Annotated in this window: 60 protein-coding genes and 3 pseudogenes (2 of these 63 only partly in view); 31 read left to right on the top strand and 32 right to left on the bottom strand. The window is 66.4% G+C overall.

Translation table 11 applies throughout. The features are described from left to right. From ACQPZ2_RS37965 to ACQPZ2_RS37950, 4 genes and pseudogenes are all read left to right on the top strand, one after another. Nucleotides 1–12,705 carry the 3' portion of a type I polyketide synthase gene (locus tag ACQPZ2_RS37965; protein ID WP_433522813.1) on the top strand. Its footprint begins 1,143 nt before the window's first position, so only the last 12,705 of its 13,848 coding nucleotides appear in the window; its start codon lies off the left edge, out of view; the stop codon is at nt 12,703–12,705. A gap of 11 nt (nt 12,706–12,716) precedes the next feature. Next, nucleotides 12,717–18,257: pseudogene (locus ACQPZ2_RS37960) on the top strand (SDR family NAD(P)-dependent oxidoreductase); the annotation flags it as partial. Nucleotides 18,258–18,309: 52 nt separating this feature from the next. Beyond that, entirely contained in the window at nt 18,310–44,388 is a 26,079-nt protein-coding gene (locus tag ACQPZ2_RS37955) for an SDR family NAD(P)-dependent oxidoreductase (RefSeq protein WP_433522812.1), read from the top strand. Between the two features lie 38 nt (nt 44,389–44,426). Beyond that, a pseudogene (locus ACQPZ2_RS37950) lies at nt 44,427–60,605 on the top strand (SDR family NAD(P)-dependent oxidoreductase); the annotation flags it as partial. 73 nt (nt 60,606–60,678) lie between these two features. Here the strand turns inward: ACQPZ2_RS37950 and ACQPZ2_RS37945 are convergent. From ACQPZ2_RS37945 to ACQPZ2_RS37920, 6 genes are all read right to left on the bottom strand, one after another. After that, nucleotides 60,679–61,437 carry a thioesterase II family protein gene (locus ACQPZ2_RS37945; protein ID WP_433522811.1) on the bottom strand — a complete coding sequence of 253 codons (759 nt, stop codon included), beginning with the start codon at nt 61,435–61,437 and terminating at the stop codon, nt 60,679–60,681. Continuing rightward, on the bottom strand, nt 61,430–62,287 hold the full coding sequence (locus ACQPZ2_RS37940) for a class I SAM-dependent methyltransferase (RefSeq protein WP_063047636.1): 858 nt from the start codon (nt 62,285–62,287) through the stop codon (nt 61,430–61,432). Before ACQPZ2_RS37940 ends, ACQPZ2_RS37945 begins: the two co-directional genes overlap by 8 nt. 136 nt (nt 62,288–62,423) lie before the next feature. Then, nucleotides 62,424–63,308, bottom strand: coding sequence for a hypothetical protein (locus tag ACQPZ2_RS37935; RefSeq protein WP_433522810.1), 885 nt, complete (start codon nt 63,306–63,308; stop codon nt 62,424–62,426). Nucleotides 63,309–63,311: 3 nt separating this feature from the next. Beyond that, on the bottom strand, nt 63,312–63,467 hold the full coding sequence (locus ACQPZ2_RS37930) for a hypothetical protein (protein WP_157124966.1): 156 nt from the start codon (nt 63,465–63,467) through the stop codon (nt 63,312–63,314). Nucleotides 63,468–63,473: 6 nt separating this feature from the next. Next, nucleotides 63,474–63,890, bottom strand: a complete 417-nt coding sequence (locus tag ACQPZ2_RS37925; RefSeq protein ID WP_433522809.1) for a hypothetical protein — start codon at nt 63,888–63,890, stop codon at nt 63,474–63,476. Nucleotides 63,891–64,158: 268 nt separating this feature from the next. After that, nucleotides 64,159–65,913: an MFS transporter gene (locus tag ACQPZ2_RS37920; RefSeq protein WP_433522808.1), complete on the bottom strand. Its 1,755-nt coding sequence runs from the start codon at nt 65,911–65,913 to the stop codon at nt 64,159–64,161. 83 nt (nt 65,914–65,996) lie between these two features. On the opposite strand from ACQPZ2_RS37920, the gene ACQPZ2_RS37915 reads away from it, so the two are divergent. Next, nucleotides 65,997–66,887 (top strand): sigma-70 family RNA polymerase sigma factor, encoded by an 891-nt coding sequence (locus ACQPZ2_RS37915; protein ID WP_433522807.1) that lies wholly within the window; start codon nt 65,997–65,999, stop codon nt 66,885–66,887. Nucleotides 66,888–67,046: 159 nt separating this feature from the next. Here ACQPZ2_RS37915 and ACQPZ2_RS37910 read toward each other — a convergent pair whose 3' ends face one another. Next, nucleotides 67,047–67,622, bottom strand: a complete 576-nt coding sequence (locus ACQPZ2_RS37910) for an AAA family ATPase (RefSeq protein WP_433522806.1) — start codon at nt 67,620–67,622, stop codon at nt 67,047–67,049. A 141-nt stretch (nt 67,623–67,763) separates the two neighbouring features. Between ACQPZ2_RS37910 and ACQPZ2_RS37905 the strand changes: the two genes are divergently transcribed. Then, nucleotides 67,764–68,492 (top strand): hypothetical protein, encoded by a 729-nt coding sequence (locus ACQPZ2_RS37905; protein ID WP_433522805.1) that lies wholly within the window; start codon nt 67,764–67,766, stop codon nt 68,490–68,492. A 371-nt stretch (nt 68,493–68,863) separates the two neighbouring features. Here ACQPZ2_RS37905 and ACQPZ2_RS37900 read toward each other — a convergent pair whose 3' ends face one another. From ACQPZ2_RS37900 to ACQPZ2_RS37890, 3 genes are read right to left on the bottom strand one after another with little or no spacing between them, the layout of a single operon-like run. Continuing rightward, on the bottom strand, nt 68,864–69,361 hold the full coding sequence (locus ACQPZ2_RS37900; protein ID WP_433522804.1) for a hypothetical protein: 498 nt from the start codon (nt 69,359–69,361) through the stop codon (nt 68,864–68,866). After that, the gene (locus ACQPZ2_RS37895) at nt 69,358–70,503 is read right to left on the bottom strand and encodes a MerR family transcriptional regulator (RefSeq protein ID WP_433522803.1); all 1,146 of its coding nucleotides are present in this window, start codon (nt 70,501–70,503) and stop codon (nt 69,358–69,360) included. The genes ACQPZ2_RS37900 and ACQPZ2_RS37895 overlap by 4 nt, the downstream gene beginning before the upstream one ends. A gap of 44 nt (nt 70,504–70,547) precedes the next feature. Next, complete coding sequence (locus ACQPZ2_RS37890) at nt 70,548–71,531, bottom strand: cation diffusion facilitator family transporter (RefSeq protein ID WP_433522802.1); 984 nt, start codon at nt 71,529–71,531, stop codon at nt 70,548–70,550. 137 nt (nt 71,532–71,668) lie between these two features. On the opposite strand from ACQPZ2_RS37890, the gene ACQPZ2_RS37885 reads away from it, so the two are divergent. The 5 genes from ACQPZ2_RS37885 to ACQPZ2_RS37865 all read left to right on the top strand — a co-directional run bounded on the left by ACQPZ2_RS37885 (nt 71,669) and on the right by ACQPZ2_RS37865 (nt 75,195). After that, nucleotides 71,669–71,818: a hypothetical protein gene (locus tag ACQPZ2_RS37885; protein ID WP_433522801.1), complete on the top strand. Its 150-nt coding sequence runs from the start codon at nt 71,669–71,671 to the stop codon at nt 71,816–71,818. A gap of 16 nt (nt 71,819–71,834) precedes the next feature. Continuing rightward, the gene (locus ACQPZ2_RS37880; RefSeq protein WP_433522800.1) at nt 71,835–72,644 is read left to right on the top strand and encodes an SAM-dependent methyltransferase; all 810 of its coding nucleotides are present in this window, start codon (nt 71,835–71,837) and stop codon (nt 72,642–72,644) included. Between the two features lie 24 nt (nt 72,645–72,668). Then, nucleotides 72,669–73,949, top strand: coding sequence for a diguanylate cyclase domain-containing protein (locus ACQPZ2_RS37875; RefSeq protein ID WP_433522799.1), 1,281 nt, complete (start codon nt 72,669–72,671; stop codon nt 73,947–73,949). A gap of 15 nt (nt 73,950–73,964) precedes the next feature. Continuing rightward, the gene (locus tag ACQPZ2_RS37870) at nt 73,965–74,519 is read left to right on the top strand and encodes a GNAT family N-acetyltransferase (protein ID WP_433522798.1); all 555 of its coding nucleotides are present in this window, start codon (nt 73,965–73,967) and stop codon (nt 74,517–74,519) included. Nucleotides 74,520–74,694: 175 nt separating this feature from the next. Continuing rightward, a complete protein-coding gene (locus ACQPZ2_RS37865) occupies nt 74,695–75,195 on the top strand; it encodes a CGNR zinc finger domain-containing protein (RefSeq protein WP_433522797.1) in 501 nt (166 codons plus the stop codon). A gap of 197 nt (nt 75,196–75,392) precedes the next feature. On the opposite strand, the gene ACQPZ2_RS37860 is transcribed toward ACQPZ2_RS37865, so the two are convergent. From ACQPZ2_RS37860 to ACQPZ2_RS37845, 4 genes are all read right to left on the bottom strand, one after another. After that, the gene (locus ACQPZ2_RS37860; RefSeq protein WP_433522796.1) at nt 75,393–75,791 is read right to left on the bottom strand and encodes a hypothetical protein; all 399 of its coding nucleotides are present in this window, start codon (nt 75,789–75,791) and stop codon (nt 75,393–75,395) included. Beyond that, nucleotides 75,775–76,842, bottom strand: a complete 1,068-nt coding sequence (locus ACQPZ2_RS37855) for a cytochrome P450 (RefSeq protein ID WP_433522795.1) — start codon at nt 76,840–76,842, stop codon at nt 75,775–75,777. The genes ACQPZ2_RS37860 and ACQPZ2_RS37855 overlap by 17 nt, the downstream gene beginning before the upstream one ends. A 187-nt stretch (nt 76,843–77,029) precedes the next feature. Beyond that, nucleotides 77,030–77,482 (bottom strand): hypothetical protein, encoded by a 453-nt coding sequence (locus ACQPZ2_RS37850; protein WP_433522794.1) that lies wholly within the window; start codon nt 77,480–77,482, stop codon nt 77,030–77,032. A 130-nt stretch (nt 77,483–77,612) separates the two neighbouring features. Further along, nucleotides 77,613–78,515, bottom strand: coding sequence for a TIGR03620 family F420-dependent LLM class oxidoreductase (locus ACQPZ2_RS37845; protein WP_433527629.1), 903 nt, complete (start codon nt 78,513–78,515; stop codon nt 77,613–77,615). 184 nt (nt 78,516–78,699) lie between these two features. On the opposite strand from ACQPZ2_RS37845, the gene ACQPZ2_RS37840 reads away from it, so the two are divergent. Further along, nucleotides 78,700–79,620 carry a LysR family transcriptional regulator gene (locus ACQPZ2_RS37840; RefSeq protein ID WP_433522793.1) on the top strand — a complete coding sequence of 307 codons (921 nt, stop codon included), beginning with the start codon at nt 78,700–78,702 and terminating at the stop codon, nt 79,618–79,620. A 152-nt stretch (nt 79,621–79,772) separates the two neighbouring features. Here the strand turns inward: ACQPZ2_RS37840 and ACQPZ2_RS37835 are convergent, their stop codons facing one another. Further along, entirely contained in the window at nt 79,773–80,399 is a 627-nt protein-coding gene (locus tag ACQPZ2_RS37835) for a dihydrofolate reductase family protein (protein WP_433522792.1), read from the bottom strand. Nucleotides 80,400–80,562: 163 nt separating this feature from the next. On the opposite strand from ACQPZ2_RS37835, the gene ACQPZ2_RS37830 reads away from it, so the two are divergent. Continuing rightward, complete coding sequence (locus ACQPZ2_RS37830; protein WP_433522791.1) at nt 80,563–81,414, top strand: inositol monophosphatase family protein; 852 nt, start codon at nt 80,563–80,565, stop codon at nt 81,412–81,414. Between the two features lie 14 nt (nt 81,415–81,428). Further along, on the top strand, nt 81,429–82,670 hold the full coding sequence (locus tag ACQPZ2_RS37825) for a hypothetical protein (protein ID WP_433522790.1): 1,242 nt from the start codon (nt 81,429–81,431) through the stop codon (nt 82,668–82,670). 440 nt (nt 82,671–83,110) lie between these two features. Here ACQPZ2_RS37825 and ACQPZ2_RS37820 read toward each other — a convergent pair whose 3' ends face one another. Beyond that, nucleotides 83,111–83,428: a hypothetical protein gene (locus ACQPZ2_RS37820; RefSeq protein ID WP_433522789.1), complete on the bottom strand. Its 318-nt coding sequence runs from the start codon at nt 83,426–83,428 to the stop codon at nt 83,111–83,113. 403 nt (nt 83,429–83,831) lie between these two features. On the opposite strand from ACQPZ2_RS37820, the gene ACQPZ2_RS37815 reads away from it, so the two are divergent. Then, a complete protein-coding gene (locus ACQPZ2_RS37815; protein ID WP_433522788.1) occupies nt 83,832–85,169 on the top strand; it encodes a hypothetical protein in 1,338 nt (445 codons plus the stop codon). A gap of 66 nt (nt 85,170–85,235) precedes the next feature. Further along, entirely contained in the window at nt 85,236–85,649 is a 414-nt protein-coding gene (locus ACQPZ2_RS37810) for a hypothetical protein (protein ID WP_433522787.1), read from the top strand. Nucleotides 85,650–85,679: 30 nt separating this feature from the next. On the opposite strand, the gene ACQPZ2_RS37805 is transcribed toward ACQPZ2_RS37810, so the two are convergent. From ACQPZ2_RS37805 to ACQPZ2_RS37785, 5 genes are all read right to left on the bottom strand, one after another. Beyond that, the gene (locus ACQPZ2_RS37805; RefSeq protein WP_433522786.1) at nt 85,680–86,303 is read right to left on the bottom strand and encodes a HEAT repeat domain-containing protein; all 624 of its coding nucleotides are present in this window, start codon (nt 86,301–86,303) and stop codon (nt 85,680–85,682) included. Continuing rightward, entirely contained in the window at nt 86,300–87,598 is a 1,299-nt protein-coding gene (locus ACQPZ2_RS37800; RefSeq protein ID WP_433522785.1) for a putative toxin, read from the bottom strand. Before ACQPZ2_RS37800 ends, ACQPZ2_RS37805 begins: the two co-directional genes overlap by 4 nt. A 6-nt stretch (nt 87,599–87,604) precedes the next feature. Then, on the bottom strand, nt 87,605–87,892 hold the full coding sequence (locus tag ACQPZ2_RS37795) for a WXG100 family type VII secretion target (protein WP_433522784.1): 288 nt from the start codon (nt 87,890–87,892) through the stop codon (nt 87,605–87,607). After that, nucleotides 87,882–88,193: a WXG100 family type VII secretion target gene (locus ACQPZ2_RS37790; RefSeq protein ID WP_433522783.1), complete on the bottom strand. Its 312-nt coding sequence runs from the start codon at nt 88,191–88,193 to the stop codon at nt 87,882–87,884. The genes ACQPZ2_RS37795 and ACQPZ2_RS37790 overlap by 11 nt, the downstream gene beginning before the upstream one ends. Before the next feature lie 167 nt (nt 88,194–88,360). Then, entirely contained in the window at nt 88,361–88,843 is a 483-nt protein-coding gene (locus tag ACQPZ2_RS37785) for a VOC family protein (RefSeq protein WP_433522782.1), read from the bottom strand. 315 nt (nt 88,844–89,158) lie between these two features. Here ACQPZ2_RS37785 and ACQPZ2_RS37780 point away from each other — a divergent pair, with 315 nt between their 5' ends. The 5 genes from ACQPZ2_RS37780 (at nt 89,159) to ACQPZ2_RS37760 (ending at nt 94,312) form a co-directional block, all read left to right on the top strand. Continuing rightward, on the top strand, nt 89,159–90,241 hold the full coding sequence (locus ACQPZ2_RS37780; RefSeq protein WP_433522781.1) for a sugar ABC transporter substrate-binding protein: 1,083 nt from the start codon (nt 89,159–89,161) through the stop codon (nt 90,239–90,241). 75 nt (nt 90,242–90,316) lie between these two features. After that, nucleotides 90,317–91,087, top strand: a complete 771-nt coding sequence (locus ACQPZ2_RS37775) for an ATP-binding cassette domain-containing protein (protein WP_040691774.1) — start codon at nt 90,317–90,319, stop codon at nt 91,085–91,087. Next, entirely contained in the window at nt 91,084–92,325 is a 1,242-nt protein-coding gene (locus tag ACQPZ2_RS37770; RefSeq protein ID WP_433522780.1) for a sugar ABC transporter permease, read from the top strand. Before ACQPZ2_RS37775 ends, ACQPZ2_RS37770 begins: the two co-directional genes overlap by 4 nt. Nucleotides 92,326–92,385: 60 nt before the next feature. After that, nucleotides 92,386–93,579, top strand: coding sequence for an ROK family protein (locus tag ACQPZ2_RS37765; RefSeq protein ID WP_433522779.1), 1,194 nt, complete (start codon nt 92,386–92,388; stop codon nt 93,577–93,579). 355 nt (nt 93,580–93,934) lie between these two features. Further along, on the top strand, nt 93,935–94,312 hold the full coding sequence (locus ACQPZ2_RS37760; protein WP_433522778.1) for an Rv3235 family protein: 378 nt from the start codon (nt 93,935–93,937) through the stop codon (nt 94,310–94,312). Between the two features lie 315 nt (nt 94,313–94,627). On the opposite strand, the gene ACQPZ2_RS37755 is transcribed toward ACQPZ2_RS37760, so the two are convergent. Continuing rightward, entirely contained in the window at nt 94,628–95,383 is a 756-nt protein-coding gene (locus ACQPZ2_RS37755; RefSeq protein WP_433522777.1) for a methyltransferase domain-containing protein, read from the bottom strand. Nucleotides 95,384–95,616: 233 nt separating this feature from the next. Between ACQPZ2_RS37755 and ACQPZ2_RS37750 the strand changes: the two genes are divergently transcribed. The 3 genes from ACQPZ2_RS37750 (at nt 95,617) to ACQPZ2_RS37740 (ending at nt 98,356) form a co-directional block, all read left to right on the top strand. Beyond that, the gene (locus ACQPZ2_RS37750) at nt 95,617–96,840 is read left to right on the top strand and encodes an FAD-dependent monooxygenase (protein ID WP_433522776.1); all 1,224 of its coding nucleotides are present in this window, start codon (nt 95,617–95,619) and stop codon (nt 96,838–96,840) included. Nucleotides 96,841–97,003: 163 nt separating this feature from the next. Next, on the top strand, nt 97,004–97,642 hold the full coding sequence (locus ACQPZ2_RS37745) for a class I SAM-dependent methyltransferase (RefSeq protein ID WP_433522775.1): 639 nt from the start codon (nt 97,004–97,006) through the stop codon (nt 97,640–97,642). Nucleotides 97,643–97,648: 6 nt separating this feature from the next. Further along, complete coding sequence (locus tag ACQPZ2_RS37740) at nt 97,649–98,356, top strand: haloacid dehalogenase type II (RefSeq protein WP_433522774.1); 708 nt, start codon at nt 97,649–97,651, stop codon at nt 98,354–98,356. Nucleotide 98,357: 1 nt separating this feature from the next. Here the strand turns inward: ACQPZ2_RS37740 and ACQPZ2_RS37735 are convergent, their stop codons facing one another. Further along, complete coding sequence (locus ACQPZ2_RS37735) at nt 98,358–99,212, bottom strand: class I SAM-dependent methyltransferase (RefSeq protein WP_433522773.1); 855 nt, start codon at nt 99,210–99,212, stop codon at nt 98,358–98,360. Nucleotides 99,213–99,244: 32 nt separating this feature from the next. After that, nucleotides 99,245–99,877, bottom strand: a complete 633-nt coding sequence (locus ACQPZ2_RS37730) for a TetR/AcrR family transcriptional regulator (protein WP_433522772.1) — start codon at nt 99,875–99,877, stop codon at nt 99,245–99,247. Between the two features lie 456 nt (nt 99,878–100,333). On the opposite strand from ACQPZ2_RS37730, the gene ACQPZ2_RS37725 reads away from it, so the two are divergent. Then, nucleotides 100,334–101,731, top strand: a complete 1,398-nt coding sequence (locus ACQPZ2_RS37725) for a lipase family protein (protein WP_433522771.1) — start codon at nt 100,334–100,336, stop codon at nt 101,729–101,731. A 115-nt stretch (nt 101,732–101,846) separates the two neighbouring features. Here the strand turns inward: ACQPZ2_RS37725 and ACQPZ2_RS37720 are convergent, their stop codons facing one another. After that, entirely contained in the window at nt 101,847–102,266 is a 420-nt protein-coding gene (locus ACQPZ2_RS37720) for a nuclear transport factor 2 family protein (protein ID WP_433522770.1), read from the bottom strand. Nucleotides 102,267–102,370: 104 nt separating this feature from the next. Between ACQPZ2_RS37720 and ACQPZ2_RS37715 the strand changes: the two are divergent. Further along, nucleotides 102,371–102,505 (top strand): annotated as a pseudogene (locus ACQPZ2_RS37715) (Ada metal-binding domain-containing protein); the annotation flags it as partial. A gap of 78 nt (nt 102,506–102,583) precedes the next feature. Next, on the top strand, nt 102,584–103,357 hold the full coding sequence (locus ACQPZ2_RS37710; protein WP_433527628.1) for a helix-turn-helix domain-containing protein: 774 nt from the start codon (nt 102,584–102,586) through the stop codon (nt 103,355–103,357). A 14-nt stretch (nt 103,358–103,371) separates the two neighbouring features. Here the strand turns inward: ACQPZ2_RS37710 and ACQPZ2_RS37705 are convergent, their stop codons facing one another. The 3 genes from ACQPZ2_RS37705 to ACQPZ2_RS37695 all read right to left on the bottom strand — a co-directional run bounded on the left by ACQPZ2_RS37705 (nt 103,372) and on the right by ACQPZ2_RS37695 (nt 106,069). After that, nucleotides 103,372–104,274, bottom strand: coding sequence for an aromatic prenyltransferase (locus tag ACQPZ2_RS37705; protein ID WP_433522769.1), 903 nt, complete (start codon nt 104,272–104,274; stop codon nt 103,372–103,374). 239 nt (nt 104,275–104,513) lie between these two features. Beyond that, complete coding sequence (locus tag ACQPZ2_RS37700) at nt 104,514–105,203, bottom strand: hypothetical protein (protein WP_433522768.1); 690 nt, start codon at nt 105,201–105,203, stop codon at nt 104,514–104,516. A gap of 41 nt (nt 105,204–105,244) precedes the next feature. Beyond that, nucleotides 105,245–106,069, bottom strand: a complete 825-nt coding sequence (locus ACQPZ2_RS37695) for an SGNH/GDSL hydrolase family protein (RefSeq protein ID WP_433522767.1) — start codon at nt 106,067–106,069, stop codon at nt 105,245–105,247. Between the two features lie 69 nt (nt 106,070–106,138). Between ACQPZ2_RS37695 and ACQPZ2_RS37690 the strand changes: the two genes are divergently transcribed. Then, on the top strand, nt 106,139–106,639 hold the full coding sequence (locus tag ACQPZ2_RS37690; RefSeq protein WP_433522766.1) for a MarR family winged helix-turn-helix transcriptional regulator: 501 nt from the start codon (nt 106,139–106,141) through the stop codon (nt 106,637–106,639). Between the two features lie 161 nt (nt 106,640–106,800). Here ACQPZ2_RS37690 and ACQPZ2_RS37685 read toward each other — a convergent pair whose 3' ends face one another. From ACQPZ2_RS37685 to ACQPZ2_RS37675, 3 genes are all read right to left on the bottom strand, one after another. After that, nucleotides 106,801–107,715 carry an esterase/lipase family protein gene (locus ACQPZ2_RS37685; RefSeq protein ID WP_433522765.1) on the bottom strand — a complete coding sequence of 305 codons (915 nt, stop codon included), beginning with the start codon at nt 107,713–107,715 and terminating at the stop codon, nt 106,801–106,803. Continuing rightward, nucleotides 107,712–110,153 carry a beta-glucosidase family protein gene (locus ACQPZ2_RS37680; RefSeq protein WP_433522764.1) on the bottom strand — a complete coding sequence of 814 codons (2,442 nt, stop codon included), beginning with the start codon at nt 110,151–110,153 and terminating at the stop codon, nt 107,712–107,714. Before ACQPZ2_RS37680 ends, ACQPZ2_RS37685 begins: the two co-directional genes overlap by 4 nt. 93 nt (nt 110,154–110,246) lie before the next feature. Next, a complete protein-coding gene (locus tag ACQPZ2_RS37675) occupies nt 110,247–110,846 on the bottom strand; it encodes a TetR/AcrR family transcriptional regulator (RefSeq protein ID WP_433522763.1) in 600 nt (199 codons plus the stop codon). 131 nt (nt 110,847–110,977) lie between these two features. Here ACQPZ2_RS37675 and ACQPZ2_RS37670 point away from each other — a divergent pair, with 131 nt between their 5' ends. Next, nucleotides 110,978–111,274 (top strand): hypothetical protein, encoded by a 297-nt coding sequence (locus ACQPZ2_RS37670; RefSeq protein WP_433522762.1) that lies wholly within the window; start codon nt 110,978–110,980, stop codon nt 111,272–111,274. A gap of 34 nt (nt 111,275–111,308) precedes the next feature. Here ACQPZ2_RS37670 and ACQPZ2_RS37665 read toward each other — a convergent pair whose 3' ends face one another. After that, entirely contained in the window at nt 111,309–112,211 is a 903-nt protein-coding gene (locus tag ACQPZ2_RS37665; RefSeq protein ID WP_433522761.1) for an SGNH/GDSL hydrolase family protein, read from the bottom strand. Nucleotides 112,212–112,639: 428 nt separating this feature from the next. Between ACQPZ2_RS37665 and ACQPZ2_RS37660 the strand changes: the two genes are divergently transcribed. Together ACQPZ2_RS37660 and ACQPZ2_RS37655 are read left to right on the top strand one after the other, a co-directional pair. Then, entirely contained in the window at nt 112,640–114,163 is a 1,524-nt protein-coding gene (locus ACQPZ2_RS37660) for a cytochrome P450 (RefSeq protein ID WP_433522760.1), read from the top strand. Between the two features lie 144 nt (nt 114,164–114,307). Next, on the top strand, nt 114,308–115,343 hold the 5' portion of the coding sequence (locus tag ACQPZ2_RS37655; RefSeq protein WP_433522759.1) for an IS1380 family transposase. Its footprint extends 368 nt past the window's final position; the window shows 1,036 of its 1,404 coding nt (coding positions 1–1,036); it begins with the start codon at nt 114,308–114,310; its stop codon lies beyond the right edge, outside the window.

Genomic DNA, 115,343 nt, shown 5'->3' with positions numbered 1-115,343 from the left:
GTGACGGGCGCCGAGAACTGGCCCCTGGCCACCGTGCGCAGGGCAGGTGTGTCCTCGTTCGGCATGGGAGGCTCCAATGCGCATGTGATCGTGGAGCAGGCGCCCGCCGTCGGGTCCGCCGCGTCCACGGCAGATGGCGCGGACGGTGCGGTGCCGTGGGTGGTATCGGCCCGCAGCGCGGAAGGTGTGCGGGCGCAGGCAGCCAGGCTGCGGGAGTGGCTGCTCCGCCATTCGGAGCAGGATGCGGCCGACGTGGCGTACTCGCTGTTGGCCACCCGAGCCCAGATGCGGTGGCGCGGCAGCGTCGTCGGGCGGGATCGAGCGGAGCTGCTGGCTGGTTTGGCGGCCCTGGCCGACCCGACCGCGCCCGCCGTGGCGATCGACCCGGCAACCGAGCGGGCCGAGCGGCGGCGGGTCGCGTTCGTCTTCCCGGGACAGGGCAGCCAGTGGGAGGGCATGGCGCTTGGCCTGCTGGATTCGGGTGGGGCGTTCGCGGAGTCGATCGCGGAATGTGAAGCGGCACTTGCGTCGTACGTGGACTGGTCGCTGACGGCGGTGCTGCGTCGCGACGCAGACGCGCCCCCGCTGGATCGTGTGGACGTGGTGCAGCCGGTGCTGTTCGCGGTGATGGTCTCGCTGGCCCGGATGTGGCGCGCGGCCGGTGTGGAGCCGGACGTGGTGATCGGCCATTCCCAGGGCGAGATCGCCGCCGCCTACATCGCTGGTGGACTGTCGCTGTCCGATGCGGCGCGTGTGGTCGCTCTCCGGTCCCGGGCAGTCGCCGATGAGCTGGCCGGACAGGGCGGTATGGCCTCGATCGGACTCGGCGCGGATGCGGTACGGGAACGTTTGTCGGCGTATGGGGACCGGCTGTCGCTGGCGGCGGTGAACGGCCCGGCACAAAGCGTCATAGCCGGTGATGTTCCGGCGATGGCGGAGTTTCTCGCCGCCTGCGCCCGCGACGGTGTGTGGGCCCGCCGGATTCCGGTTGATTACGCGTCACATTCGAAGGCGGTCGAGCGGCTACGCGATCGGTTGCTCGAGGAACTGGAGCCGATCAGCCCGCGATCCGGTTCGGTACCGTTCTTTTCCACGGTATCGGCCGAACGGTTGGATACGGCGAAACTGGACGCCGATTACTGGTATCGGTCGCTGCGGGAACCGGTTCGATTCGCCGATGCCGTGACGGCGCTGATCGCGGGCGGCATCAACGCGTTCGTCGAGTCGAGTCCGCATCCGGTGCTCACGATGGGCATCGGCGTAACCGCCGAGGCGGCCGGTGCGGCCGAGGGCGTATCCGTTGTCGGATCGTTGCGGCGCGGTGCGGGCGGGCCGGAACGGTTCACAGCGTCGCTGGCACAGGCCTATTGCGCTGGCGTGCAGGTGGATCCGCGGGTATTGGTCCCCGGTGGCGCGCGGGTCGAACTGCCGCCGTACGCGTTCCAGCGGCGCAACTTCTGGGCCGGTGTACCGGTCACTTCCGGTGGCTTCACCGGTGCGACAACCGATGTCGATGCGGCAACTGAGGAGCACATTTCCGAGGGGCGACTTCCCGACGGCGATGAGCAAGGCGGAGCGCGGGACGACAGCCCGCTGGCGCGCACGCTGCTGGCCACCCCCGAATATCAGCGCGACACAGTGGTTCTCGACATTGTCCGCGCGCACGCCGCTGCCGTGCTCGGCCACGAGTCGGCCCGATCGATCCACCCCGATCTGCCGTTCACCGAGTTCGGCTTCGACTCCGTCAGCGGGGTGGAGCTGCGGAACCGACTGATACGGGCCACCGGTGTGCCGCTGCCGAAGACACTCATCTTCGACCATCCGACCGCGGGTGCGATCGCGGCGCTGCTACGGGCGCAGGTCACGGGCACCGACCGCGGGCAGCGGCGGGTATCGCGGCGCGGGACGCCGGACGAACCGATCGCGATCGTCGGCATAGGTGCCCGATTCCCGGGCGGTGTGCGATCCGCCGAGGACCTGTGGGAGCTGGTGGCCGCGGGCCGGGACGCGATCGGCGAATTCCCCGCCGACCGCGGCTGGGACCTGGACCGGCTGTTCGACCCGGACCCCGACAAACCGGGCAAGGTATACACCCGTCACGGCGGATTCCTCAGTGGTGCAGGCGATTTCGACCCTGGCTTCTTCGGTATCAGCCCGCGCGAAGCATTGGCGATGGATCCGCAGCAGCGGCTGTTGCTCGAAACAGCCTGGGAGGCCCTGGAGGACGCGGGCATCGACCCGGTGTCGTTGCGAGGCAGCGACACCGGTGTCTTCGCCGGTGCCTGCTTGTCGGGTTACTCGCGGCGAGTGACCGGTGACCTGGAGGGTTTCCGGCTGACCGGCACGTCGCACAGCGTCATCTCGGGTCGCGTCGCGTACGCGTTCGGCCTGGAAGGTCCGGCGGTGACGGTGGACACGGCGTGCTCGTCGTCGCTGGTGGCGTTGCATCTGGCATGCCAGGCACTGCGCCAGGGCGACAGCTCGCTGGTGCTGGCAGGCGGTGTGACCGTCGCGGCCAGCCCGACTCTGTATGTGGACTTCTCCCGCCAGCGCGGCCTGTCACCGGACGGTCGCTGCAAGGCGTTCTCGGCCGCCGCCGACGGCGTCGCGTGGTCGGAGGGGTCGGGTGTGCTTGTGCTCGAACGACTTTCGGATGCGCAGCGGCTCGGTCACAACATCCTGGCCGTCGTTCGCGGTAGTGCGGTGAACCAGGACGGCGCGAGCAACGGCCTGACCGCACCGAACGGTCCGTCGCAGGAGCGGGTGATCGTGCAGGCCCTCGCCAATGCGGGGATCTCGGCGGTCGACGTGGACGCGGTGGAGGCACACGGGACCGGCACGACTCTCGGTGATCCGATCGAAGCACAGGCGTTGATCGCCGCCTACGGACAGGATCGCGGCGATCGGGAACCGTTGCGGATCGGGTCCTTGAAATCGAATATCGGCCACGCGGTCGCCGCGGCCGGTGTGGCCGGTGTGATCAAGATGGTGCAGGCGATGCGGCATGAGCGGCTGCCGAGGACGCTGCACGCCGAAACGCCGACGCCGCACGTGGATTGGGCCGCGGGCGCGGTGCGTCTGTTGACCGACGCCGAACCGTGGACCGCGGGCGATCGAATGCGCCGGGCGGGTGTGTCGTCATTCGGGATCAGCGGCACCAACGCGCATGTGATCCTCGAAGAAGCACCGCCCGTACCGGTCGCGGCTGCCGAGGGCGACATCGAAGACGACGCGGATCGGCAGTCGAACGTGCCGGTCACCGCGCTGCTGGTGTCGGGCAAGGGCGAGGCAGGTCTGCGCGCGCAGGCCGCCCGGCTGCGTACCTGGTTGGCGGAGCGACCGGAGATCGACGTCGCGGATGCGGCGTATTCGCTCGCGACGTCGCGGGCGCAGCTGGATTCGCGCGGTGTGGTTCTCGGTGGCGATCGGGACGAATTGCTCGAGCGGCTTGCGAACCTCGCCGAATCGGGGACCGGCGCCGGTGTCATCACGGGTGCCACCGGTTCGGGGACGACGGCATTCTTGTTCACCGGTCAGGGTGCACAGCGGATCGGTATGGGCGCCGGGTTGTACGAGGCGTTCCCGGTATTCGCGGACGCGTTGGATTCGGTGTGCGCCCAGTTCGATCCGCTGCTGGAGTGCTCGCTCGAAGACATCATGTTCGGCGGTACCGGTGCCGAGGTTCTGGATCGGACCGAGTTCACCCAGCCCGCGCTGTTCGCCTTCGAGGTGGCGCTGTATCGCTTGCTGGAATCCTACGGCGTCACCCCGGACGTGTTGATCGGCCATTCGATCGGAGAAGTCGCGGCCGCGTATCTCGCGGGCCTGTGGTCGCTCGAGGATGCGTGCCGGTTGGTGGCGGCGCGCGGCCGTCTCATGGGTGCGTTGCCCGAGGGCGGTGCGATGCTGGCCATCGGGGCGTCCGAAACCGATGTGCACGAGGTCCTCGCGCGATACCCCGATCGAGTGTCCATCGCTGCGGTGAACGCGCCTGAGGCCCTGGTGATTTCGGGCGACGAGGACGCGGTCGCCGAGATCGGGGCGCTGTTCGCCGAGCGCGGCAGCAAGACGTCGCGGCTGCGGGTGAGTCACGCCTTCCACTCGCATCGGATGGAGCCGATGCTGGCCGAATTCGAGTCTGTCGCAATGGACTTGACGTACCACCGACTGCGCCTACCGGTGGTGTCGAACGTGTCCGGCCAGCTGGCTGGGGACGAGGTCATGGAACCCGGCTACTGGGTTGGGCAAGTGCGGGCCGCGGTGCGTTTCGCGCCGGGTATCGAGACATTGATCTCCTCGGGCGTACGCCGATTCCTGGAAGTCGGGCCCGACGCGGTGCTGGCGGCGATGACCCGGCAGACCCTCCCGGAGGGTGTGGAATCGGTGGTTGCCGCGGCCGCACGCCGGGATCACGATGAGCCCCGGCAATTCCTGACGATGCTGGCGCATGCTCACACGTCCGGTGTGGGCGTGGATTGGACGCCACTGTTCCGTCGCCCGGCGGCACTACGAATTCCCCTGCCCACCTACGCCTTCCAGCATCAGCGATTCTGGTTGCCGCCGCGTCCCGATGCCACCGGCGACCCCATCGGCCACCCGTTGCTCACCGGTGTGGTGCCGGTTGCCGGTAAGGACGAGTTCGTTTTCACCGGCCGGTTCTCGCTGTCGACCGACCCGTGGGTCGCCGACCATATGACCTACGGCACCGCGGTGCTGCCGAGTGCGACCCTGGTCGAGTTCCTGCTCGTCGCGGGCAGCAGAATCGATTGCGGCGTCGTCGAGGAGCTGACCCTGGAGGCTCCGATACTTCCGACAGAGGACGACGAGGTCGAGCTCCAGGTGTCGGTACAGGAGCCCGACGCGACCGGGCGACGGCCGTTCAACTTCTACTTCCGTAAGACAGGCCGCCGCGCGGGTGAGTGGGTGCGCAACGCCAGCGGCGTACTTGCCCCCTCCTGGGACGGCAATGACGCTCTGCTGGACCGGCTGCGCGACGAATCGTGGCCGCCTGCCGACGCCGAAATCCTCGACACCTCATGGATTCCCGAGCGGATCGCCAAGGGATCCGGACTCGAATACGGTCCGGCGTTCATCGGTGTCGACGCCGCATGGCAGCGGGGCGGAACCGTCTTCTCCGAGATCACCTTGGATACGGCCGCCGCATCCGGACCGGAGCGGTTCGATCTGCATCCCGCTCTGCTCGACCTGGTGATGCACGCCGGGTTGGCCGGGCTCGTCTGGCACGATCAGGACAGCGATCCGAACACCGGCCGGTTGCTGTTCCGCTGGGGCGGGGCGCGACTGCATCAGCCGCTGGTCAAGGCGACGACGCTGCGGGTCATCGCGGTCGCGAGCGGCCCGGAGACGATCTCCGTTGCGACCGTTGACGATTCGGGACGGCCCGTGATCTCCGTCGACGCGGTCGTCATGCGGCCCTACGACGTGAAACAGATGCGCGCCACACTGGCCGGGGATGACGCCGACCTCTACGAGATCCAGTGGACGCAGGCACCGGCGGCGTCATCGAGTCTGTCCGCGGACCGGATGGCCGTACTCGGTTCGGTACCGGTCGACGGAATCGAAACCTGCTACCCGACTCCATCAGAAATCGTTGCGGCACAAGTGATTCCGGATGTCGTGTGGTGGCATCCGGAGGTCATCGATGCGGCCGAGGATTCGGCGGTCGTTCGCGGCCATCTGGAAACGGTCTTGGCGACGGTACAGGCCTGGCTGGCCGAAGATCGTCTGGCCGACACTCGGCTGGTCGTGGTGACGGCGAACGGTGCCGCGCTGCCGGGCGCGGCTCCGAATCTCGCCGCGGCAGCCGTCTGGGGCCTGATGCGCAGCGCCCAATCCGAATATCCGGGCCGGTTCATCCTCCTCGACGCCGACTCGTCGGCCGCCGCGGCCATGGATCACCCGACGCTGGTCGGCGCGGTGATCGCGGCAGACGAACCGCAGGCCGCGGTGCGCGACGGCGCACTGCTCGTGCCGAGACTGGCGAAAGCACGAGCCGAGCACGATGCCGAGCCCGGCACGTCGTTCGGCGCAGGCACCGTACTGATCACCGGCGGCACCGGTGGCCTCGGCGCACTCGTGGCTCGGCATCTGGTCGCCGCATACGGCGTCCACCGTTTGCTGCTGGTGTCCAGGCGTGGCGAAACTGCCGATGGTGCAACGGAACTGGTTTCCGAGCTGTCGGAAGCAGGCGCTGCTGTCAGGGTGGCGGCCTGCGACGTAGGCGATCGAGCAGCCCTGCGTTCGCTGCTGGATTCGATCGAGCCCGACCATCCACTGACCGGCGTCGTCCATGCGGCGGGAGTCCTCGACGACGGCACCCTCGCGGGCCTGACCGCCGAGCAACTGCGGCGCGTGTTCGACTCGAAGGCCACCGCCGCTCGGCACCTGCACGAGCTCACTCGCGACCGTGACCTGTCGGCCTTCGTGCTGTTCTCCTCTGTCGCGGCAACGGTCGGATCGGCGGGACAGGGCAACTACGCGGCGGCCAACGCATTCCTCGACGCGCTGGCGCACCGTCGCCGAGCCGAAGGGCTGTCCGCGATTTCGCTGGCGTGGGGGCCCTGGAATTCCGCCGCGGGGATGACCGGCGCCTTGGACCGCAGCGCCGTCGCCCGCTGGGAACGGCTCGGCCTGCACCCACTCCGGAACGACGAAGGTCTCCGGCTGTTCGATGCGGCCACCGGCCGCGCCGCCGCGCACCTGGCGGCGATCGGGTTCGACCCGGCGCAGCTGCGGCGCGAAGCACGCAACGGTGCGGTGCCGACCGTGTTCCGCGGTTTCCTGCCCCGCACCACGGACCGGACCGCGGCCGCGTCGAGTTCGCTGGGCACACGACTGAGCCGGGTACCGGAGGGCCGACGCGCCGAGGTGGTGCTCGACCTGGTCCGGGAGCATGCGGCGGCCGTGCTCGGACACGGTTCCGCCGACGACATCAGCCCCGACGAGCGATTCGACGCACTGGGATTCGACTCGCTCGGCGGCGTCGAATTCCGCAACCGGCTGTCGAAGGCGACCGGTGTCCAGCTGCCGTCCACTCTGGTCTTCGACCACCCCACCGCCGCGGCGGTCGCCACCCTCTTGCACGCCAAGATCGAGGGAACAGCATCCGGTCCAAGGACCGCACGGGTATCGCGCCGCGTCCGCGTGGACGAGCCGATCGCGATCGTCGGCATGAGCTGCCGATTCCCCGGCGGCGTCCGAACCCCGGAGCAGTTGTGGGATCTGGTGCGGTCGGGGACCGATGCCACCACCGAATTCCCGAACGATCGTGGCTGGGATCTGGAGCGGCTGATCGACCAGGACCCGGACAAGCCCGGCACGGTCTACAGCCGCGGCGGCGGATTCCTGGACGACGCAGGCGATTTCGACGCCGGATTCTTCGGAATCAGCCCACGCGAAGCCCTGGCCATGGATCCGCAGCAGCGGTTGCTGCTGGAAGCATCGTGGGAGGCACTGGAGGAATCCGGAATCGACCCGAACACATTGCGCGGCAGCGATACCGGTGTGTTCGCGGGTGCGTGCGCCTCCGGATATGTCGATCGCGTGACCGGCGACCTGGAAGGATTCCGGCTGACCGGCACCACCCACAGTGTCGTCTCCGGCCGCGTGGCCTACGTGTTCGGCCTCGAGGGACCGGCGGTCACGATCGATACCGCATGCTCGTCCTCACTGGTGGCCATGCATCTGGCGTGTCAGGCCCTGCGTCAGGGCGAAACATCGCTGGCCGTGGCCGGTGGCGTCACCGTGGCCGCAACCCCTTATCTCTCCGTGGATTTCGCGCGGCAACGCGGCCTGTCGCCGGATGGCCGATGCAAGGCGTTCTCCGCCGCGGCCGACGGTGTGGCCTTCGCCGAGGGCGTGGGCGTACTGATCCTGGAGCGGCTGTCGGACGCGCAGCGGCTGGGCCATGATGTCCTGGCCGTCATCCGGGGCAGTGCGGTGAACCAGGACGGTGCGAGCAATGGCCTGACCGCGCCGAACGGTCCGTCGCAGGAGCGAGTGATCGCGCAGGCCCTCGCGAATGCCGGGCTCACACCCGCCGACGTGGATGCCGTGGAAGCGCACGGGACCGGCACTCCGCTGGGGGACCCCATCGAAGCCAACGCGTTGATCGCCGCATACGGGCAGGATCGCGGCGATCGGGAGCCGCTGCGCATCGGATCGATCAAATCGAATATCGGTCACACCGTCGCGGCGGCCGGTGTCGGTGGCGTGATCAAGATGGTGCAGGCGCTGCGACACGAAACCCTGCCCCCGACCTTGCACGCGGAAGCGCCGTCCCCGCACGTGGATTGGTCCGCGGGCGCGGTGCGCCTGCTGACCGGGCCGGAACCGTGGCGCGCGGGGGGAACGGTTCGCCGGGCAGGTGTGTCCTCGTTCGGCGTCAGTGGCACCAACGCCCACCTGATCCTCGAGGAAGCGCCCGCCGCGCAGCCTGTCGTCTCGCCACCGGCCACCGAGCGCCCGCACACGGCGGTGCCATGGCTGGTTTCGGCCAAGAGTGCGAACGCCCTGCGGGCACAGGCGGCGAAACTGCAGCAGTGGCTTATCGATCACCCCGACGCCGATCCGGCGGATGTGGCCTATTCGCTCGCCACGACACGTGCGCGGCACGAGTGGCGAGCGGCGATCCTCGGTTCCGAGCGCGACGAACTGCTCGCGCGGCTGGCGAAGCTGGTCGCCGGATCCACCTCGGCCGGAGTGGTTTCCGGCACCGCGGGCTCGGGGAAGACCGCCTTCCTGTTCACCGGTCAGGGTGCGCAGCGGGTCGGTATGGGCGCGGGTCTCTCCGAGGCCTTCCCGGTATTCGCCGCGGCGCTGGACGAGGTGTGCGCCCGGTTCGATCGGCTGCTCGGATGTTCCCTGAAGCAAGCGATGTTCACCGGACACCTGATCGACGATCAGGGCGTCACCGCTAGCGACTGCTTGTCAGGTCGCTCGAAAGGGTCAGCCAGCGACTGCTTGTCAGGTCGCTCGAAAGGGTCAGCGGAGACCGGGATTCTGGATCGCACCCGACTCACCCAGCCCGCGCTGTTCGCGTTCGAAGTGGCGCTGTATCGGCTGCTGGAGTCGTTCGGGCTCGTCCCGGACATGGTGATCGGGCACTCGATCGGTGAACTGGCCGCGGCGTATGTGGCCGGTGTTTGGTCACTGGAAGACGCCTGCGAGCTGGTCGCGGCACGAGGGCGGCTGATGGATGCGCTGCCCTCGGGCGGCGCGATGCTCGCGGTCGCCGCGTCCGAGACCGAAATCGGCACGGCGATCGCCGGATTCGGTGATCGGGTTTCGGTGGCGGCGGTGAATGCGCCTGCGGCCGTGGTGATCTCGGGTGACGAGGAGGTCATCGACGAGATCGACCGGCTGTTCACCGAGCGCGGCCGCAAGACGAGCCGACTGCGGGTGTCGCACGCGTTCCATTCCCATCGGATGGACCCGATGCTGGCGGAGTTCGAGACCCTCGCGGCGGGAGTGACCTTCAACGCCCCGCGAATTCCGTTGGTGTCGAACATCTCCGGCCGGATCGCGGGAGATGAGATCCTGGATCCGGGGTACTGGGTGTCACAGGTGCGCGCCGCGGTGCGTTTCGCGCCCGGAGTCGAGACGCTGGTGGCGTCGGGCGTGCGCCGGTTCCTCGAAGTCGGCCCCGACGCCGTGCTGGCGGCGATGACGCGGCACACGCTGCCCGCGGAGGTCGAGGCTCGATCGGTGGTCGCCGTGGCGGCCCGTCGCGATCACGACGAGGCCGAGCAGTTCCTGACCATGCTCGGCCACGCGCACACCGCCGGGCTGGCCGTCGACTGGAATCCGTTGTTCGCCACCCGCCAGGTATCACGAATTGCCCTGCCCACCTACGCCTTCGAGCATCGGCGGTACTGGCTCGAACCCGGCCCGGGTGAGTCCCGGAACGCGACCGCGGAACACCCGCTGCTCACCGATGTGGTGCGAGTGGCCGACCGCGACGAGTGGCTGTTCACGGGGCGGCTCTCGCTGCGCACCCATCCCTGGATCGCCGACCACACCACCTACGGCGTGGTGCTCGTCCCGAGTGCCGCGCTCATGGAGATGCTGCTGGTCGCGGGTCCGCGGATCGGATGCGGCGCCGTGGAGGAGCTCATCCTCGAGACGCCGATCCTCCCGCAGGCGGACGGCGAGGTCGAACTCCAGGTACTGGTGCGCGAACCGGATGCCACGGGACGTAGATCGTTCACGTTCCACTACCGCCTCACCGGCGATAGGACCGACAGCGAGTGGACGCGCAACGCCAGTGGCGTGCTGAGCGGTCGCCAGCTGATCGACATCGGACTGATGGACATGCTGCGAAACGCGCCGTGGCCGCCGGTCGACGCCGAACCGGTCGATACCGACTGGATTCCGGCCCAGGTGGCGCGGGCCGCCGGACTGGAATACGGCGCCTCCTTCATCGGCGTCGACGCCGCATGGCGCAGCGGTGACACGGTTTTCTCCGAGGTCACCCTGAGCCAGGAATTCCCGGCCGACCGGTTCCAGCTGCATCCGGCGCTGTTCGACATGGTGATGCATGCGGGAATCGCCTGTCTGATCTGGCCCGACCACAAGGGCGATCCCGCCGAGGGCAAACTCCTGTTCCGCTGGGGCGCAACGCAGATCCACACCACGTCCACGGTCAGGACGTTGCGGGTGATGGCCATCCAGCGCAGCGGTGAGGCGATCACCGTCGTGGCCGTCGACCAGGACGGAACTCCGGTGGTCACCATCGACGAAGCGGTCATGCGCTCCTACGACGTCCAGCAGTTCCGTGCCACGCTGCCGGGCGGACGCGCGGCACGGTACGGGTTGCGCTGGGCGACGGTGGAGATCCCCGACGGACACGCCCCGGCCGGGAGCGCGGCTGTGCTCGGAGCCGCGCACGTGGACGGAATCGACCAGCGGTATCCGGATCTGACCACGCTCGCTTCGGCTTCGATCGTTCCGGACGTCGTGGTGTGGTCCGAAGCCGCTGCGCTGCACGGTGATTCGCAGTCGTCCGCGCGCAATCGGGTCGATGCCGCCTTGCGCACGGTGCGAGATTGGTTGGCCGACGAGCGATTCGCGCGGTCGCGGCTGGTCGTGCTGACCAGCCGTGCGGCAGCCCTGCCCGATGAGACGCCGGATACCGCATCGGCCGCGGTATGGGGGTTGATACGTAGCGCTCAGACCGAATATCCGGAGCGGATCGTGCTGCTCGACGCGGATGAATCCATTGGTGCACAGCATATTTCGGCCGACTCGATCCGAGCCGTGCTGGAGACCGGGGAGCCGCAGGTGGCAGTGCGGGGCGACCACGTCCTGATACCGCGACTGGAGGCGCTGACCTCGGGAGGTGTCGCAGAGCAAGTATCGTTCGGGTCCGGAACCGTGCTGATCACCGGCGGGACCGGGGGATTGGGCGCGCTGCTGGCCCGGCACCTGGTCGCCACGCACGGTGTGCGGCGACTATTGCTGGTCTCGCGACGTGGCGAGCGTGCCGACGGTGCAACGGAACTCGCGGCGGAACTCTCCCGATCCGGCGCCGAGGTGCGGATCGCCGCCTGCGATGTCACCGACCGCGACGCGCTTCGGGAGCTGCTGGCCGGTCTGCCCGCGGAGCACGCGCTCACCGGTGTCGTCCACACGGCGGGCGTGCTCGACGACGGCACGTTCCACACGCTCACCGGTGACCAGGTCGATCGGGTGTTCGCTCCCAAGGCCGATGCGGCGTGGCATCTGCACGAGCTCACCCGGGACCTGAATCTGTCGGCGTTCGTGCTGTTCTCCTCGATTGCCGGCCTGATCGGTTCGGCCGGGCAAGCGAATTACGCTGCCGCGAACAGCTTCCTGGACGCCCTCGCGATGCAACGCCGCGCCGCGGGACTGCCTGCACTCGCACTCGCCTGGGGACCGTGGCAGCAGGACATCGGCATGACCGGCGCGTTGGATCGCACGGCCATGAACCGGTTGGAGCGACTGGGCCTGGCTCCGCTGGACCGCGCCGACGGCCTGCGGTTGTTCGATGAATCGCTGACCACGGCCGAACCGGTGTCAGCGCTGTTGCAGCTGGATACCGACAAACTGCGCCTGGAAGCGCATACCGGTCCGATTCCGGCGGTGCTGCGCGGGTTCGTCCGGGCACGCGGCCGGTCGGCCCCGGCATCGAGTGGTGAACTGTCGCTCGGGGAGCGTCTGCACGGTGTGGCCGAGGCGAAGCGACGTGGGGTCGTCCTGGATCTGGTGCGCGAACACGTGGCGGCGGTGCTGGGTTACGGGTCGGCCCACGACATCGGACCCGATCGCGGCTTCAGCGAACTCGGCTTCGATTCCCTAGGCGGAGTCGAATTCCGGAACCGGCTCTCGAGGGTGACGGGCCTGTCGCTGCCCTCGACCTTGGTCTTCGACTACCCGACCGCGGGAGATGTCGCCGACTACCTGCTGGCGGAGACCGCGGTGGCAGCGCCCGCGCAACCGACATCGGCGGTGCCTGACGACATCGCGCGGCTCGAGGCCCTGCTCGAGCGGATCATCGCCGACGGCAGCGACAACGACGAGACCGTCGCCGGATTGCGGGGCGTCAACGAGCGCCTGCGCACCTACCTGACCGGCACATCGTCGGACGGTGCCTATGACGATCTCGAGTTCCGTTCCGACAGTGAGCTGTTCGACCTGATCGACGAGGAGTTTGGCCCAGCATGAGCAACCCCGCCGCCAGCAACGAGGAACGGCTCAGCCGGTATCTGCGCAAGCTCACCGGAGACCTCCGCGCCGCCAAGAAGCACATCCAGCATCTGGAAGAACGTGCGGGCGAACCGATCGCGATCGTCGGCATGAGCTGTCGGTATCCGGGCGGTGTCGAGACTCCGGCGCAGTTGTGGGATCTGGTCGCTTCCGGCACCGACGCGGTCGGTCCGTTCCCGGCCGACCGAGGCTGGGACCTCGAGCGCCTGTTCGACACCGATCCGGATATGCCGGGGACCATCTACACCCGGGAAGGCGGATTCCTGGACGCGGCAGGCGATTTCGATGCGGGATTCTTCGGAATCGGCCCGCGCGCGGCCGAGGCGATGGATCCGCAACAGCGCCTGTTCCTGGAAGCGGCGTGGGAGGCATTGGAGGACGCCTGCATCGATCCGGCGACGCTGCGCGGCAGCGACACCGGAGTGTTCGCCGGTGTGATCCACCAGGACTACGGCCCCCGCGTGGGTTCGCCGGGCCTGACCGCAGAGTCGGAAGGCCATGCCTACCTGGGTGTTTCGGCCAGCGTTCTGTCCGGACGGGTCGCCTTCACCTTCGGGTTCAAAGGTCCGGCACTCTCGGTGGACACGGCTTGCTCGTCGTCGCTGGTCGCCCTGCACCTCGCGTGTCAGGCGTTGCGTCAGGGCGAGACCTCGCTCGCCTTGGTCGGCGGGGTCACCGTGATGTCGGACCCCACGCTGCTGATCGCCTTCGGCAGGCAGCGTGCGCTTTCGCCGGATGCGCGGTGTAAGGCCTTCGCGGCAGCGGCGAACGGGACCGGATTCTCCGAGGGCCTCGGCATGCTCGCGGTCGAGCGGTTGTCGGATGCGCGCCGTCACGGCCACCAGATCCTCGCCGTCATCCGCGGCAGCGCGGTCAACCAGGACGGCGCCAGCAGTCGTCTGACCGCACCGAACGGTCCTTCGCAGGAAAAGGTGATCGCGCAGGCCCTCGCCAGTGCCGGTCTGACGCCCGCCGACGTGGATGCGGTCGAAGCGCACGGTACCGGCACCACCCTCGGCGACCCGATCGAGGCGCAGGCGCTGATCGCCGCCTACGGACGCGATCGCGCCGGAGATCCGCTGCGCATCGGCTCGCTCAAGTCGAATATCGGACACACCTCCGCCGCGGCCGGTGTCGGCGGTGTGATCAAGATGGTGCAGGCTATGCGGCACGAAATCCTGCCCGCGACACTGCATGTCGATGCTCCGACGCCGCATGTGGACTGGTCGGCGGGGTCGGTGCGGCTGCTCACCGAGGCAGAACCGTGGCCGATCGGCGAGCGGGTGCGTCGCGCGGGCGTGTCCTCATTCGGCGCCAGCGGAACCAACGCGCACCTGATTCTGGAAGAGGCCCCCGTCCTGGCGGAGGCTCCCGCCGAACCGGCGGACGACACCGCCGATCGTGCTGCAAAGGTGGTCGCCGCCGATGTCTCCCCATGGCTGCTATCGGCGAAAACCGAGGACGCCTTGCGTGCGCAGGCGGCCAAACTGCGGCAATGGGTGACCGAAAACCCCGATTCGGCAGTCGAAGACATCGGCTATTCGCTGCTGACGACCCGCGCCCGGCTCGACTGGCGGGCCGCAGTAGTCGCCGACGACCGCGACACGATGCTCGCCGGACTGGCAGCACTCGCGGAACACGGATCGGCGAGCACCGCCGGTGGCGTGACGGCGGGGCAGGCGGTGACGCGCAAGGCAGCCTTCCTGTGCACCGGACAGGGCGCACAGCGGGCCGGGATGGGACGTGAACTGTACGAGGCGTTTCCGGTATTCGCTGCCGCGCTGGACGAGCTGTGCGAGCAGTTCGATCCACTACTGGGCGGTTCGCTGAAGCAGGTGATGTTCACCGGTCAGCTGGCCGATGGCAGCACTGACACTGTTCTGGATCGGACCGAGTTCACCCAACCCGCGCTGTTCGCATACGAAGTCGCCCTGAGCCGACTCCTGAACTCGTTCGGCGTGACACCGGATGTCCTGGTAGGACATTCGATCGGTGAGCTGGCCGCCGCGTACATCGCCGGTATGTGGTCGCTCCCGGACGCTTGCCTGCTGGTCGCGGCGCGTGGCCGCCTCATGGGGCAGCTGCCCGAAGGCGGCGCGATGCTGGCCATCGCGGCGAGCGAGCACGAGGTATCCGCGGCTCTCGTCGGCCATGACGACCGAGCGTCCATCGCCGCGGTGAATTCACCCGCAGCCGTTGTGGTTTCCGGTGACGAGGACGCCGTGGCGGCACTCGAGCAGTGGTTTGCCGATCGCGGGCGCAAGACCTCCCGGTTGCGGGTGTCGCACGCGTTCCATTCCCACCGGATGGAACCGATGCTGGCCGAGTTCGCCGCTGTCGCACGGGATGTGACCTACCATCGCCCGCAGATTCCACTGGTATCGAATCTCTCCGGCCGGATCGCAGGCGATGAAGTGCTGGAATCCGCTTACTGGGTCCAGCAGGTGCGGGCGGCCGTTCAGTTCGCCCGGGGCGTAGACACCTTGGTGGCCTCGGGCGTGCGTCGATTCCTGGAAATCGGTCCGGACGCGGTGCTGACGGCGATGACCCGGCAATGCTTGCCGGAAGATGCCGAAGCACAGTCGTCGGTGATTGCCGGTGCACGTCGAGGGCGTGCCGAGGTCGAGCAGTTCGTCAACTGCCTGGCACACGCACATACGGTCGGTGTCGATGTCGACTGGAGCGGGTTCTTCGCCGCTCGTCCGGTCTCGCGAGTGTCGTTGCCCACCTACGCTTTCCAGCGTCGTCGCTACTGGCTCGAACCCTCGCTCGGCACCGCCGGTGTCGAATCCGTGGGTTTGCGTGCGGTGGAACACCCTATGTTGGATGCGACATTGCCGATGGCGGATGGTGGTGTCGTCCTGACCGGGCGGCTGTCACCGCTGTCGCAGCCGTGGTTGGCCGACCATGTCATCGGCCGGGTCTTGTTGTTGCCGGGGACCGGGTTCGTTGAGCTGGCGTTGCGTGCCGGTGCCGAAGCCGGGTGCCCGGTGATCGAGGAATTGACGCTGCAGGCGCCGCTGGTGCTGCCCGCGGCAGGCGGTCGGCGGATCCAGGTCGTCGTCGGCGGGCCCGCCGACGAGTCCCCGCAGCGGCCGATATCGATCTACTCGCGCGGTGAACACGACCACGACGGACAGTGGGTGCTGCACGCGCGCGGCCTGTTGACCGCCCGGGACGACACGGCCGAACCCGAACTCGGGGCATGGCCGCCCGCCTCGGCGACCGGTGTCGATGTCGCGTACACCAAGTTCCTGACGCGTGGTTACGAACTGGGTCCGGCCTTTCAAGGTGTGCGGGCGCTGTGGCGGCGCGGCGAGGAGGTATTCGCCGAGATCGCCGCGAATGCGGAGACCGGGGTGCGCGGGGAAGGATTCGGGATCCATCCGGCATTGCTGGACGCGACTTTGCAGGCGGGACTGCTGGCCGGTGTGCTCGAGATCGGAGCCGGACAGGCGGTGTTGCCGTTCTCGTGGGAGTCGGTGTCGCTGTACGCGACCGGAGCGTCGGTGTTGCGTGTGCGTCTGACGAGGACCGGATCGTCGGTGTCGGTGTGGGTGGCCGACGAGCAGGGGCAACCGGTGCTGTCGGGGTCGGTGACGATGCGGCCGACGCCGCTGGAGCAGCTCGCCGCGGCCGCCGCGGGTGCGGGCGGTCCGGCCGATCGGGTGCTGGAGTTGGTGTGGTCGCCGACCGCGTCCGAGTCCGCGGCGATGGATGCGGGTGTGGGTTGGTGGGACCGTTTGGATCCGGAGTCGCCGGTGCCCCCGGTGGTGGTGGTCGAGGCCGGGGCCGGGGGGAACGAACACACCGGCAGCGACGTCGTGGCCACTACCCATTCCGAGGTCGCACGGATTCTCGAGGTGGTGCAGGCGTGGCTGGGCCAGGACCGGTTCGCTGCGAGCACCCTGCTGATCGTCACGCGCGGCGCGGTCGCGCTGGCCGGTGAGGACCTCACCGATCTCGCCGGTGCCGCGGTGTGGGGCTTGGTGCGTACCGCGCAGACGGAGGATCCGGGCCGAATCGTGTTGGTGGATGCGGATACCGGTGTCGACGAGCGACTCGCGGCCACCGTTGTGGCCGTGGACGAACCCCAGGTCGTCGTGCGCGCCGGGGTCACCCATGCCGCTCGACTCGTCCGACCCACAACGCTCACATCTGTTACGGACGACGATGCTCGCGCCTTCGGTGCGGGGACGGTGCTGATCACCGGCGGCACCGGCGGTTTGGGTGCGGTGGTGGCCCGGCATGTGGTCACCGAGCACGGGGTGCGGTCGTTGCTGCTGGTCAGCCGCCGTGGCCCGCAAGCCGAGGGGGTCGCGGCGCTGTCCGCCGAGTTGGAGCAGCTGGGCGCGCGGGTTCGGGTGGTGGCGTGTGATGTCACTGATCCCGGCGCGGTGCGCCGCCTGGTGGCCGAGGTGTCCGAGCCGTGGCCGTTGACCGGGGTGATCCATGCCGCGGGCGTCCTCGACGACGGGGTCATCGCGGCATTGACCGCGTCCCGGGTGGATGCGGTGCTGGCGCCGAAGGCCGACGCCGCCTGGTATCTGCACGAGGCGACCGCGGATCTGAATCTCGCTGCGTTCGTGGTGTTCTCGTCGTTGTCGGGCACGATCGGCGGCCCCGGGCAGGCCAACTACGCGGCGGCGAACACCTTCGTCGACGGTCTGGTGGCCCACCGGCGAGCACGAGGGCTGGCCGGTCGGTCACTGGCCTGGGGGCCGTGGGCACGCTCCAGCGGCATGACCGGACACCTGACCGATGCCGATGCGGCCCGGACGATGCGCGCCGGATTCACCGCGTTGTCGGACGAGCAGGCCTTGGCCGCATGGGATTCGGTGCTCGAAACGGGTCCGGGCCACGCGGTGATCGCCGGGGTGGATACCACCGCGATCCGCGCCCTGGCCGATGCCGGACTGCTGCCACCCCTGCTGCGGGAACTGCTACCACCGGCCGCCATCCGTCCGGCGGCGACCTCGATGGTGATATCCGGTCTGCGGCAACGGCTTGCCGGTCTGGATGCCGATCGGCAGCGGAAGGTCGTGCTCGATACCGTCCGTGAGCACGTGACGGCTGTGCTCGGCCGGGACGTCGTGTCGGCACTCGATGCCGACCGCAGCACCTTCCAGGACCTGGGATTCGATTCCTTGGGTGCGGTCGAGTTGCGCAACCGGGTCAAAGCCGATACCGGCCTGGCGCTGGCGGCCACCGTGGTTTTCGACTACCCCACACCGGCCGCACTGGCCGAGTATCTCCGCGAACAACTCATCGACGGGCCAGGCGAAAAGCCGGTTCGTTCGATCGACGCGGTATTCGAGGATTTGGAATCCGCCCTCGCGACCGGAAATCGGGGCGAGGAGGAAAGTGCCCGGATCGTGGCTCGGTTGCAGTCCATTGCGACCAGTTGGGCAGCTCGAATCGACACCGCTGGTGTCCATCGCGATGACGATGTGGAAAACGCCGACGAAGCAGAGCTTTTCGCGATTCTCGACAGCGAATTGGAAGCCTGAGCACTGAATTCCTCGAGCTTGGCTCGAGTTCGGAAGGATTGCGGGAACTTAGATGGTCGACGACAACAAGCACCTTGACTACCTGAAGCGCCTGACGGTCGATCTGCGCCAAACCCGCAGGCGGCTGCGGGAAGTCGAGGATCAGAAATTCGAGCCCATTGCGGTTGTGGGTGTGGCCTGTCGTTACCCGGGCGGGGTGGCCTCTCCGGAGGATCTGTGGAATCTGGTGTCCGAGGGTGTCGACGCGATCGGTGAGTTCCCTACCGACCGCGGTTGGGATGTCGACGGGCTCTACGACCCGGACCCGCAGGCGCGCGGGAAGTCGTACACGCGCTCGGGCGGGTTCCTCTATGACGCGGCGGAATTCGACGCGGAGTTCTTCGGGATCAGCCCGCGCGAGGCACTGGCGATGGACCCGCAGCAGCGGATCCTGTTGGAAACCTCCTGGGAAGCCCTGGAACGAGCCGGTATCGATCCGTCGACGTTGCGGGGATCCGATACCGGTGTCTTCGCCGGTGCGTCGAACGGGGAGTACGCCGATCTGCTGCACGCGGGTCCGGTGGATCTGCGGGGCTACCTGCTGACCGGTACGACCGGCAGCGTGGTGTCGGGCCGGGTGGCGTACGCACTTGGACTGGAGGGCCCGGCGGTGTCGGTGGACACCGCGTGCTCGTCGTCGCTGGTGGCGGTGCATCTGGCGGCCCAGTCGCTGCGCTCGGGGGAGTGCGCGATGGCGTTGGCAGGCGGCGTGACGGTCATGGGCTCGCCGGGGATGTTCGTGGAGTTCTCCCGGCAGCGGGGGCTGGCGGCCGATGGCCGGTGTAAGTCGTTCGCGGCGTCGGCGGACGGCACGGGCTGGTCCGAGGGCGCGGGCATGCTGGTGCTGGAGCGGCTGTCCGACGCGCAGCGACACGGGCATCGAGTGTGGGCGGTGATCCGCGGAACGGCGATCAATCAGGACGGCGCGTCCAACGGCTTGACCGTGCCGAACGGTCCATCGCAGCAGCGGGTGATCCGCGCCGCGCTGGCCAACGGGCGGCTCTCGGCCGACGACGTGGATGTGGTCGAGGCGCACGGCACCGGCACGGTGCTGGGGGATCCGATCGAAGCACACGCCCTGCTCGCCACCTACGGACAGGACCGTGATCCGCAGCGGCCACTGTGGCTCGGGTCGCTGAAATCCAATATCGGTCACTCGGTGGCCGCGGCGGGCGTCGGCGGCATGATCAAGATGATCATGGCGATGCGGCACGGGGCGATGCCGCCGACCCTGCATGTCGACGAGCCCACCCCACGGGTGGACTGGTCCACCGGCGCGATCGAACTGCTGACCCGGAAGCGGGATTGGCCCGAGGCAGCGGACCGGCCGCGCCGGGCCGCGGTGTCCTCCTTCGGCATCAGCGGCACCAACGCGCACGTCATCCTCGAACACGTATCCGCGGGCGCACCGGCCGAATCCGAGCAGGGCGCCAACCCCAGCGGCTCGGGAAGCACGGTCGCGGTCGCGGTTCCGTGGGTGGTGTCGGCGAAGTCGGAGGCCTCGCTGCGGGCGCAGGCCGCGCGGTTGCACGAGTTCGTGGCCGCCGATCCCGCGGTGTCGGTGTCCGAGGTAGCGCATTCGCTGATCTCGACTCGCACGCTGTTCGCGCATCGGGCCGTGGTCGTGGGGGACGACCGGGCCGAGCTGCTGCGGCGACTGGCCACGGTGGCGGCAGGCGAACCGGGTCCCGATGTCGCCGTCGGTTCCGGCGCGGCGTCGCGGGTCGGTGTGATGTTCGCCGGGCAGGGCTCCCAGCGGGCGGGCATGGGTCAGCAGCTATACGGCAGGTTCCCGGTGTTCGCCGAGGCCTTCGACCAGGTCTGCGCGCTGCTGGATCCGCTGATCGGGCTCTCCTTGCGCGACGCGATCAGCTCCGGAACCGAATTGGAGCAGACCCGGTTGACCCAGCCGGCGCTGTTCGCGGTCGAGGTGGCGCTGTACCGCCTGCTCGAATCATGGGGTGTCACCGCGGATGTGGTGTTCGGGCATTCGATCGGTGAGATCGCCGCCGCGCATGTCGCCGGTGTGCTGAGCCTGGCCGATGCGTGCGCGTTGGTCGCGGCGCGGGGCCGGTTGATGCAGGAATTGCCCACCGGCGGAGCGATGCTCGCGGTGCAGGCCGGTGAGCAGGAGATCACCGCACTGCTGGACGGTGTCGACGGGGTGGACGTGGCCGCGGTCAACGGCCCGGCGGCAGTGGTGATCTCCGGTCGCGCGGAGGTCGTGGACGGTCTGGCCGAGCAGCTGCGCGAGCGCGGGCGACGCGTCAAACGGTTGCGGGTCAGCCATGCCTTCCATTCCTCGTTGATGGAACCGATGCTGGCGCGGTTCGCCGAGGTGGTCGCGACACTTCGCTTCGATCCGCCCCGGATTCCGGTGATCTCGACCGTCACCGGGGCGGTGGCGGATCCCGGTCTGTGGTGCTCGCCGCAGTACTGGGTCGACCAGGTGCGGCGGCCGGTGCGGTTCGCCGACGCCGCGGCCGCGGCCTGGGCCGACGGTGTGGACACCTTCGTGGAAGTGGGTCCCGACTCGGTGCTGTCGGCGATGACGGCCGAGTGCCTGCCCGAGGCGGCGACCGCGGTGGCGGTGCTGCATCCCGAGCGTGACGAACCCGCCGAGATCCTCGCCGCGGTCGCGCGGTTGGCCGTGCGGGCGGTGCCGGTGCGCTGGAACGCGGTGCTCACGGACCCGAACCCGGCACCGGTGGAACTGCCCACCTATGCCTTCGACCGCAGGCGCTTCTGGCTCGAACCCGCGCTCGGGGCCGCCGGTGTCGAATCGGTGGGTCTGGGCGCCATGGGGCATCCGCTGCTGGGTGCGGTCGTGTCGGAAGCGAAGTCCGGCGACGTGCTGCTGACCGGCCGGTTGTCGGTCGCGACGCAGCCGTGGCTGGCCGACCACGCGGTCGCCGGGTCGGTGCTCCTGCCGGGGACCGGCTTCGTCGAGCTGGCCTTGCGCGCCGGTGCCGAAGCCGGATACCCGGTGATCGATGACCTGACGCTGCAGGCGCCGCTGCTGCTGCCCGCCTCGGGCGGTGTGCGGATCCAGGTTGTCGTCGGCGGGCCCGGACCGGAGTTCGCGCAGCGGCCGATCTCGATCTACTCGCGCGGTGAGCACGACCCGGACGGTCAGTGGGTCCTGAACGCGCGGGGGCAGCTGACCATCCCGGACGACACGGCCGCGCCCGCATCGCAGACCTGGCCGCCTGCCGCGGCGACCGATCTCGATGTCGCGTCCGCGTATACGGCCCTGTCGGCACGGGGATACGAGTACGGTCCGGCTTTCCAGAGTGTGCGTGCGTTGTGGCGACGTGGCACAGAGGTATTCGCCGAGATCGCCATCGACGCCGATAGTGGTGCGCGCGCCGAAGGATTCGGGATCCATCCGGCACTGCTGGACGGGGCACTGCAGGCCGGACTGCTGGCGGGCGTCCTCGATAATGCTGTGGGACAGCAGGATTCACCGTTCACGATGGCGGCCGGGCAAGTCGTGCTGCCCTTTTCGTGGGAATCGGTCGCGCTGCACGCGGCCGAGGCATCGGTGCTGCGCGTCCGGTTGACCACCACCGGATCGTCGGTGTCGCTGTGGGCGGCGGACGAGCAGGGGCAGCCGGTGTTGTCCGGATCGGTGACGCCCCGGCCCATGCGACTGGAGCAGCTCGCCGCGGGTGCGAGCGGCGCGGCCGATCCGTTGCTGGAAGTGGTGTGGTCGCCGGTCGAATCGGATTCGCCCGCAGTGGATTCGGGTTCGGTCCGGTGGGAACGGCTGGATTCGGAAGCGGCGGTGCCGCCGGTCGTGGTGGTCGAGACCGGGGCCGGGTGGAGCGAAGTCTCCGGTGCCGACGTGGTGACCGCTACCCATGCCGAGGTCGCACGCGTCCTCGAGGTGGTACAGGCGTGGCTGTCCGAGGACCGGTTCGCCGCGAGCACACTGCTGGTCGCCACCCGCGGTGCGGTCGCAATGGCCGACGAGGACCTCACCGATCTCGCCGGTGCCGCGGTGTGGGGCTTGGTGCGGTCCGCGCAGACCGAGGATCCGGGACGAATCGTCCTGGTGGACACCGACACCGACGTCGACCAGTCCGTCGCGGCCGCTGTCCTGGCCGTGGGCGAACCCCAGGTAGTCCTCCGCGACGGCATCACCCACACCGCGCGGCTCACCCGGCCAGCGCCCGTCGCGTCCGCATCGGCCGCCGACGACGCCTTCGGTGCGGGAACGGTGCTGATCACCGGTGGCACAGGTGGTTTGGGTGCGGTGGTGGCCCGGCACGTGGTGGCCGAGCACGGCGTGCGGTCGTTGCTGCTGGTGAGCCGCCGCGGTCCTCGGGCCGAGGGCGTCGCGGCGTTGTGCGCCGAGCTGGAGCAATTGGGTGCGCAGGTGCGGGTGGTGGCGTGTGATGTCGCCGACGCCGCCGCGGTGGCCGGGCTGCTGGCCGACATCCCCGCGCAGTCGCCGTTGACCGGCGTGATCCATGCCGCGGGTGTGCTCGACGACGGGGTCATCGCCTCCTTGACCACCCAGCGGGTGGATACGGTGCTGGCACCGAAGGCGGATGCCGCGTGGCATCTGCACCAGGCGACCGCGGACCTGGATCTTGCCGCGTTCGTGGTGTTTTCGTCGATTTCGGGGACCGTGGGCGGTCCCGGGCAGGGCAACTACGCGGCCGCGAACACCTTCCTGGACGGGCTGGTTGCCCACCGGCGAGCACGAGGGCTGGCCGGTCAGTCGCTGGCGTGGGGCCCGTGGGCGCGCTCGGGCGGTATGGCTGGGCAGTTGGGTGAGGTCGACCTGGCTCGGATGAGCCGGGGCGGATTCACCGCGATCCCGGACGAGCAGGCGTTGGCCGGTTGGGACGCGGTGCTCGAACGCGGCACGGCGCACGCGGTGATCGCCATGGTCGACACCGCCGCGGTCCGCGGCCAGGCCGAGTCCGGGCTGCTGCCCCCGCTGCTGCGCGCACTGGCGCCCGCGGTGCGGCGGTCCGCGGCGCTCTCGACGGTGGGGTCGAGTCTGCGGCAACGGCTTTCGGGTCTGGACGCCGGTCGGCAGCGGCAGGCGGTGCTCGATACCGTCCGCACCCATATCGCGGCAGTTCTCGGCCACGACAGTGCGTCCGCGATCGATCCCGATCGCGCCTTCCAGGACCTGGGTTTCGATTCCCTTGGTGCGGTCGAGTTGCGTAACCGGCTCAAGACCGCCACCGGACTGTCGCTGGCGGCCGCGGTCGTCTTCGACTACCCCACACCGCAGGCGCTGGCCGCACACCTGACCGACGAACTCACCGGCACCGGGCACGACGTGGCGGTCACCGCCGCGAAAACCTTCGACGGCGAACCGATCGCGATCGTCGGCATGGCGTGCCGGTACCCGGGCGGGGTCCGATCGCCCGAGGAGCTGTGGCAGCTGGTCGTGACCGGGACCGACGCGACGTCGGAGTTCCCGGTGAACCGCGGCTGGGATACCGAGCGGCTGTACGACCCGACCGGGGAAACACCGCACACCACGTACACGCGTTCGGGCGGATTCCTGCATGCCGCGGGTGAATTCGATCCGGCGTTCTTCAATATCAGCCCGAATGAGGCCGCGCTGATGGATCCGCAGCAGTTTCTGCTGCTGGAGACCTCGTGGGAGGCGTTCGAACGGGCCGGTGTCGACCCCGCGCTGCTGCGCGGCAGTGCGACCGGTGTCTTCGCGGGCATGATGTATCACGACTATCCGGTCAACGCGAACGCGGGATCCATTGCGTCCGGCCGTATCTCGTATGTATTCGGTCTGGAGGGGCCGTCGGTCACGGTGGACACGGCGTGTTCGTCGTCGCTGGTGACAATGCATCTGGCGGCACAGTCGCTGCGGTCGGGTGAGTGCGATCTGGCGCTGGCCGGTGGTGTGACCGTGATGGCGACTCCCGAGACCTTTGTGGAGTTCAGCCGACAGCGGGGGCTCTCGCCGGACGGCCGGTGTAAGTCGTTCTCCGACACCGCCGATGGCGTCGCCTGGTCCGAGGGCGCCGGTGTGCTGGTATTGGAGCGGTTGTCGGACGCGCGTCGCAATGGTCATGACGTGCTGGCGGTGATCGCTGGTTCGGCGGTGAATCAGGATGGCGCGTCCAATGGTTTGACCGCGCCGAACGGTCCCTCACAGCGGCGAGTCATTCGTCAGGCCTTGGCCAATGCCGGTGTATCGCCGGTCGATGTCGACGTGGTGGAAGCGCACGGCACCGGCACCACGCTGGGTGATCCGATCGAGGCTCAGGCGCTGTTGGCTACCTATGGGCAAGAGCGTGCTGCGGATCGGCCGTTGTGGTTGGGGTCGTTGAAGTCGAATATCGGTCATGCTCAGGCGGCGGCGGGTGTCGGTGGTGTGATCAAGATGGTCATGGCGATGCGGCACGGACTGTTGCCGCGGACCCTGCATGTAGATCAGCCGTCCACGAAGATTGATTGGTCCGAGGGCCACGTCCGGTTGCTGACCGAACCGATGGCCTGGCCGCAGGTGAATCGGCCGCGTCGTGCGGGTGTCTCCTCGTTCGGAATCAGCGGCACCAACGCACATCTCATTATCGAGCAGGCCCCGGTATCGGCGGTCGAGCCGGTCCCGGAGGCCCGGACGGTCCCGGCGGTGCCGTGGATGCTGTCGGCGCGCAGCGGCGAGGCTCTGGCCGCTCAGGCCGCGCGGCTGGCATCGCATGTGGTCGACCACGATCCGATCGATGTCGGTTTCTCGCTGGCGTCGACGCGCAGTGCCTTCGAGCATCGGGCCGTCGTGGTGGCCGATGACCGTGCGGGGCTGCTCGCGGGTGTGCGGGCGCTGACCGCGGGTGCGCCTGCAGCCGGTGTGGTGTCCGGCCGTGTGGTGCCGGGTTCGACGGGTGTGGTGTTCTCGGGTCAGGGTGCGCAGTGGGCTGGTATGGCGGCCGAGTTGTATGCGGCGTATCCGGTGTTCGCCGAGGCTTTCGACGGGATCGTCGTCGAGTTGGATCCGCTGCTGGAACAACCTGTTTCGCTGAGTACGGCATTGGCGGACGACGATCTGGTCGATCGGACGGTGTTCGCGCAAGCGGGTCTGTTCGCGTTCGAGGTGTCGTTGTTCCGGCTGCTCGAATCCTGGGGATTCCGGGCCGATGTGGTCGCCGGTCATTCGATCGGTGAGATCGCCGCCGCGCATGTGGCCGGTGTGATGTCCCTCGAGGATGCGTGTGTGCTGGTGGCCGCGCGTGGCCGGTTGATGCAGGCGCTGCCTTCGGGTGGGGCGATGGTCGCTGTCGGTGCGTCCGAGGCCGACGTGCTGCCCTTGCTGGCCGATATCGATGGGGTGTCGATCGCGGCGGTGAACGGTCCGTCCTCGGTCGTGCTGTCCGGTGTCGAGGACGCGGTCATCGGTGTTGTCGAGATCTGCACCGAGCGCGGTTGGCGGACCCACCGATTGCGGGTTTCGCATGCTTTCCATTCGGCTCTGATGGAGCCGATGCTGGCCGAGTTCGCTTCGGCGATAGAGGGTTTGACCTTCGGCCGACCCACCATCGCGTTGGTGTCGACGGTGACCGGCGCCCAGGTCGTCGACGAGATGGGTGATCCGTCGTATTGGGTCGGTCAGGTCCGGGATACGGTGCGGTTCGCCGATGCCGTTGCCACGATGGACGGTTCGGGTGTCTCCAGGTTCGCCGAGGTCGGGCCGGACGCCGTGTTGACCCCGATGGTCGCACAGACTCTCGGTGACGCCACGGCGGTCGCGATGACCAGACGCGACCACGCGGACGCGGTGACCGTAACCAGTGCGGTGGCCAGGTTGTTCGTGGCCGGTGCCGAGGTGGACCGGGCTGGCATCTACCACGGTTCCGGAGCGCGGCGAATCGACCTGCCCACCTACGCCTTCCAGCACGAACGGTTCTGGCTCGACGCCAAGCAGATGCTGGCCCAGTCGTGGCTCGGTGCCGAACTGGGCGGCGTCACCGCGGCCGGGCTGGACGCGGTGGAGCATCCGTTGCTCGGTGCTGTTGTGCCGCACCCGGATTCGGGCGGCGTGAGCTTCACCGGACGGTGGTCGATGGACTCCGTCGAATGGCTGGCCGACCACAGCGTGCTGGGTACCGTGCTGCTGCCGGGAACCGGATTCGTCGAGTTGGCCAGTCACGTCGGTGGTCGGTTGGGCTGCGAGGTGGTGGACGAGCTCGTCCTGCACACTCCGTTGACCTTCCCGGCCGAGGGCAGTGTCGCAGTCCAGGTCGTGGTGGCCACCCCTGATGCGGTTGGTCGCCGACGGCTGAGCGTGCATTCTCGGCACGCGGCCGAGGGGCCGTGGGTTCTGCATGCCGAAGGAGTCCTCGCCCCGGGCGAGGTGGTGGCTGATTTCGACCTCGCCTCCTGGCCTCCCACCGGCGCGCAACCGTTGGACATCAACGGTGCGTATGACGAACTGCTCGATATCGGGTACGGCTATGGCCCGTTCTTCCAAGGGTTGCAGGCGGCGTGGCAGCGTGATGCGGAGTTGTTCGCCGAGGTCGCGCTGCCGGATCCAAAGGACGCCAAGGGTTTCGGGATCCATCCCGCACTGTTCGACGCGGCTATGCACGCCGGGATCGTTCATGGGATGCGTGGTGGCGTCGAGGGTTTCCCGGCGCTGCCGTTCACCTGGAACCGGGTGGTGCTGCACTCGGCCGGTGCTGCCGCGGTGCGGGTCCGCATCGTGCCGCAGGGCGACCGGTTCGCCATGCAGATAGCCGACGGTCAGGGTCAGCCCGTGTTGTCGGTGGGCGCGTTGGTATCTCGGCCGGTGTCGGCCGAACGCCTGAGCGCGGATCGGATGTCGGAGGCCCTCTTCGGCGTGGATTGGGTCGCTGTCGCGCCGTCGACGGTGAGCGTCGAGCCGGGCCGTGTGGCGGTACTGGGTTCTCGTCACAGCCATGGCGACCAGAGTTCCGGTGAAGTGCGAGGCTACGGTGATCTCGCCGGGTTGATCGCCGATCTCGATGCGACTCCCGATTCGGTTGTTCCCGACATCGTGCTGCTCGAGTGCCCCCACCATGACGGTGCGGCGCCGGAGGCCGCACGGCAGGTCGCCATCGGTGTTCTCGACACGGTCCAGCGTTGGCTGGCCGAAACTCGCTTCGCTGGTTCCCGTTTGGTTGTACTCACCGAACACGCGGTGACCGTTGCGGATTCCGAGCAAGTGGATCTGGGCCAGGCGCCCGTGTGGGGGTTGCTGCGTGCCGCGCAGGCCGAACACCCGGGCCGATTCCAGCTTCTCGATCTCGCTGAAGACGGTGCTCCGTTGTCCGTGGCGGCCGCGGCGGCTGCTGTCGCGACGGAGCCGGAGGCCGCGCTGCGGGGTGCGAGTGTGTTCGTGCCGCGGTTGAGTCGTCACGCGCCCGGTTCGAACGTCCGGTTGTCCGAGCCGGGCACGGTGCTGGTGACCGGTGGCACGGGTGGTCTGGGTGGGGTGATCGCCCGGCATCTGGTGACCGAACATGGTATGCGCCATCTGCTTTTGACATCTCGGCGTGGCCTGGATGCTCCTGGCGCTGCCGAGCTGCGTGCGGAGTTGGTCGAGCTCGGTGCCGAGGTCACCATCGCCGCGTGCGATGTGTCCGATCGGTCTGCGCTGTCGGCGCTGGTCGACAGCATCTCCGATCAACATCCGCTGGTGGGTGTGGTGCACGCGGCCGGAACGGCCGACAACGGTTTGATCGAGGCGATCACGCCGGACCGGATCGACTATGTCTTCCGACCCAAGGTCGATGCGGCGTGGCATCTGCACGAGCTGACTCGCGATCACTCGCTGTCGCTGTTCGTGCTGGTGTCGTCCGCGGGTGGGCTGGTGCTGGCCGCTGGTCAAGCGAACTATGCCGCGGCGAATGTCTTTCTCGATGCGCTCGCGGCACATCGTCGGAGTTCGGGATTGCCCGCGACGGCTGTGGATTACGGGTTGTGGGCGCGATCGTCGGGGCTCGGTGTCGAGCTGTCCGAAGATGACTTCGATCGGATGCGCCGCCAGGGCTTCCCACCGCTGACCGAGACCGAGGGTCTTGCGCTGTTCGACTCCGCGATCGCAACCGATACCGCGCGGCTGGTGGCGCTGCGGGTCGATCCGGCGATGCTCCGGACTCGGGGCGAACAGATCCCCGCTCTGGTCCGCTCGTTGGCACCGGCCCCGGTCCGCAGGCAGACCAGGACCGCTGCGGGCCAGGCCTTTGAGCTCGAGCTGGCCGGTTTGTCGGACGCGGACCGTGCGCGCGCTTTGCTCGATCTCGTCCGATCGGTGGCTGCCGCCACTCTCGGGCATGCGTCCGTGGATGCTGTTGAGCCGCAACAGGCTTTTCAGCAGCTAGGGTTCGATTCGTTGAGTGCGGTCGAGTTCCGTAACAAGCTGAATGCTGCGACGGGTCTGCAACTCCCGGCGACGCTGGTCTTCGACTACCCGAACGCGCAGGTCGTCGCCGAGTTCATCGGTTCCCAGCTCACCGGCACCGCGGCGGTCGAAAAGCCCGTGGTCGGCCGGGTTCGCACCGGCGACGATCCGATCGCGGTGGTGGCGATGAGCTGCCGCTACCCCGGTGGCGTCGCCTCGCCCGAAGATCTGTGGGACCTGGTCACTTCCGGCTCCGATGCCACCGGTGAGATGCCGTCGGATCGTGGCTGGGATATCGAGGGCATCTACGATCCGGAACCCGGCAAGGCGGGCAAGACCTACACCCGTCAGGGTGGGTTCCTGTACTCCGCAGCCGATTTCGATGCGGATTTCTTCGGCATCAGTCCCAACGAAGCCACGATGATGGATCCGCAGCAGCGGTTGCTGCTGGAGATCTCGTGGGAGGCGTTGGAGCGGGCCGGGGTGGATCCGGTGGTGCTGCGTGGCAGCTCGACCGGTGTGTTCACCGGCCTGATGTACCACGACTACGCCCAGCGCACGGGTACCGGCAGCGGCGCCGCGGGCAGCTTGGTTTCGGGCCGGGTGTCATATGTGTTCGGTCTGGAAGGACCGTCGGTCACCGTGGACACCGCGTGCTCGTCCTCGCTGGTCGCCCTGCATCTTGCCGCGCAGTCGCTGCGGTCCGGTGAGTGCGATCTGGCGCTGGCAGGTGGCGTGGCGGTGATGGGGACTCCGGACATGTTCCTCGAGTTCGGCAGGCAGCGGGGTTTGTCGCCGGACGGCCGGTGTAAGTCGTTCTCCGACACCGCCGATGGCGTCGGGTGGTCCGAGGGTGCCGGTGTGCTGGTGCTGGAGCGGTTGTCGGACGCGCGTCGCAATGGTCATGACGTGCTCGCGGTGATTGCTGGTTCGGCGGTGAATCAGGATGGTGCGTCGAATGGTTTTTCCGCGCCGAATGGTCCGTCGCAGCGGCGGGTGATCCGGCAGGCGTTGGCCAATGCCGGTGTATCGCCGACCGAGGTGGACGTGGTCGAGGCTCATGGCACGGGGACAACTCTGGGTGATCCGATCGAGGCGCAGGCGCTGCTGGCCACCTATGGCCAAGAGCGTGCTGCGGATCGTCCGTTGTGGTTGGGGTCGTTGAAGTCGAATATCGGTCATGCCCAGGCCGCCGCGGGTGTGGGTGGTGTGATCAAGATGGTCATGGCGATGCGGCACGGCGTGCTGCCGCGGACGCTGCACGTCGATCGGCCCAGCACCAAGGTGGACTGGTCCGAGGGGCATGTGCGGTTGCTGACCGAGGCGGTGGCGTGGCCGGAGGTGGATCGGCCGCGTCGCGCGGGTGTCTCCTCGTTCGGTATCAGCGGCACGAATGCCCACCTCATCGTGGAGCAGGCCCCGGTGACCGCGCCGGTGATGGCCCAGGCTCCGGAGTCGGCCTCGGTACCGGCTGCGCGGCCGTGGGTGATCTCGGCCCGTAGCGCCGAGGCTCTCGCCGCTCAGGCTACCCGCCTGGCATCTTTTGCGGGCGAACACGATCCGATCGACGTCGGTTTCTCCCTGGCCTCCACTCGTGCGGTGTTCGAGCACCGTGCGGTCGTCGTGGCCGATGACCGTGGTGGTCTGCTCGCGGGCGTCCGTGCGCTGGCTGCCGGAACGCAGGTACCCGGTGTGGTGACCGGTCGTGCCGCGGCGGGGTCGACAGGTTTCGTCTTCTCGGGGCAGGGTGCGCAGTGGGCCGGTATGGCCGCCGGGCTGCGGACCGCCTATCCGGTGTTCGCCGAACACTTCGATGCGATCGTCGCCGAGTTGGATCCGCTACTGGAACAACCTGTTTCGCTGAGCGTGGCGTTGGCGGATGGTGAGCTTGTCGATCGGACGGTGTTCGCGCAAGCGGGTCTGTTCGCGTTCGAGGTGTCGCTGTTCCGGCTGCTCGAATCGTGGGGTGTGCGTGCGGATGTGGTGGCGGGTCATTCGATCGGTGAGGTCGCTGCGGCGCATGTGGCCGGTGTGATGTCCCTCGAGGATGCGTGTGTGTTGGTGGCCGCGCGTGGCCGGTTGATGCAGGCGCTGCCTTCGGGTGGGGCGATGGTCGCCGTCGGCGCCTCTGAGCTCGAGGTGCTGCCGCTGCTGGTGGCCGGTGCGGTGTCGATCGCGGCGGTGAACGGTCCGGCGTCAGTCGTGCTGTCCGGTGTCGAAGCCGATGTCCTCGCCGCCGTTGAACAGTGCGCCGAACAGGGATGGCGCACACACCGATTGCGGGTCTCACACGCTTTCCATTCGGCTCTGATGGAGCCGATGCTGACCGAGTTCGCTTCGGCGATAGAGGGTTTGGCCTTCGGCCGACCCGGCATCGCGTTGGTGTCGACAGTGACCGGTGCCCGGATCACCGATGAGATGTCGGATCCGGCGTATTGGGTCGGTCAGGTTCGCGACACCGTGCGGTTCGCCGATGCGGTCGCCACGATGGCCGGTTCGGGTGTGTCCAGGTTTGCCGAGATCGGTCCCGATGCGGTGCTGACCCCGATGATCGCGCAAACCCTCGATACCGGCGATGGCGTGGCCGCGACAGTGGCCGCGCTGTCGCGCCGGGACCAGACCGATGTGTCCGCGATGCCGACCGGCCTGGCCAGGTTGTTCGTCGCGGGCGCCGACCTCGACTGGCCGGGTCTGTACGCCGGTACCGCAGCGCGCCGAATCGACCTGCCCACCTACGCTTTCCAGCGTCGGCGGTACTGGATGTCCGGCGGGTCGGCGGACGGCGGCGATGCCCGGGCGATGGGTCTCGTGGCGACCGCCCACCCGTTGGTTTCGGTGGTGGTATCGCAGCCGGACTCCGACGCGATGATCCTGACCGGTCGCTTGTCGGCACAGACACATCCGTGGTTGGCCGATCACCTGGTGCTGGGGACCGTGTTGTTCCCCGGCACCGGATTCGTCGAGCTGGCGCTGTACGCGGGTGAGCGGGTCGGCTGCTCGACGCTGGACGATCTGGTGCTGCAGGCCCCGCTGGTGCTGGCGGAGTCCGATGGGGCCGCGGTGCGCATCGTCGTCGATCCTGCGGACGAGACCGGCCGACGCGCGGTGCGGATCTTCTCCAGCCCGGACGAGGATGTCGATGCGGCGTCGTCGTGGCTGTTGAATGCCGAAGGCGCGCTGGCCCCGAGCGCGGCCGTGCCCGTCGTGGATCTCGCGGTGTGGCCTCCGGCCGGTGCGCAGGTCTTGAACGTCGATGGTGTTTACGACGAGTTGCTCGATGCCGGGTACGGCTATGGCCCTGTCTTCCAGGGCCTGCGCGCGGCGTGGCAGCGCGGCGAGGAGGTGTTCGCCGAGGTCGCCCTCCCGGACCCGCAGGACGGCCAAGGTTTCGCGCTGCATCCGGCGCTGCTCGATGCCGCGCTGCATGCGCTGCGGTCGGCCGGGCACCTGCGCGCCGACGGCGCGGGCCCGGAGTTGCCGTTCGAGTGGTCGGGTGTCACGGTGCATGCGGCGGGTGCCGGTGCGCTGCGGGTGCGGTTGACCCGGGTGGGTGACCGTGCCGTGGCGGTGGATCTGGCGGATTCGACCGGAGCCGCGGTGGCGACGGTGCGTCAGCTGGCATCACGGCCGATCGATCCGGTGCAGCTCAGCGCCGGTGCGTCCATTGCGCGCAGCGCCGTATTCCAGGTCGAGTGGACACCGATCTCGGTGTCCGGCACCGGCATCGATGCGGTGTCGTGGGCGGATCTGGGTGACGAGGTGCCCGCCGCGGTGGTGCTGGACTGCCCTGCGGGTAATGAGCCGGACACGGTTCGGGCCGCGACGCACGGTGTGCTGCGGGTGCTGCAGTCGTGGCTTGCCGATGAGCGGTTCGGCGAGTCGGCGTTGGTGGTCCGCACGAGCGGTGCGGTCTCGGTTGCCGGGGAGGATATTACGAATCTGGCCGGTGCCGCCGTGGCCGGTCTGGTCCGTACGGCCCAGGCGGAGAGTCGTGGCCGGATCGTGCTGGTGGACAGCGATTCCGACATCGGCGGTCTGCTGGGTGGGATTCTGGCTGCCGAGGAACCGCAGGTTGCGGTACGTGGCGGGCAGGTCTTCGGTGCGCGACTTGTCCGGGCGTCCCCCTCGTCGGCCACCGGCTCGTCCTTCGCTCCGGGCGACACGGTTCTGATCACCGGTGCCAGCGGCTACCTCGGTGGGTTGTTCGCCCGGCATCTGGTGGCCACACGCGGTGTTCGCCGTCTGTTGCTGCTGAGCCGTCGCGGTGAATCCGCCACGGGTGCAGCCGAACTGCGGGACGAGCTGCAACAGCTCGGTGCCGAGGTCGAGTTCGTCGCGTGTGACGTCGCCGATCGTGCCGCGCTGGCCGCGGTGCTGGCCGCTATCCCTGCGGACCGCCCGCTGACCGGTGTGTTCCATACGGCTGGTGTGCTCGATGACGGTGCGATCGCCTCGCTGACTCCGGCCCGCATGGACGCGGTGTTCGGGCCGAAGGTCGATGCCGCCCTGCATCTGGACGAGCTGACCGCCGAGCTGCCGTTGCGGGCGTTCGTCGTGTTCAGTTCGGCGGCCGGTACCTTCGGCAATCCAGGGCAGGGCAACTATGCCGCGGCCAACGCCTGTTTGGACGCACTGGCGGCGCACCGCAAGGCATCCGGGCGCAACGGGCAGTCGCTGGCGTGGGGTCTGTGGGGCGCGGACGGGGGTATGGGCGCGGAGCTCGGCGACACCGAGCGGCGCAGGATGTCCCGGTCGGGCATGCTGCCGCTGACGGAAGAGCAAGGTCTGGCGCTGTTCGACGCCGCTTCCGGAACCGACGCGGCCGCTCCCGTGCTGGCCCGTCTCGACCTGGACGGCATCCGCACCGCGGGGTCGGCCACGGCCCTGCTGTCCGCCCTGCTCCCTGCTCGCCGTCGGACGGCTTCGGGCGGCGCTACGGCGCTGCGTTCGCGTTTGGCCGCTACTCCCGCCAGCGAGCGCCTCGGTGTGCTCGTCGAAACCGTTCGCGGTCAGGTCGCGGCGATTCTGGGCCATCGGAACGCGAATGCGATCGCATCCGACAGGGCATTCAGCGAGCTGGGCTTCGATTCGATCTCCGCGGTCGAGTTCCGCAATGCCCTCGCGACCGTGACGGGTCTGCGGTTGCCTGCGAGTTTGGTGTTCGACTATCCGTCACCGCAGGTGCTGGCCGAATACCTGGCCGCCGAGTTCGCCGACCACCAGCTCTCGGCAGCAGCTGTTCGTGCGGCGCTGCGGACCACCGACCGTCAGCTCGACGAACCCATCGCGATCGTGGGTATGGCGTGCCGGTATCCGGGCGGGGTCGGTTCTCCCGAGGAGCTGTGGAACCTGGTTGCGACGGGGACGGATGCGGCGTCGCAGTTCCCCGTGAATCGTGGTTGGGATGTCGATCGTCTCTACGATGCGGCCGGGGAGAAGCCGAACAGCACATACACCCGTGAGGGTGGATTCCTCCATGCCGCGGGTGAATTCGATCCGGCGTTCTTCAATATCAGCCCGAACGAAGCCGCGGTGATGGATCCGCAGCAATTCCTGCTGTTGGAGACCTCATGGGAGGCGTTCGAGCGGGCCGGTGTCGACCCCGGAGCGTTGCGGGGCAGTCAGACCGGTGTGTGGGTCGGCATGATGTATCACGACTATCCGGCCAACGCGAACGCGGGATCCATTGCCTCGGGCCGGGTTTCGTATGTGTTCGGCCTGGAGGGGCCGTCGGTCACCGTGGATACGGCGTGTTCGTCGTCTTTGGTGGCCATGCATTCGGCTGCGGCCTCGCTGCGGTCGGGCGAATGTGATCTGGCCTTGGCCGGTGGTGTCACCGTCATGGCCACACCGGAGACCTTCGTCGAATTCAGCAGGCAGCGCGGGCTGTCGGCGGACGGCCGGTGTAAGTCGTTCTCCGACAACGCCGATGGGGTTGGCTGGTCGGAAGGTGTCGGCATCCTGGTGCTGGAGCGGTTGTCCGACGCGCAGCGCAATGGTCATCAGGTGCTTGCGGTGCTGACCGGTTCGGCGGTGAATCAGGATGGTGCGTCGAACGGTTTGACCGCGCCGAACGGTCCCTCGCAGCGGCGGGTGATCGGGCAGGCGCTGGCCAATGCCGGGATCGCGCCGACCGAGGTGGATGTGGTGGAAGCCCATGGCACCGGAACAACTCTGGGTGATCCGATCGAGGCCCAGGCTCTTTTGGCTACGTACGGGCAGGGTCGTGATGCGGATCGTCCGCTGTGGCTCGGATCGCTGAAGTCGAATATCGGTCACGCTCAGGCGGCGGCGGGTGTCGGTGGTGTGATCAAGATGGTCATGGCGATGCGGCACGGGCTGTTGCCGAAGACGCTGCATGTCGATGCGCCCAGTTCCAAGGTGGATTGGTCCGAGGGGCATGTGCGGTTGTTGACCGAGTCCGTGGCGTGGCCGGTAGTCGATCGGCCGCGTCGTGCGGGTGTGTCGTCGTTCGGCATCAGTGGCACGAATGCGCACATCATCATCGAACAGGCCCCGGCCGTGCAGCCGGAGCCGGTGGCGGCTGTTCCATCCGGCGGATTGCTGCCGTGGGCGGTGTCGGCGCGCAGTGGCGAGGCGCTGGCCGCTCAGGCCGTCCGCTTGGCGTCTCATGTCGGCGATCGGGACCTGGATAAGGTGGATGTCGGTTTTTCGTTGGCGTCTACGCGTGCGCTGTTCGACCATCGTGCGGTCGTACTGGCCGAGGACCGTGATGGGCTGTTGGCGGGTATGTGGGCGTTGGGCCGCGGCGAATCCGTTTCTGGTGTGGTGACCGGTCGTGTGGTGCCGGGTTCGACGGGGTTGGTGTTCTCGGGTCAGGGTGCGCAGTGGGCTGGTATGGCCGTCGAGTTGTATGCGGCGTATCCGCTGTTCGCCGAGGCGTTCGATGCGATCGTGGCGCAGCTGGATCCGCTATTGGGGCAGCAGATTTCGCTGGATGTGGCTCTGTCGGTAGAGAACTCGGTCGATCAGACGGTGTTCGCGCAGGCGGGGTTGTTCGCGTTCGAGGTGGCGTTGTTCCGGTTGCTCGAATCGTGGGGTGTGCGTGCGGGTGTGGTGGCGGGTCATTCGATCGGTGAGGTCGCTGCGGCGCATGTGGCCGGTGTGATGTCCCTCGAGGATGCGTGTGTGCTGGTGGCCGCGCGTGGCCGGTTGATGCAGGCGCTGCCTTCGGGTGGCGCGATGGTCGCTGTTGGTGCTTCCGAAGCCGACGTGACGCCGTTGCTGGCCGATGGAGTATCGATCGCGGCGGTCAATGGTCCGTCGTCGGTGGTGCTCTCCGGTGCCGAGGATGCGGTTCAGACTGTTGTGGACACCTGCGTGGAACGTGGGTGGCGGACGCATCGCCTGCGGGTTTCGCATGCTTTCCATTCGGCGTTGATGGAGCCGATGCTGGCCGAGTTCGCCTCGGTGATCGAAGGTTTGGTGTTCTCGCTCCCGAGCATTCCGTTGGTGTCGACGGTGACTGGTACGCGCGTCTCGGATGAGATGACCGTTCCGGGGTATTGGGTCGGCCAGGTCCGTGACACCGTGCGGTTCGCCGACGCGGTCGTCGCGATGGTTGATCTGGGGGTGTCCCGGTTCGCCGAGGTCGGACCGGACGCGGTGCTGACCCCGATGATCGCGCAGATTGCCGACTCCGGGCAGCTGACCGCGACTCCGGCGATCGTGCCCTTGGCGCGTCGGGGTCGGGCCGATGCGCCCAACGTGTTGGGTGGGGTGGCCGGGTTGTTCGTCTCCGGCGCCGACGTGGACTGGTCCGGTCATCATGCCGGTGGCAGGCGAATCGACCTGCCCACCTACGCCTTCCAGCACGAGCGGTTCTGGCTGGATCCCCGCGAGGTGCTGGCGAAGTCGTGGCTGGGTGCCGAACTGGGCGGGGTCGGCTCGGCCGGGCTGGACACCGTGGAGCATCCGCTGCTCGGTGCGATGGTGTCGCATCCGGAGTCGGGTGAGCTGATTTTCACCGGCCGGTGGTCGGTGGACTCGATGCGGTGGCTGGCCGACCACAGCGTGCTCGGCGTGGTGTTGCTGCCGGGCACCGGGTTCGTGGAGCTGGCGAGCTACGTCGGCGGCGTCCTCGGCTGCGAGATGGTCGATGAGCTTGTCCTGCATACCCCGTTGACGATGCCTGCCGAGGGCAGCGTCGCGGTACAGGTCGTGGTGACGGCGGCAGACGAGGCCGGTCGCAGGCGGTTGAGTGTGCATTCGCGGCAGACCGCCGAGGGGCCGTGGTTGCTGCACGCCGAAGGTGTGCTCGCACCCGGCGAGACGGCGGCCGATTTCGATCTGGCCGTGTGGCCGCCCGCGGGTGCGCAGCCGACACCCCTCGCGGGCGTCTACGACGAGTTGTTCGACCTCGGGTACGGCTACGGCCCGTTCTTCCAGGGGCTGCAGGCGGCGTGGCGCCGCGGTGACGAGTTGTTCGCCGAGGTCACGCTGCCGGATCCGCAGGACGGCAACGGCTTCGGAGTGCATCCGGCACTGCTCGACGCGGCGCTGCACGTCGGTATCGTGCACGGTCTTCGGGATGGTGTCGGTGATTTCCCGGCCCTGCCGTTCACCTGGAACCGCGTGGTTTTGCACTCCGCGGGCGCCGCCGCGGTGCGCGTCCGAATCGTGGTCGACGGCACCAGGTTCACCGTGCAGCTGGCCGACGAACAGGGACACCCGGTGCTGTCGGTCGGTGCGCTGGTGTCCCGGCCGGTTTCGGCCGATCGCCTGGGCGCCGATCACGCCGCGGAATCCCTCTTCCGCGTGGAATGGAGCACCGTTGCCGCGCCTGCGGCGCCGACGGAGCCCGGTCGGCTGGCCGCGCTCGGCTGGGGCCGAAGTTCCGGTGCGGTGCGGGGCTTCAGTGATCTCGCGGAGCTGATCGCCGACCTGGATGCGAACCCGGACGCGGTCGTCCCCGAGATGGTGCTGCTGGAGAGCCCATTCGAGGACGCGGCGCCGCCGCAGGCCGCACGCCGGGTGGTGACCCGGCTCTTGGACACCGTCCAGGGCTGGCTGGCCGAAACCCGTTTCACCGGTTCCCGTTTGGTGGTGTCGACCAGACACGCTGTGGCCGTTGCCGATTCCGATTCGGTGCGGCTGGACCAGGCGCCCGTCTGGGGGCTGGTGCGCGCCGCGCAGGCCGAACACCCGGGTCGATTCCAGCTCCTGGACCTGGACGGCGACCACGATCCGATCTCCGTCGCGACCGCGGCGATGGCCGCGGAACCGGAAGCCGCACTGCGTGGGCAGCAGGTGCTGGTGCCGCGCTTCGGCCGCCACGCATCCGATGCGGTCGCTCGGCCGCTCGAGCCGGGCACGGTGCTGGTGACCGGTGGGACCGGCGGCCTGGGTGCGGTGATCGCCCGGCATCTGGTGACCGAATACGGTGTGCGCCATCTGCTCCTGACGTCCCGGCGCGGGCTGGGTGCGCCCGGCGCCGCCGAGCTGCGCGATGAGCTCGTCGAGCTCGGCGCGCAAGTCGCGGTCGCCGCTTGCGATGTGTCGGATCGGGCCGCGGTGGCCGCACTGCTGGACGGCATCTCAGCCGAGCATCCGCTGGTGGGTGTCGTGCATGCGGCCGGAATCGCAGACAACGGTGTGATCGAGTCGATGACGCCGGACCGGGTCGGGAATGTCTTCGGGCCCAAGGCCGATGCCGCGTGGCATCTGCACGAGCTCACCCGCGACGCCGCGCTGTCGCTGTTCGTACTGTTGTCCTCGGCGGGTGGGCTGGTCCTGGCTGCCGGGCAGGCCAACTACGCCGCGGCGAACGTCTTCCTCGACGCCCTCGCGGCGCATCGTCGCGATCTCGGATTGCCCGCTACCGCAATTGATTACGGCCTGTGGGCGCGGTCGGCCGGTCTCGGTGCCGAGCTGTCCGAGGACGACTTCGATCGGATGCGCAGGCTGGGTTTCCCGCCGTTGACCGAGGCCGAAGGCCTGGCGTTGTTCGATGCGGCGATCGCCGCCGAGACGGCCCAGGTGGTGGCGCTGCGGGTCGACGCGGCCGTGCTGCGCACCAGGGGCGAGCAGATCCCCGCCCTGCTGCGGGCGATCGCACCCGCTCCCGTGCGCCGGGCGGCTCGGACCGCGGCCGGGCAGGCGTTCGCGCAGCGGCTGGCCGGGCTCTCCGACACCGATCGTGCCGCCGCACTGCTCGATCTCGTCCGGACCACTGCCGCGGGAACCCTCGGGCACGCCTCCGGCGCTGCCGTCGAGCCCCAGCAGGCTTTCCAGCAGCTCGGGTTCGACTCGTTGAGCGCCATCGAGTTCCGCAACAAGCTCAATACCGCGACCGGTCTGCAACTACCGGCCACGCTGATCTTCGACTACCCCAACCCGCAGCTCGTCGCCGACTTCATCGATGCCCAGTTCACCGGCACGAGCCAGGACATCGAAATCACCACCGGCACAGCCGTCGGCGACGACCGGATCGCCGTGGTGGCGATGGGCTGCCGCTACCCGGGTGGAATCGCGTCGCCGGAGGATCTGTGGCGGCTGGTCGCGTCCGGTGGGGAGACCACCGGAGAGCTGCCGGACGATCGGGGCTGGGATATCGACGGTATCTACGATCCCGAGCCCGGCAGGGCAGGTAAGACCTACACGCGCCATGGCGGATTCCTTTACTCCGCAGCCGATTTCGACGCGGACTTCTTCGGGATCAGCCCGAACGAGGCGACGGTGATGGATCCGCAGCAGCGGGTGCTGCTGGAGGTTTCCTGGGAGGCGCTGGAACGTGCCGGTGTCGACCCGGCGGTGCTGCGCGGCAGCTCGACCGGTGTGTTCACCGGCGTGATGTACCACGACTACGCCCAGGGCGCAGGCACCGGCAACAACGCCGGTGGCAGCCTGGTCTCCGGCCGCATCGCCTACACGCTCGGCTTGGAAGGTCCTGCGGTGTCGGTGGATACGGCGTGCTCGTCGTCGCTGGTCGCCCTCCATCTGGCCGCGCAGTCGCTGCGGTCGGGCGAGTGCGATCTGGCGTTGGCCGGTGGTGTGGCCGTGATGTCGGCACCGGACATGTTCCTCGAGTTCAGTCGCCAGCGTGGGTTGTCCCCGGACGGTCGCTGTAAGTCCTTCGCGGACGCGGCCGACGGTGTCGCCTGGTCCGAGGGCGCGGGTGTGCTGGTGCTCGAGCGGTTGTCCGATGCCCGGCGCAACGGTCATCGGGTGCTCGCGGTGCTCGCGGGTTCGGCGGTGAATCAGGACGGTGCGTCGAACGGTTTCGCCGCGCCGAACGGCCCGTCACAGCGGCGGGTGATCCGGCAGGCTCTCGCGAATGCGGGTGTCTCGCCGGTCGACGTCGATGCGGTGGAGGCGCACGGCACCGGTACCACGCTGGGTGATCCGATCGAGGCGCAGGCGCTGATGGCCACGTACGGCCGAGATCGGGATGTCGCTCGGCCGTTGTGGCTGGGGTCGCTGAAGTCCAACATCGGTCACGCTCAGGCCGCCGCGGGTGTGGGTGGCGTGATCAAGATGGTCATGGCCATGCAGCACGGGCTGCTGCCGCAGACCCTGCACGTGGATCAGCCGTCTACGAAGGTGGATTGGTCCGAGGGGCAGGTCCGGCTGCTGACCGAGCCGGTGGCGTGGCCGGAGGTGGATCGGCCCCGTCGTGCGGCAGTGTCCTCGTTCGGCCTCAGCGGCACCAACGCGCATCTGATCGTCGAGCAAGCGCCCGCACTGGACCCGGCTCCGGAGGTCAAGACCGCTCCGGCAGGCGGAGTGCTGCCCTGGGTGCTCTCCGCCCGCGGTGCAGAGGCGCTCGCCGATCAGGCCGCCCGCCTGGCAGCGCAGGTGAGCGGCCGCGAGGACGACCCGATCGATGTCGGCTTCTCACTTGTCGATTCGAGAATGCTGTTCGACCACCGGGCCGTGGTGTTCGCGACCGAACGTGACGCGCTGCGGGCCGGAACACAAGCGCTGAGCCGGGCCGAATCCCTTCCGGGTGTGGTGTCCGGCCGGGTGGTGGCAGGTTCGACGGGTGTGGTGTTCTCGGGTCAGGGTGCGCAGTGGGCTGGTATGGCTGCCGAGTTGCGTGCCGTGTACCCGGTGTTCGCCGAGCACTTCGATGCGATTGTCGCGCAGCTGGATCCGCTGCTGAAACAGCGGATTTCGCTGGATGTAGCGCTGTCGAACGAGGATTCGGTCGATCAGACGGTGTTCGCGCAGGCGGGCCTGTTCGCGTTCGAGGTGGCGTTGTTCCGGCTGCTCGAATCCTGGGGTGTGCGAGCGGATGTGGTGGCCGGTCACTCGATCGGTGAGATCGCTGCGGCGCATGTGGCTGGTGTGTTGTCCCTCGAGGGTGCGTGTGTGCTGGTGGCGGCGCGTGGTCGTTTGATGCAGGCGTTGCCTGCTGGCGGTGCGATGGTCGCTGTCGGTGCTTCCGAGGCCGACGTGACGGCATTGCTGTCCGGCGAGGTGTCGATCGCGGCGGTCAACGGCCCGGCATCGGTGGTGCTCTCCGGCATCGAAGACGACGTGCTCGCGGTAGTCGAGAAATGCACCGAGCGTGGTTGGCGCACACATAGATTGCGGGTTTCGCATGCTTTCCATTCGGCGTTGATGGAGCCGATGCTTGCCGAGTTCGCTTCGGCGATTGATGGTTTGGTGTTCTCGCGTCCGAGCATTCCGTTGGTGTCGACGGTGACAGGTGCCCGGATCACCGATGAGATGACCGATCCGTCGTATTGGGTGGGCCAGGTCCGTGACACCGTCCGGTTCGCCGATGCTGTTGCGGCGATGGCAGATCTGGGTGTGTCCAGGTTCGCCGAGGTCGGACCGGATGCCGTGCTCTTCCCGATGGTCAACCAGATCGTCGAGGAGCTGACGGTGACCGCGGCTCCGACGGTGGTGGCGCTGGCTCGCCGGGGCCGGGCGGACGCGTCCGCCGTGGTGGCCGGGACTGCCGGGTTGTTCGTCAACGGCGCTCACGTCGATTGGGCCCGCCTGTACGCCGGTACCGGAGCTCGGCGCATCGACCTGCCCACCTACGCCTTCCAGCGTCAGCGCTATTGGATGGCCGCCGAGTCGGCCGCCGGTGGTGACGCCAGGTCGATGGGTTTCGCGGCCACCGGGCACCCTCTGGTCTCGGCCGTGGTGTCGCAACCGGAGTCCGACGCGATCGCGCTCAGCGGGCGATTGTCGGTGCGGACGCAGCCCTGGCTGGCCGACCATGCGGTCATGGACATCGTGTTGGTTCCCGGCACCGGTCTGGTCGAGCTCGCCCTGCACGCCGGAGAACAGCTCGGCTGCACGGTGCTCGAGGAGCTGGTACTGCGGGCGCCGCTGGTGCTGTCGGATTCGGCCGGGGTCGCCGTGCGGGTCGTGGTCGATGCGGAGGACGCGGCCGGTCGTCGCGGGGTGCGGATCTTCTCCCGCTCCGACGACGATGCCGATACGCCGTGGACGTTGAACGCCGAGGGTGCGCTCGCGCCGGAAGGCGACAGTGCCGCAGTGGATCTGGTGTCGTGGCCGCCCGCGGACGCGGTCGCGGTGGATATCGACGGTGTCTATGACACCCTCGGTGCGCAGGGCTATCACTATGGTCCGGTGTTTCAGGCGCTGCGAGCGGTGTGGCGTGGATCGGACGGGCTCTATGCCGAGGTGGAGTTGCCCGAGCAGGCGCGAGCGGATGCGGAACGCTTCGGTGTGCATCCGGCGTTGCTGGATGCGGCTTTGCACGCTTTGCGTTTTGCCGATGAAACCGCGTCGGAGGAAACCGGGCTGGCGTTGCCGTTCGAGTGGTCGGGCGTCACTGTCCATGCCGCGGGGGCCGATGCGTTGCGGGTTCGGCTGACTCGTATCGGTGAGCGTGGGGTTGCTTTGGATCTGGCGGATTCGACCGGTGTCGGGGTGGCGACGGTGCGGCATTTGGCGTCTCGGCCGATTGATCCGGCGCAGCTCACTGCGGGGACTCCGATTTCTCGTACCGCTGTGTTCGATGTGGGCTGGGCGCCGATCTCGGTGTCCGAAGGCGAGATCGCTACTGTTTCCTGGGCGGATCTTGGTGATGTGGGTGAGCATGTCCCGCAGGTGGTGGTGCTGGACTGCCTGGCGGGTAATGATCCCGTCACGGTTCGTGCCGTTACTCATGGTGTGTTGCAGGTGCTGCAGTCCTGGTTTGCCGAGGCTCGGTTCGGTGAGTCGGTGTTGGTGGTTCGGACCGGTGGTGCGGTATCGGTTACTGGAGAGGATATTTCGAATCTCGCCGGTGCCGCTGTCGGCGGCCTGGTTCGGGCCGCACAGACGGAGCATCCCGGCCGGATCGTGCTGATCGACAGCGATTCCGGCATAGACGGTCTGCTGGGTGGGATTCTGGCTGCCGAGGAACCACAGGTGGCGATCCGCGATGGGCAGGTACACGTCGCGCGACTCGGCCGGGTCGTCTCAACCGACGCTCCGGCGACCGGATCGTTCGCTCCGGGCGACACGGTTCTGATCACCGGTGCCAGCGGCTACCTCGGTGGGTTGTTCGCCCGGCATCTGGTGGCCACACGCGGTGTTCGCCGTCTGTTGCTGCTGAGCCGTCGCGGTGAATCCGCCACGGGTGCAGCCGAACTGCGGGACGAGCTGCAACAGCTGGGTGCCGAGGTCGAGTTCGTCGCGTGTGACGTCGCCGATCGTGCCGCGCTGGCCGCGGTGCTGGCCGCTATCCCTGCGGACCGCCCGCTGACCGGTGTGTTCCATACGGCTGGTGTGCTCGATGACGGTGCGATCGCCGCGCTCACCCCCGAGCGGATGGACGCGGTCTTGCGGCCGAAGGTCGATGCCGCCCTGCACCTGCACGAGCTGACCGCCGAGCTGCCGTTGCGGGCGTTCGTCGTGTTCAGTTCGGCGGCAGGTGCATTCGGCAATGCCGGTCAGGGCAACTACGCCGCGGCCAACGCCTGCCTGGACGCACTGGCGGCGCACCGCAGGGCAGCCGGGCTCCCCGGAACCTCGCTGGCCTGGGGTCTGTGGAGTATGGACGGCGGTATGGCGGCGGAGTTCGGTGACACCGAGCGGCGCCGGATGTCCCGGTCGGGCATGCTGCCGCTGTCGCAGGAGCAAGGTCTTGCGCTGTTCGATGCGGCGACCGGTCTGGACGCAGCGGCCCCCATCCTCGCCCGCTTGGATCTCGATGCCATGCGTGGCGCGGGGTCCGCAGTGCCCGTGCTGCTTTCCGGGCTCGTCCCGCAGCGCCGGAAGGCGGCCTCGGGTGCGTCGGCGGCGTTGCGGGCACGGTTGGCGAGCACACCCGACGGTGAACGCCTCGGCGTGCTGGTAGAGATCGTGCGTGGTCAGGTCGCGACGATTCTGGGTCATCGGAATGCGAATGTGATCGCACCCGACCGGCCCTTCAGCGAGCTGGGCTTCGATTCGCTCTCCGCCGTCGAATTCCGCAATGCCCTCGCGACCGCGACCGGTCTGCGGTTGCCGGCGACCGCGGTGTTCGACTATCCGTCACCGCGGGCGCTCGCCGAATATCTGGCAGGCCAGTTCGGCGGCCATCGGGACTCGGAGCCGGCAACGGAGCTGTCGGAGAACAGCATTCGTAACGCGCTCCAGACGATCCCCCTCGCCCGTCTCCGCGACGCGGGCCTGCTGGACGCCCTCATGAAGCTCACGAACGGGCAGGACAGCCAGGACGACGCCGATCAGACCGTCACGGATGAGTCGATCGACGAGCTCGATATCGACGGCTTGATCGACCTGGCCTACAACAACTCCTCCGAGGACTGAAGGACCGATTGATGACCAAGCCCGATGACAATACTCAGAAGCTGGCTCAGGCCCTCCGTGTCTCGCTCAAGGAGACCGAGCGGTTGCGTGCCCGCAACCGCAAGCTCGAGTCGTCGCTTCGTGAGCCGATTGCGATCGTGGGTATGGCGTGCCGGTATCCGGGCGGGGTGGGGTCGCCGGAGGAGCTGTGGAACCTGGTTTCGGCCGGGACCGACGCGGCGTCGGAGTTCCCGGCGAATCGCGGCTGGGACACCGAGCGCTTGTACGACCCGACCGGTGAGACGCCGAACTCCGCATATACGCGTGAGGGCGGTTTTCTGCATGCCGCGGGTGAATTCGATCCGGCGTTCTTCAATATCAGCCCCAATGAGGCGGCGCTGATGGATCCGCAGCAGTTTCTGCTGTTGGAGACCTCGTGGGAGGCGTTCGAGCGGGCCGGTGTCGATCCGGGGTCGTTGAAGGGCAGCCGGACCGGTGTGTGGGTCGGCATGATGTATCACGACTATCCGGCCAACGCGAATACGGGATCTATTGCCTCGGGCCGGGTTTCGTATGTGTTCGGTTTGGAGGGGCCGTCGGTCACGGTGGATACGGCGTGTTCGTCGTCTTTGGTGGCCATGCATTCGGCTGCGGCGGCATTGCGGTCGGGTGAGTGCGATTTGGCGTTGGCCGGTGGTGTCGCGGTGATGGCGACCCCGGAAACTCTGGTGGAGTTCAGTCGGCAGCGGGGTTTGTCGCCGGATGGCCGGTGTAAGTCCTTCGCGGATGCGGCTGATGGTGTCGGGTGGTCCGAGGGTGCCGGGATGTTGGTGCTGGAGCGGTTGTCCGACGCGCAGCGCAATGGTCATGAGGTGCTTGCGGTGATTGCTGGTTCGGCGGTGAATCAGGATGGTGCGTCGAATGGTTTGACCGCGCCGAATGGTCCGTCGCAGCGGCGGGTGATTCGCCAAGCGTTGGCGAATGCGGGGGTTTCGCCGGTCGATGTCGATGTGGTGGAAGCTCACGGCACGGGTACGACGCTGGGTGATCCGATCGAGGCTCAGGCGCTGCTGGCTACCTATGGGCAAGAGCGTGCTGCGGATCGTCCGCTGTGGTTGGGGTCGTTGAAGTCGAATATCGGTCATGCTCAGGCGGCGGCGGGTGTCGGTGGTGTGATCAAGATGGTCATGGCGATGCGCCGAGGACTGCTGCCGAAGACGCTGCATGTCGATGCGCCCAGCACCAAAGTTGATTGGTCCGAGGGCCATGTGCGGTTGTTGACCGAGGCGGTGGTGTGGCCGGAGGTGGATCGGCCGCGTCGTGCGGGTGTCTCGTCGTTCGGTATCAGCGGAACCAATGCCCACGTCATCATCGAACAGGCCCCGGTGGCCGAACCAGGGCCTGAACAGGCTCCGACGCAAAAGACTGTCCCGGTGGGTGGATTGCTGCCGTGGGCGGTGTCGGCGCGCAGTGGCGAGGCGCTGGCCGCTCAGGCCGTCCGCTTGGCGTCTCATGTCGGCGATCGGGACCTGGATAAGGTGGATGTCGGTTTTTCGTTGGCGTCTACGCGTGCGCTGTTCGACCATCGTGCGGTCGTACTGGCCGAGGACCGTGATGGGCTGTTGGCCGGTATCCAGGCGCTCGGTCGCGGTGAAACGATTCCGGGGGTGGTGACCGGCCGCGTGCTGGCGGGTTCGACGGGTGTGGTGTTCTCGGGTCAAGGTGCGCAGTGGGCTGGTATGGCGGCCGGGTTGCGTGCGTACCCGGTGTTCGCCGCGGCTTTCGACGCGATCGTCGCCGATTTGGATCCGCTGCTGGAACAACCTGTTTCGCTGAGCGTGGCGTTGGCGGATGGTGAGCTTGTCGATCGGACGGTGTTCGCGCAGGCGGGGTTGTTCGCGTTCGAGGTGGCGTTGTTCCGGTTGCTCGAATCGTGGGGCGTACGCGCGGATGTGGTGGCCGGTCATTCGATCGGTGAGATCGCCGCCGCGCATATCGCTGGTGTGTTGTCGCTGTCGGATGCGTGTGTGCTGGTTGCGGCGCGTGGTCGTTTGATGCAGGCGCTGCCTTCGGGTGGCGCGATGGTCGCTGTCGGTGCTTCCGAGGCTGATGTGCGGCCGTTGCTGGTCGATGGAGTGTCGATCGCGGCGGTGAACGGTCCGGCGTCGGTGGTGCTCTCCGGCGTCGAGGACGCAGTCGCCGCTCTCCTCGCGGCGTGCACCGAACATGGTTGGCGGACGCATCGCCTGCGGGTTTCGCATGCTTTCCATTCGGCTCTGATGGAGCCGATGCTAGCCGAGTTCGCGTCGGCGATCGAAGGTTTGGTGTTCTCGCGTCCGAGCATTCCGTTGGTGTCGACGGTGACTGGTACGCGCGTCTCGGATGAGATGACTGTTTCGTCGTATTGGGTGGGTCAGGTCCGTGACACCGTCCGGTTCGCCGATGCCGTTGCGGCGATGGTGGATATGGGGGTGTCCCGGTTCGCCGAGGTCGGACCGGACGCGGTCCTGAGCCCGATGGTCGCGCAGACTCTCGACGACGAGGCTGCTGTGGTGGTGGCGTTGGCGCGTCGTGACCGTGCCGACGTGTCCGCGGTGTCGGCGGGGGTGGCCGGGTTGTTCGTGGCCGGTGCCGAGATGAACTGGGCCGGTCTGCACGCCGGAGGTCAGCGCGTCGACCTGCCCACCTATGCCTTCCAGCATCAGCGTTTCTGGCTGGATCCCACGGAGGCGCTGGCCATGTCGTGGCTGGGCGCCGAACTGGGCGGGGTCAGCTCGGTCGGGCTGGATGTGGTGGAGCATCCACTGCTGGGTGCGGTGGTGCCGCATCCGGATTCGGGTGGCGTGAGTTTCACCGGCCGGTGGACCGTGGACTCGGTCGAGTGGCTGGCCGACCACAGCGTGCTCGGCACCGTATTGCTGCCGGGCACCGGATTCGTCGAGCTCGCGAGCTACGTCGGCGGTGTGCTCGGTTGTGCCGTGGTGGACGAGCTGGTCCTGCAGGCGCCGTTGACTGTGCCTGCCGAGGGCAGCGTCGCGGTACAGGTCGTGGTGACGGCGGCAGACGAGGCCGGTCGCAGGCGGTTGAGTGTGCATTCGCGGCAGACCGCCGAGGGGCCGTGGTTGCTGCACGCCGAAGGTGTGCTCGCACCCGGCGAGACGGCGGCCGATTTCGACCTCGCCGCGTGGCCGCCAGCCGGTGCCCAGCCCTTGGACATCGACGGCGTCTACGACGAGCTGCTCGATATCGGGTACGGCTACGGCCCGTTCTTCCAGGGTTTGCAGGCGGCGTGGCGGCGTGGTGACGAGTTGTTCGCCGAGGTCGCGCTGCCGGATTCACAGGACGGCAAGGGATTCGGCATCCATCCGGCACTGTTCGACGCGGCGTTGCACGCCGGGATCGTGCACGGTATGCGTGGCGGTGTCGAGGGTTTCCCGGCATTGCCGTTCACCTGGAACCAGGTGGTGCTGCACGCGACCGGTGCGAGCGCGGTGCGGGTTCGCATCGTGGTCGAGGGCACTCGGTTCGCGCTCCAGCTGGCCGACGAGCAGGGCGAGCCGGTGATGTCGGTGGGGGCCTTGGTATCTCGGCCGGTGTCGGCCGATCGCCTGCAGGCGGATCGGGTGGATGATGCCCTCTTCGGCGTGGAGTGGGTCGCTGCCGTGCCGTCCACGGAGAGCGTCGAACCGGGCCGGGTGGCGGTACTGAAGGGTGATCTCGCGGCGCTGATCGCCGAGTTCGATGCGGCGCAGGACGCTGATGTTCCGGAGATCGTGTTGTGGGAGATCCCCGTCCACGACGGTGCGCCGCCCGAGGCCGCCCGCCGGATCGGGATCGCTGTGCTCGACACACTGCGGGGTTGGCTGGCCGAACCGCGTTTCGCCGGTTCACGTCTGGTGGTGCTGACCAGACGTGCGGTGGCCGTTGCCGATTCGGAGCAGGTGGATCTTGGCCAGGCGCCGGTGTGGGGTCTGCTGCGCGCCGCGCAAGCCGAACATCCGGGCCGATTCCAGCTGCTCGACCTGGCTCAGGACGAGAATCGTGACGCGCTCGCCATCGCCGCTGCGGCCGCGACCGCTGCGCTGGAACCCGAGGCCGCGCTGCGCGGCGCGACCCTGCTCGTGCCGCGATTGAGTCGTCACGCGCCCGGTTCGAACGTCCGGTTGTCCGAGCCGGGCACGGTGCTGGTGACCGGTGGTACAGGTGGTCTGGGTGGGGTGATCGCCCGGCATCTGGTGACCGAACATGGTGTGCGCCATCTGCTTCTGACGTCTCGGCGCGGACCGGATGCTCCGGGTGCCGCGGAACTGCGCGAGGAGCTGACCGAGCTGGGCGCGCAGGTGACCATCGTCGCGTGTGATGTGTCGGATCGGTCGGCACTGGCGGCGTTGCTGGACGGCATCTCGGTTGAACATCCGTTGGTCGGTGTTGTGCACGCGGCCGGAACAGCGGACAACGGTCTGGTCGAATCGATTACGGCCGAGCGGGTCGATTATGTGTTCGGACCCAAGGTCGATGCGGCGTGGCATCTGCACGAGCTGACTCGCGATCACTCGCTGTCGCTGTTCGTGCTGGTGTCGTCCGCGGGTGGGCTGGTGCTGGCCGCTGGTCAAGCGAACTATGCCGCGGCGAATGTCTTTCTCGATGCGCTCGCGGCACATCGTCGGAGTTCGGGATTGCCCGCGACGGCTGTGGATTACGGGTTGTGGGCGCGATCGTCGGGGCTCGGTGTCGAGCTGTCCGAGGCAGAATTCGATCTGCTGCGCAGGCAGGGCTTCCCGCCGATCTCCGAGGCCGAGGGACTTGCGCTGTTCGATGCGGCGATCGCCACCGATTCGGCCCAGCTGGTGGCGCTGCGGGTCGATCGGGCGGTGCTCCGGACTCGGGGCGAGCTGATTCCGGCCATGGTCCGCGCGCTCGTGCCGAACCCGGTGCGCCGTGCCAACCGAGGTGCGGCGGGTCAGGCTTTCGCCCGAAAGCTGGCCGGTTTGCCGGATGCGGACCGTGCGCGCGCTTTGCTCGATCTCGTCCGATCGGTGGCTGCCGCCACTCTCGGGCATGCGTCCGTGGATGCTGTTGAGCCGCAACAGGCTTTTCAGCAGCTAGGGTTCGATTCGTTGAGTGCGGTCGAGTTCCGTAACAAGCTGAATGCTGCGACGGGTCTGCAACTCCCGGCGACGCTGGTCTTCGACTACCCCAACCCACAGGTCGTCGCCGAGTTCATCGATTCCCAACTCTCCGGCACGAGCCAGGATGTCGCGGTTACTGCCAGTAGGGTGAGCGGCGACGATCCGATCGCGGTGGTGGCGATGAGCTGCCGCTATCCGGGTGGTGTCGCTTCTCCCGAGGACCTGTGGAGTCTGGTTGCCGAAGGCATGGACACCACCGGCGAGTTGCCTTCGGATCGTGGCTGGGATATCGAGGGCATCTACGATCCGGAACCTGGCAAGGCGGGCAAGACCTACACCCGTCAGGGTGGGTTCCTGTACTCCGCAGCCGATTTCGATGCGGATTTCTTCGGGATCAGTCCCAACGAGGCATTGGTGATGGATCCGCAGCAGCGGATGTTGCTGGAGATCTCGTGGGAGGCGCTGGAGCGGGCCGGGGTGGATCCGGTGGTGCTGCGTGGCAGCTCGACCGGTGTGTTCACCGGCGTGATGTACCACGACTACGCGCTGGGCGCCGGTACCGGCAACAGCGTCGCCGGGAGCCTGGTCTCCGGTCGCATCGCCTACACGCTCGGCTTGGAAGGTCCTGCGGTGTCGGTGGATACGGCGTGTTCGTCGTCGCTGGTCGCCCTGCATCTTGCCGCGCAGTCGCTGCGGTCCGGTGAGTGCGATCTGGCGCTGGCAGGTGGCGTGGCGGTGATGTCCACGCCGGAGATGCTTGTCGAGTTCAGCAGGCAGCGGGGTTTGTCGCCGGACGGCCGGTGTAAGTCCTTCGCGGATGCGGCCGATGGTGTCGGGTGGTCCGAGGGCGCCGGTGTGCTGGTGCTGGAGCGGTTGTCCGATGCCCGTCGCAATGGTCATGAAGTGCTTGCGGTGATCGCTGGTTCGGCGGTGAATCAGGATGGTGCGTCCAATGGTTTCTCGGCGCCGAATGGTCCGTCGCAGCGGCGGGTGATCCGGCAGGCGTTGGCCAATGCCGGTGTATCGCCGACCGAGGTAGACGTGGTCGAGGCGCACGGCACGGGTACGACGCTGGGCGATCCGATTGAAGCCCAAGCCCTTTTGGCTACCTATGGGCAAGAGCGTGCTGCGGATCGGCCGTTGTGGTTGGGATCGTTGAAATCCAATATCGGCCACGCCCAGGCGGCGGCCGGTGTCGGTGGCGTGATCAAGATGGTCATGGCTATGCGGCACGGCATGCTGCCCAAGACGCTCCACGTCGATCGGCCCAGCACGAAAGTTGATTGGTCCGAAGGCCATATCCGCCTGCTGACCGAACCGGTGGCGTGGCCGGAGGTGGATCGGCCGCGTCGTGCGGGTGTCTCCTCGTTCGGCCTCAGCGGCACGAACGCTCACCTCATCGTCGAACAGCCGCCGGTGGCGGACCAGGCTCCGGTGGTCAAGACCCTTCCGGCGGGCGGTGTGTTGCCGTGGGTGGTCTCGGCGCGCAGCGGCGAGGCACTGGCCGAGCAGGCCCGGCGGCTGGCCTCCCATGTCGGCGACCATGATTCGATCGACATCGGATTCTCGCTCGCCACCTCGCGCGTGTTGTTCGAGCATCGGGCCGTGGCGTTCTCGCCCGAGGACGACGCCCTGCGCGCCGGTATCCAGGCGCTCGGTCGCGGTGAAACGATTCCGGGGGTGGTGACCGGCCGCGTGCTGGCGGGTTCGACGGGTGTGGTGTTCTCGGGTCAAGGTGCGCAGTGGGCTGGTATGGCGGCCGGGTTGCGTGCGTACCCGGTGTTCGCCGCGGCTTTCGACGCGATCGTCGCCGATTTGGATCCGCTGCTGGAACAACCTGTTTCGCTGAGCGTGGCGTTGGCGGATGGTGAGCTTGTCGATCGGACGGTGTTCGCGCAGGCGGGGTTGTTCGCGTTCGAGGTGGCGTTGTTCCGGTTGCTCGAATCGTGGGGTGTGCGTGCGGGTGTGGTGGCGGGTCATTCGATCGGTGAGGTCGCTGCGGCGCATGTGGCCGGTGTGATGTCCCTCGAGGATGCGTGTGTGTTGGTGGCCGCGCGTGGCCGGTTGATGCAGGCGCTGCCTTCGGGTGGCGCGATGGTCGCTGTTGGTGCTTCCGAAGCCGACGTGACGCCGTTGCTGGCCGATGGAGTGTCGATCGCGGCGGTCAATGGTCCGGCGTCGGTGGTGCTCTCCGGCGTCGAGGACGCAGTCGCCGCTCTCCTCGCGGCGTGCACCGAACATGGTTGGCGGACGCATCGCCTGCGGGTTTCGCATGCTTTCCATTCGGCTCTGATGGAGCCGATGCTGGCCGAGTTCGCGTCGGTGATCGAAGGTTTGAGCTTCGGCCGACCCACCATCGCGCTGGTGTCGACGGTGACCGGTGCCCGGATCACCGATGAGATGTCGGATCCGTCGTATTGGGTGGGCCAGGTCCGTGACACCGTCCGGTTCGCCGATGCTGTTGCGGCGATGGCAGATCTGGGTGTGTCCAGGTTCGCCGAGGTCGGCCCCGATGCGGTCTTGACCCCGATGGTCGCGCAGACTGTCGACGACGAGGCTGCTGTGGTGGTGGCGTTGGCGCGTCGTGACCGTGCCGACGTGTCCGCGGTGTCGGCTGGGGTGGCCGGATTGTTCGTGGCCGGTGCCGAGGTGAATTGGGCCGGTTTCTACGCCGGTACGGGGGCGCGGCGCATCGACCTGCCCACCTATGCCTTCCAGCACCGGCGCTATTGGATACCCGAAGGTTCCGCAGGCAAGGGTGACGCCCGGTCGATGGGGCTCGTCGCGACCGGTCACCCGCTGGTATCGGCGGTGGTGTCGCAACCGGATTCCGATGTGGTCGCCGTCAGCGGCAGATTGTCGGTGCAGACGCAGCCCTGGCTGGCCGATCACCGGGTCATGGACACCGTGTTGTTCCCCGGCACCGGTCTCGTCGAACTCGCCCTGCACGCCGGTGAGCGGGTGGGCTGCTCGAGCCTGGACGAGCTGATTCTGCGTGCCCCGCTGGTGTTGCCGGAGTCCGGTGGTGTCGCGGTGCAGGTCGTGATCGGCGGTGCGGACGAGGGGCGTCGCGGGGTGCGGATATTCTCCCGCCCCGACGACGATGCCGATTCGGTGGCGTCGTGGACTTTGCATGCCGAAGGCGTCCTCGTGCCGGGAGCCGACGGCGCACCGGCGGACCTGGCGCAGTGGCCGCCCTCCGACGCCACCGCGGTCCCGGTCGAGGACCTGTACGACTCTCTCGATGCGCAGGGCTATCACTATGGTCCGGTGTTTCAGGCGCTGCGAGCGGTGTGGCGTGGATCGGACGGGCTCTATGCCGAGGTGGAGTTGCCGGAGGCGGCGCGAGCGGATGCGGAGCGGTTCGGTGTGCATCCGGCGTTGCTGGATGCGGCTTTGCACGCTTTGCGTTTTGCCGATGGTGCCGTGTCGGGGGAGACCGGGCTGGTGTTGCCGTTCGAGTGGTCGGGCGTGACGGTGCACGCGGCGGGGGCCGATGCGTTGCGGGTTCGGCTGACTCGTATCGGTGAGCGTGGGGTTGCTTTGGATCTGGCGGATTCGACCGGTGTCGGGGTGGCGACGGTGCGGCATTTGGCGTCTCGGCCGATTGATCCGGCGCAGCTCACTGCGGGGACTCCGATTTCTCGTACCGCTGTGTTCGATGTGGGCTGGGCGCCGATCTCGGTGTCCGAAGGCGAGATCGCTACTGTTTCCTGGGCGGATCTTGGTGATGTGGGTGAGCATGTCCCGCAGGTGGTGGTGCTGGACTGCCCTGCGGGCAATGATCCCGCGACCGTTCGTGCGGCTACTCATGGTGTGTTGCAGGTGCTGCAGTCCTGGTTTGCCGAGGCTCGGTTCGGTGAGTCGGTGTTGGTGGTTCGGACCGGTGGTGCGGTGTCGGTTGCTGGAGAGGATATTTCGAATCTCGCCGGTGCCGCTGTCGGCGGCCTCGTTCGTTCGGCACAGGCCGAGGGCGTCGGCCGGATCGTGTTGGTGGATACCGATTCCGAGCTCGACGGTCTGCTGGGCGGGATTCTGGCGTCAGAGGAACCGCAGGTGGCGGTGCGTGATGGGCAGGTGTACAGAGCGCGACTCGGGCGAGTCGTCTCGACCACCGCTCCGGCGACCGGTTCCTTTGATCCGGACGACACGGTTCTGATCACCGGTGCCAGCGGCTACCTCGGTGGGCTGTTCGTGCGGCACCTGGTGAAAACCCATGGCGCGCGCCATCTGTTGTTGCTCAGCCGACGCGGTGAATCCGGCCCCGGCGCAACGGCATTGCGGGAAGAGTTGCAGCAGCTCGGCGCCGAGGTCGAGTACATCGCATGCGATGTCGCCGACCGCGGTGCGCTGGCCGAGGTGCTGGCCAGTGTTCCTGCCGCACAACCGCTTACGGGCGTCTTCCACCTCGCCGGTGTGCTCGACGACGGTGCGATCGCGTCGCTGAGTCCGCAGCGGCTGGACGCGGTGCTGGCCCCGAAGGTCGACGCCGCGCTGCATCTGCACGAGCTGACCGCCGACCTGCCGTTGAAGGCGTTCGTGCTGTTCAGCTCGGTCGCCGGTGCGTTCGGTAGCCCCGGCCAGGGCAACTACGCCGCGGCCAACGCCTGCCTCGACGCGCTGGCCGCGCACCGCAGGGCATCCGGGCTGCCCGGTGTATCTCTGGCCTGGGGTCTGTGGAGCACGGACGGAGGTATGGCCGCGGAGCTCAGCGACGTCGACCGGCGCCGGATGTCCAGGTCGGGTCTGCTGCCGCTGTCGGCGGACCAGGGTCTCGCCCTGTTCGACGTCGCGACGGGAATGGACACGGCGGCCCTCGTCCTCGCCCGGGTGGATCTGGATGCCATGCGCTCCGCGGGATTCACCGCGCCCGCACTGTTTTCCGCACTGATCCCGCAGCGCCGCAGAGCAGTCTCGGGCGCGTCCGCGGCGTTGCGTGCTCAGCTGTCGAGTACTCCCGACGGCGAGCGGTTCGACGTGCTGCTGGAGATCGTGCGCGGTCAGATCGCCACCGTCCTCGGCCACGAGAACACGAACGCGGTCGCAGCGGACCGGGCCTTCAACGAGCTGGGTTTCGATTCGATCACCGCTGTCGAATTCCGTAATGCGCTGAAGGCGGCCACCGGTCTCTCCCTGCCCGCGACCTTGGTGTTCGACTACCCCACGCCCCAGGCTTTGGCGCGGTATCTGGCCGACGAGTTCGCCGGGACCAGCCGCGATGTCGCGGTCACCGCCGTCCGGGCGGTCGACGGCGACCCGATCGCCGTGGTCGGCATGGCCTGCCGTTACCCCGGAGGGGTGAGGTCTCCTGAAGATCTCTGGGAACTCGTGCACACCGGCCGGGACGCGGTATCGACCTTCCCGGTCGACCGCGGCTGGGACCTCAACGGCATCTACGATCCGGAACCCGGCCGCGCGGGCAGGTCCTACACCCGAGAGGGCGGATTCCTGCACACGGCTGCCGATTTCGACGCGGACTTCTTCGGGATCGGTCCCAACGAGGCCGTGATGACCGATCCGCAGCAGCGGCAACTGCTGGAAACCACATGGGAGGCGTTGGAGCGAGCAGGTGTGGATCCGGCGGTGCTGCGCGGTAGTTCGACCGGTGTCTTCACCGGCGTCATGTACCACGACTACGCCCAGGGGACCGGTAACAGCGCCGCGGGCAGCCTGGTGTCCGGTCGCATCGCCTACACCCTCGGATTGGAGGGCCCGGCCGTGTCGGTGGATACGGCGTGCTCATCGTCTTTGGTGACAATGCATTTGGCGGCGCAGTCGCTGCGGTCGGGTGAGTGCGATCTGGCGTTGGCCGGTGGCGTGACGGTGATGGCGACCCCGGAAACTCTGGTGGAGTTCAGCAGGCAGCGGGGTTTGTCGCCGGATGGCCGGTGTAAGTCCTTCGCGGATGCGGCTGATGGTGTCGGGTGGTCCGAGGGTGCCGGGATGTTGGTGCTGGAGCGGTTGTCCGACGCGCAGCGCAATGGTCATGAGGTGCTTGCGGTGATTGCTGGTTCGGCGGTGAATCAGGATGGTGCGTCGAATGGTTTGACCGCGCCGAATGGTCCGTCGCAGCGGCGGGTGATTCGCCAAGCGTTGGCGAATGCGGGGGTTTCGCCGGTCGATGTCGATGTGGTGGAAGCTCACGGCACGGGTACGACGCTGGGTGATCCGATCGAGGCTCAGGCGCTGCTGGCTACCTATGGGCAAGAGCGTGCTGCGGATCGTCCGCTGTGGTTGGGGTCGTTGAAGTCGAATATCGGTCATGCTCAGGCGGCGGCGGGTGTCGGTGGTGTGATCAAGATGGTCATGGCGATGCGCCGAGGACTGCTGCCGAAGACGCTGCATGTCGATGCGCCCAGCACCAAAGTTGATTGGTCCGAGGGCCATGTGCGGTTGTTGACCGAGGCGGTGGTGTGGCCGGAGGTGGATCGGCCGCGTCGTGCGGGTGTGTCGTCGTTCGGTATCAGCGGAACCAATGCCCACGTCATCATCGAACAGGCCCCGGCGCCGACGGTGGAGCCGGAGCCGGTGGTCAAGTCCGCACCGGCGGGCGCGTTGCTGCCATGGGTGGTCTCGGCCCGCAGCGCCGAAGCACTGGCCGCTCAGGCCGACCGGCTGGGATCACATGTGGGCGAATACGATTCGATCGATATCGGCTTCTCCCTGGCGTCGACGCGCAGTGTCTTCGAGCACCGGGCCGTTGTGGTGGCTGATGACCGTGATGGTCTGTTGGCGGGTATCCGGACCTTGGCGGCCGGTGCGTCGGCACCCGATGTGGTGACCGGCCGCGTGCTGGCGGGTTCGACGGGTGTGGTGTTCTCGGGTCAGGGTGCGCAGTGGGCCGATATGGCCAAGGAGCTGTGCGCTGCCTACCCGGTCTTCACCAACCACTTCGATGCGATCGTCGCCGAGCTCGATCCGCTGCTGGAACAACCTGTTTCGCTGAGCACGGCATTGGCGGACGACGATCTGGTCGATCGGACGGTGTTCGCGCAGGCGGGGTTGTTCGCGTTCGAGGTGGCGTTGTTCCGGTTGCTCGAATCGTGGGGTGTGCGTGCGGGTGTGGTGGCTGGTCATTCGATCGGTGAGGTCGCTGCGGCGCATATCGCTGGTGTGTTGTCGCTGTCGGATGCGTGTGTGTTGGTGGCGGCGCGTGGCCGCTTGATGCAGGCGCTGCCTTCTGGTGGCGCGATGGTCGCCGTGGGTGCCGCCGAGGCCGATGTGCGGCCGCTGCTGACCGGTGCGGTGTCGATCGCTGCGGTGAATGGTCCGTCGTCGGTGGTGCTCTCGGGTGTAGAAGCCGATGTCGTGACTGTCGCCGAGGCTTGTGCCGAACATGGTTGGCGCACACACCGACTGCGGGTTTCGCATGCGTTCCATTCGGCCTCCATGGACCCGATGCTGGCCGAATTCGCCACGGCGATCGAAGGTTTGACGTTCGCGCGCCCGCGTATCCCGCTGGTGTCGACGGTGACCGGCGCCCGCGTCGCGGACGAAATGTCGGATCCGTCGTATTGGGTCGGTCAGGTGCGGGACACGGTGCGGTTCGCTGATGCCGTTGCGGCAATGGCGGATCTGGGTGTTTCCAGGTTCGCCGAGGTCGGACCCGACGCGGTGCTGACCCCGATGATCGCTCAAACCCTGGACACCGCAACGACTATCGCGCTGTCCAAACGAAACAAGACGAACTCCGAAACCGTGCTGACCGGCCTCGCCCGACTACACGTCTCGGGTGCGACGGTGGATTGGACCAGCTACTACACCGGAACCGGCGGCGTGCGGGTCGACCTGCCGACCTACAGCTTCCAGCACCGCCGCTTCTGGTCCACCGGCCCGCTGCACACCGGCGAGGCGCACGCACTCGGCCTGCGGTCCACCGACCACCCGATGCTGGGGGCCCTGGTGGCACAGCCGGAGAGTGGCGGCGTCCGATTCACCGGTCGCCTGTCCACGAACACCCATCCCTGGCTGGCCGATCACGACGTGCTCGGCACGGTGCTGCTGCCGGGCACCGGATTCGTCGAACTGGCCGCCCACGCCGGCGACCAAGTCGACTGCCCGGAGCTGGCGGAACTCACCCTGCTGGCGCCACTGGTCTTCCAAGGGCAGGGCGGCGTCGACATCCAGGTGATCGTCGGCGACGGCGACGCCGACGGTCGCCGACGGCTCGACATCTACTCCCGGCGGGACGACGACGATCCGTCGGTGCCGTGGACGCACCACGCGCAGGGCACGGTGAGCCCGAGCCGGGAAACCGAAACGCCGGACGGCTGGACGGACTTCGCGCAGTGGCCACCGGCCGGTGCCACGGATATCGAGTTGGCCGGCGCCTACGACGTACTCGCCGACCACGGCTACAACTACGGGCCCGCCTTCCGCGGACTGGAAGCCATGTGGCGGCGCGGTGCGGATCTCTTCGCCGAGGTCGCGCTGCCCGAGCCGACCGCCGCCCAGGGCTACGGCGTGCATCCGGCGCTGCTGGACGCGGCCATGCACGCGCTGTCCTTCGGCCTCCCGCAGGGCGTGGACGAGCAGGCCGAGCGGCCTACCCTGGTGCCGTTCGCCTGGTCCTCGGTGCGGATGCACGCCGACGGGGCCCGCCGGGTGCGCGTTCGATTGTCCTGGCTGAACCAGGGCGAGGTCGCGCTGGCCATGGCCGATTCCGGCGGAGCGCCACTGTTGTCCGTCGGGTCGCTCGCGCTGCGCCCGATGTCGCTCGAATTGCTCTCGGCCGCAGCCCGATCCGCGCCGGAGGGGCGGTACGAGCTCGGCTGGCGGCCCGGTCCGGAACTGCGCTCGGCGGGTTCGTGGGCCGAGTGGGGGTCGTCCACGTCGGCCTCGGTCGTCCTGTTCCGCACCCCGGTCGACGGCGACGATGTGCCGGTCCGGTTGCGCACCGCGCTGCACAGCACGCTCGGCGTCGTCCAGGAGTTCCTGCGCGAGGAGCGCTACGCGGCAAGCACTTTGGTCGTGGTCACCGACGCCGCGGCCGGTCCGGCCACGGCTGCGGTGTGGGGCCTGGTGCGTGCGGCGCAGGCAGAGCATCCCGGGCGGATCGTGCTGGTGGAGGCCGCGGCCGAGACCATGCCGGATCACCTTGCCGCCGTGGCGATGTCGGGTGAACCGGAACTCGCCGTTCGGGCGGACGGGACGCTGGTGCCGCGGCTGGTGCGGGCCGCGCTGCCCGAATCGGACCCGCGGGCACCCTGGGATCCGGAACGGACGGTACTGATCACCGGTGGCACCGGTGGCATCGGTCGTCTCCTCGCCAGGCACCTGGTGAGCGAGCACGGTGTGCGGCACCTGCTGCTGGCGGGCCGCCGAGGACCGGATGCCGCCGCGGATCTCATCGCGGAATTGACCGATCTCGGTGCCCGGGTGCGGGTGGCCGCCTGCGACGTCGCGGACCGAAATGCGTTGCGAGAATTGCTTGCTTCGGTTCCGGCCGAATATCCCCTGGGTGCGGTCGTGCACGTGGCGGGCGTCGCCCACAACGGGATGGTCGAGACCCTGACGCCGGAGCAGATCGACTACTCCCTCGGCGCCAAGGCAAACGCGGCCTGGCATCTGCACGAGCTCACCCGGGCCGCCGGGCTGTCCGCCTTCGTGCTGATCTCCTCGGTGGCGGGGTCCATCCTGCCCGCCGGGCAGGGTGGATACGCGGCGGCCAACGTGTTCCTCGACGCGCTCGCCACCCACCGGCGCGCCGAAGGTCTGCCTGCCACCGCGCTCGCCTATGGTCTGTGGGATATCGAAACGGGCCTGTCACAGTGGCTCGGCGAGGCCGACCGGCAGCGCATGCGCCGCCAGGGTCTGCCGCCGCTGGCAGCGGACAAGGCACTCGAATTATTCGATGCCGCAGTAGCTTCGGAGACTCCGGCGAGCATCCTGACCGAGATCGACCTGCCCGCCCTGCGGGCTCGGGACGCGGTGCCCGCACTCCTGCGTGACCTGGCCAAGCGAGCCGGGCGGCGGCAGAGCACCGGGGCCAAGGACGCGGGCGCACTGCGCAGGCAGCTGGCCCAGCTCCCGGAGTCCGAGCAAGAGGACTTGCTCCGCAAGCACATTCTCGAGACCGCGGCCAGGCTGCTGGGCCATGAGAGCGTCGATGCTCTCGACCCGGAGCGGGATTTCCTCGAATCGGGCTTCGACTCATTGGCAGCCATGGAACTGCGGACCACGCTCAACGCGTCCACCGGTCTGACGCTGCCGACGGCCGCGATCTTCGACCACAAGACGCCTGCGGCGCTGGCTCGATACCTACGGACGGAGCTCATCGCGACCGCACGACGCGGCGATGCGCCGACCGGCGAGGACGACTCGCTGTACGGGATGTTCCGTGGCGCGGTGGAGAGCGGCCGGCTCGTCCAGGCCTTCGACCTGTTGCGGGTGACGGCGGAGCTGCGCGAACAATTCACCGCCGCACCGGAACCGGACCGGCTGCCGGTGCCGACGCGACTCGCCGCGGGACCCGTTCTGCCGCGGATCATCTGCCTCACACCGCCACTGGCGACCGGAGGCGCGCATCAGTACGCCCGGATCGCCTCACACCTGGGCAGTGCGAGGGACATCGTGGCGGTGTCGCCGATCGGGTGCCGGACGGGAGAGCCACTTCCGGCGACGGCGACGGCGGCCGCGGAAGCCTTGGCGCGCTCCGTCCTCGAAGCGGCGCAGGGAGATCCGTTCGTTCTGCTCGGCTATTCCTCGGGCGGCCTGCTGGCCTACCGCGTCACCGAGCACCTGGAAGCGGCCGGTGGCCCAGCGCCCGCAGGCGTGGTCATGCTCGACACCTACCAGGTGCACGATGACGGCGATTGGCTGCTGCGAGCGATGGCCGAACACATGGTGTCGAACGAAGCCACATTCGGTCGCTTCGACCGGGATCGGTTGACGGGTATGGGCCGGTACGTGCAGCTGCTACAGCAGATGACGCCCGGCTCCGTCGCCACGCCCACGCTGTTCATCCAGTGCGCCCAGAGCTTCCTGGGGAGCTCGTCGGATCGCGTGGACTGGCAGGCCGAACCGTGGGATTCGATGCACACCGTTGTTTCGGTACCTGCTGACCACTTCTCGATCCTGGAGGACGGTTCAGCCGATGTTGCCGAAGTGATCGAAGGCTGGCTCGCGGGCTAGGAACAACGACCGGGTGGGCGAGCGAGCTGCCCACCCGGTCGTCGCTGGTCTAGCTCGAGAGCGCTCGGGCGCAATGCTCGCGAATCAGCTGTCCTATCGGATGGCGATTCGCATCGATGAAGAAATGACCGCCTGGAAATGATTTCGCGAAGAAGCTTCCAGTGGTATGCGAGCCCCATACCTCGATTTCCGCGAAACTCGCATCGGGGTCACGGTCACCGGCAATCGCGACGATGGGGCTGCTGACCGTCGCGTCCGCACTGCACTCGTAGGTCTCGATGGCTCGATAGTCGTTCCTGACGATCGACAGGATCAACGCTCGAAACTCAGGATCCTCGAGCAACGCCGCCGGTGTACCGCCGAACCGCAGCAGGTGCTCAGCGAGTTCTCGATCGCTCAGCAGGTGCACTCGCAGCTCGGGCAGCGCTGCCGAAGGCGCGCGCCGACCGGAGGCGAACAGGACCCGCGCGCTCGCTCCCGATTCTTGCTCGAGCCGTCGGCATGCCTCGAAAGCTACGACAGACCCCATACTGTGCCCGAACAAGGAAAAGTCCTCGGCATCCCCGACTGCTGCTATCAGCTCGGGCAGCAGGCCGTCGACGAGGTCCGGAATATTCCCCACGAGCGGTTCACGTCGTCTGTCCTGTCTCCCCGGATACTGGACAGCGAAAACCTCGTATTCCGGCCCGACGCAACCGGCCAATGGGCCGAAAGATATGGCCGAGCCGCCAGCGTGCGGAAAGCAAATCAGTTTATGAGATTCGGCCGCCGACGTGGGGGACAAGCGGCGTAGCCAGCTATTATCCATGGGTTAGCCGCACCACCGAACTCCAAGGCTGCCAAGAGTTTTCGATCGGTTTGCGGGGATCGGGCTGCGGGAAGAGTGTCGTCGGCTTCATGAACCAGGGCATCCGCTTGAACCGGTGTGCCGCCGAGGCCAGCGGCTCCACTTCGTCGGCCGTCCAGCCGAGGTCGGCGAAGAAGCCGAGCGGATCGACAGGACCGAACTGCCAGGGGGCGTTGGCCAGCAGTTTGGTGGTGGCCTTGCTCATCCGCTTCACAATCGCCTGGTTATTGACATCCAGTGCCCACCAAGCGATTTCCGGACGAGCCAGCGCCGCGGCCAAGCCGGTGACGTCGTCGTCGCTGAGGTAGTAGATCAGACCCTCGGTGAGCACCAGCGCCCGCTGCGCACCCTCGAGGGCCTTGTCCAGAAACTGCCCCCGCGCCTCGGGATCGGCGAGATCCACCGGCGTGCGGGTGAGCGCGCAGCGCGGCGACTCTCCGTTCAGCAGCTCGTTCTTCTCGGCGACCAACTCGGGGAGATCGGCCTCTATCCAAGGGAATTCGGCTGGCAGATCCAGCCGGTACGGGCGGGTATCCATACCGGCGGCCATATTGATCACCCGATCGCAGCCCTCGGCGATGGTCTTCAGGATCAGGTCGTCGATGAGTTTGGTCCGCGTGACCAGGTTCCAGCCATTGAGCATCAAGCGCGGGGTGTGGGCGGCTATGGCGTGGCCCCGCTCCCCGGCGACTCGGTCGGCGAGGGGATCGTGAAAGAGGGCGTCCGGGCGCGCGGATTCGGCCGCGCGGAAAGCGGCCACCCAGCGGGCGGTGTCGGAAACATTTGTAACTAGTTCAGCGGTCTCGGGCACCAGTGCAGTCTGACACAGTAAACGAAACGATGCTCATGCGTGGAAGACCGGTAGGTATACGGCGGTCGAAGCGGTGAAAATTGGTTCAGGCCAGCAGGATTTCAATGGCTCCGGCCTGGACCATTCGAGGCCGGGCTCAGAACCGCTCGAGTTCGTACAGGCGGGTGCCCGCGGAGTCGAAGACGACCGCGTGGTCGGCATCGCTGAATTCGACTTTGTACGTGCTGCGGTTGGGGCTTTGGGTGACCACGAGGGAATAGCGCCCGTCGGCATCCGCTTTTCCCGAGATGACGCAGATCATCGGGCCGCCGATATCGAGCGGTTTGCCCTGGTAGTAGTAGAAGCCGTCGCATCGGCCGCCGCTCGAGCTGAAGGTCTTGGTTCCGGTGGCGTCGGATGCGGTCCAGGTACCGATGATCGCCGAGGAGTCGGTCGTTGTGCGGCCTCGCGGCCTCGCACTGCCGCTAGGTGAATTCGTTTCGCTGCGGCCGGGACCGAGTCCCGACGCCGATTCGGTGGCGGACCCCATGCCCGTCAGCCGGCCGATGACCAGGCCGGCCAGGATGATCACGACGATCACCGCGACGATGGTGACGCCCGGGTGCTTGCTGGCGTAGTTGACGATCTTGCTCTTGTTCCTGATATCGACCGAACCGGCGACGCTGGCCCCTTCCAGCGAAACTCCTGCGAACTGCCGGGTATTCGATCGCTGGGAGGAGGTCTGTGCGACCGGCGAGGCGGCCTCGCGCAGCGCGGCGCCGAACTGCGGGTCCGCGGCGACGGCTTCGTCGATTACGCGCTGGGCGTCGGCGCGGGTCCGCGGTGATACGTCGCCCCGTTGCGCCTCCGCGACCAACCGTCCGATAGCGGGGTTGGTGCTGCCCAGCTTCGCCGCGACGATATTCCAGACGCGGTCGACCGCAAGGTCGAGCGCCTGGTCGGTCAGGCCGTTGATCTGCTTCCCGACGCGGTTCGCTTTTCCGACGGACCACGCGATGAGCAGTCCGATGACGAAATCCATATCCTATCTTTCGCTTTCGGTATCGTCGTCGGATCTGAATCCGGACAGCGTCTGATCCGGTCGGTTCCGTTTGTATTTGCCGTCGGTCCAGAAGCTGATCGTGCCCCACACGCCCAATGCGGCCAGGCCCAAACCGATGAGGGTGAACAGCGCGTCCATCCGAACTCACACCGCCCGTTCGGAAATCGTGACCTTTGCGCGCGGGTCTTCAGCGCGAATCGCCGCCGCGACAGCATTCATGAACTTGCGGTAGACGCTGTACCCGTTCATCGTCTTCGGCGAGAGCGGGATGAACATATACGTCTGCTGCGTCGTTTTGTAGGTGTCGATGCAACTGCGTCCCGACGATCCATATGCGGTGTCATCGATCACCACATGAAAGGTGATCAGCTCGTAGAAGCCGGACAGGCTGCGCACGGAGAAGTTCGTTCTTCCGCGTTCGGCGCCTTCGAAACGCACCGAGCCGACGCCCAGCATCCTGGTCGTATCGCCGATTTGTTTGGTGATTTCCGCGAATCGATCCGCCGAGAGCAGAGTAGTGATGGCGAAATGGGACTCCGCGTACTTGTGCCTTCGGGGCATGGTGACTCCAAGGGGGTTTCGGGAGGGCGTCGGCGGATGTGAATCACTGAGTGCCGCAAGGTGAGTGGGTCACGCCTCAGACCCGGTGCGTTTATTGCGGTCATAATTCTGGCAGCTCGTAGTGGCCTGCCGCTGTAGTCTGTTCGGCCTACATCGGCACCGTCGGCGCGGTTCAATGTGCCCACCGGCTTGTCGATCTCGTAGACGAGCGTGGCCTGCGGTCCATGCACAGCATTGTCGAATCGGCGGTTCACGCCTTCACGCTGTCTCAGTGCACGGCAAGCGAATCCTTGCCGGGCCGATTTGGTTCGGGTGTCGCGGTCAACCGGCGCGGGAGTGCGAACACACCTGCTGCGACGGCGACGAGAATGCCGATGGCCCACCACAGGGTTTGCGCGAACGAACGAGACATGTTGTGCGCGTTGGCATCTAGTCCCGCCTTGGTCAGCGCTTGCTGCAACGGCTCGGAGATCGGCTGTCCGGGTATGGGTCGGCAGCTGGATGGAATGGCGGTGGGGTCGGTGGCGGCGGAGCGATCGTGTACGCAGGCACGGAACTGGGTGAGTATCTGGTCTCGGGCGCTGGCCGGGATGTTCAGGTCGGTGAGTTGCTGCTGGAGGGTGGGGATGGCTGCGGTGGTGCCGCGGGCGGAGGTGTTGTCGATTTGGGTGAAGAAGAAGACTCCGGCCAGCGCGACGCCGAGCGCCATGCCGACCTGCTGGATGGTCGACAATTGTCCGGACGCGGACCCCGCATCGTGGCCGGGAACTCCGGACAAGATCAGGTCGACGGTGGGGGCGACGAAGAGTCCGAACCCGAATCCGCTGATCGCGAGCGGTACGAACATCTGCGCGGAGGTGATGCCGGGGCCGTAGTGCGCGGCCAGATACAGGTACAGCCCGAACCCGGCGGCATTGATCATCGCGCCCGCGAGCAGAACCATCCGCCCATAGCGCGGCACGAACACCTCCACACTGGTACCCGCCCCCGCGGCAGCGGCCACCGCGAACGGCGCTGCGCTCAGCCCGGCCCGCAGCGGCGTCCAGCCGAGTCCTGCTTGCAGATACAGCGTCCATATCAGGAAGTAGCCGCCCAGAGCGATCCAGAACAACAGCCACACCGCCATACCGGTACTGAATGAGCGCTCCCGGAACAGATTCAGCACCACCAGCGGCGATCCGACCGTCTCGCTTCGGCGGCGCTCATACGCGACGAATACCGTGAGAACCAGCACGGCGGCGGCCATCAGCACGAAGGTCCAGACCGGCCAGCCGAGGCTGCGTCCCTCGGTCAGCGGATACGCCAGCAGCAGTACCGCGCCGATCGCGAGCACGGTGCCGATCGGGTCCAATCGATCCGCCGTGGCCGAGCGAGACTGTCGCACCAGCACCATCGCCGCGGGAATGGCGAGTACCCCGACGGGCACATTGACCAGGAAGATCGGCCGCCATGCCCAGCCGAAAAGGTTGGCCTGCACCAGGATTCCGCCCACGATCAACCCGGCCACCGATGCCGAGCCGAGCACACCGCCCCAGATGCCGAGCACCTTCCCGCGTTCGGCGGCGGGGAACGATACGTGCATGATCGCCAGGATCTGCGGGATCATCAGCCCCGCCGTCGCGCCCTGGACTATCCGTGCGGCGATCAGCCACGCCGGGCCAGGGGCGATTCCACATGCCAGCGATGCGAGCGTGAATAGGGTGAGGCCGACGAGCAGGACGGTTTTGCGGCCGATCAGGTCGCCGAGCCTGCCGCCGGTTATCAGCATCGCCGCGAATCCGAGCAGATAACCCGACACCACCCACTCCAGATCCGCGTAGGGTGCGTTCAGATCGCTTTGGATCGTCGGCAGCGCCACATTCACGATCGTCACATCGAGTAGGTCCATGAACCCGGCCACCAGCAATACCACCAGTGCGAGCCAGCGCCGCCGGTCCGGTGTCGGCGCCAGCGTGGGGCGCAGTTCGGATGTTTTGCGCATCAGCTCGTCCTCCTGTGCGAGGTGGATCCGCGGGCGTGTCATGTCACCGCGGTTTCGGCCGTCATAGATATGACGGAGCTCGACCCGTCGACATGACAGACGAATCGGACGGAAGGAGACCGCCGATGACCGACGAGACCCAGTGGCTGGCGCAGCGCTTCGAAGACCACCGCGCCCACCTCGGCGCGGTCGCCTACCGGATGCTCGGGTCGGCCAACGAGGCCGACGACGCCGTCCAACAGGCATGGCTGCGCCTCGACCGTGCCGACACCGCAGGCGTGCGCAACCTGCGGAACTGGTTGACCGCGGTCGTCGCCCACATCTGCCTGGATATGTTGCGGGCCCGCAAGGCCCGCCGCGAAGACCCGGTCGGCGCGCTACCGACCGAGTTGCCCGCCGTCCCCGCGGACAGCGTGAATCCGGAAGAAGAGGCGGTGCTGGCCGACTCGGTCGGGCTCGCATTACTGGTCGTGCTCGACACCCTGACTCCGGCCGAGCGGCTGACTTTCGTGCTGCACGACCTCTTCGATCTGCCTTACGCCGAACTCGCGCCCATTCTCGGCCGCACCCCTGCCGCGGCCGCGCAACTGGCCGCCCGCGCCCGCCGTCGCGTCCGTGGCGCACCTGTGGCCGAGACCGACCGCATCGCCGATGAACGTGTGGTCGTCGACGCCTTCCTGCAGGCCGCCCGCGCCGGTGACTTCGACGCGCTGATAGCCGTGCTCGACCCGGACGTCGAACTGCACGCAGATGCCGTCGCCACCCCGAGCGGACACCCGATCCGCATGAGTGGCGCCCGCCGCGTCGCCTCCAGCGCCCTGATGTTCTCCAGCCAGGCCCCCTACACCCGTCCCGCCCTCATCGATGGCCACATGGGCCTGGTCGTCGCCCCCAGCGGAAACCTGAACCTCCTGCTGGCCTTCACCATCACCGACCGACGGATAGCCACCATCGACATCATCGCCGACCCGAACCGTATCGCTGACATGTCTCTGGCCGTTCCCGATGAGACATAAAGTCCGCGGCGTCCGGAAAAGCTCGTCGGGCTGATGCCCTGGCGGCAATTCGATTCTGCCGCGCTGTCAGGTCCGCTTCGCTCGCCGAGCGCAGCGAAACGCGGCACGACACGTCCTGCGGTACGGCAATATGACTGCGCTCGACGGATCTCGGTTGCCTCAGAAGCCAGCTGGACGCGGCCTCGGAGATCGGTCACCGTGACTATTGACAAATGCCACGATCTCATCGAGTCCAGGTTGATAACCGTCCGTCGTGTCGACCTCGATCGCGGGCACATCCAGCGATACGCGGTCGAATACGCGGTGGACGTCGGATGCATCTGTTTCGGGACCGGAATGTGCTCGCCGCAAAGGGTTTTCGCGCTTGCGCCGATGAATCCGCGCCGTCGCGATGGCAGGCTCGACCTCGCAATGCACTACTCGCACCGTGGCCAGACCACGTAGCGGCTCGAGCCCCGGCCGCCACAGGCGATCCTGAAATGCCGCCTCCGCCACTACTGTGACACCCGCTCGCAACAACAGCTCCAGCACACCGAAGAACGTCGGCAGTGTGAGCAGACTCAACTCGTCGCCGGGTTCCGCCGCGAAATCCGGCCGTCCGTGCACCATGCCTTCCTTGATTTCGTCCCGGCAGATCGCGGGACACCCCACCTCGGCGGCCACGGCATGCGCGAGTGTTGTCTTCCCGGCGCCCGGCGGTCCGCTCACGACGACGAGGGTGGGCAAGCGACTCATGGGCATAGTCAACCGTGCCTCGATGAATATCTCGATCATCGCGCTCGGCCGCGCAAACGGACTGAAGTTTTTGGCAGGAATCCGGCGAAAAAGGGCAGATAGTCGATCGCGGTCGGCATTCGAGCTCGGCACGATGAGTTTGTGACCGAAAACCCATGGCCGGTAGTCGAACTCAGGCAGTACACCCTGCACCCCGGCACGCGGGATGTGCTCATCGAGCTGTTCGATCGGGAACTCGTGGAGACCCAGGAGGCGGCCGGAATGCGCATCATCGCGCAATTCCGCGACCAGAACGACCCGGAACGCTTCGTCTGGCTCCGCGCCTTCCACGGCATGCCCTCCCGCGGCACCGCATTGAAAGCGTTCTATATCGACGGAGCCGCATGGCGCGAACACGCCCCGGCAGTCCGCGCGACCATGGTGGATACGACGAACGCCCTGCTCCTGCAGCCCGCCACCGCGACATCCAACTTCACGCTCCCGACCGAGCGCCCTGGTGCAGCGGCAACCGAGCTGCCTCACTCACGAGTGCTGGCCACCGTCTACTACCCGGAAGGTCCGCTCACCGAATTCACCGAGTTCTTCGAGAACCGGCTCCGGCCACTGCTGGTCGAGACCGGCGCCACTCCGATCGCCTACTTCCAGACCGATCCCACCCCCAATACCTTTGCAGCGCTTCCAGTTCGAGAGGAAATCGTCTTCGTCTGGTTAGCGCTGTTCGAGGACTCCGCCGCACTCGAAGCCCACTTCAATGCGCTGTCCAACTCCCGCACCTGGACCGAGGAAGTGCAGCCGGAACTGTCGAAACTCCAGTCCAGGCGGGAAGATCAGCTACGACTCGCACCAACAGCGCGCTCACTACTGCGCTGAGAGTTCGAATTCACCTGCGCTGGGCGGGGCTGCTTCGGCGAGCGAATCGACGCACACCCGAAACCCATTGCGTCGAGCCAAACCAGTGGACTTTCCCGAATCACACACGAGGGATGTCGATCGCACACCACTCGGGCAACTGATCGACAACACGCGCGGCGACGGTCAGCTGAGCGAGCCGGAGCATCCGCCCGCACCGACACCTGGCCAGCTGGCGGCGGCAGCACAATCGAGGCGATCGTGCCGCCACCGGCAGCCGATTCCTGGCCCGGGTGTCGTTCCCAGGTGCGGCACGAATCCGGTGGACTCGGTGTCCAACCGCGCACCTAGCCGCAGGCTGTGGATGCGATCCGCGGCGGCCTCCCCGACACCTACCCGCGTCCAACGGGAGCGGAGACTCGCCGAGCGGTCGTCCGCGTCCGAATCGCTTCGGCGACTTCATCAATCGCGGTGCGAATCATTGCCCCGTAACCATCATCGCCGAGCGCATCCACACACTCTCGCGCCGCGTCGATCTCGCACTGCGCCGCATCGAATGAACCGAGCCGCCGATAGTTGTCCGCCAGATTCAAATGCAGCGACGGGTAAAAGCCCCGCACATCCAAATTCGCATCATGCCGGCGCAACCGCTCATCGGTGAGACTGTCCGCCGCGTCCAGCGCCCGCACATCCCAGCAAAGCGCCTGTGCCGCATCGTCATACAGATCCGCGAGATAGTGCGCCAACGTGCACCGATGCAATGGATCACCCTGCGGACCGAGCGCCGCCCATATCCCGAGCAGTGCTGCTCGCGCGTTCTCGGGCGAGCCTGTTCGCCCGAGCTCGACCGCCTGTGTAATGGCGGCCATGGTTTCCGCAGCGGCATTCATGCGCCGTACTCCTTCGAATTCGGAATGGCAGTCGGCATAACGAGCGTGGTCAGCTCACCGTCCGTCGCGGAACGAACGACCACGGGTGCGTCGGCCGCTGCGATATCGAGCATGATTTCCGGACCGATCGCACTCACCAATGCGGGCCGTAATGTCGTGGGGGAGAAGGCAAGTTCGATACCTGGCCCGGTAACGGTCGCCGGAATGTGCAGGCGCGCAAGTGGGTCGGTGTACCCAGGCGACCCGGGTGAGTAGGGCGACCCGAATGAGCCAGGTGAGCCAAGTGACCCGGGTGATCCGGGCCTGAGTTGCCGATCGCAGGTCGCCAAAAGCCCAGACTGATCGACGGCGAAGACAACCGGCGCCGCACCGCCCTCGAGCACTGCGAGCAACGCATCCCGCCCCACCACCACACGAGTCCGAACCGCACCCAGACCGGCCAACATCGCCCGATAATCCGGAAACGCCTCGTCGATGGTCCCGCACCGACGCTCGGAGTCACCACCGGTCAGGACAAGCCCTTCGTCCGGAGCGCGCACGATGACCTCGTCCAATCCCCGTAGCCAGGAACCGATTCCACCCAACTCACCCGCATCGACAACCATCGACCACGCCACACCACTCGGCCGCACCGGCACCGTCGCCCGCGTCGACAGCCGATACCGATCCGTGGCCGTCAACGTAACCGAATCCGCATCCGACTCCACCAAAACCCCAGCCAGCACCGGTATTTCACGATCCAATGCCGCCGCCGACCGCACCTGCTCGATGGCCGCCGCCAACACCGCCGCGGACAACACCACCCCCGCCCCGATCTCCTCCTTGATCACCCGCGCCACCGCGGCAGCCTCCCGAGCCCGTTGCGCAAGCTCCGCCACATGCTCGTCGAGCAACCGCCCCGCCCGCGCCGCGTCCCCGTTCAAAATCTCCGAAACAACCTCCAGCGACACTCCGATTCCCCGCAGCCGCCGAATCATCACCCCGCACTCGACCTGCGCCTCGCTGTAGTACCGATATCCGGTCGCCTCGTCCACCCGAACCGGAACCAGCAACCCACAATCGTCATAAAACCGCAGCGCACTGGCCGTTAGCCCACAGGCCCGCGCCAATCCGCCGATCGTGATCAACCCATCGCCCGCCACCCGCTCATCATGGAGTCTCAGGTAGCTCGAAGGTCAAGCGCCGGTCAGGACCGGTGCACCGGCCCATGCGCCTCCACGCAGTGCGCATCCTCGGCGGAAACCGTCAGCTCCGACGAGTGGTCCACCTGCAAAGTCGTATGTTCCAACCCGAATTCGTCGTGCAGCACGGCCTCGATCTTCGAACGAATCGCATGGCAGTCGGCAGCGTTGTCGACGAGGATATGCGCCGACAGCGACGGCTGTCCGGAGGTGATCTGCCAGACGTGCAGGTCGTGGACCTCGGTCACCTGCTCGAGCGCGACGATGCGCGCCCCGATGGCGTCGGGATTCAGATGGGCGGGCGCGGCTTCCAGGAAGATCCGCCCCGATTCCCGGACCAGGGACCAGCCCGCCTTGATCATCAGCGCCGCGACGACCAATGCCGCGATCGCATCGGCACGGGCGAATCCGGCCAACCACACCACCGCGCCCGCGATGGCGGTCCCGATGAAGGCATAGAGGTCGTTGAGGATGTGCTGGAACGCGCCCTCGACATTCAGGCTGGTCCGGTTGGCTCGGCTGATGCTCCACGCGGCCGCGATATTGACCACGATCCCGACCAGCGCCGTGATCAACACCAGCGGTCCTTCGACATCCGGCGGATTGATCAGCCGATTGATGCCCTCGTACACGAACCACGCCGCGAGCAGCAGCAAGGTGATCCCGTTGGCCTGCGCCGAAAGGATCTCGACCCGCTTGAATCCGTAGGTGTATCGCCCCTGCGCCGGACGTCGAGCCAACCGGATCGCGATCATCGCGAGCACGATCGAGGCGGCATCGGTGAGCATGTGTGCGGCATCGGAGATCAGTGCGAGCGATTGTGCGAGCAGGCCGACGACCACCTCGGCCACCATGAACGCGACGATCAAACCGAGCGCGATGGCCAGCCAGCGCGGATTCGAATCCGCCGAGACACCGTGGTCGTGGCTGTGGCCGTGTTTGTCCGAATGACCGGACTGTGCGTGGTCATGCGAGTGGTCATGATCCATGTGTTCAGCCTCGCTGACCACCACTGCGGACCGCTTCGGCGACACGCACTGCTCGCCCATAGTCGAACGCCCCTTCCAGTTGATATTGCTGCCGTTCGTCAGCGTAGCGGATCTTGCACTCATGCGCATGTATGAATATGGATCAGCCCTGGAAGACCCAGAACAACAGTGGCGAATTCGTGATCATTCGGACCGACCGGCCCGACTACTATTGCGGACTGCACCATTCGGTGATCAACAACGCGGTATCCGGCGGTGCGGACCTGGATGGGTTGGTCCGATGGTGAATGCAGAGGGGTTGCGATGGACAGGCCTGCGTGGGCGCCCGAGGGCGTGGATCTGCAACAGGCGAGCCCGGCACGGATGTATGACGCCCTGCTGGGCGGTTCACACAACTTCGAGATCGATCGCAAGGCCGCCGAGGCCGGTAAACAGCTGGTGCCCGACCTGCCCCGTCTGGCGCTGAGCAACCGGGCCTTCCTGCGCCGCGCGGTCCGCTTCCTGGCCGACCAGGGGGTGCGTCAGTTCCTCGATATCGGTTCGGGCATTCCGACCGCGGGCAATGTGCACGAGGTCGCGCAGTCGGTCGATCCGGAGATTCGCGTGCTCTACGCCGATATCGATCCGGTCGCCGTGGCCCACGCCCGCGCGATCCTGGTGGACAACGACAAGGCCGCGGCCATCGAAGCGGATCTGCGCAAGCACGACGAGTTGCTCGCCCGAGTCCGCGAGACCGGCCTCATCGATTTCGCGCAACCGGTCGGAGTGTTGCTGGTGGCGGTGCTGCACCTGCTATCCGACGAGGAGCGGCCGGTCGAGAAGGTCGCCGCCCTGCATGCGGCCGTGCCCCCCGGAAGCTACGTCGCGATCTCGCACCTGACATCGGAGCTGCGCCCGGAGGATGCGGGCAAGCTCGGTCGCAATGCGGCCGATGTGACCCGCGTCGGCATCCACTTCCGCTCGAAGGACGGCATCTCCGCGATGTTCGACGAGTGGGAGCTGGTCGAACCCGGCGTCGTCGAGCTACCCGCCTGGCGACCGGAATCCGCACGCGACCTATACGAGACGCCGGGCCGATCGCTCGGCCTGGCGGGCGTCGGCCGGAAGGTCTGACCGGAGCCGTGGCAGGGGATTCGTGTGGGGACACGTGAGCTGGCAATGCGATGGGCGGATGCGCTCGACGGCGCCGTCGCTCCGATCCTCACGCGAAGCCAAATCGAAACTCTGCTAGCGGAACTCGCCGATGTGCTGATCGCGGCCGTGCGCGGGACGCGGGAGGTCACGGTCGCGCAGGACGCCGCCGCGGTGCTCGTCGCGGCGAACTATCGTGACCAAATTGCCGTCAGCCGTTCAGTTCTGGTTATCTGCCGGGAGATCGTTCGTGAAATCTGCCCAACCGGAACCGAATCCGATTACGAGCCAGTTCGCGAGCGTGCGATAGTTGTCGCTGCCGAGTTCGCCGCGGGTTTCACCTCTGCGCTGCGGAACGCGGCGTTAGGGGAGCAGGAAACCACACTCGCAGCGGTGTTTTCGGCCGCGCAGGAGGCCGAGGTGCGAAGGCAATTGTCGGAGGCCAGGTTCGAAGCGGTCTTCGCGGGAGCATCGGTTGGGATCGGGACGGTCGACGTCACCGGTCGGGTACTGGAGGTGAACGCGGCCATGGCCGATATGCTCGGACTACCCGCGGCGATGATGCCGGGTCGGTCGGTCGCCGAATTGCTCGGTCCCGCGAATATCGGTGACGCGTATGCCAATTTGGAGCACCTACTCAGCGGTCGGACCGACCGCTTCCGCCTCGAAACCGACCATCTCCGACGCGACGGCACCATCACCAGCATCGACCTGTCCATGTCTGCGGTCCGCGACAACAGTGGGCAGGTCCGCTTCCTGATCGGTGTCGCCGTCGACGTCACCGAACGCAAACAACTGGCCGACCAGCTGTGGCACGATGCCAACCACGACAGCCTGACCGGTCTGCCCAACCGTGTCCTCTTCTTCAATCGACTGGCCAATGCCATTCCGCCAGTTGGTGTTTGCTATCTGGACCTCGACGGGTTCAAGGAAGTGAACGATGTGTGGGGGCATACGGTAGGGGACCGGGTGCTGCGCGACGTTGCCCAGCGTCTTCGTGAATCCGTCGAATCCGTCGGCGGATTGGTCGCGCGAATCGGCGGCGACGAGTTCATCGTACTCGTCGAGAAGTGCACTGGCACAGAGCAATTGGAAACAATTTCCGCGCTCCTGGTCGACGGGCTCGCCACCCCGATACAGGTGGCCGGACGGCCCGTTGTCGTAGGCGCCAGTATCGGAACGGTTTTCGCCGAAGACCGCCCTACCGACATCGACGAAATGATGCACGCCGTCGACACCGCGATGTACCGCAACAAAACCACGGGAGGACGCCGACTTCGGCCATAGCTACGGAAGGTCACGATGTTCGCGATATCCCTCGGTGCCGACGGTGCCGAGTTACGTCCGCTCGAACCGCGGCATGCCGCGGAGTTCCTGGAGCATATGGACCGGGGACGGGAGTCCATCGGGCAATACATCAAAGTCGCCGACGCCGTAGCGGATCTGGGGTCGAGCCGCACTTACCTGCGCGACTACGCGGAGAAAGCGGCGGCCGACACCGGCCGGATCTATGGCATCTGGCTGGACGGCAAGTTGGTCGGCAGCGTCCTGTTCCGAACGATGGACCTCGCGCTCGGCGTCGCCGAGGCGGGTTGCTGGCTGGAGCCCTCGGCCGCGGGCCGTGGCCTGGCGACCCGGGCCGCCCGCGTGATCATCGACTGGGCAATCCGGGAGCGCGGCATCCACCGCGTGGAATGGCTGGTCGCGTCGCCGAACCACGCCAGCATCGCCGTGGCGCGACGATTGGGAATGACCAAAGACGGTGTGCTGCGCGAGTTCTACCCACATCGAGGTCAGCGGCTCGATGTGGAGGTCTGGTCAGTGCTGGCCCCCGAGTGGCGGCCGGGCGTCGGCTAGGCCCATTGTGCTGGTCCCGGCCAGCGCCACAACCGATCCGTGCTCGCTGATCAGCCACCGCCCACAGATGCAGCGCAGGTAGCTGGTTGCGCCGTGCGAGGACACAAGGGTGGGGGACGACCAGGAGCAAGAAGGGCAGGTAGCGATCATGCATCCAGCCTGATGTAATGGCTTAGTGCATTTCAACCCTTACGGAGGCGCGGCGGCCGAACTCGCCGCCCGCCTGGTGAACGCGAACCCGCGGCAAGACCTGCTGCAACTGCTCGCCGATTCCGGCTACAAGCCCCTCGGCGCCCTCAACGCCCGGCAGACCGCCGAGCTGCGCCGCTGGATCGCGCGCCTCGACGAGGTCTTCACCGAACCGAGCGTCGACCTGCTCAACGCCTTACTGTCCGAAACCACCAGCCAGCCCTACATCTCCACCCACGACGGCCGCGCGCCCCACCTGCACTACGCCCGCGAGGATGCGCCCACCGACGAGCGCGTCAAGGCGTACACCGCGGCCGGACTCGCGGAGCTCTTCTGTGAGGATCCGGGCCGCATCGGACGCTGCGCCCGCGCGGGGTGCGGCGTTGTCTTCGTCGACACCTCACGCAACGGCAGGCGCAGATACTGTTCGACCCGCTGTTCGACCCGCGTGCACGTCGCGGAGCACCGCACCCGTCGCTCCGCCTGATCTCGGGCGTGGGGCTGCCCGCTTTCGGCTGCGATCGCGTCGTCGCCGGTGCCGCGTCCAGCTAGCTTCTGAGGTGGTCGATATCCGTCGAGCGCAGTCAGATGGCGGTGCCGCGGGGCGTGTCGTGCCGCGTTTCGACTGGAACCGAATCTGATGGCGCGGCAACCGATCTGGACGGGGTGCTGATAAAGGCTCGCCTAGTTCTGGAAGTCGATCCGCTCCCACGACAGTGTCTCCCGCCACCCTGGCCGCTGAGAAGCCCAGTCCTGCACCACTTTCACCACCAGCTCGAGGGCGGGCGAATATGCGCTGCCCCACGGTTCCGTATCGTGCACCGTGGCTCGGAAATGTCGATCGGGCCCGCCGTCGCGGTATTCGACGAAGTATCCGTGACCATCCTCCGGATCCACTTGCTCATCCATATGAACCTGGATGTAGTAGTGGCCGAGCGGAACCAGATTCGGGCGTTCGACAATGACGTACGGATACCTGAAGTTCATGCTGGCGAGCAGGTCGTGCAGGGCTTCATCGGACGGGTTGTCGACCGGACGATCCGGGGCCGCGCTCGTCGCCCTGACTTCAACCATTTCGCTCATGCCGAGCATTCTTACCGAATTCTCCTGGACCCCGGAGCAGCACCGGCAACGCAACCAACCCATGAGACCGCCATGATGCCCGATGCTCCAACTCGGATTCCGGCACAGCCAGGCGCACTCGCGGATACCGAACGAACAACTCCGGCACCACAGCGTCGACGATCAGATCGCTGACCTGTGCCCCCAGGCAGTAGTGGGATCCGCGCCCGAACATCAGGCTCGGTCGCCCATTGCGGGCAGGATCCGAATCGGCACCGAATACCGACAACAGCACGGTGTCGCCCTTGGGAATGATCCGGTCGCCGATCGTCAAGTCGCTGACGGTGAATCGCCGAATTGCGAACGGCAACGGATTGGCGGCCTCCATCAACTGACCACGCCGATCCTTCCAGTCTGCTGGTACACCAGTGGCCAAGAGCGCCGCAAATATGTTGCCGCACAGATGAACCACATTCTCCAGCCCCGCCAGCATCATCAGAAAGGCCAGCGAAATCAACTCGTCCTCGGACAACAGGTCCGCGTCATCGCCCGCCCGCACCCACCCACTGATCAGATCATCGCCGGGCTCATCCCGCTTGGCCCGCACCACACTCGTGAACGTCCCCGCCATCCACTCGACCGCCTCCGCAAGCCGGACCGCGGACTCCTTCGACGAGGCATCGAACGTCACCATCGCAGTGGCAGCATCACGCAACTGACCGTACCGATCAGCGGGCACACCGAGCAACTCGCCGATCACGAGCGCAGGCACCGGAACACACAGTTGATCCAGCAGATCGACTGCCCCACTGGCATTTTCGTCCAGAGTTCGGAACGTGGCCGCACTGATCCGCTGAACCACCTTCCTCAGCGAATCCGCCGACCTCCGCGAAAACGTAGGCGCCGCAAGCCGCCGCAGCCGCCCATGCTCCACCCCGTCCAAATTCAGCAGATTCCGATCCAACGCAGGCGGCAACGAAAACCCCGAATACCCACCCCCGGAATACCGCTTATCCACACTGAGCCGCGCATCCGCCAACAGCCCGGCTACCGCGTCATACCCACTGATCACCCAAACTTGCTGCCCGCCAGGAAGTTCAGCATCCCGAACAACCCCACGCCACCCACTATGCTCCCGCCACCGAGTTCGACCAGAGGTCCCAACAGGACACCTATTCACCACAACTCCTCAATACCACCCCTGCGAGGATATTGCGCCGGACGAGCCTGGAACGTCCCCGTCCCAGGCTCCGCCCACGTCACGAAGCAGAAATGATCCCGCTGTAAATACCCCAGGTCCGCCCCTTGGACTTGCAACTGAAACTCCCATGGAACCCGGACTCACATCGCGCCCCCGCATGCTCGATATACGCGCCCCACGTACCATCCCCCGTCTTCACATCCACAAGCCCCGGATTGCCACCCGGCAACGTATGCGTCCCCAGCGCGAACGTCGGATGCGCAGGCAACCACGACTGATCGATCACTATGTCCCGCACCGGAAGAAGAACCGGCAAGAAGCTGTACTGAACCTGCGCCTGACTCGTGAAATCGCACCCGACAGCGCCATCACCCGCGATCGAACAGTTCATGTACCCAGACGAGAAATACACCGTGTCCCCATCATCGGCCTGCGCCGCCCCCGCAAACAGCACCGGCGCCAACCCCACCACCGCAAACACCCCAACAAGCCGTTTCACGATGTGTCGCATACGAACTCCTCAATAGTGTTGATAGTGCGGAAACGAACCGACCTGTCTGTCGACCCCACCCAGATATTCGTTTCGACAATCACCCCAGACGGGATGCCGCTGGGTTTCGGCCATGGGGTGTGCCGGGTAATCAGTCGCGGGAATTCAGGGCTGGAGCGAGGCGGACGAGATGGTCTATGCCGGGGTCGAATTCGGTGCCGATCGGTAGCAGCAGGGTGACGTGGTCGGCTCCGGCGGCCAGGTGCTCGTGCACTTTCCGCGCGATCGAGTCGTGTGTGCCGTATGCGACGAGCGCGTCAACCACCCGATCGTTGGGCTCCTCGGCCGGGTAGCCGAGGTCGGCCAGGACCGCTCGGAAGGAGGGGCGCTGGGACCAGGCGGATACCACCTGCCGAGCGGTGTCGCGGGCTCGGTCGGGTTCGTCGTCGGCCACCACGGAAAGCCCGACCACGAGCAGCTTTTCCGGGCCGAGTACCCCCCTGGCCCGCGCGGTGTGTTCGACAGGCAACCCGGCGGGCAGTGCGCCGTCGGAGATCTCTGCGGCGAGTGCGAGCATCTTGGGCCCGTTCGCCGCGAGGATCCGCGGATACGCCGCGTCGGGTGCGGGTGGCCAGGTCTGACCGTCCATGCCGGTTACGTAGTCGCGGATGGTGGTCAGCGGGTCGCCGAATTGCCTTCCCACGCTGTCGGCCTGTTGCGGGTAGCCGACCCCGAGACCGAGCACGAAGCGGTCGGGATAGGCCTGGGTGAGGTAGGCCGCCGCAGCGTGCGCGGTCTGCGGCGGTCGCGCCCAGATGTTGGCCACACAGGTGCCCACCGTCATCTGTTCGGTGGCGGCCAGCAGCACGGCCAGGTGCGCGAAGGCGTCCTTGCCGATCACCTCGTTGGTCCAGATGGTGCGGTAACCGGCACGTTCGAGTCGGCGGCCCGCGTCCCGTTGCTGGTCGGCCTGCGGTGTGCTGGTGAAGGAGACCGGCAGACTCACACCGACTCGCCCTAGCGCTCGACGCGCCGTGTCCACCACCGTATTGATCGTCATGGGCGTTTCCTCCGAGTGAGTTGAGCATGCCCGATCGGGCCGATACCTCCACTCTGGTGCCGGGCGATCCTCGTGATCCAATGACTCTTTCGTATCAGGCAATACGATTCACGCATCACTGCATCTCGTATGGGTAGACGAGGCGGCGGCACGATATCGACGGGACTACCGTGGCCCCATGAGCGACATGTCCCCGCCCGCAGTGGATCTCGACCTGCGGCTGGTGCACTGTTTCGCGGTCGTCGTCGAGCACGGGCATTTCGGTCGTGCCGCCGCGGCTCTGCACGTCACGCAGCCGTCGTTGAGCCGGCAGATCAACCGGCTCGAACAGCAACTCGGGGTACGGCTGCTCGACCGCGGCCCACAGGGCAGTCGGCTCACCGAGGTCGGCGAGGTGTTCTTACCGCAGGCGAAAGCGCTGCTTCGCACCGCGAGCCGGGTCGTCACGCAGACCCGCGCCGCCGCCCGGTCCGACCGCGTCACGATCGGCTACACCGGGAACCTGATCATCACCCCCGTTGTGCGCGAGATGCGCCACCACCATCCCGACGCCGAGGTGCGCGCGGTGCACGTGTCGGTGACCGACGTCCCGGCCGCGCTGCTCGACCACCGGGTGGACGTACTGGTTTCCCGCCTGCCGTTTCCCACCGAGGGACTGCACGTCACCGTCCTCTACGACGAACCGCGCGTGGTGCTCATGCCGGTGGACCATCGGTTGGCCGGAAAGGAATACGTCACGCTCGACGACATCGCCGATGAACCCGTGCCCCGGTTACGGCAGTCGAACCCGGACTGGAGTGCCTATTGGCGCATCGATCCCCGCCCCGATGGCCGCCCCGCGCCCGACGGTCCGATCATCGACGCTATCGAGGACAAACTCGAAGTCATCGCTGCCGGTGAGGCCATCGCCATCGCCGCTGGCCTGCACTTGTCGGCAGTTCGTCCCGACGTGATTGCGATCCCGCTGCACGGCGTCGACCCGGCCCACGTTGTGCTGGCCAACCGCCGCGACGACCGCAACCGCCTGGTCGTCGCGTTCCGGAAAGATGCCCGAGACCAGCTCACCGGCCCCGAGCCCGGCAGGCTCGCCAATCCCTGACCCCTCGACAGAGCGTGGCGGGTGTTGCGGGCAAGGGGGCCGAACCAACGACCACCGCTGGTGCGGAGTTCGCCGCCATCCGTCTTCGGGTGAGGTGCCCTTGACTTCCGAGCGTGCGAGTTGCTGCACCAATTGCACGGCCCCGCAGTCGGTTACATCTGGCCGTGGCGAACCGGGCCCGCTGGTTCGTAGGTGCCGAGGACGATGCCGAGATCGGTCAGGGTGAGGTCGACAGGGCGCATCGTCGCCGGGAGGTTGCCGTCGTTGAACAAGCGGCGACCGGAGCCGAGTATCAGCGGAAACGTCATCAGGCGGAAGCGGTCGACGAGCTCGTGCTGCAACAGCGTCTGGAGCAGTTTGCCGCTTCCCCAGATCTGCAGCTCGTCGCCGGGTTCGTCCTTCAGCGCCCGCACCGCCGCTACGACGTCACCGGTCAGGAGGTGAGCGGTGTCGGGGTGCTCGCCGCGCCAGGTGGCATCGGCTTCGCTGAGCGAGTTGGACACGACGTACTTGGGCAGCGAGTTGATCGCCGTGGCAATGGGGTTGCCGGGTTCGGTCTGATCGGGCCAGTAGCCGCGGAAGATGTCGAACGTTCTGCGACCGAACAGGAACGCGCTGGCGTGGCTGTTGAGCTCGGTGACGAACTCGCCCACCGCCTGGTCCGGAAACGGGGCCTGCCAGCCACCGTGGGTGAACGCGTCGCTGGGATCTTCCTCAGGCCCGCCGGGGGCCTGCATAACGCCATCGAGGGTCAGGAATGTCTGAACGGTGAGCTTCATGTGACTGTAGACGGAGCGGGGCACTGATTCTGAGCGGTCTCACGTTAAATCGCCGGTCGGGCAATCACCACAGCTCTGGTGAACTCGCCCCGCCGGTTACGGCCACCGTCCTCGTACCAGGCCGCTACGCTCAACGAAACACAACAACGTGCGGGAGGGCCGCGTGGGTGGCGTTGGATCGTTGTGGGAAGCACTCGATGACCAGCTGATGCCGTTGCTCAGCCGGTATCGCCGCAATCTGGCTACCCTGCACGTCGACCGAAAAGCCGACAACACCCTCCTCTCCGAGGCTGATCTGGCGACACAAGAGGCGATAGTCAACGCTGTCGAGCAGCACTTCCCCGGCTCCAGATTCGTCGCAGAAGAAGATGATCCAAAGCTGCCCACATCCGGCGACCCGACCTGGGTCATCGACCCGATCGATGGCACCAGCCAATTCGTTTCCCCAGAGGGACGTGAATTCTGCAGCGTGGTATGCCGTCTCGACGCAGGCGTCCCCACAGCGGCCTACGTACTTGCCCCCGAACTAGGAGTCGGCCGCACTCCCATCGCGATCCACTGGGCTGACGAGGTGCTTGCAAATGGCCAGCCCGCCAAGCGATTACCACCTACACCTACACCTCGCCGAGCCTCGATGACACGGAGCAAGTACTCCGAGGCTAGAGCGTTCGAATCCAACCTCGCCGAGATCGGCTGCGCCATGAAGATACGCACCACATCCCAGACGCTGGACATGGTGCGCGCATCCATCGACTTATCCACGTGGACAGCGACTTCCGATCACCAGTACGACCTCTTCTACCGCCCCGATCAAAAAGTGTGGGATGGCGTGGCAGGTATCGGCCTCGCCCTAGCTATGGGGCGCGTTGCAACTGCGGGTGACGGTCGCAGCCCTCTGCCGCTCGATGAGGGTTTCCTCCATCAGCGTGAGCCCACCTTCGCCGAAACAATCGCAGGCGAGCCCGATTGCGTCCGATGGTTCGTCAATCTGTTGGCGGAGTCCCGGAGCAGTTGATGTCGCATCGAGTCATGGTGGACGTCACCACTTTCATCAGTGCAGAGGAGTTCATTCTCTCCCAGAACCAGGCATCACCTACTCGGCCACGCGACCCTTTCGCTCAACAAAGCTATGCCGAGCTGGTCCAATCCCTGATCTACTTCGACGAGGTACTCGTCCCGCATCCAACCAAGCTGGACCCGACCCCCGCCGACTACGGAGACTTCCCCCGCATACTCCGGCATCTGTTCGATTTGAGGATCGCTGTGCCACTCTCGATCCGAGGCAACGAAGAAGTCACCTTGGCTGGGGCCGAGCACACCGCTTTGGAGACGCTCAAAACGACCGGCGTCGAAACCCTCCTGAAGCTGATCGACAAGACCCGTCGAGCCGACCGCGAAGTACAACAGCACGGCGGTAGCCAACGGATGCTGACGAAGATCGCCGCCTGGGCGGACTACCAATCGGAGAACGTCAGAAACCAAAGCCACCATGGCGCCCGCATCGACATGTTGGCGGGTGCCGATGGCGTCGAGCGAGACCCCTTCGGCCAGTGGGCAAGGGCATCGTCCTTCGCGATGGAAGGCCAGTTCCGGAACCTGATCACAGATAGCGAACAGCAACTCTGGCTTATCGCCACCCTGGTGCGTTCCCTCCGCTACTCGGCACGCGCAAAAGTGAAAACCATTGCCTACACACCACATCCACTCCGCCGCGACTTCTCGATCATGTTCGACCTCTTCGATGACGGCGTTCCCGAAAACACCGTTGAGGAGGTCATCTCCGCCGTCCGCGGTATCCCGACCGAGATCCGTCAGGTCGCCGGTGGCCGCCACGGCAGACGTCTTCAACTGCTGGAGTACGAACTGCCGCTACTCGGCGGAAGACTGTGGTCCCTACGAGACCGAGGCCGCCACAGCGACGAGCGCTGGCTAGAGATGATCTGCGGCCGAATCGACGAGTACCGCTCCCGCGCAATAGATTTCCGCCGAGCCCTATCCCACTGCAACACCGAAGAGGAAGCCCGCCGCCTAGAACTCGACATCGAGGGCGTCCGAGACCAACTCCTCAGACGCCTCGGCCTCGACACCGCGGAGACCAACGAGACGGAGGCCGGTCTGATCGATGCCGTTGCCTCCGTAGCGGACTGGGGCACAAGCATCCCCACCACCAGATCCCTCCGCCTCGCCCTGGTCCCATTCCGTCGGTATTCAGGAACTCTGGAAAGCCTTCATCAGAAATTCCTCTACCGCGAGTTCGTCCGCGGCATGTGAGGCAGTGGCGGCTGCCCCTCAATGCGTTCGGCCGAGGACTCGCTCCGACGTTTGGGTGCGTCCGGCCCGGCCGCCGCTCGCGCGGAAATGATCCCGCTGTGCACCGTCCAGACCCATTCGGGTATCGAATCCCGCTGTTGGTGTCGGTTTGGTGCGACTCTGGCGGTCTTGCCACGGAGCTGACGGGCGCGAGAGGGCAGACACTCATGCGCTGTCCCGGCGATGTTGATGGTCGGTGGCAAGGCCAGCGTCGATTAGCGGAGCGATCAATGCCGTTGTGCCGAGGAATCTTTCGACTTCATCGAGCGATCCGTACATCACGGCATGATCCTCGGGTGTGTGCAGCTCCCAGCCATATGGCTGGTGGTACTTCGGGCGCAGCCCGTAGCCAGCGGACTTTGCAGCAGCTCCGAGCCGCCCGAGCCGTTCTTCGAGTTCACTCACTGCTCACCCGCCGTCGGGAGTTCGGCCAGCCTGAAGATCAACAACAGACGTTCGTGCCGGATCGCGTCCCAGAGATCACCATGTCCCGGGAACATCTCGCGAGCGGTAGCCAGATCAGGCGGCGACGCTTCATCGAACAGTACGAGACCGCGTTCGGCGTTGGGCACTTGCTTGTGTTCCGGCCACCGGTAGGCCGGTGACGAATCGGCTCGGTTCTGGACTTGGTGTATCTGTGCGACCGTGCCGTTGAGACGCCATTTCGCGATCTTGCGGCCATCCGGTGATTCCGTGGTGCGCAACCTATCCCGGCGCATTGCTACCCCTCGGTGTGGTTGGTGCGCCCGGCGGCGGGGGACGTGGCACCCCGCCGCCGGGACGATTCGGTGTCGTCGTCTGCCCACTCCCGCACTGCGGCTGCGAACATCTCGACCACTTCAACGGCCATGCAAGGCTGGGGGATCGGAGGCCCAACGAACGGAACTCGTTGTGGTAGTACGTGATCTGACATTGCTGACCTCCCCTGGCAATCGACTGCTGCTGGTTGCGCCCGGCCCCCAAGAAACTTCCTCACGGGGAAGAGAGACATTTGTTCCGAGCGCACAACTGAGTCTGGTTGCTCCGACCCGCCGCGAAGGTCTTGCCAGGGGTGTTGAATGGTGGTGAATTCGCCCACCGCCACGACTAGACCAACGGATGGTCAGGATGAAGAGTCCTAATGTGCAGCTCGAAGGGCTGCTGGCCCGTTCGGGGTGGAGTCGTGGAGAACTGGCACGACAAGTCCGCACCCTCGCGTTCGAACGAGGAGAACACCATGTCAGGCCGGACGCCTCCAGCGTGCGCCGCTGGGTTGACGAAGGCGAACATCCGCGGCCACCGGTCCCGGCTCTTCTCGCGGATCTGTTCTCCACTCGGTTTGGCTACCGCGTCACCACATACGACCTCGGTCTTGGCGATGCATCGGCAGTTGACCGTTCGCTCACCTACAGCGCATCGTTGGACGAAACGGTGGAAGCAGTTGCAGATCTCGGGAGGGCAGACGTGGACCGAAGGAAGCTTTTGGCGGCGGCACCATTCGCCGCCATCGCGGCAATCGGTCCATCTCGCGATTGGCTTCTCAACACCCTCGACCAGTTGCCGGACGAGCGGCAAACGGTCCGGCTCGAAGATGTGACGGCCGTGAAGAACATGTTCGGCACGTTCCAGGAGATGGACATCTTCCAGGGCGGCGGATCGGGCCGTTTGGTCCTTGCCGCTTACATGAACGAACACGTATATCCGCTGCTTCGCCGGTCGCACACCGAAGAGGTTCGCCAGGCACTTTGCGAGGCGGCCTCTGAACAGACCTATCTCTTGGGGTGGATGGCGTTCGACAACGGCGAGCATGGAACCGCTCAGCGGTACTTGATCCAGGCCCTGCGTCTCGCCGAAGAGTCGAAAGATGCCGCACTTGGCGCTCACGTTCTCGCGGGTCTCGCTGATCAAGCGACTCTGCTCGGCCACCCGCATGAGGGCCGCCGACTCGCTCAGGCCGGTCGCCAAGGATTGTCGAAGGTCAACTCACCCGCCTGTATGGCAGACCTGTGGACTCTCGAAGCACGAGCCCTCGCAGCCGTAGGTGACAAGGTTGGTACCGCACAGGCGGTGAATGCCGCTGAACACGCCTTCGCCAACGTCGTACCGGACAAGGAACCTGAGTGGGCGAAATTCATTGACGAGGCGTACATCTGCGGCGAGTGGGCGAATGCGTTCCGGGATCTTGGACAACCAGAGGACGCCGCACCGCACGCACGCCGTTCAATCGCACACGCCCGCAACCAGAATCGAGCACGCCGAGGTGCGTTGTCATCGGCCGCGTTGGCAGTCGCCCATATTCAGAATCGCGACCTCGAAGCAGCCCACGCCGCCGCCGTCCGGACGTTGAACCTCTCCAGCAAGGTGAAGTCCTCGCGGTCGGTTGAAGCCGTGCGAGACGTTCGAAGTCGAATGATGTCGTTCGGGCCCCACCCCTTGGTCGCAGACTTCAATGAACGGTCCCGAGCATTGCTTGTTGCGTGAGTTGAGTGCGACACGAACCCGCGTTTCCACCTGTTCGGTCATCTAGCGAGTTGTGAAGGGAGATCAGTGGTTGCCTGGAGGGAGGCTGCTTCGGATGAGGCGCAGTCCGATCTGGATGGGCTGCTTGACGAGGCGTTGACCTTGGCCGAGCGGGAACTTTCGGAGCGTGGACAGTTCTTCCCGTTCGGGCTGGTCGTCGACGGTTCAGGTGCGACGAAGCTGATCGCGGTTGACGCTGAGTCTGCCCAGCAGGCAAACGAATCCAACGCCCGAGCGGTCGCTGCGATGCGCGCCCAGGTTCGTGCGGCCGCACTGGTCGTCGATGTCCGGCTGCCCGAAACCGGCGGTGACGGCATCGAGGTGTTTCTCGAGCATGCTGAAGGTATTGCGTTGAATGTCTTGGAGCCCTACCAGCTTCAGGGGGAAGTTGTGGTCGGCGGTGCGTTGGAGGCATCCACCGCGCAGCGGCGGATCTGGTAGCAACTGCAGCCCGTGTGGGATAATGGCCGGTCAGCCTTGGTCATAGCGGAGAATTCTGTCGGCTGAGCGGCGATGGTATTTGTTCTTCGATGTCAGGAACGGTTCGATGTACTCCCGCACACCTTGGGCGCGGAGTTTCGCCAGCGCTTCCAGCGCGTGACCCTGTACATCGGGGTCGTCGAGTTGGGAGACCGCGACAGCAGCGGCTTGCGGGTGCCGGGATTTCCCCAGCCAGGCCACCACCATTTGGCGATCAGTACCGAAGGCTCGGTTAGCGGCGATGGTCGAGAGTTGATCGAAGTATTCGATATCCGCCGGGATGTCGTATATCGCGTTACCAGCCGACCAACGGGCAAACGAGCTCATCTGCTTGGATTCATCGAACTGCGCGATCAAGGCTGCGACCGCGGCAGACTTGCGAGCTTCCTTGCGCCCCAAGGATTGTGCCAGAGTCAACCGTGCCAGTCCGCGGCCCTCGGTTTCCGGTCCTGGCCATCTGGTTTCCAACTCGACCAACCATTGCGACAGCACGTCGATGACCGCGGGTGTGATGGAAACGGCGTGGGCGATCGCGGGGATCGTCTCCGCGTAACCGCCCACCTTGTGGTAATCGGCGAGGAGCTGTGCAGCGGAGGTGTCGTCGGTGGGGGTCAACTCTTGAAGTCCATCTTCACGTGCTTGATCTTCCCTTGCTGAATCAATGCTTCGATGTCCGGTGCGAGCTCCGTGCTGTTGTCGGTGACGAGTACGAACTCGTAGCCGTTGGCTTGGCTGAACTGGACGAAGTCTTTGATCTGATCCGTGTACTCCTGGCGCTTAACGTTCTTGACTTCGGTCAACCTCTTGTTGCTGGTGTCGAGGTCGTCGGGAATGCGCCGCGTCGCGCCGGTCACGGAAGGTATCGATTGTTTGGGCTTGGTCGGATCGATTCCGGCGCGGGCCTCGGCTTTGGCGCCTTCGAGTTTATTGCGACGCCTCTGCTCTGCGGAGGTCGGCTCGGGTGGGCGTTTGAGCTGCAGGTCGAGGACGGGCTTGAACTTCGTGTTCACGGTGTTGACCACCGTTGTAGATACCCCGTTGAGGGTGCCGTTGGTTACGTCGCGGGCGTTGGCCAGCCCATCCAAGATGGCGTGAATACGGCTGCGGCTGAGCTGTATTTCGAGTTCGGCGGCGATGCGGATCGCTGGTGCGATCGGTTTGCCGATGGTCGCCTCGTTGACGTCGTTGATCGCCTGGGTCACCGTTTGAAGTTGCAGTTCGCGTTCGATTCCCTCCTGCGCCGCGGTGAGGATGTCGGCGTATCCGCTTGTGGCGCCGCTCTGCTGACGCATGGCATCGGCCAGCAGCTTCACCGCGTCGAGCACGGTCTTGTTGGTTTTGTCGATGTCGGGAATTTCCGGTGAGCTCGATCCGAGCAGGCGCTTCATCTTGACTTTGATCTCGCTGTCGAGCGCCTGGTAGGCGCTTGCCGCCGCCAGCCAACTGTCTGCTGCATTCTGCAGTTTTGCGGTGTCACCGTTGATCCATTTGATCGATCCCATGACGTCGCGCCAGCCCATGGGCTCCGGTCTGGATCCGCCCGCAGGGTTCTTCAATGGTCGCGCCGTAGCGGTTTGGCCGCCTGGGTCGGCTTCGGGTAGCGCACCACCGGGGGTGTTGTAGTCGTCGGCATTTTCGGATTGATCGTGGTTGACCCCGCTCTGCCGAATCAATGCCGCCATCCGAACCAGCACGTCGGTGGCCATACCAGCAGTGACCGATGCTTCGATCCCGGAGCGGAAATAGTTTCCGCCCCACTCGGTTCCGCCGGTATCGCTGCCGCTCATATTGATGGCCGCGCGTAGCTCTTGATCCATCTTCAGCAGCGCTGCCGATGCGGCGCGGCTGGCCCAGCTATAGGCCCCGGCTAGCTCGTAGAATAGCTCCGGGTCGACATCGAGCTGCGTCAATCTGGCTCAGCCCCGCCACATCTCGACATTCGCCGCGACTGCTGCGCTGTACCGCTGGTGTGCGGCCTCGGCCGCACACCGCATGTCCTCGACACCCTGGCGGATTTCTTCTGCGGCGGCCATGAGCCTGCGATGGGAGTCCTGTTGCGCGGCAGCCGCATTGCCCTCCCACCCCCCTTGCAACTTGCTGATCGCGCTGTCGAAGGCAGTGATCTGGTCGTTGAAGAAGCCCTCGAAACCCTTCATCCGCGCGATGACCGAGTCCAGTACCTCCAGATCCACGCTATGACGCATCGGGTAGGTCCAATGAGGATGCCACCGACTGGATGGCTTCGGTGTTCACATGCTCTTGTTCGAGGTAGGACTCAGCGCTGGTGTTCAACGCGACCGTCGTATCCCCCATGGCGTCCAACAGGTCTGCCAATCCCTGCTTGACCTCGGCGTATCCCTCCTCGAACAGTCCACCCTGGTATCCCTGCCACGTCCGGAGCAGCGACTCCACGTCCGTATCGAGCGACTTGAACCCGGAGGTGAGTCCATCCAGCAGGTACTTGACTGCCTTCGCGGCATCAACCAGCTCGGCAGGCACAGCCACCAACGACTGTGCATCTGATGACGGTTCCCCCACGACATTCTCCAAGCGCCACTTGCTATTACGTCGATCCTATCGGAGGCACCCCACTCTGTAACGAACGAACGAAGCTGCGCTCCGTCGGTTTGGATCGACCAACTGGCCCTCGATGCGAACGGGCCCAGACGGATTCATGGCTTGTCGTCGAGTCGCGGTTGCTCGTAGCCGATCGGGGTGCCGTCTGGCCCGAATTCCAGGCCAGCGAAACCGGTTGGGTAGGTATCGGGTTCGTACAGGAACCGGATCACCGTGCCGTCGGGATCGCTGATGTCGAGGGCGGCGCCATACGGCCCCCGGTCGTGGATCTCGCCGTGAGGAGCGCCTAGTTCGTCGGCACGCCTGATCAGTTCGGTGAAGGTATCGAGCGAGTCGACCTCGAGCGCGAAGGCGTCGAAGTCGTTCAGGTGCGGGTGACTCGCGCAGTAAGCGCGTTCGCGGAGGCCGATGTGGAGGTCCGCGTTGGGTTCTAGGAGGACTACGCCGCGGACGGCGTCGTCCTCGTAGAACTCGAAGACGGGTTCGAGGTCCAGGAGTTGGCGGTACCAGGCGACGCTCTTGGCGAGGTTGCTGACGGGGAGCTTTACCTGGCGGATCTTATTGATTCCGAGCGGCATCGGCGGGGTCCTCTGCGTCGACGGCGGGTGGGATAACGGTACTCGGTGCGGCGAGGCGGACGCCTATCGATCAGTCCGCCTTTGTCGGGCGGCGGATGGCCTGTGCGTCGACGTCCGGCATCACCTTGAAGGCCGACCGATCGTGCGCGAGTGTTCGGTCCGAGCCCCGCAGACCCGCTGTGGCCGGATTGTTATGGCGAACAACAAATATCTTTGCGAAACGGCTGTGCTTCGGGTCACAGTGGAATATGTTGCACCAAACAACATTCGCTGCCCGGCCTGGTCGGGCGGTAGTTCGACGAAAGGCTCACCCTCATGCGTAAGGGGATCCTCGGCATTGCGGCCGTATCGGTCGCGCTTCTCACCTCGCTCACTGCCTGCGGGGACGACAACAAGGACTCCGGGGGTGGGGGCGCCAAGATCGGGGTGATCCTGCCGGACAGCAAGACATCCGCGCGGTGGGAGACGGCGGATCGGAAGTATCTGCAGGCGGCGTTCGACGCGGCGGGGATCAAGGCGGATATCCAGAACGCGCAGGGGGATAAGAACGCCTTCCAGACCATCGCGGATCAGATGATCACCAATGGCGCCTCGGTGCTGATGATCACCAACCTCGACAGCGGGACCGGCAAGGCCGTGATCCAGAAGGCGAAGTCGCAGGGTGTGACGGTAATCGATTACGACAGGCTGACTCTCGGCGGCGGGGCGCCGTTCTATGTGTCGTTCGACAATGTGAAGGTCGGCAAGTTGATGGGGGACGGGCTGTCCAAGTGCCTCACCGATAAGAAGGCGGTCAATCCGATCGTCGCGTATCTGAACGGCGGCCCCACCGACAACAACGCGACGCTGTTCAAGAACGGTTACGACAGCGTGCTCGAGCCGAAATTCGATTCCGGTGAGTATGCGAAGGGGCCGGATCAGGCGGTGCCGGAGTGGGACAACACCAAGGCGGGCACCATTTTCGAGCAGATGCTCACCGGCACGCCGAATCTCGGCGGTGTGGTCGCGGCCAACGACGGGCTCGGCAATGCGGCGATCGCGGTGCTGAAGAAGCAGAAGCTGAACGGCCAGATCCCGGTGACCGGCCAGGATGCCACGGTCCAGGGCTTGCAGAACGTGCTCGCGGGCGATCAGTGCATGACCGTCTACAAGGCCATCAAGTTGGAAGCCGACGCCGGCGCGAAGTTGGCGATCGCACTCGCGAAGGGGGAGAAGGGCGAGGCGAACAGCACCGTCGACGATCCCGAGGCGAAGGCGAAAGTGCCCGCGGTGCTGCTGGAACCGAAGGCGATCTTCAAGGAGAACGTGAACGACGTCGTCGCGGACGGCTATGTCACCAAGGCCGAGCTGTGCACCGGCGAATTCGCCAAGCTCTGCGCGGATAACGGGGTCCGCTGATCGTGTTACCACGCCCCTTCCGCGATTTCGATGAGGGGATCGCGGAAGGGGCGCCCAACTTGAGGAGCTCCACCCATGCCGGATACCCCGGTCATCGAATTACGCGGGATAGAGAAGAGTTTCGGTCCCGTCCATGTCTTGCACGAGGTCGCGTTCTCCGCGTACTCAGGTGAAGTGACGGCGCTGGTCGGCGACAACGGCGCGGGCAAGTCCACCCTGGTCAAGTGCATCGGCGGCACCCATCCGATCGATTCGGGTGAATTCCTGTTCGAGGGCAAACCGGTGCGTGTGCACAGTCCGCGTGACGCCGCCGACCTCGGGATCGAGATCGTCTACCAGGATCTCGCGCTCTGCGACAACCTCGACATCGTGCAGAACATGTTCCTCGGCCGGGAGAAGAAGCACGGCCTGGTCCTCGACGAGTACGGGATGGAGGAGCTGGCCGGAAAGACCCTGGCGGGCTTATCGGTTCGGACGGTGAAGTCGGTGCGACAGCAGGTGGCGAGCCTGTCCGGCGGTCAGCGCCAGACGGTCGCGATCGCGAAAGCCGTGCTGTGGAACAGCAAAGTGGTGATCCTGGACGAGCCGACCGCCGCGCTGGGTGTCGCTCAGACCCAGCAGGTGCTCGAACTGGTTCGCCGACTCGCCGACAAAGGCCTTGCGGTGGTGTTGATTTCGCACAATATGAACGACGTTTTCGCGGTCTCGGATCGGATCGCCGCACTGTATCTCGGCCGGATGGCGGCCCAGGTGCGCACCGCCGACGTGACGCACGCGCAGGTCGTCGAACTGATCACCGCCGGTCGCAGCGGAAGTCTCGGCCTCGGAAATGGAGCAAGCGTATGAGCGCCGTGGTTACGGATAAGTTCGAGGCCACGTCCTCGCCGGTGACGGAGCTGGTCAACTCGTATGTCGGACGGGTGCGCAGCGGGAATATGGGTGCGCTGCCGTCGATTATCGCGCTGGCCGTGCTGTCGGTGGTGTTCTGGATCGCGCGGCCGGTGTTCATGACGCAGGGCAATTTCGCGAATCTCCTGACCCAGGGCGCGGCCATCGCGGTGATCGCCATGGGACTGATCTTCGTATTGCTGCTCGGTGAGATCGATCTGTCGGCCGGATTCGCCAGTGGCGTGTGTGCGGCGGTGCTCGCGGTATTGCTCACCGATAAGGGATGGCCCTGGTACGCGGCGGTTCTCGTCTCGCTGCTCACCGGTGTCGCGATCGGGCTGATTATCGGCGCGATCGTCGTGAAGATCGGAATCCCTTCGTTCGTGGTGACATTGGCGGCGTTCCTGGCATTGCAGGGTGTCGCGCTGAAGATCATGGACAACGGGCGCAATATCTCGATCCACGACGAGACGATCGTCGCGATCGCCAATAAGAATGTGCCGCCTTGGCTCGGCTGGGTCATGTATGTGGTGCTGCTGGCCGGATTCGCGTTGATCCAATACCGGAAACTGCGGGCGCGCACCAAACTCGGTCTCACCGGTGAGACCGCGCCGGTGATCGCACTGCGGATCGCGGCGGTCGCCGTGGTGGCGGGCGCTGCGGTGCTGATCCTCAATGACGAACGCAGCCGCAATCCGGCGATCAACTCGCTCAAGGGCATGCCGATCGTGGTGCCGTTGATCGTCGCGCTGCTATTGCTCTGGACGTTCGTGCTCAACCGCACTTCGTTCGGCAGACATATCTACGCGGTCGGCGGCAGTGCGGAAGCGGCTCGGCGGGCGGGCATTCCGGTCGACAGGATCAAGATCTGTGCCTTCGTGCTGTGTTCGACGATGGCCGCGGTGGGCGGGCTGATCGCGGCATCGCGGGCCAACTCCGTCGATCCGAATACCGGCGGCAGTGATGTGTTGCTGACCGCTGTCGGAGCGGCCGTGATCGGCGGGACGAGTCTGTTCGGCGGGCGCGGCCGGATGCTCGACGCGGTGCTCGGTGCGGCGGTGGTCGCGGTGATCAATAACGGAATGGGCCTGATGGGCTACAGCGCGGGCACCAAATTCGTTGTGACAGGATTCGTGCTGCTGTTGGCAGCGGGAGTGGACGCGCTCTCGCGCAAGCGTGCGTTGCCAGGAAGTTGACCGACTGACCATTTCGAGCGACCTGCAAGGTCGCCAGCGACCGGGAGGAGGTTCGCCCGAATGAGAGCTGCACCTTCCCCGGACGAGATCCGGCGGCAGAACCTTGCCGTGCTGCTGCGGCATGTCCACTCCAGCGGACCCATGTCGCGGACGGCGCTCGCCGAGCGAATGGGGCTCAATCGCAGCACCATTCTGGCGTTGACCGCCGACCTCGCTGCCGCCGGTCTGGTCAGCGAGGAGCTGCCGGGACAGACGGGGAAGGCGGGGCGGCCGTCGCTGGTGGTGCGGCCGGAATCGGAGCGGGTCTACGGGTTGGCGCTGGATGTCGGGGCGGATCGGCTCGCGGTGGCTCGGGTCGGCCTGGGCGGGGTGGTGCTCGATCGGCGGGAAACGCGCCGTCCCAGTGGGACATTCGATCCGACTGATGTGATCGGTGCGCTGGTGGACCTCGCGGAGAACATGATTCGCGGATCCGGGCCCGGAACGGTGTGTGTGGGTGTGGGAGTCGCGTTCTGTGGAATGGTGCGCGAGGAGGACGGGGTCGTTCGGTACGGGCCGAATATCGGGTGGGTGGATGTGCCGGTCGGGGCGCTGCTTTCGGAGCGACTCGGGTTGCGCGTAGTGGTCGGTAATAATGCCAACCTCGGTGCGCTTGCCGAGCGGGAGCGCGGCGTCGGCGTCGGGGTCGCGGACATGATCTATCTGCACGGTGAGGTCGGTATCGGGGGCGGAATCATCATGGGCGGCAAGCTGCTCGGTGGCGAGGGCGGATACGGCGGCGAGGTCGGGCACATGATCGTGAATCCGGGTGGGCGGGCTTGCACGTGTGGGTCGCACGGCTGTCTGGAGGCCGAGGCGGGCGAGCTCGCGTTGATCGCGGCCGCCGGGCGGGCGGATCTCACCGGGCGTGCGGCGGTGGAGGCGATCGTGGACGCTGCCGCGCGTGGTGATGCCACTGCCCGAGATGCGTTGCACCAGGTGGGGGATTGGCTCGGGTACGGCGTCGCCAACCTGGTCAATATCTTCAATCCGACGATGGTCGTGTTCGGTGGGGTGCTTCGCGAGATCTACCTCGCCTCCGCCGCGCAGGTCCGCAGCAGGCTCGCGGTGAACGGTCTGCTCGCGGTGCGTGAGCGAGTTCGCTTGCGCACCTCCGCACTTGCCGACGACGCCCCCCTCGTCGGTGCCGCCGAACTGGCCTTCGCCGACGTCCTGACCGACCCGCTCCAAACCCTGGCCCGCATCTCCGGCTGACTCGCATCAAGATCAGGTGGAATCTGTGCAGGCATCAGCCGAGAAGCCTCCGGCACCAGTGCCACCTGATCTTGATTGTTGACGCCAGAGCGGTCGCTTGGGTGGTTTACCTGGGGGGATATTCGTGGAATGCTGGGGCGGTCTGGGGTTGGGGGTAGTAGTTCGAACTCATTTGGGGGGTGCTTCATTGGAGAGACATCCGTCGGGGTTTTTGTATGCGCCGAGGACTGAGCCGCCGTTGTTGCCGTACCGTCCGGCTGGGAGCCGGGCGGAAGTCGAGGATCCGCCGCGTGCGTCGCCGTGCCGCACGCCGTTATCGCGGAATGATCAGACCGGACGATCCGGTCCGCCTGGTGTGCGGCGGGCACTCAGTGCGGGGCATGCCGAGTTGCCACCGGTCGTCGAATTGGATTCGACGGCACAGCAATTCGTCGAGCGGGCGCTGCGGCTGGCACTCGAGATACTCGACCACCGCCGCCCCGTCGCCCAACTCACCACCATGGCCACGCCCGCGGTGGTCTCTGCGGTGCGGACCATAGTCCGAGCCGACCTCGCACCCGGCCGCGCACTCGGCGTGGCGGTGCTCTACCGCGCGGGCCTCATGATGGTCGACGCGTCGACCGCGGAGGTCTTCGCCACCTACGACCGCGGCCGCCAGCACTTCGCCATCGCCGCCCGCATCGCCCGCACCCGCTCAACGGACTGGCGGCTCACCGTTTTCCGGGTGCGGTAATTCTCGGCGCGCGATCCGATGGTCGCCACGGTGCGGACTTTCGTTCCGCACCGTGGCTGGCCCAATACTGCAACAGCACTTGTGAGTGCGTGCTGTAGATGTGATGTGTGGTGTTGGATCGTGTTCGGCCGCCTCGAAAGCCACTGCCGCAGAAGGGGAACCAGCCAGCCGACAAAGGCACGATCTGCGCCGACGCTACCTGAGATGCGTCGTTTGCTCGTGAGCCTCGTTCTGCGACAAGTCCGCTCGGTCGAGCCGGTGTGGGTTTGGTCACCGCCGACAACACCAGCCACTACAAGCGCTGAGGCCACCCACTCACATGAGCGGATGCTCGCCGTCCGAAGACACTGCCGGACAACCGTCGTCAGCCCGACGCAGCACCGCAAGGTACTCGAACTCCTCCCGAAGCAGGACGCTCAGGCCAGGGTGCTCCGAAACGGGCACCACCTCTTCCTCCACGACGATTCCGATCAGCGACATCCCCGTTCCCTCGAGCAACAGCACCAGATCGGCTGGCGTATAGCAGCGCAGGAACTGACTCACTTCGTGGTCGGGATCGTCCGACTCCCACCACGTATCGACCGCAGTGCAGGTCACCGGGTCGAAACGAATCCGTTCTCTGAGCTCGTGGGTGTAGCCGACGGCGGCATCCGGCACCCGGTGTTCCTCGTCGCCATCCCATCGAGACCACACGAACGGGTTGAACACGTCGATCAGGGCCGTTCCGCCCAGCTCGAGCCACTCGGACCCGATTCGGCGGAGCAATCGGCGCTGGTCGGCATCGGAACCGACTCCGAAACCGTTCCAATAACACACGGCATCGAATCGCCCATCGAGACGAACCTCGTAGAAGTCGGTCTTGTGAACGGTCAAAGAGCCGGGAGCCACGCCCCGAGCCACACTGCTGGTGAAGTCCGCACGGTCGCTGACCTCGACCGCGGTCATGGCGTAGCCCGCCAGGGCCGCAGCCGCAGCGGTCGTGCCATACCCCGACCCCAGCTCCAGCATCCGCCCTGCCGGAATCCCATGCGCCCGTAGCAGATCCACCCGTTGACGGTCCCGGTCGGTCACCCGAGCCTCGGCGCCACCCCACCAAGAACCGCTTCTGGAGTAGAACTCCCTTACCCATTCCACTGACAGAGCCAAACAGACACCGCGCGACCGGCACAACGAATTACGCTCAGCCGCACCGATGAATTCTGGATGGATCCGTCGTCGATACCTCTGGATACACCGACAGCGGTGGGTCAGAGCAGAAGCAATCGATCCGGACAGTGATCCGGCGGGGTGAGTGGGAGGCAACAGTGAGCGGTACCAGAGTGTTGGTGGCGGGGGCGAGTATCGCGGGGCCCGCGCTGGCCCACTGGCTGCGCCGACGTGGAGCCGAGGTGACCGTGGTGGAGCGGGCCCCCGAGCTGCGTCCGGGTGGGCAGGCGGTGGACGCGCGCGGGGTGACCAAGGAGGTCATCCGGCGCATGGGGCTGGACCCGGCGGTGCGCGCGGCCTGCACCCAGACCATCGGCGCGCACACCGTGGACGCGGACGGCAACGTGCTGGAGACCTTCCGCGTGGACGACGACGGCGGCGACGGATTCATCGCGGAGATCGAGATCCTGCGCGGTGACTTGTCGCAGGTGCTCTACGACGACACCCGCGACGGTGTCGAATACATTTTCGGCGACCGGATCGCCGAGCTCACCCAGGACGCCGACGGGGTCGACGTGGTCTTCGCGGGCGGTGACCGGCGGCGTTTCGAGCTGGTGATCGGAGCGGACGGACTGCATTCGGCGCTGCGCACAATGGTTTTCGGGCCGCACGAGCAGTTCGTCCGCCACCTCGGGCACGTGCTGGCCTTCTACAGCGTGCCCAACGAGTTCGGGCTGGACAAGTGGCTGATCGAGTACCAGGAGTCCGGGCGCTCGGCCGGTCTGCGGCCTATCCAGGACGCCACTCGGGCGATGGCGATGTTCTCCTTCCCCTCGGCCGACCTCGACGTCGACTACCGCGATGTCGCGGCCCAGAAGCGCCTGCTTCGTGAGCGGATGACCGGTCTGGGCTGGTTGACCCCGGGCATCCTCGCGCACCTGGACGACACCCCGGACTTCTACCTCGACCAGGTCGCCCAGGTGGTGATGGACCGATGGTCGAGCGGGCGGGTGGGGCTGCTCGGGGATGCGGCGTTCAGCTCGTCGCCGATGTCCGGGCAGGGCACCGGGCTGGCCCTGGTCGGCGCCTACCTGCTGGCCGGAGAGCTGGCCGCCGCCGGGTGGGACCCGGAGGCCGGGTTCGCCGCCTACGAGGACCGGATGCGCTCGTTCGTCGAGGCCAACCAGGAGATCGCCCAACTGAACGCCCGCAGCCGCGACGTCCCCGGGCCGGACGCCGAGCCGGGCCCCGATTTCACCGGAGAGTGGTTCGCCGAGTTGGTCGAGCGCGCGATCAACGGCGTCGAACTGCCCGACTACGCAGGGGTGCCGGACTCCGGGGCCCCGGCCGGACCGCCGATCACCTCGTCGGCCAGGCCGTAGGTATCACATAACGCCGTACGTTCCCACCGACTGCCCGGTGTGCTCGGCGGCGAGTTCGCAATGCGCCGCTCGAGCCGGCCTGGTCGGCGCTGTGGCCGGCCGTCTCCCGTGGCCGGTGGGTCCACGGCAGGCGCGGGTTGCGAGGCGGAACTACGCTGGCTGGATGATCGGCACGCGGCGCAGTTATGACCTGGTGGCCGAGCGTTATGCCGATGAGCTCGGGGATGAGTTGCGGGGGAAGCCGTTGGATCGAGGGATGCTGGAGGTGTTCGCCGAACTCACCGACGGCGGTGTGGTCGCGGATATCGGTTGTGGGCCTGGGCATGTCGCTGCTTATCTGGCGGGGCGGGGAGTGCGGGCCATCGCGATGGATCTTTCGCCTGCGATGTGTGGGGTGGCGCGGCGGACTACTTCGGTGGCGGTTGGGGCGGCCGATATGACCGCGCTGCCGGTGCGGGCGGAATCGTTGGCGGGGGTGGTTTGCCTTTATGCGGTGATCCATTTGGACGAGCACCAGCGGGCGGCGGCCTATGCGGAGTTCGCGCGGGTGTTGCGGCCGGGTGGGCACGCGCTCATCGCGTTTCACACCAGCGATGCGGACTTTCCGGATGGTGGGGCCAAGACGCTCACCGATTGGTGGGGCCAGCAGGTTGATCTCACCTTTCGTTACCTGGACCCGGACGCTGAATCCGAAGCCTTGGTCAGGGCTGGTCTGGTTCCTGAGGCGCGGTTGGACCGTGAACCGCATCCGGATACCGAACATCCGAGCCGACGCAGCTATCTGCTGGTCCAGCGCGGGTAGGGAAAGGTGCGAATTGTGTTGCGAGCATTACTTTTCGATGTGCAGGGTACGGCGACGGATTTTCATTCGACCGTCTGCGCGGACGCGCGCCGCATCGGCGGTGCTCGATATCGCCACATCGATTGGCCCGGTTTCGTAGACCATTGGCGCGCCGAGTACTTCGCCGCGCTGCGGAAAGCGGAGCCCGACCGAGACAACTGGGTCACCGTGCATTCGGTATACGCCAACGCACTGGACGGCCTATTGGGTGACTACGGCATCGACCTGTCGCCCGACCAACGCGCCGATCTCACACTCGCCTGGCAACGACTCGAACCGTGGCCTGATGTCGTCGCCGGATTGACCAGGCTCGCAAGCGAATTCACGATCGCGACCCTGTCGAATGCGGATGTCGCCGCCGTGGTGAACATCTCGAAGCGCGCCGCGCTGCCGTGGGATGCGGTGTTCACCGCCGAGATGGCGGGTGCGTTCAAGCCCGACCCCACGGTGTATCGCATGGCCGCACGGTATCTGGGGCTGGAGCCTGCCGAGATCATGATGGTCGCCAGCCACAAATACGACATCCAGGCTGCGGGCGCACTGGGCTTCCGTACGGCCTTCGTCGCACGGCCACTCGAGTTCGGCGCCGGTGGTGACGTGGACGTTTCCTTCGACGACGATTTCGACGTCAACGCCACCGACTTCCTCGATCTCGCAGACCAACTCGGCTGCTGACCTACCCGGTTCGCATGGCACACAGCACATGTGGCGGAGCGATGGAGCCCTGTCGGGGCTTGATACCGAGGTAACCGGCGACGAGATGCGGTGCGTCGCGATCGTCGATTCGGTCGAATCCCGCCTCCCGCAAGATATTTGCGATCTCATCGGCGGTAAAGAAGCTGAGCCATGGCTCGCCGATGGACGCCACCAAATCGGCTCGCGCGGTGCGCTGATCCATCTCCTCGCCTTTGGAAGCCGAAGCGGGATAGATATAGTCGAACACCAACCGCACCGGTGTCGCCTGACCCGCGACGAACCGTAGGGTGTCCAGGATCGTGTCCTGAGTCAGATACATGATGACACCGAGCCACACGAACACGGCCGGCCGACGCCGATCGAACCCGGCGGCAGCCAATCCTGCTGCGAGCGTCTGGCTTTCGAAGTCGACGGGCGCGAAGATCAGCGACGACGGAAGTTCGATGCCCGCCACATCGAGCCGCTGTCGCTTCCACTCCTGGGTATCGGGATGATCGACCTCGAACACCCGCACATCCGGATGCGGGTTGCGGTAGGCGAAGGTGTCCAGTCCGGCACCCAGAATCACCACCTGCCGGGTGCCCGCCGCCACGGCGTCGGCAACGGTGTCCTCGGCGAAGCGCGCGCGGGCGGCCAGGAACAGACGGCGTCGGCGACGCATGTCGGTGTCATCCTGATATTTCGTGGTCTCCAAGTCGGCCAGTTGATCTGGCGTGATGCCAGCGATCCGAACGGCCAGCGGATCGGTGAAGATGCGCGGCTCACCCGCGATCTGATGGTAGGCGCGAGCGTAGGCCGTGGCGAGCGCGGTGCGACTTGGCTGACCGAGTTGCATACGCCGAACTTACGTGGACGCTGCCCGGCGCGCTATTCCTCGGTGATGATCAGCGAGGTGGCGATGGGAGCGAGCACCTCGACCAGTTGCGTGATCGGCGGGCGCGGGTCGGCCAGAATCCATTCGTGCGCGACGCCGTTGATCGCGCCGATGAGTGCGCTTGCCGCCCAGGTGATTCCACCACGGACGCGGATATCCGGGCCCGCGATCGAGATGAGCAGCGCCTCGATTGCCCCCGCCCACGCGTGGCGGCGCTCACGGCGGTGCTTCTCCATGCGTTCGCTGACCCCGACCACCTCGACGAAGGCGACCTTGGCCCGGTACGGATCGGAGCTGATCGAACCGATGAACGCCGTCAGCACCGCGGTGAGCCCGGCCGCGATATCCGTATCCGGACCCAGCGCTGCGACGGCCTGCCCGACAACAGATGCGGACTGGTCCTGGATGTAGTCGTAGGACGCGATGAGCACGTCTTCCCTGGTCTGGAACTCCTCGTAGAACTGCCGCTTGGACAGCCCGGCCGCGGTGCACACATCGGCCAGCGAGCAGTCCGCATAGCCGCGCTCGGCGAAGGTCCGGATGGCGGCGTCCAGGAACCGCTGCCGTCGCTCGGCCTTGCGCTCGCTCACCGCGCGCCCGCCGTACTGCCTGTCCACGATGGTCACAGCTCCGCCTCGCTGGCGCTCGGCTGCGCTGCGACCAAGGGGGCTGTGTCTTTGGTTCCCTCGCTGTGCTCGGTCACAAGCACCACGGTATCCGAGCAGCCACGCGGACTGCTCGGTGTGCTGTGACGGCTCGGTCAGCCCAGGATGAAGGATCTGCCCAGCGCATCCTGTGCGCCGTAGAAGAGCAAGAAGACGTAATACAGAACCGTCGAGACCGGTTCATTGAGCACGTGCATGTTTCCTCGGAGCTTCCCCAGCAAGCTTTCCGGCACCAACCGGCCGGTTCGGTGAACCGAAAGTTACGGCATATTCCGCCGCTCGGCACATCGAGTCGGCGAATCGGGTCTATTTCTGCCCAAGACTGCGGCCGTTGTTGCGATGCACATCACGTCTGTGCCATAGTCGCCAACATGTGAGACGGAGCGGTCTCACAGTAGTAGGCGAAGGGGCTGGAAGTTGATCAATCCGCTAGCGGGTCGCGCCCGGCGAATCATTTTCTCGGCCGGAGTCACGGCCATCGCACTGCTCGCGACGACCGCGGTCACGGTCGCCGAGCCGCCAGCGGATCCGGCTGCGGTGCAACCCGCGGCACCGGTTCCGCTGCCGCCCGAATTGGATCCGGGTTTCTACCATCCGGCCGCAGAGCTCGTAGCGAGCAAGGCGCCGGGCGAGATCATCTCGGCTCGGCAGGTCAATGTCGCCAACTTCGGGTTGATTCCGGTGAATGTCGATGCGTGGCAGGTCTCCTACCGCTCGAACAACAGCCGGGACGAGGCGATTCCAGCGGTCGCGACGGTCGTGAAGCCGCGCGGTTCGGCACCGGACAAGCTCGTATCAATGCAGATCGCCGAGGATTCGTTGGCGGGGTACTGTGCACCTTCCTATGCGCTGCAACAGTTTTCGGTCAGTCCGTTCGTCGGTCAGGTCGTCGCTCCTGCCGAGTGGGTGATTGAGCAGGGCGCGGTGCAGCAGGGCTGGGCGGTTGTCATTCCCGATCATCAGGGACCGAACAATGCCTACGCGGCCGGACCGCTGGCCGGGCGGATCACCCTCGACGGCATCCGCGCGGCACGCAATCTCGAGCCGATGCGGCTCGCGCCGGATACCCGGATCGGGATGTACGGCTATTCCGGCGGCGCCATTGCCACCGGTCACGCGGCCGAGTTGAAGCAGGGCTATGCGCCTGAGCTCAATATCGTCGGCGCGGCCGAGGGCGGTGTGCCCGCCGATCTCGGGGTGACGCTGAATGTCGCGAACAACCAGCTCACCTCCGGTCTGGTCCTGGGCGCCATCAACGGGCTCACCCGCGAGTATCCGGATTTCGCCCGATTCATCGACGGGAATATCGATCTGCTCGGCCGGGCGGTGTCGACTGTGCAGGGCGGGCTGTGTGTGCAGTATGTATCCGCGTTGCTGCCGTTCCTGAACCTGAAGGGCATGCTCCGGGTGCCCGGCGATCCGATCGAGCACCCGGCGGTCGTCGATGTGCTCGACAGGACCCGCATGGGTAAGTCGGTACCCGATATGCCGATGTACATCTGGCAGGGCAATCCGGATGAAATCATTCCGGTGGGTCAGGTCAACACGCTGGTCGATGCCTACTGCCAAAGCCCTTCCGCGAGTGTGCAATACACCCGCGAGCACTTTGCGGAGCATGTTGTCACCGAGGTGTCGGGCACTGCGCCCGCCCTTCTGTGGCTGCGTGACCGGCTCAATGGTGTTCCGGCACAACAGGGTTGCAGCACCGCCGATGTGGGCTGGTTGGCCTTGGATCCGAACGGAATCGAGCTGTTGAAGTCGACTTTCGGCGAGACCTTCGCCTCATTCTTCGGTAAGCCCATCGGCGTGAAGTGAGCTGTTCCGGTCCGGATCGGCCGATCCGGACCGGAGGTGAGCTAGCGGGTGCCGTGCTGGAGCCCTCGATGATCGGGCCGAAGTTGTTGCCATAGCTGCCGAAGAGATGGCACTCTCAGTCGGCGCTGAACATTTCCTCTGCGCGACGGGTGTCCATGTACTCGCGCACGCGGTGGATCAGACCGTCGCGCAGTTCGAAGATGAAGCAGTAGTCATTGTCGTAGTGGTTGCCGTTCATCAATGTCGCCTGCATCCGCTCCTCCACGACGACCGTCGCGCCCTCGGCGATGACGGCAGTGAACTGCACGCTTCGATCGGATACGAACACGGCCGGAAACTCTGTGGTCAGGAAGTGCACGATGCGGTCACGACCGACCAGGTGATTGGTGCCGTCGAGCGCGCGGGCGGTGGCGTTCTGCGGCGGTGCGAGCCATTCGGCATCCGGGGTGAATACCGCGGCAATGCGGTCGGAGTCCTGGGTCGCGAATTCGCGCCAGGCTCGGATGATCACATCTTTGCTCGTCTGTGCGTCCATTCGGCCAATCCTGGGTTGGCCGCGGCCGTCGATCACGCCATATCCGGACAGACCGTGTCCGGATATGGCTGGTCGGTGCGCGGCTCGGAGCGCAGACTCGGGGGATGGGATCGTTCGAAGGCGTCGTCACGACCGGCATCTACTGCTTGCCGCCGTGTCCCGGACGCCCTCGGGCGGAGAATGTCGTCTCCTTCACCTCCGCTGCGGGTGCCGAGGCGGCAGGGTTTCGGGCGTGCCACCGCTGTCGGCCCTATCGGAGTGATCGAAAGCCTACGCGCGCATCCGAATTGGTCTGTCGCGCTATCGATCTCATTGCCGTGGGTGCACTGGACGAGGGCAAGGAGGCGGAACTCGCCGCGCGGTTGGCGGTGTCGGAACGTCATCTGCGACGGATGTTCCATGAGCAGGTCGGTGCGACGCCGGATCAGCTGGCCCGTTCGCGGCGTGCGCATTTCGCGCGACGACTACTGGACGATACCGATCTGTCGGTCACCGATATCGCCTTCGCTGCCGGATTCGGGAGCCTGCGTCAATTCAATCGGGTGATGGTCGCGATATTTCGCGCAACGCCTGTCGAGCTACGCAAACGTCGGCGGCGTGCGGATCGGCTTGTCGCGGATGGCGGTCTCGCGCTGCGCGTGCCGGTTGCCGAGGGGACGAACATCGAGCGGCGATTGGCACAATTGGCGTGCACCGCGATCGCTGGTGTCGAGAGCGCCACGCCGACCCGCTACCGGCGCACGATCGACATGGACGGCGATCCGGGCGTCATCGAAATATCCTCAGCCACAATAGATGCCGCGCTGCTCATGGCGCATGTGCCGCATATCGAGGGCCTGATCCATCTGGTGTCCAGGGTGCAGCGGCTGCTCGCGGGGGAGCCGTGGGACCCATTCGAAAATGACATCCGCGGTGTCGTGTCGGACAGCGATGCTCTCGACGATCTCGTCGCGGCCTATGGCAAACCCGTCGGCGGCTTGGAGCAGTTCGGCCTTTCCTATCTCTTCCCGACCCCGACGATGCTCGCCGCTGACCTGAGCGGTCTCGATGCCGTTGGCGCACAGGCGATCCTGACCGCGCTCGTGCACTGACACTCCAGGCAGTTCTATGAATCGGATGTCTTCATCTTGTCCAGTATTCTGGGTTGCCATTGGTAAAACCAACTGAATTTGCAGGATTCTCCCTGGGGCGACGAGGTCGCGGCATAGGTGAATCGACGGTCGTTTGTGCTGATCGGAACTTTGTCGACGAGTTGCTCGAAGCGCGGTTCGATCTGGACTGGGAGCGTTCTCGGGTCGGGTGTGATCACGGGGAAACAGAGGCGTTCGATCCGAGGAGATTCCCAGCTGAAGGTGGCGTATATATCGAATGCTTTCTCGGTGAGCGAGAGGAATTGATCGGTCGGGTCCGGAAATCCGGCATCTCGGTGGAGTGACGTGATGGCGCGGGGTTCGAAGCAGTCGGCAGGCAGACCGGGGAAATACACGTTCATCGTCTTGTCGTGGTAGTCGATGCCGAGCAAGCCGACTTTGTCCTCCAAGCCGTGACGTGCGAACATGCGGACGTGTTCGCCGAGACCGGGCGGCATGGACGGGAGGGCGGCAAGCTCCGATACCTTTTGCACGCCATCGGCAGGAAAGAACGGCCAGACTTTTTTGAAGCCGCCGACTACACCGATATCGATCCCGTAGCTGTCGATGGGGCACTGTTTCCGGACCTGGTCCAGCAGAGCGCCGACCGGATGATCGGTCTCGGGAATCAGTTTGTTGGCAAGAGCGATGTTGTAAGGGTCGGTGTCTCTCGGCAGCGTCAGAAAACGGTAGTCGAGGTCTCCCGAGCGGCGGGCCTCGGTGACCACTCTGAAAGAGATCACGGACTGTGTGAGCACCGTGCCGTATGCGGTCAGGTTGGGCCAGACCGTGTCTCGCGTGCAGGGGACGTTCCACAACCGCGCGGATTTCTCAATGGCCGCATAGAGATCGTCCAGCTCGGATTCTGTGGTGGGCATGCGTCCTTCCAAAGATGAGTGCTACGAACAACATCGCGGTCTCGCCAACCCCAGCTGGCGAGACCGCAAGTTTAGTCGCCTTCCATGCACCAGGGATGTCACCGAAGGTGGGGAGGGTGGCCAAGGCTCAGTTGTGTTCGCGTTCACCGCGCAATCCGCCGCCAGGACTGCACTCGTTGCGGCGCAACGAAATACAACTCAGCGGCCGTCTCCAACCGTCGCCGAGGGCGACCCGATCGTCAGTGCGGGAGTGGCGAATTGATCGTGGTGAAGTACTGGATCGCGGCCGCGACGATCACCGGGGCGGTGACCAACAGCTGACCCGCAATGGTGCCGAGCGCGCCGACCGCGATGACGCCGCCGAGACAGCCGACCGCGGCTGCGGGCAGGATCGGACCGAAGAGTCCGATGATGGTGGCGGTGGCGGCCGCCGCTCCGACCACCCCGCCGAGCACGCATCCAACGGCCGCGCCGCCGAGTCCGCCCACAACCGTGCCGACGATGGCACCCATGGCGATGGTGCTGCTCATCCGATTCCAGGCCGCGACCTCGCGCTCGTATTCCGATCGGAAGGGTGCCTGATCCTCGAAGGGCAGTGCGACCGGCCGATACATCGCGCGCGCGATATCGACTTGCGGTACGAGGGTCGCGCTGTGACCGGAAATCGCTGCGGCGATGGGGAATTCGAAATCGTCGAGCCGTAGCCGCAACGGCATCGCGGCGACCACGGTGCCATCGGCGGCCTTGATCTGGAAGACATCATTGTCCGACGACATTGTCCCCGAGTCGATATCGATCACACTGGCGCCGTCGACCGCGCGTGCGGTGAAGGCGACGCCGTCGCCCTCGTCCGCGGGCTGGGCCGCGGCCGTGCCCACGGCAGTGGCGACGGCAAGTGTGCAGGTGAAGATGAATGTGGTGACGCGCATGCTTGACCTTTTCGAGTGTGTTGCGTAGCCGGGGTACCGGTTCAGGACAGTTGGGCCAGCGTGACGACGACCGCCGCACTGATCTCCTGTTGGCCGGAGCCGGTCAGGTGGACGCCATCGTCGAGGTGCCCGTCGAAACCCGAGTCGGGGGTGGTTATCGCGAACACGTCGACGATCGGCTCCGGCTGATCGGCCAGCATCGCGGCGGTGTCGGCCATATCCGAAGTGCGCCAAGCGATTCCAGCCCGCTGAAAGTGTGGGAATGCGGCTGCCTTCGCCTCGTCCACCGCGGCCGGGGTGAGCCATATCCACCGCGCGTCGATGTCACGCATCGCCGAGTCGTGCAGCAGCAGCAGATTGCGGTTCGTTTCCAACATGCTGACCAGCCGAGGTCCGTCGATCCCACCGAGGCGCTTGGCATCGTTCGCGCCGAGATGGCACAGCACCCAATCGGGCCGCTGACTGGTCAGCGTCGACAGTGCGGCGAGCGCCTGTGTTGTGGTGCACCCGGATACGGCCAGATTGCTGAGTCGGATGCCGTCGTCCGGACGGCGAATGGCCAGCAGCGCGCGCAGTATCTCGAACCAGGACCGCCGATCCGCCGTCGTGCTCTCCCCGATGGCGACGACGTGTTGGCCGGGCTCGAATGGGAGCCGGTCCACCGCGTCGGCCACTTCGGGATTCGCCAGCAGTTCGGTCGCCGCCGTGTGGACCTGTGCATCGAATCCGGCCCGCAGTCGCTTGTACTCGGCCGGATCCAGGCCGAACAGGCTCGCGATGCGGATGTCGTCGAGTTCGTCGAGATAGGGCAGCACCCGCTCGGGCCGCTGGAACCGGATCAGCTTCTCGATCAGCTCGGCATTCACGCTAAACTCAATTCTCTAAGGTGAATCATTCAGTATAGTGAACGATACTGCGCTGTGTACGATAGCGTGGTGATCGAAGCCGAGCAAGGGGATGCGCAGCACGCGCCACGCACACGGGCAGTGACCTTTCTGCTCGCACAGATCGGCGCGCACGCGGCCCAGCGATTCGCCGAGCGCATCAGCGATATCGAACTGTCCCCGCCGGATATCGGACTGCTGCGGATGATCGCGACCCAGCCCGGACGCAGTCAGCGGTCACTGTCGGCCGAACTCGGCGTCGTCCCCAGCCGCGTCGTCACCCTGATCGATAACCTCGACCACAAGGGCCTCGTCGAACGCCGCCGCAGCGCCACCGACCGCCGCAACCACGAACTACACCTCACCCCGAAGGCGCAACAGCTGATGGGCCAGGTGTGGCAGATCGCCACGGCACACGAAGGCGATATCTGCGCGGGACTGGACGACACCGAATACGAACACTTGGCGACCCTGCTCAACCGCATCGCCGAACAACAACAGCTCACCCCGGGCGTGCACCCCGGCTATCGGCGAATGCCGCCCGCCGAGTAGGCGTCCGTGCCTTCCATCCCTACACCGTCAGCCGAAAGCAGATCGTGGCTGGCGCGAGGTGGGCGATCGAGAAGTTTTCCAAACCGCCAAGGAACATTGCGGCCTGGACCACCACCAGTTCCGTCGCGGTATCCACCGCACAACGAAATACGACTGCCTTGCTAACCGGTTGAGTCGTCCTGGCACGGAATCGGTCGCACTGTCGAACGATCGAGCGCATTGAGCACGAGTGTGGCAGTGGTGGGTGAGAAGACCGTGCCGTTGTGACCGGCTTTGCTTGCGGGGCAGACGTTTTGGAGGACGTAGTTGTCGACACCAGGCTCCGCGATCATGGCCTCGTTCTGGCCGAAGGACGAGATCGGGTCGAAGCGGCTGCTGATGGTGGTGTAGGCGATGCCGGGGACGGTGGTGGGGCCGGAGTTCAGTTCCTGTAGAAAGACCGATCCGGCCAGTAGATCCTTCACCGCGGGCGGTACCGGCAGCTCGTCGCGGAGATTTCCGAGCAGAGTCGCACCGAGCTCGCCGAGCGTGCCGTGTGTCGGCGAGGAAATGGTGGTCACCGAACGGACGCCACCGGCGATCTCCGGATCGGTTTTCACGATGTGCTGCGCCATGATGCCGCCCTCGGAATGGCCGATCAGGTCGACCTTCGGGACGCCGAGCCGGGCGGTCAGCGCGGTCAGTTTCTGCTTGATCTCTACTGCCGAATCGGCGAGCGGACCATTGCCACCGCCCTGCATGGCATTGCTGCCGCCATAGGAGAAGGAATAGACGCACAGGCCCGCATTGGCGAGGGCCGGTCCGAGATAGCCCCAGGCTCGATACTCGTCGCCCGCGAAACCATGTAGTAGGACAACGGGAACCGCGCCAGGGAAAGTGGGCGCGCAGTCGTACCGGTTGACTCCGGGCGGCGTCGGGGCTTCGACCTTGCCCTCCTGTGCCCACCGGGTTTCCTCGTCCTGCACCTGCTCCCAAGTGGCGGTCGGATACGGTCCCGGCTCGGCGGCGGCCACGGGCATCGCTGCGGCGCACAGCGCAAATCCGGTCAGGAACAAGGTGATTCGGCGCAACGTCATGCGTGTGGTCCTTGAACGGCCGTGGTCAGGCGGATATCGGCGACCGATCGACCGGTCAGCAGGTCGTAGGCGGTGGCCGGTAGTGCCCAGGTCTTCGTTGCCTCATCCCAGGATTCGGCGGCCCGGCGAGGGATCGGAATCGCCACCTCGGCAGTCTCGCCCGGCTCGGCTTCGACGACCGCGAAGGCGGCCAGTCGGCGTTCCGGTTGGGATGAATGCGCGATGTACGTCTGGATCGTTTCGCGGCCGGGACGATCTCCGGTATTGCGAACCGTCACGGTGAGCGTGCCGAGACCAGATGCCGGGTCGGGGGCGAAGGCAGCGCTCTCGTATTCCCAGGTGGTGTAACCGATTCCGTGCCCGAACCAGTATGCCGGTGCGGTCGGAAGTCGTTGCCACGCACGGTATCCGAGGTAGATGTCCTCCTCGTAGGCGAGGGCACCATCGGTCGGCGTGACATTCAGCACCGGCGCATCGTCCTGATGCACGGGCCAAGTGGTGGGCAGCCGTCCGCTCGGTTCGGCCCGCCCCATGAGCACATCGGCCAGCGCGGCACCGCCTTCCTGCCCTGGAAACCAGGTGAGCAGGATCGCCGCGACATCCGTGGCCCACGGCATGTGCACGGGTGACCCGGTATTCACCACCACCACGGTGCGCGGATTGGCAGCGGCGACCCGGGCGACGAGCTCATCCTGTCGACCGGGCAGCGAAAGCGATGTGCGGTCGAAACTTTCGCTCTCCACCTCGGGGGTGGTGGCGACGACCACGACGGCCACCTCGGCCGCGGCCGCCGCGGCGACGGCTTCTTCGATGAGCGCCTCGGGGTCGATATTCGGTTCCTGATGTCCGAGCGAGAACTTCTCGAAGGCGATGGGCATCTCGGGCAGCGTCGTCACGGTATGGGTAATACTGATCGAAACCTGCTGTCCCGCAGCGAGTTCGACCTCGAAAAGCGTCTCCGGCGGCTGGAGGAAGGCCGCCACCGGGTCGCCCTCGGGGACGATCGCGTCGTCGAAACAGGTCACATCGCCGACCGTCAGCCGGAACGGCCCGATACCGGCGATGGCCAAGGTATGCGTTCCCGTCGCCCGTGACGTGAAGGTGCCGGTGACAACGACCCGATGCAGTTCCCCGACCCCGATACCGTCCGGGAACTCACCGATCCATTCGATCGCGGCCTCCGGCAGCGGATGTTCGCCGAGCAGGCGGTCAGCCGCCCCGTAGAGCTGGACCCGCAGGTCGAAACCTTCCTTCGCGGCGGGAATCTTGACCCGGGGATCCGCGCCGACGGCATAGACCAGTTCGGTATCCGCATCGAGCACGGCCCGCAGGCCCTCGAGCGGAGAGACGGTATGCGGTGGGAACACTTGGGCGCTGCCGCCACCGAGCGCCCTCGGCTGGTCGGCGGTCTGGCCGATCAGCGCAATGCGGCGGACCTTGCCGAGCGGAAGCACGCCACTCTCGTTGCGCAGCAGCACGATCGAGCGTTGGGCGATCTCGCGTGCCAGCGCGTCGCCGTTGAACGTCGCGGGCGCCGTGGCGACTTCAGGTGGTGCCCCGGCCAACGCGCCGACCCGGGCGGCGAGCCGGAGCACATGCCGTGCCATCTGCTCGACCGTCTCGGCCGGAACCTGGCCTGCGCGAACCGCTTCCGCGAGGGCATGGCCGAAAACGCTCTGCGGTCCCGGCATCGCAATATCGAGCCCGCCGACGGCCGCGCTGACAGTATTGCGCGCCGCCGTCCAGTCCGAGACGATAGCGCCGTCGAAACCCCAACGTGCACGCAGGATTTCGTTCTGCAATGCACTGTGCTCGGTCATCGTGACGCCGTTGACGCTGTTGTAGGCCGCCATCAAAGCCCATGGCTCGGCCTGCTCGACCACGGTTTCGAACGGCGCCAGATACAGCTCGTGCAGTGCCCGCTGGGATACCCGCACATCAACGGTGAATCGGTCGGTCTCGGAATCATTGGCCACGAAATGCTTGGGCGTGGCGGCCACGCCGCCCTCCTGCACACCGGTCACATAGGCCGCGCCGATCGCACCGGTCAGCAGCGGATCCTCCGAATAGCACTCGAAATGCCTGCCGCCCAATGGGCTTCGATGCAGATTGAGCGTCGGAGCAAGCAGCATATGCACGCCCTTGCGCCGGGCCTCCTGCGCGAGCAACTGCCCGGCCCGCCGGGCCAGAGCCGGATCCCAGGTTGCGGCCAGCGCGGTCGGGCTCGGCAGGGCGATCGAGGGATCCTCCGGACTCCAGTGCACGCCGCGCACGCCGATCGGACCGTCGGACATCACGAGGGACGCCAACCCGATCTCCGGAATCGCGGGCAGGGACCACATGTCCTGTCCGGCGAGCAGGCGGCAACGCGCATCCAGATCCAGTGCGGCCAACGCCTTTTCGACCACTGCCTCGGCGTCGGCTCGGTGATTCGCCATGTCGGTCGACTCCCTTGTTCGTATGACGCGCGGGCATCTACCTCGAAGTATGGTCGAACTACCTAGCGACCGGTAGGGAAAGTTATCGATGCGTTATAAATCCGGATCACCATCCGGACGGATCAATCGCAGGAACTTGCGCAGCAGCGCGGGCATATCGACCTCATCCGGCGATAGCAACCATTGCTGCTGTAAACCATCCAGAACCGCGATCAGTAATACGGCGGCATCTCGATGTGAGACGCCATGCGGCGGATCGCCGCCAAGTGCGCGCTCCAGGAAGGTTGTCAACATCTCCCGGGCCTGCGCGTACCGATCGACGAAGTAGTCGCGCGCTGGATGGTCCTGGGTGACGCTCTCGGCCGCGAGCACCGTGAACGACTGCACGATTCCGGGTCGCTCGACATTGCGTTCCACCAGTTCGGCAAGGAGTTCCAGGGTTGTCGAACGGCCCTGTGCGGTGGCGAGCAGGACATCGAGATCGTTCTGATCGCGCAATGCGAGCACATTCGCCAGCAGTGTCTGCTTATTGGGGAAGTAGTGCAGCACGCCCTGCTGGCTGAGTCCGACCCGCTCCGCGACGATCGCAATGGTCGCGCCTTGATAGCCGCGTTCCGCGAAAACCTCGAGTGCCGCCTCCAGGATCGCTCGACGACGATCCTCGTGACCGGCCCGGCCCTGGGCCCGCCTCATGCGGTGCACTCTTTTGCTGCGTCCATTGTTCGCAGACTAGCGAATCGCCATTGGCAGGGGCGGTTTCGCCGCATCTACTATCTATCAACGCTAGATCTAGCGTTGATAGATAGTAGAGCAATGATAGAAGTATGCGTATCATGTTCTTGGTGGTCGGCGGAACCGGCGTCGTAGGGCGGCAAGTGGTCGAGAGATTGGTGGCAGCGGGTGGGTGCCGATGCTGGCCGACCCGCATGCTGCGGATGTCCGCCGCGGCGGTGCGGCCGTTCAATGAGGTGCAGGCTCGTCGAATGCGGCTGGGGGCGCTGTTGGATTCCCGCCCGCAGACCGTTGACACGGGTGCGGTCTGGGAGGAACTGGGCATCCTGCCTGCTCGGCTGACCGATTGGCTCGACCGTCTGCCGAATCCTGACGTCGTGTCACAGTGACGCTTGGCGCTGTACCGCGCCCGGCGCCGCGATCTCACCGCAGTGCGGCGACAACCTGCTGTGCGATGTTCTGCTCGCCGAAGGTGTTGGGGTGCAGCGGGACAATGGATGGAGTCGACAGCGAGGGAATCAACCCGTTGATCCACTGCTGATCGGGCGTGGCGCACATATCGTGTCCGAGGCTGGAGGTGGCGGTGTCGACGAAGATCGCGCCGTGTGCGGCGGAGACATTGCGCAGCAGCGTATTGAGGTCGACCAGCACGTCCTGGAGGTAGTCGGCGTCGCGCGGCCAGGCGGGCTGTTGTGCCGGGCAGGCGCCTTCGCGCGAGGCGGTGGGGTATCCGACGATCACGATCGTGGCTTCGGGTGCGCGTGAGTGGATTTCATCGATCGCGGTGCCGTAGACGGGTGCCAGGGCCTTGGTCCGTTCCGCGAAAGTGTCGACGCCGTTCGCGGTGAAAGTGTCCGCGCATGATGTGCCGTAGGGCTCCGGCAGGAGATTTCCGCACCGCAGGGCCTGGCTCGCCAGGCCGATATCGTTGCCGCCCATGGTCATTGTCACCAGGGTGGTGTCCGGTGTCAGCGCATCGAACTGCGGTGCGGCGGTTCCGGAGACGACGCCGCGCTGCGAGCTCGCGAGGTCGTCCAAGGTGGCCCCACCGCAGGTGACGTCCTTGAAGGTCGCGACGCCGAGCTCCTTCGCGACCAGCGACGGGTAGTTGACCGCGGACCGTGAACACGTGGCGAGTTCGGTTTGCGGAAATACGCCCGCGCCCGCGGCGAAGGAATCACCGAGGGCCGCGTAGTGGGTGTCCGCGGCCGGGTCTGCGCTCGCTTGCCCGGTAATAGCGGCGCTCGCCGCGACTGTCATCGCGGCTGCGGCGACCGCTGGTCTCACCTTTCCGAACAGGTGGTTCCAGCTGCCGAAAACTTGCATGGTGTCTCCTTGTGAACCCATGACCGGACGAATTCTGGTCTGAACTCCCAGGAGTAACTCGCGCAGGCGGGATCGACCCTGGACATCCGACCGGTACGGGCAGAGTCTAGCCACGATTCGCCAATCCGGAATTACTTTCGGTTTTGCCGCTGAAATTTTCTGGTCGCTGTGCGCTCGGCCGCACGCTGAGATGCCGGGCAGCCTTGGGGGATAGCGTATTTCGTCAAACTGTCAGCGACCAGGCTTTGTTTCAGATTCATGCCCTTGGGTGGGGCACTGTTGCGTTCCTCACTAATTCCTCTCTACCTGCGGAAAGTCGACGATGACGAATCGTCAGGGTTGACACTGCCCGCTTGCGCTGGCTACGGTCGCCATTGTTCGCGCTGAGTCATCGCCCGCCTCGGCATAAATGGCGGCAGGCTGTCAAAATGGTCTGGCCGAATGTTTCAACTGCGGGGAGGCCGTCGTTATTCTTCGACTCCGGTCGCATTCATGAACAAACTCGGCGGACCTTTCTTTGTGCTTCGAGACAAGTTTCTCGCGGCTTTTTCTCGTCCGCCGAGACTCCACCAGTTCCTTTAGACGTTAGGCCAGCTTTGTCCGTCTCGATCTCACCCGCCAAGACCGTGGATGATCTCCCGGGGCCGAGCCGGTGGCCGTTGCTGGGGAATCTCCCGCAGATGCGGCCCTCGTTGCTGCACCGTCAGTTCGACGAGTGGTGCGATGAGTACGGCCCGCTCTATCAGTTGAAGATGCCGGGGCGGCACATCGTGGTCGTGAGCGATCCCGATCTGAACCGCGAGATATTCCGTGACCGGCCCGGCGGGTTCCGGCGGCAGTCGGCGATCGAATCGGTTATGGACGAGATGGGGTCCAACGGACTGTTCTCGCTGGAAGGTGAGGCGTGGCGGCTGCGTCGCAAGCTGGCCATGCCCGCCTTCAATGCCTCGCATCTGCGCAGCTTCCATCCCACCCTGGAGACGATCACCGGACGGCTGCGGCAGCGCTGGGAGCAGCAGTCGCCCAAGGATATTCGCGCCGACCTGACCCGCTACACGGTAGACGTCACCGCCAAGCTGACCTTCGACTACGACATCAACACCATCGAACAGTCCGGCGACATCATCCAGCGGCACCTGGAGCTGATCTTCCCGCTCATCAACCGGCGGATCAACAGCCCGCTCCCGTACTGGCGTTACGTCAAGCTTCCGGACGACCGGGCGCTGGAGCGCGCACTGGCCGCGCTGCGCACCGATCTCACCGGCGTCATCAGTCGGGCCCGCGCGAATCTGCCTGCGGCGCCGACGAATTTCATCGAGGCCTTCCTGTTGGCGCAGGACGGCAGCGCCTCCTTCACCGATGACCAACTGTTCGCCGAGGCGCTGACCATCCTGATCGCCGGTCAGGACACCACCAGCAATGCCATGGCCTGGCTGCTCTACCACCTCGCGGGCAATCCGGCCGTGCAGGAACGGATTCGCGAGGAGGTCACCGAGATCCCCTCGGCGCTGGACCGGCAGCCGTATCTGGAAGCCGTTGTCGCCGAATCGATGCGGCTGCGGCCGACGACCCCGATCGTCGGACTGGAGGCTGCCGTCGACACCACGATCGACGGTGTGCACATCCCGGCGGGCACCTGGGTGATCGTCAATGTGCAGCATGCGAGCCTGCAGGAGAAGAACTTCGAGGACGCGCTGCGCTTCGACCCGGATCGCTGGCTGCGCACCGAGCACGGCACGCATCGGCCCGAGGTCTCCACCCCGTTCGGGGCCGGTCCGCGCTTCTGTCCAGGACGCGGGTTGGCGATGTTGGAGATCAAGAACGTGACCGGCATGGTCTGCCGGAACTTCGAGGTGCGTCTGCCCGCGGGGGCGCAGGCGCCGAAGGATCGCTTCCACTTCGCCGTCATCCCCATCGATCTCGATCTCGACCTGATCCGACGACCCGCCTGACCCCATTCGCCGAGCACACTCTAAGCCTCGATCCGTGGACGTAATCAGTGGTGGGCCGTCCCCGGAATAGGGAAAGTGCCTTCCGAGCTGCGATGATTGGTGTTCTCACGCATCAATCGTTGCAAGATCGGAAAGACACTTTCAGTGCGATTGTTTCACACGTTCGCCGAGGGCTCGGCAGTGTTCGATGACGACAATCTCGTCTCGGTGGCTGGGCTGGTCCCGGTGATGACGTTGGCCGAGCAAACGGGCCTGACCAGCATGTTGGCTGACAAGGTCGCCATAGCTTCGCCGCGGATCACTTCCGGGTCGGCCAACCCGGCCCCGAAACTGGCCACGCTGATCGCCGGGATGTGCGCGGGTGCGGACAGTATCGATGACATCGACCTGCTGCGCAGCGGCGGGATGGGGCACCTGTTCGGTGGTGTGTATGCGCCCTCGACGGTGGGAACTCTGTTGCGCGAGTTCAGCTTTGGTCATGCCAAGCAGTTGGAGTCGGTGATGCGCGAGCACCTGTCCGCGCTGGCCGCCCGTACCGATCTGCTGCCCGGCGCGCAGACACGGTGTTTCGTCGATATCGATTCGCTGCTGCGCCCGGTCTATGGCAAGCAGAAGCAGGGCGCGTCCTACGGGCATGCGAAGATCGCCGGGAAACAGGTTCTCCGCAAAGGGCTTTCACCCCTGGCGGCCACGCTCAGCACCGACCTCGCGGCACCGGTTGTTGCCGGGATGCGGTTACGCGCCGGGAAAACCGGCTCCGGCAAAGGAGCTGGGTCGATGGTCACAGAAGCGATCGGCGTCGCCCGCGCCGCCGGGGCCACCGGCACCATCGTGGTGCGCGGGGATTCGGCCTATGGCAACCGCAGGGTCGTGCGCGCAGCGCTGCGGGCTGGGGCACTGTTCTCGCTGGTGCTGACCAAGAACGCGGCCGTGAAGAAAGCGATCGCCTCGATTCCCGATGACGCGTGGACCCCGGTGCGCTATCCCGGTGCGGTCCGCGACCCCGACACAGGCGAGTGGATCTCCGACGCCGAGGTCGCCGAAACCTCCTACACCGCTTTTGCTTCCACCAAGGACCGCGTCACCGCCCGGCTGATCGTGCGGCGGGTGAAAGACGCCCGCTACCCCGACGCGCTGTTCCCTGTGTGGCGTCACCACCCCTTCCTGACCAACTCGCAAG

The sequence above is a fragment of the Nocardia pseudovaccinii genome (genome assembly GCF_050942345.1).
Classification (GTDB): domain Bacteria; phylum Actinomycetota; class Actinomycetes; order Mycobacteriales; family Mycobacteriaceae; genus Nocardia; species Nocardia pseudovaccinii.
The sequence above is the reverse complement of the archived record's forward strand: the minus strand, read 5'-3'. Positions and strand labels throughout refer to the sequence as shown.

Coding starts and splice junctions, on each gene's coding strand:
- ACQPZ2_RS37880 (WP_433522800.1), top strand. CDS start 71,835: ATGGACAGGCCTGCGTGGGCGCCCGAGGGCGTGGATCTGCAACAGGCG.
- ACQPZ2_RS37860 (WP_433522796.1), bottom strand. CDS start 75,791: ATGAGCGAAATGGTTGAAGTCAGGGCGACGAGCGCGGCCCCGGATCGT.
- ACQPZ2_RS37745 (WP_433522775.1), top strand. CDS start 97,004: ATGATCGGCACGCGGCGCAGTTATGACCTGGTGGCCGAGCGTTATGCC.
- ACQPZ2_RS37700 (WP_433522768.1), bottom strand. CDS start 105,203: ATGCGCGTCACCACATTCATCTTCACCTGCACACTTGCCGTCGCCACT.
- ACQPZ2_RS37920 (WP_433522808.1), bottom strand. CDS start 65,913: ATGACACGCCCGCGGATCCACCTCGCACAGGAGGACGAGCTGATGCGC.
- ACQPZ2_RS37915 (WP_433522807.1), top strand. CDS start 65,997: ATGACCGACGAGACCCAGTGGCTGGCGCAGCGCTTCGAAGACCACCGC.
- ACQPZ2_RS37770 (WP_433522780.1), top strand. CDS start 91,084: ATGAGCGCCGTGGTTACGGATAAGTTCGAGGCCACGTCCTCGCCGGTG.
- ACQPZ2_RS37835 (WP_433522792.1), bottom strand. CDS start 80,399: ATGAAGCTCACCGTTCAGACATTCCTGACCCTCGATGGCGTTATGCAG.
- ACQPZ2_RS37850 (WP_433522794.1), bottom strand. CDS start 77,482: ATGCGACACATCGTGAAACGGCTTGTTGGGGTGTTTGCGGTGGTGGGG.
- ACQPZ2_RS37935 (WP_433522810.1), bottom strand. CDS start 63,308: ATGGATTTCGTCATCGGACTGCTCATCGCGTGGTCCGTCGGAAAAGCG.
- ACQPZ2_RS37890 (WP_433522802.1), bottom strand. CDS start 71,531: ATGGATCATGACCACTCGCATGACCACGCACAGTCCGGTCATTCGGAC.
- ACQPZ2_RS37840 (WP_433522793.1), top strand. CDS start 78,700: ATGAGCGACATGTCCCCGCCCGCAGTGGATCTCGACCTGCGGCTGGTG.
- ACQPZ2_RS37775 (WP_040691774.1), top strand. CDS start 90,317: ATGCCGGATACCCCGGTCATCGAATTACGCGGGATAGAGAAGAGTTTC.
- ACQPZ2_RS37785 (WP_433522782.1), bottom strand. CDS start 88,843: ATGCCGCTCGGAATCAATAAGATCCGCCAGGTAAAGCTCCCCGTCAGC.
- ACQPZ2_RS37765 (WP_433522779.1), top strand. CDS start 92,386: ATGAGAGCTGCACCTTCCCCGGACGAGATCCGGCGGCAGAACCTTGCC.
- ACQPZ2_RS37870 (WP_433522798.1), top strand. CDS start 73,965: ATGTTCGCGATATCCCTCGGTGCCGACGGTGCCGAGTTACGTCCGCTC.
- ACQPZ2_RS37900 (WP_433522804.1), bottom strand. CDS start 69,361: ATGAATGCCGCTGCGGAAACCATGGCCGCCATTACACAGGCGGTCGAG.
- ACQPZ2_RS37680 (WP_433522764.1), bottom strand. CDS start 110,153: ATGGCGAATCACCGAGCCGACGCCGAGGCAGTGGTCGAAAAGGCGTTG.
- ACQPZ2_RS37660 (WP_433522760.1), top strand. CDS start 112,640: ATGGTCTGGCCGAATGTTTCAACTGCGGGGAGGCCGTCGTTATTCTTC.
- ACQPZ2_RS37825 (WP_433522790.1), top strand. CDS start 81,429: ATGGTGGACGTCACCACTTTCATCAGTGCAGAGGAGTTCATTCTCTCC.
- ACQPZ2_RS37670 (WP_433522762.1), top strand. CDS start 110,978: ATGCGTATCATGTTCTTGGTGGTCGGCGGAACCGGCGTCGTAGGGCGG.
- ACQPZ2_RS37885 (WP_433522801.1), top strand. CDS start 71,669: ATGGATCAGCCCTGGAAGACCCAGAACAACAGTGGCGAATTCGTGATC.
- ACQPZ2_RS37820 (WP_433522789.1), bottom strand. CDS start 83,428: ATGCGCCGGGATAGGTTGCGCACCACGGAATCACCGGATGGCCGCAAG.
- ACQPZ2_RS37780 (WP_433522781.1), top strand. CDS start 89,159: ATGCGTAAGGGGATCCTCGGCATTGCGGCCGTATCGGTCGCGCTTCTC.
- ACQPZ2_RS37665 (WP_433522761.1), bottom strand. CDS start 112,211: ATGCAAGTTTTCGGCAGCTGGAACCACCTGTTCGGAAAGGTGAGACCA.
- ACQPZ2_RS37705 (WP_433522769.1), bottom strand. CDS start 104,274: ATGCCCACCACAGAATCCGAGCTGGACGATCTCTATGCGGCCATTGAG.
- ACQPZ2_RS37930 (WP_157124966.1), bottom strand. CDS start 63,467: ATGGACGCGCTGTTCACCCTCATCGGTTTGGGCCTGGCCGCATTGGGC.
- ACQPZ2_RS37910 (WP_433522806.1), bottom strand. CDS start 67,622: ATGAGTCGCTTGCCCACCCTCGTCGTCGTGAGCGGACCGCCGGGCGCC.
- ACQPZ2_RS37685 (WP_433522765.1), bottom strand. CDS start 107,715: ATGACGTTGCGCCGAATCACCTTGTTCCTGACCGGATTTGCGCTGTGC.
- ACQPZ2_RS37955 (WP_433522812.1), top strand. CDS start 18,310: ATGGTCGACGACAACAAGCACCTTGACTACCTGAAGCGCCTGACGGTC.
- ACQPZ2_RS37925 (WP_433522809.1), bottom strand. CDS start 63,890: ATGCCCCGAAGGCACAAGTACGCGGAGTCCCATTTCGCCATCACTACT.
- ACQPZ2_RS37945 (WP_433522811.1), bottom strand. CDS start 61,437: ATGGATAATAGCTGGCTACGCCGCTTGTCCCCCACGTCGGCGGCCGAA.
- ACQPZ2_RS37795 (WP_433522784.1), bottom strand. CDS start 87,892: ATGCGTCATAGCGTGGATCTGGAGGTACTGGACTCGGTCATCGCGCGG.
- ACQPZ2_RS37675 (WP_433522763.1), bottom strand. CDS start 110,846: ATGAGGCGGGCCCAGGGCCGGGCCGGTCACGAGGATCGTCGTCGAGCG.
- ACQPZ2_RS37735 (WP_433522773.1), bottom strand. CDS start 99,212: ATGCAACTCGGTCAGCCAAGTCGCACCGCGCTCGCCACGGCCTACGCT.
- ACQPZ2_RS37720 (WP_433522770.1), bottom strand. CDS start 102,266: ATGGACGCACAGACGAGCAAAGATGTGATCATCCGAGCCTGGCGCGAA.